The sequence below is a fragment of the Pseudomonas sp. E102 genome (assembly GCF_052660185.1).
This window is the reverse complement of the sequence record NZ_CP084025.1, coordinates 5,430,415-5,545,757: the sequence shown is the minus strand read 5'-3', so window position 1 is coordinate 5,545,757 and position 115,343 is coordinate 5,430,415. Positions and strand designations below refer to the sequence as shown.

General features: G+C 60.8%; 93 protein-coding genes and 1 tRNA gene (1 of these 94 running past the window's edge). 49 read left to right on the top strand and 45 right to left on the bottom strand.

Annotated features, from left to right (window positions below):
• The 9 genes from DOCECA_RS25010 to DOCECA_RS24970 all read right to left on the bottom strand — a co-directional run.
• Positions 1-170, bottom strand: partial view of a phosphoglycolate phosphatase gene (locus DOCECA_RS25010; RefSeq protein ID WP_434609226.1) — the 5' portion only. The gene continues 649 nt to the left of window position 1, outside the view; 170 of the gene's 819 nt are visible here — the first part of the coding sequence; its start codon is at positions 168-170; its stop codon lies off the left edge, out of view.
• Complete coding sequence (gene rpe / locus DOCECA_RS25005; protein WP_420764860.1) at positions 167-841, bottom strand: ribulose-phosphate 3-epimerase; 675 nt, start codon at positions 839-841, stop codon at positions 167-169. Before rpe ends, DOCECA_RS25010 begins: the two co-directional genes overlap by 4 nt.
• 78 nt (positions 842-919) lie before the next feature.
• Positions 920-2,068 (bottom strand): iron-containing alcohol dehydrogenase, encoded by a 1,149-nt coding sequence (locus tag DOCECA_RS25000; protein ID WP_434562012.1) that lies wholly within the window; start codon positions 2,066-2,068, stop codon positions 920-922.
• Between the two features lie 204 nt (positions 2,069-2,272).
• Positions 2,273-3,097, bottom strand: coding sequence for an ABC transporter permease (locus tag DOCECA_RS24995; protein WP_420764862.1), 825 nt, complete (start codon positions 3,095-3,097; stop codon positions 2,273-2,275).
• A gap of 12 nt (positions 3,098-3,109) precedes the next feature.
• Entirely contained in the window at positions 3,110-4,357 is a 1,248-nt protein-coding gene (locus tag DOCECA_RS24990; protein WP_420764863.1) for an ABC transporter permease, read from the bottom strand.
• Positions 4,358-4,582: 225 nt separating this feature from the next.
• A complete protein-coding gene (locus DOCECA_RS24985; protein WP_042730717.1) occupies positions 4,583-5,626 on the bottom strand; it encodes an ABC transporter substrate-binding protein in 1,044 nt (347 codons plus the stop codon).
• A gap of 50 nt (positions 5,627-5,676) precedes the next feature.
• Positions 5,677-6,801, bottom strand: a complete 1,125-nt coding sequence (locus DOCECA_RS24980) for an ABC transporter ATP-binding protein (protein ID WP_420764864.1) — start codon at positions 6,799-6,801, stop codon at positions 5,677-5,679.
• A 345-nt stretch (positions 6,802-7,146) separates the two neighbouring features.
• Positions 7,147-7,824 (bottom strand): response regulator, encoded by a 678-nt coding sequence (locus tag DOCECA_RS24975; RefSeq protein ID WP_420764865.1) that lies wholly within the window; start codon positions 7,822-7,824, stop codon positions 7,147-7,149.
• A gap of 57 nt (positions 7,825-7,881) precedes the next feature.
• On the bottom strand, positions 7,882-10,278 hold the full coding sequence (locus DOCECA_RS24970) for a PAS domain-containing sensor histidine kinase (protein WP_434609218.1): 2,397 nt from the start codon (positions 10,276-10,278) through the stop codon (positions 7,882-7,884).
• A gap of 74 nt (positions 10,279-10,352) precedes the next feature.
• Here DOCECA_RS24970 and DOCECA_RS24965 point away from each other — a divergent pair, with 74 nt between their 5' ends.
• On the top strand, positions 10,353-11,348 hold the full coding sequence (locus DOCECA_RS24965; RefSeq protein ID WP_445571243.1) for an alpha/beta hydrolase family protein: 996 nt from the start codon (positions 10,353-10,355) through the stop codon (positions 11,346-11,348).
• A gap of 164 nt (positions 11,349-11,512) precedes the next feature.
• Here DOCECA_RS24965 and DOCECA_RS24960 read toward each other — a convergent pair whose 3' ends face one another.
• The 3 genes from DOCECA_RS24960 to DOCECA_RS24950 are packed head-to-tail and all read right to left on the bottom strand — an operon-like array spanning position 11,513 to position 13,975.
• Entirely contained in the window at positions 11,513-12,280 is a 768-nt protein-coding gene (locus tag DOCECA_RS24960) for a TerB family tellurite resistance protein (protein ID WP_420764868.1), read from the bottom strand.
• 1 nt (position 12,281) lies between these two features.
• On the bottom strand, positions 12,282-12,953 hold the full coding sequence (murU, locus tag DOCECA_RS24955; RefSeq protein ID WP_434609212.1) for an N-acetylmuramate alpha-1-phosphate uridylyltransferase MurU: 672 nt from the start codon (positions 12,951-12,953) through the stop codon (positions 12,282-12,284).
• Positions 12,950-13,975 carry an aminoglycoside phosphotransferase family protein gene (locus DOCECA_RS24950; protein WP_445571242.1) on the bottom strand — a complete coding sequence of 342 codons (1,026 nt, stop codon included), beginning with the start codon at positions 13,973-13,975 and terminating at the stop codon, positions 12,950-12,952. Before DOCECA_RS24950 ends, murU begins: the two co-directional genes overlap by 4 nt.
• 130 nt (positions 13,976-14,105) lie before the next feature.
• On the opposite strand from DOCECA_RS24950, the gene DOCECA_RS24945 reads away from it, so the two are divergent.
• From DOCECA_RS24945 to DOCECA_RS24895, 11 genes are all read left to right on the top strand, one after another.
• The gene (locus DOCECA_RS24945; RefSeq protein WP_445571241.1) at positions 14,106-16,907 is read left to right on the top strand and encodes an LPS-assembly protein LptD; all 2,802 of its coding nucleotides are present in this window, start codon (positions 14,106-14,108) and stop codon (positions 16,905-16,907) included.
• Positions 16,888-18,204 (top strand): peptidylprolyl isomerase SurA, encoded by a 1,317-nt coding sequence (gene surA / locus DOCECA_RS24940; protein WP_420764872.1) that lies wholly within the window; start codon positions 16,888-16,890, stop codon positions 18,202-18,204. The genes DOCECA_RS24945 and surA overlap by 20 nt, the downstream gene beginning before the upstream one ends.
• Positions 18,201-19,190: a 4-hydroxythreonine-4-phosphate dehydrogenase PdxA gene (pdxA, locus tag DOCECA_RS24935; protein WP_445571240.1), complete on the top strand. Its 990-nt coding sequence runs from the start codon at positions 18,201-18,203 to the stop codon at positions 19,188-19,190. Before surA ends, pdxA begins: the two co-directional genes overlap by 4 nt.
• The gene (gene rsmA / locus DOCECA_RS24930) at positions 19,187-20,005 is read left to right on the top strand and encodes a 16S rRNA (adenine(1518)-N(6)/adenine(1519)-N(6))-dimethyltransferase RsmA (RefSeq protein WP_445571239.1); all 819 of its coding nucleotides are present in this window, start codon (positions 19,187-19,189) and stop codon (positions 20,003-20,005) included. The genes pdxA and rsmA overlap by 4 nt, the downstream gene beginning before the upstream one ends.
• A 108-nt stretch (positions 20,006-20,113) precedes the next feature.
• Positions 20,114-20,494: a Co2+/Mg2+ efflux protein ApaG gene (apaG, locus tag DOCECA_RS24925; RefSeq protein ID WP_420764875.1), complete on the top strand. Its 381-nt coding sequence runs from the start codon at positions 20,114-20,116 to the stop codon at positions 20,492-20,494.
• Positions 20,494-21,369, top strand: coding sequence for a symmetrical bis(5'-nucleosyl)-tetraphosphatase (locus DOCECA_RS24920; protein ID WP_445571238.1), 876 nt, complete (start codon positions 20,494-20,496; stop codon positions 21,367-21,369). The genes apaG and DOCECA_RS24920 overlap by 1 nt, the downstream gene beginning before the upstream one ends.
• A 33-nt stretch (positions 21,370-21,402) precedes the next feature.
• The gene (gene glpE / locus DOCECA_RS24915; protein ID WP_420764877.1) at positions 21,403-21,732 is read left to right on the top strand and encodes a thiosulfate sulfurtransferase GlpE; all 330 of its coding nucleotides are present in this window, start codon (positions 21,403-21,405) and stop codon (positions 21,730-21,732) included.
• Positions 21,733-22,031: 299 nt separating this feature from the next.
• The gene (locus DOCECA_RS24910) at positions 22,032-23,954 is read left to right on the top strand and encodes a PrkA family serine protein kinase (RefSeq protein ID WP_420764878.1); all 1,923 of its coding nucleotides are present in this window, start codon (positions 22,032-22,034) and stop codon (positions 23,952-23,954) included.
• Between the two features lie 117 nt (positions 23,955-24,071).
• On the top strand, positions 24,072-25,343 hold the full coding sequence (locus DOCECA_RS24905) for a YeaH/YhbH family protein (RefSeq protein WP_420764879.1): 1,272 nt from the start codon (positions 24,072-24,074) through the stop codon (positions 25,341-25,343).
• The gene (locus DOCECA_RS24900; protein ID WP_434561990.1) at positions 25,340-26,905 is read left to right on the top strand and encodes a SpoVR family protein; all 1,566 of its coding nucleotides are present in this window, start codon (positions 25,340-25,342) and stop codon (positions 26,903-26,905) included. The genes DOCECA_RS24905 and DOCECA_RS24900 overlap by 4 nt, the downstream gene beginning before the upstream one ends.
• Before the next feature lie 64 nt (positions 26,906-26,969).
• Entirely contained in the window at positions 26,970-28,199 is a 1,230-nt protein-coding gene (locus DOCECA_RS24895; RefSeq protein ID WP_434561988.1) for a multifunctional CCA addition/repair protein, read from the top strand.
• A gap of 46 nt (positions 28,200-28,245) precedes the next feature.
• Here the strand turns inward: DOCECA_RS24895 and folK are convergent, their stop codons facing one another.
• Positions 28,246-28,764, bottom strand: a complete 519-nt coding sequence (gene folK / locus DOCECA_RS24890; protein WP_420764882.1) for a 2-amino-4-hydroxy-6-hydroxymethyldihydropteridine diphosphokinase — start codon at positions 28,762-28,764, stop codon at positions 28,246-28,248.
• Positions 28,755-29,108: a dihydroneopterin aldolase gene (gene folB / locus DOCECA_RS24885; protein ID WP_420764883.1), complete on the bottom strand. Its 354-nt coding sequence runs from the start codon at positions 29,106-29,108 to the stop codon at positions 28,755-28,757. Before folB ends, folK begins: the two co-directional genes overlap by 10 nt.
• 74 nt (positions 29,109-29,182) lie before the next feature.
• Between folB and plsY the strand changes: the two genes are divergently transcribed.
• On the top strand, positions 29,183-29,752 hold the full coding sequence (plsY, locus tag DOCECA_RS24880; protein ID WP_420764884.1) for a glycerol-3-phosphate 1-O-acyltransferase PlsY: 570 nt from the start codon (positions 29,183-29,185) through the stop codon (positions 29,750-29,752).
• Between the two features lie 8 nt (positions 29,753-29,760).
• Here the strand turns inward: plsY and tsaD are convergent, their stop codons facing one another.
• Positions 29,761-30,786, bottom strand: a complete 1,026-nt coding sequence (gene tsaD / locus DOCECA_RS24875) for a tRNA (adenosine(37)-N6)-threonylcarbamoyltransferase complex transferase subunit TsaD (protein WP_434609198.1) — start codon at positions 30,784-30,786, stop codon at positions 29,761-29,763.
• A gap of 199 nt (positions 30,787-30,985) precedes the next feature.
• On the opposite strand from tsaD, the gene rpsU reads away from it, so the two are divergent.
• The 5 genes from rpsU (at position 30,986) to DOCECA_RS24850 (ending at position 39,514) form a co-directional block, all read left to right on the top strand.
• Positions 30,986-31,201 (top strand): 30S ribosomal protein S21, encoded by a 216-nt coding sequence (rpsU, locus tag DOCECA_RS24870; RefSeq protein ID WP_002551877.1) that lies wholly within the window; start codon positions 30,986-30,988, stop codon positions 31,199-31,201.
• Positions 31,202-31,681: 480 nt separating this feature from the next.
• Positions 31,682-33,640 (top strand): DNA primase, encoded by a 1,959-nt coding sequence (gene dnaG / locus DOCECA_RS24865; RefSeq protein ID WP_420764886.1) that lies wholly within the window; start codon positions 31,682-31,684, stop codon positions 33,638-33,640.
• A 67-nt stretch (positions 33,641-33,707) separates the two neighbouring features.
• Positions 33,708-35,555, top strand: coding sequence for an RNA polymerase sigma factor RpoD (gene rpoD / locus DOCECA_RS24860; protein ID WP_420764887.1), 1,848 nt, complete (start codon positions 33,708-33,710; stop codon positions 35,553-35,555).
• Positions 35,556-35,678: 123 nt separating this feature from the next.
• Positions 35,679-39,422, top strand: coding sequence for a bifunctional diguanylate cyclase/phosphodiesterase (locus DOCECA_RS24855; protein WP_445571237.1), 3,744 nt, complete (start codon positions 35,679-35,681; stop codon positions 39,420-39,422).
• Positions 39,423-39,437: 15 nt separating this feature from the next.
• Positions 39,438-39,514 (top strand) — tRNA-Ile (locus DOCECA_RS24850).
• 99 nt (positions 39,515-39,613) lie between these two features.
• On the opposite strand, the gene DOCECA_RS24845 is transcribed toward DOCECA_RS24850, so the two are convergent.
• Positions 39,614-40,321, bottom strand: coding sequence for a CatB-related O-acetyltransferase (locus tag DOCECA_RS24845; protein ID WP_434609195.1), 708 nt, complete (start codon positions 40,319-40,321; stop codon positions 39,614-39,616).
• Between the two features lie 240 nt (positions 40,322-40,561).
• Between DOCECA_RS24845 and DOCECA_RS24840 the strand changes: the two genes are divergently transcribed.
• The 11 genes from DOCECA_RS24840 to DOCECA_RS24790 all read left to right on the top strand — a co-directional run bounded on the left by DOCECA_RS24840 (position 40,562) and on the right by DOCECA_RS24790 (position 53,855).
• A complete protein-coding gene (locus tag DOCECA_RS24840; protein ID WP_445571236.1) occupies positions 40,562-42,925 on the top strand; it encodes a hypothetical protein in 2,364 nt (787 codons plus the stop codon).
• A 35-nt stretch (positions 42,926-42,960) separates the two neighbouring features.
• A complete protein-coding gene (locus DOCECA_RS24835) occupies positions 42,961-43,422 on the top strand; it encodes an Lrp/AsnC family transcriptional regulator (protein ID WP_420764891.1) in 462 nt (153 codons plus the stop codon).
• Between the two features lie 274 nt (positions 43,423-43,696).
• Positions 43,697-45,379 (top strand): flavin monoamine oxidase family protein, encoded by a 1,683-nt coding sequence (locus DOCECA_RS24830; RefSeq protein WP_445571235.1) that lies wholly within the window; start codon positions 43,697-43,699, stop codon positions 45,377-45,379.
• A 10-nt stretch (positions 45,380-45,389) separates the two neighbouring features.
• On the top strand, positions 45,390-46,184 hold the full coding sequence (locus DOCECA_RS24825) for a carbon-nitrogen hydrolase family protein (RefSeq protein ID WP_445571234.1): 795 nt from the start codon (positions 45,390-45,392) through the stop codon (positions 46,182-46,184).
• Between the two features lie 48 nt (positions 46,185-46,232).
• Positions 46,233-48,668 (top strand): pyrroloquinoline quinone biosynthesis protein PqqF, encoded by a 2,436-nt coding sequence (gene pqqF / locus DOCECA_RS24820; protein ID WP_445571233.1) that lies wholly within the window; start codon positions 46,233-46,235, stop codon positions 48,666-48,668.
• A 170-nt stretch (positions 48,669-48,838) separates the two neighbouring features.
• Positions 48,839-48,913 (top strand): pyrroloquinoline quinone precursor peptide PqqA, encoded by a 75-nt coding sequence (gene pqqA, locus DOCECA_RS24815; RefSeq protein WP_003177660.1) that lies wholly within the window; start codon positions 48,839-48,841, stop codon positions 48,911-48,913.
• A 79-nt stretch (positions 48,914-48,992) separates the two neighbouring features.
• Complete coding sequence (gene pqqB, locus DOCECA_RS24810; RefSeq protein ID WP_434609186.1) at positions 48,993-49,904, top strand: pyrroloquinoline quinone biosynthesis protein PqqB; 912 nt, start codon at positions 48,993-48,995, stop codon at positions 49,902-49,904.
• 11 nt (positions 49,905-49,915) lie between these two features.
• Positions 49,916-50,668: a pyrroloquinoline-quinone synthase PqqC gene (gene pqqC, locus DOCECA_RS24805; RefSeq protein WP_434609184.1), complete on the top strand. Its 753-nt coding sequence runs from the start codon at positions 49,916-49,918 to the stop codon at positions 50,666-50,668.
• Positions 50,665-50,940: a pyrroloquinoline quinone biosynthesis peptide chaperone PqqD gene (gene pqqD / locus DOCECA_RS24800; RefSeq protein ID WP_420764897.1), complete on the top strand. Its 276-nt coding sequence runs from the start codon at positions 50,665-50,667 to the stop codon at positions 50,938-50,940. Before pqqC ends, pqqD begins: the two co-directional genes overlap by 4 nt.
• Positions 50,933-52,063 carry a pyrroloquinoline quinone biosynthesis protein PqqE gene (gene pqqE / locus DOCECA_RS24795; RefSeq protein ID WP_434561969.1) on the top strand — a complete coding sequence of 377 codons (1,131 nt, stop codon included), beginning with the start codon at positions 50,933-50,935 and terminating at the stop codon, positions 52,061-52,063. Before pqqD ends, pqqE begins: the two co-directional genes overlap by 8 nt.
• On the top strand, positions 52,029-53,855 hold the full coding sequence (locus DOCECA_RS24790) for a prolyl oligopeptidase family serine peptidase (protein ID WP_445571232.1): 1,827 nt from the start codon (positions 52,029-52,031) through the stop codon (positions 53,853-53,855). Before pqqE ends, DOCECA_RS24790 begins: the two co-directional genes overlap by 35 nt.
• Positions 53,856-53,904: 49 nt before the next feature.
• Here DOCECA_RS24790 and DOCECA_RS24785 read toward each other — a convergent pair whose 3' ends face one another.
• The 11 genes from DOCECA_RS24785 to bioB form a co-directional block, all read right to left on the bottom strand.
• Entirely contained in the window at positions 53,905-54,063 is a 159-nt protein-coding gene (locus DOCECA_RS24785) for a YqaE/Pmp3 family membrane protein (protein ID WP_038436734.1), read from the bottom strand.
• A gap of 342 nt (positions 54,064-54,405) precedes the next feature.
• Positions 54,406-56,184: an acyl-CoA dehydrogenase C-terminal domain-containing protein gene (locus DOCECA_RS24780; protein ID WP_445571231.1), complete on the bottom strand. Its 1,779-nt coding sequence runs from the start codon at positions 56,182-56,184 to the stop codon at positions 54,406-54,408.
• Positions 56,185-56,433: 249 nt separating this feature from the next.
• Complete coding sequence (locus DOCECA_RS24775) at positions 56,434-58,230, bottom strand: acyl-CoA dehydrogenase C-terminal domain-containing protein (protein ID WP_445571230.1); 1,797 nt, start codon at positions 58,228-58,230, stop codon at positions 56,434-56,436.
• Positions 58,231-58,321: 91 nt separating this feature from the next.
• The gene (locus DOCECA_RS24770) at positions 58,322-59,611 is read right to left on the bottom strand and encodes a GGDEF domain-containing protein (protein WP_420764902.1); all 1,290 of its coding nucleotides are present in this window, start codon (positions 59,609-59,611) and stop codon (positions 58,322-58,324) included.
• Positions 59,612-59,979: 368 nt separating this feature from the next.
• The gene (locus tag DOCECA_RS24765) at positions 59,980-61,785 is read right to left on the bottom strand and encodes a phenylacyl-CoA dehydrogenase (RefSeq protein WP_420764903.1); all 1,806 of its coding nucleotides are present in this window, start codon (positions 61,783-61,785) and stop codon (positions 59,980-59,982) included.
• 275 nt (positions 61,786-62,060) lie between these two features.
• Entirely contained in the window at positions 62,061-62,357 is a 297-nt protein-coding gene (locus DOCECA_RS24760; RefSeq protein ID WP_434649853.1) for a pyrroloquinoline quinone biosynthesis protein PqqE, read from the bottom strand.
• Between the two features lie 119 nt (positions 62,358-62,476).
• Complete coding sequence (gene bioD, locus DOCECA_RS24755) at positions 62,477-63,157, bottom strand: dethiobiotin synthase (protein ID WP_420764905.1); 681 nt, start codon at positions 63,155-63,157, stop codon at positions 62,477-62,479.
• Positions 63,154-63,966, bottom strand: coding sequence for a malonyl-ACP O-methyltransferase BioC (gene bioC / locus DOCECA_RS24750; RefSeq protein WP_434609174.1), 813 nt, complete (start codon positions 63,964-63,966; stop codon positions 63,154-63,156). The genes bioD and bioC overlap by 4 nt, the downstream gene beginning before the upstream one ends.
• Complete coding sequence (locus DOCECA_RS24745; protein WP_445571229.1) at positions 63,959-64,690, bottom strand: alpha/beta fold hydrolase; 732 nt, start codon at positions 64,688-64,690, stop codon at positions 63,959-63,961. Before DOCECA_RS24745 ends, bioC begins: the two co-directional genes overlap by 8 nt.
• Positions 64,683-65,861, bottom strand: a complete 1,179-nt coding sequence (bioF, locus tag DOCECA_RS24740) for an 8-amino-7-oxononanoate synthase (RefSeq protein WP_445571228.1) — start codon at positions 65,859-65,861, stop codon at positions 64,683-64,685. Before bioF ends, DOCECA_RS24745 begins: the two co-directional genes overlap by 8 nt.
• Positions 65,862-66,023: 162 nt before the next feature.
• Positions 66,024-67,079: a biotin synthase BioB gene (bioB, locus tag DOCECA_RS24735; protein WP_434561957.1), complete on the bottom strand. Its 1,056-nt coding sequence runs from the start codon at positions 67,077-67,079 to the stop codon at positions 66,024-66,026.
• A gap of 91 nt (positions 67,080-67,170) precedes the next feature.
• On the opposite strand from bioB, the gene DOCECA_RS24730 reads away from it, so the two are divergent.
• From DOCECA_RS24730 to rarD, 5 genes are all read left to right on the top strand, one after another.
• Positions 67,171-67,911 carry a double zinc ribbon domain-containing protein gene (locus tag DOCECA_RS24730; RefSeq protein WP_445571227.1) on the top strand — a complete coding sequence of 247 codons (741 nt, stop codon included), beginning with the start codon at positions 67,171-67,173 and terminating at the stop codon, positions 67,909-67,911.
• A gap of 55 nt (positions 67,912-67,966) precedes the next feature.
• Complete coding sequence (locus DOCECA_RS24725; protein WP_445571226.1) at positions 67,967-68,731, top strand: TOBE domain-containing protein; 765 nt, start codon at positions 67,967-67,969, stop codon at positions 68,729-68,731.
• Between the two features lie 67 nt (positions 68,732-68,798).
• Positions 68,799-70,700 carry a PhoX family protein gene (locus tag DOCECA_RS24720; RefSeq protein WP_445571225.1) on the top strand — a complete coding sequence of 634 codons (1,902 nt, stop codon included), beginning with the start codon at positions 68,799-68,801 and terminating at the stop codon, positions 70,698-70,700.
• Positions 70,701-70,829: 129 nt separating this feature from the next.
• Positions 70,830-71,804 carry a serine/threonine protein kinase gene (locus tag DOCECA_RS24715; protein WP_420764913.1) on the top strand — a complete coding sequence of 325 codons (975 nt, stop codon included), beginning with the start codon at positions 70,830-70,832 and terminating at the stop codon, positions 71,802-71,804.
• 122 nt (positions 71,805-71,926) lie between these two features.
• Positions 71,927-72,814, top strand: a complete 888-nt coding sequence (gene rarD, locus DOCECA_RS24710; protein ID WP_445571224.1) for an EamA family transporter RarD — start codon at positions 71,927-71,929, stop codon at positions 72,812-72,814.
• Between the two features lie 217 nt (positions 72,815-73,031).
• On the opposite strand, the gene DOCECA_RS24705 is transcribed toward rarD, so the two are convergent.
• Entirely contained in the window at positions 73,032-73,550 is a 519-nt protein-coding gene (locus DOCECA_RS24705) for a glycine cleavage system protein R (RefSeq protein ID WP_445571223.1), read from the bottom strand.
• Between the two features lie 438 nt (positions 73,551-73,988).
• On the opposite strand from DOCECA_RS24705, the gene DOCECA_RS24700 reads away from it, so the two are divergent.
• Entirely contained in the window at positions 73,989-76,166 is a 2,178-nt protein-coding gene (locus tag DOCECA_RS24700) for a malate synthase G (RefSeq protein WP_445571222.1), read from the top strand.
• Positions 76,167-76,385: 219 nt separating this feature from the next.
• Here DOCECA_RS24700 and DOCECA_RS24695 read toward each other — a convergent pair whose 3' ends face one another.
• Positions 76,386-76,832, bottom strand: a complete 447-nt coding sequence (locus DOCECA_RS24695) for a response regulator (protein ID WP_060740319.1) — start codon at positions 76,830-76,832, stop codon at positions 76,386-76,388.
• A gap of 259 nt (positions 76,833-77,091) precedes the next feature.
• On the opposite strand from DOCECA_RS24695, the gene DOCECA_RS24690 reads away from it, so the two are divergent.
• The 8 genes from DOCECA_RS24690 (at position 77,092) to DOCECA_RS24655 (ending at position 86,383) form a co-directional block, all read left to right on the top strand.
• The gene (locus DOCECA_RS24690; RefSeq protein WP_434611501.1) at positions 77,092-79,026 is read left to right on the top strand and encodes a putative nucleotidyltransferase substrate binding domain-containing protein; all 1,935 of its coding nucleotides are present in this window, start codon (positions 77,092-77,094) and stop codon (positions 79,024-79,026) included.
• Positions 79,023-79,730: a 3'-5' exonuclease gene (locus DOCECA_RS24685; RefSeq protein ID WP_434609160.1), complete on the top strand. Its 708-nt coding sequence runs from the start codon at positions 79,023-79,025 to the stop codon at positions 79,728-79,730. The genes DOCECA_RS24690 and DOCECA_RS24685 overlap by 4 nt, the downstream gene beginning before the upstream one ends.
• Positions 79,731-79,950: 220 nt before the next feature.
• The gene (locus DOCECA_RS24680; RefSeq protein WP_420764918.1) at positions 79,951-80,469 is read left to right on the top strand and encodes an RNA polymerase sigma factor; all 519 of its coding nucleotides are present in this window, start codon (positions 79,951-79,953) and stop codon (positions 80,467-80,469) included.
• Positions 80,466-81,446: a FecR domain-containing protein gene (locus tag DOCECA_RS24675; protein WP_434609156.1), complete on the top strand. Its 981-nt coding sequence runs from the start codon at positions 80,466-80,468 to the stop codon at positions 81,444-81,446. Before DOCECA_RS24680 ends, DOCECA_RS24675 begins: the two co-directional genes overlap by 4 nt.
• Positions 81,447-81,673: 227 nt before the next feature.
• Positions 81,674-84,100, top strand: coding sequence for a TonB-dependent siderophore receptor (locus tag DOCECA_RS24670; RefSeq protein WP_445571221.1), 2,427 nt, complete (start codon positions 81,674-81,676; stop codon positions 84,098-84,100).
• Between the two features lie 248 nt (positions 84,101-84,348).
• A complete protein-coding gene (locus DOCECA_RS24665) occupies positions 84,349-85,479 on the top strand; it encodes a PepSY-associated TM helix domain-containing protein (protein WP_445571220.1) in 1,131 nt (376 codons plus the stop codon).
• Entirely contained in the window at positions 85,476-85,655 is a 180-nt protein-coding gene (locus tag DOCECA_RS24660) for a hypothetical protein (protein ID WP_420764922.1), read from the top strand. The genes DOCECA_RS24665 and DOCECA_RS24660 overlap by 4 nt, the downstream gene beginning before the upstream one ends.
• Positions 85,656-85,753: 98 nt before the next feature.
• Positions 85,754-86,383 (top strand): glutathione S-transferase, encoded by a 630-nt coding sequence (locus DOCECA_RS24655; protein ID WP_434561937.1) that lies wholly within the window; start codon positions 85,754-85,756, stop codon positions 86,381-86,383.
• 179 nt (positions 86,384-86,562) lie between these two features.
• On the opposite strand, the gene creD is transcribed toward DOCECA_RS24655, so the two are convergent.
• The 4 genes from creD to rloA2 all read right to left on the bottom strand — a co-directional run bounded on the left by creD (position 86,563) and on the right by rloA2 (position 90,735).
• Complete coding sequence (gene creD / locus DOCECA_RS24650) at positions 86,563-87,936, bottom strand: cell envelope integrity protein CreD (protein WP_420764924.1); 1,374 nt, start codon at positions 87,934-87,936, stop codon at positions 86,563-86,565.
• A 124-nt stretch (positions 87,937-88,060) separates the two neighbouring features.
• Complete coding sequence (gene creC / locus DOCECA_RS24645; protein WP_434649835.1) at positions 88,061-89,479, bottom strand: two-component system sensor histidine kinase CreC; 1,419 nt, start codon at positions 89,477-89,479, stop codon at positions 88,061-88,063.
• Positions 89,479-90,159: a two-component system response regulator CreB gene (gene creB, locus DOCECA_RS24640; protein ID WP_420764926.1), complete on the bottom strand. Its 681-nt coding sequence runs from the start codon at positions 90,157-90,159 to the stop codon at positions 89,479-89,481. The genes creC and creB overlap by 1 nt, the downstream gene beginning before the upstream one ends.
• Positions 90,160-90,228: 69 nt before the next feature.
• Entirely contained in the window at positions 90,229-90,735 is a 507-nt protein-coding gene (rloA2, locus tag DOCECA_RS24635) for a retropepsin-like aspartic peptidase RloA2 (RefSeq protein ID WP_420764927.1), read from the bottom strand.
• 189 nt (positions 90,736-90,924) lie between these two features.
• Here rloA2 and DOCECA_RS24630 point away from each other — a divergent pair, with 189 nt between their 5' ends.
• The 4 genes from DOCECA_RS24630 to DOCECA_RS24615 all read left to right on the top strand — a co-directional run bounded on the left by DOCECA_RS24630 (position 90,925) and on the right by DOCECA_RS24615 (position 93,761).
• Positions 90,925-91,818 carry an acyltransferase gene (locus tag DOCECA_RS24630; RefSeq protein ID WP_434609142.1) on the top strand — a complete coding sequence of 298 codons (894 nt, stop codon included), beginning with the start codon at positions 90,925-90,927 and terminating at the stop codon, positions 91,816-91,818.
• 154 nt (positions 91,819-91,972) lie between these two features.
• Positions 91,973-92,347: a hypothetical protein gene (locus tag DOCECA_RS24625; RefSeq protein WP_434609140.1), complete on the top strand. Its 375-nt coding sequence runs from the start codon at positions 91,973-91,975 to the stop codon at positions 92,345-92,347.
• A 311-nt stretch (positions 92,348-92,658) separates the two neighbouring features.
• Positions 92,659-93,087 carry a DUF3757 domain-containing protein gene (locus DOCECA_RS24620; RefSeq protein WP_445571219.1) on the top strand — a complete coding sequence of 143 codons (429 nt, stop codon included), beginning with the start codon at positions 92,659-92,661 and terminating at the stop codon, positions 93,085-93,087.
• A gap of 98 nt (positions 93,088-93,185) precedes the next feature.
• Entirely contained in the window at positions 93,186-93,761 is a 576-nt protein-coding gene (locus tag DOCECA_RS24615) for a hypothetical protein (RefSeq protein WP_445571218.1), read from the top strand.
• A gap of 45 nt (positions 93,762-93,806) precedes the next feature.
• On the opposite strand, the gene fdhA is transcribed toward DOCECA_RS24615, so the two are convergent.
• From fdhA to DOCECA_RS24575, 8 genes are all read right to left on the bottom strand, one after another.
• Positions 93,807-95,006, bottom strand: a complete 1,200-nt coding sequence (gene fdhA, locus DOCECA_RS24610) for a formaldehyde dehydrogenase, glutathione-independent (protein ID WP_434649827.1) — start codon at positions 95,004-95,006, stop codon at positions 93,807-93,809.
• A gap of 226 nt (positions 95,007-95,232) precedes the next feature.
• Positions 95,233-96,090: a formyltetrahydrofolate deformylase gene (gene purU / locus DOCECA_RS24605; protein WP_420764933.1), complete on the bottom strand. Its 858-nt coding sequence runs from the start codon at positions 96,088-96,090 to the stop codon at positions 95,233-95,235.
• A 211-nt stretch (positions 96,091-96,301) separates the two neighbouring features.
• Positions 96,302-96,934, bottom strand: a complete 633-nt coding sequence (locus tag DOCECA_RS24600; protein ID WP_445571217.1) for a sarcosine oxidase subunit gamma — start codon at positions 96,932-96,934, stop codon at positions 96,302-96,304.
• Positions 96,935-97,080: 146 nt separating this feature from the next.
• The gene (locus DOCECA_RS24595; RefSeq protein ID WP_420764935.1) at positions 97,081-100,098 is read right to left on the bottom strand and encodes a sarcosine oxidase subunit alpha; all 3,018 of its coding nucleotides are present in this window, start codon (positions 100,096-100,098) and stop codon (positions 97,081-97,083) included.
• The gene (locus DOCECA_RS24590) at positions 100,095-100,424 is read right to left on the bottom strand and encodes a sarcosine oxidase subunit delta (RefSeq protein WP_434561923.1); all 330 of its coding nucleotides are present in this window, start codon (positions 100,422-100,424) and stop codon (positions 100,095-100,097) included. Before DOCECA_RS24590 ends, DOCECA_RS24595 begins: the two co-directional genes overlap by 4 nt.
• Positions 100,425-100,438: 14 nt before the next feature.
• Positions 100,439-101,689, bottom strand: a complete 1,251-nt coding sequence (locus tag DOCECA_RS24585; protein ID WP_030139293.1) for a sarcosine oxidase subunit beta — start codon at positions 101,687-101,689, stop codon at positions 100,439-100,441.
• 22 nt (positions 101,690-101,711) lie between these two features.
• Positions 101,712-102,965: a serine hydroxymethyltransferase gene (gene glyA / locus DOCECA_RS24580; RefSeq protein ID WP_420764937.1), complete on the bottom strand. Its 1,254-nt coding sequence runs from the start codon at positions 102,963-102,965 to the stop codon at positions 101,712-101,714.
• 191 nt (positions 102,966-103,156) lie between these two features.
• Complete coding sequence (locus tag DOCECA_RS24575) at positions 103,157-103,867, bottom strand: TraX family protein (protein WP_445571216.1); 711 nt, start codon at positions 103,865-103,867, stop codon at positions 103,157-103,159.
• Between the two features lie 193 nt (positions 103,868-104,060).
• Here DOCECA_RS24575 and DOCECA_RS24570 point away from each other — a divergent pair, with 193 nt between their 5' ends.
• The gene (locus tag DOCECA_RS24570; protein WP_420764939.1) at positions 104,061-105,101 is read left to right on the top strand and encodes a threonine aldolase family protein; all 1,041 of its coding nucleotides are present in this window, start codon (positions 104,061-104,063) and stop codon (positions 105,099-105,101) included.
• A 180-nt stretch (positions 105,102-105,281) separates the two neighbouring features.
• On the opposite strand, the gene gbcB is transcribed toward DOCECA_RS24570, so the two are convergent.
• Complete coding sequence (gene gbcB, locus DOCECA_RS24565) at positions 105,282-106,382, bottom strand: glycine-betaine demethylase subunit GbcB (RefSeq protein WP_434561917.1); 1,101 nt, start codon at positions 106,380-106,382, stop codon at positions 105,282-105,284.
• A gap of 284 nt (positions 106,383-106,666) precedes the next feature.
• On the opposite strand from gbcB, the gene gbcA reads away from it, so the two are divergent.
• Positions 106,667-107,962 (top strand): glycine-betaine demethylase subunit GbcA, encoded by a 1,296-nt coding sequence (gene gbcA, locus DOCECA_RS24560; protein WP_434561915.1) that lies wholly within the window; start codon positions 106,667-106,669, stop codon positions 107,960-107,962.
• A 116-nt stretch (positions 107,963-108,078) separates the two neighbouring features.
• Here gbcA and DOCECA_RS24555 read toward each other — a convergent pair whose 3' ends face one another.
• The 3 genes from DOCECA_RS24555 to DOCECA_RS24545 all read right to left on the bottom strand — a co-directional run bounded on the left by DOCECA_RS24555 (position 108,079) and on the right by DOCECA_RS24545 (position 114,825).
• Positions 108,079-109,323 carry a metallophosphoesterase gene (locus DOCECA_RS24555; RefSeq protein ID WP_420764942.1) on the bottom strand — a complete coding sequence of 415 codons (1,245 nt, stop codon included), beginning with the start codon at positions 109,321-109,323 and terminating at the stop codon, positions 108,079-108,081.
• A 27-nt stretch (positions 109,324-109,350) separates the two neighbouring features.
• Positions 109,351-111,219, bottom strand: coding sequence for a c-type cytochrome (locus DOCECA_RS24550; protein ID WP_445571215.1), 1,869 nt, complete (start codon positions 111,217-111,219; stop codon positions 109,351-109,353).
• A 153-nt stretch (positions 111,220-111,372) separates the two neighbouring features.
• Positions 111,373-114,825: a GMC oxidoreductase gene (locus DOCECA_RS24545; protein WP_445571214.1), complete on the bottom strand. Its 3,453-nt coding sequence runs from the start codon at positions 114,823-114,825 to the stop codon at positions 111,373-111,375.
• Between the last annotated feature and the right edge of the window lie 518 nt (positions 114,826-115,343).

The following is a 115,343-nucleotide window of genomic DNA, read 5'->3' as shown; positions in this document are numbered from 1 at the left end:
CCAACCCATTGGCGAACCGCGTCGATACCAGCGGGGGGACGTCCAAGTTTGAGCAGCATGCTGTCCACGGCTGCCGCGAGGTCCGGGACCGAATCAACCAGCGTGCCATCGAGGTCGAACATCACCAGGCGCGGCAGGCTGCCGGGAAACAGCTGCTCGAAACCGCTCATGGGCGCGCCAGGGCCAATTCGGCGCGCATTTTCTCAATGACCTCTTTGTAGTCGGGCGCATTGAAGATCGCCGAACCGGCGACAAAGGTGTCGGCGCCGGCCGCGGCGATTTCGCGGATGTTGTTCACGTTCACGCCACCGTCGATCTCCAGCCGGATGTCGCGCCCCGAGGCATCGATCAGCGCCCGGGCTTCGCGCAGCTTGTCGAGGGTGCCCGGGATGAACTTCTGCCCGCCGAAGCCGGGGTTGACGCTCATCAGCAAGACCATGTCGACCTTGTCCATCACGTATTTGAGTACATCCAAGGGCGTTGCCGGGTTGAACACCAGGCCAGCCTTGCAGCCACCTTCGCGGATCAACTGCAAGGAGCGGTCGACATGCAACGAGGCTTCCGGGTGGAAGGTGATATAGGTCGCGCCTGCCTCGATGAAATCACCGACGATGCGATCCACCGGGCTGACCATCAGGTGCGCGTCGATCGGAGCGGTGATGCCGTACTTGCGCAGCGCCGCGCAGACCATCGGGCCGATGGTCAGGTTGGGTACGTAATGGTTGTCCATGACATCGAAGTGCACGATGTCGGCCCCGGCGGCCAGAACGTTGTCCACTTCTTCGCCCAAGCGGGCGAAGTCGGCGGAGAGAATCGACGGAGCAATAGCGAAGGGCTGCATGACGCACCTGTTTTGAGCGAAATCACGATGGCGCGCATTGTATACCTCAAGATTTGGCGCGCCCACCGTGGCAGACGATCAATACGCCGCGCGGTAGATCTTCTCGATATCGGCGGCGCTCAGTTGCCGCGGGTTGTTGCGCATCAGCCGCTCTATCCCCGCAGCCTCCGCTGCCATGGACGGGATCACATCCTCGGTCACGCCCAAGCCGCTGAGCCCTGAGGGGATTTCAACGGCGGCACACAACGCAACCATGGCTTGCACCGCCTCGTCCGCGGCTTCGAGGTCGCTCAGATGGGCGGTCTTGATGCCCATGGCGTCGGCGATGTCTCGCATGCGTTCGACACAGGCCATTTTGTTCCACGCCATGACATAAGGCAGCAGCAACGCGTTGGCCACACCATGGGATACATGGAACCGCCCGCCCAGCGGATAAGCCAGCGCGTGCACGGCCCCCACCCCGGCATTGCCGAACGCCATGCCCGCCATCAGGCTTGCGGTGGCCATGTCTTCGCGGGCTTGCAGGTGCGAAGGGTTGGCGTAGGCCTTGGGCAGTGCGCGGGTGATCAGTTTGATTGCGCCGATGGCCAGGGCATCGGTGATCGGTGAAGCATTGAGCGACAGGTAGGACTCGATCGCGTGCACCAGCGCATCGACACCGCTGGCGGCGGTCACCCCCCGCGGGCAGGTGAGGGTCATTTGCGGGCTGACCAGCGCCACGTCCGGCAACAGGTAATCGCTGACGATGCCTTTCTTCAGCTGTGCAGCCTTGTCGGAGAGGATCGCCACGTTCGTGACTTCCGACCCGGTACCGGCCGTGGTAGGGATGGCGATCATCGGCGGGCCTTTGCGCGGCACCTGATCGACGCCGAACATGTCTTGCAGTTCGCCGTGATAACCGGCATAGACGCCCACGCACTTTGCGATATCGATGGCACTGCCGCCACCCAGGCCGATCAGGCCGTCATGGCCACCGTCGCGGTAGGCTTGCATGCAGTCTTCGACGATGGCGATTTCCGGGTCCGGCATGACCCGGTCGAAAATCTCGTAGTCGCGACCGCCAAGATGCTGCAGCGCCAACTCCACGGTGCCGGACTTCACCAGCGCCGCATCGGTCACGATCAGCGGGTTGTCGACATCCAACCGCGTCAGTTCCGCCGCCAGTTGCTCGATGGCAGCGGCACCGGTGATCAGTTTGTGGGCGATCTTGAACGAGGAAAGACTCATGTGCGCGGCCTCTTGCTCGAGAGTGGGCTGGCACAAGGATAGCTCGGTATGGCGGGTTGTCTGCTATTCAGCGTGTGAATGCCCCAACGAATCCCAATGTGGGAGCGAGCCTGCTCGCGAAGCGGAGTGTCAGCCGACATAAAACGTTGAATATGCCACCGCATTCGCGAGCAGGCTCGCTCCCACACTGCTTTACCGCAAGTCTCAGACCTGGGTAGTACGCAGCTTCTCGCTGCGCCCACGCAACCACTCCAGGGTCAGCAACAGGATCACCGAGAAGGCGATCAGCAGCGTTGCTGCCGCCGCGATGGTGGGGCTGAGGTTTTCACGGATGCCGCTGAACATCTGCCGAGGCAACGTCGCCTGCTCCGGCCCCGCCAGGAACAAGGTCACCACCACTTCATCGAACGACGTCGCGAAGGCGAACAGCGCGCCGGAAATGACGCCCGGGGCGATCAACGGCAAGGTCACCCGGCGAAACGCCGTCAATGGCGACGCTCCGAGGCTGGCGGCAGCCCGGACCAGGTTGTGGTTGAAGCCCTGCAAGGTCGCCGAAACGGTGATGATGACAAACGGTACGCCCAGCACAGCGTGGACGACGATCAGTGAAAAGAAGCTGTTACCCATTCCCAACGGCGCGAAGAACAGGTAGCTGGCCACGCCGATGATCACCACCGGCACCACCATGGGCGAAATCACCAGGGCCATCACCAGCGCCTTGCCCGGGAAGTCGCCACGGGTCAGTCCGATAGCGGCCAATGTGCCAAACACCATCGCCAACAGCGTCGCCGCCGGAGCGACGATGATGCTGTTCTTCAAGGCCCGCATCCATTCCGCCGAAGCGAAGAAGTCGTGGTACCACTGCAGCGAAAAGCCCTGCAACGGGTAAACCAGGAAGCTGCCGGAGTTGAACGACAATGGAATGATCACCAGCACCGGCAGGATCAGGAACAACAGGATCAGCCCGCAGAGTATGCGCAAGCTGTAGAACCACACCCGTTCGACGGGGGACATGTAAGGACTCAGCATTTCGATCTCCCCTTAGCTCAGGCGCAGGCGACTGGCGCCCACCAGCCAGCTGTAAATCAGATAAAGCACGATGGTCGCCAGCAACAGCAGGCCGCCGAGCGCCGTGGCCATGCCCCAGTTGATGCTGGTGTTGGTGTAGAACGCGACGAAGTAGCTGACCATCTGGTCGTTCGGGCTGCCCAGCAGCGCTGGGGTGATGTAGTAGCCGATGGCGAGAATGAACACCAACAGGCAACCGGCACCGACACCTGCGTAGGTCTGCGGGAAGTACACCCGCCAGAAACTGGCGAACGGGTGGCAACCCAGGGAAATCGCCGCGCGCATGTAGGTGGGCGAGATACCCTTCATCACGCTGTAGATCGGCAGGATCATGAACGGCAGCAGGATGTGGACCATGGAGATGTACACACCGACGCGGTTGAACACCAGTTCCAAAGGTTTATCGATGATGCCCATGGCCATCAAGGCGCTGTTGATCAAGCCTCCCGATTGCAGCAGCACGATCCACGCCGCCACACGCACCAGGATCGAGGTCCAGAACGGCAGCAGCACCAGAATCATCAACAGATTGCTCTGGCGCGACGGTAGGTTCGCCAGTAGATAAGCCAACGGATAGGCGAGCACCAGGCAAATGGCGGTAATGACCAGGCCCATCCAGAAGGTGCGGGTAAAAATGTCCAGGTAGATCGCCTGGTCGGGAGTGGCCGGCGCGAGTTCACCGAGATCGTCGATGCGATGGTCGACCGCCGCGAGCAGGTAGTACGGCGTGACGTCGCTGGTGTTACGGCGGATCACCTGCCAATAGGCCGGGTCGCCCCAACGTTCGTCGAGTCCTTCGAGCGCTTCTTTATAGGAAGCCGGTTCGGCAGCGAACGGCAGCGCCCTGGCAGTCTTGGTCAGGAGGCTGCGATAGCCGGCCAGTTCCATGTTCAATCGTTTGGACAGGTCGCCCAAAGTCTGATTTTTCCGGGCTTCAGCCAGGTCCTCGCTGGCTGCCTTGTAAACAGGCTCGCCTGGCAATCCACGTCCATCCCAGGCGGCGACCGCAGCCACGGTGCGCGGCATTGCGTTGACCACTTCCGGGTTGCTGACGCTTTTGAACAACAGCGCGACGATGGGCACCAGGAACACCAGCAACAGAAACAGCACCAACGGCGCGATCAAGGCCTGGGCCTTCCAGCGGTTGACCCGCTCGGCGCGCTTGAGCCGCTGCTTTAGGGTGGGGCTGGTGCCCGCGTTCAGTGGAACGGCGATGGCCATGGCGAACTCCGCAAATCTTTTTATCGTTACAGGGGCGGCGGGCCGCCTCTGTTCTTTTGAAACCACAACCTGGACGTACGCGTGATCGTGGCGAGGGAGCTTGCTCCCGCTGGGCCGCGAAGCGGCCCCAAAAATGTCGGCAATGCCTATCTCGTGAGTGCTGCGCACTCAAGCGGGAGCAAGCTCCCTCGCCACAAAAAGCCTCGCCTCCCAGGAAGACGTGGGTTACTTCGCCGCCCAGGAGTTGAAGCGCTGTTCCAGTTGCTCGCCGTTGTCAGCCCAGAAGCTCACGTCGATCTGCACTTGGTTGGCAATGTTCTCCGGAGTGGTCGGCATGTCTTTCAGGACATCCTTGGCCAGCAACGGAACAGCCTGGGTGTTGGCCGGGCCGTAGGCGATGTTTTCCGAATAGGTCTTCTGCTGCTGTGGCGCCACAGAGAAGGCGATGAATTTCTTCGCCGCTTCTGCGCGCGTCTTGTCCAGGCCACGAGGAATAGCCCAGGCGTCGAAGTCGTAGATGCCGCCGTTCCACACCACTTTCAGGTTGCTTTCTTTCTGCACCGCGGCGATCCGGCCGTTGTAGGCCGAGCTCATGACAACGTCACCGGAAGCGAGGTATTGCGGCGGTTGGGCGCCAGCTTCCCACCATTGGATGTTCGGCTTGAGTTCGTCCAGCTTCTTGAAGGCGCGGTCCTGGCCATCTTTACCAGCCAGCACTTTGTAGACGTCTTTGGGCGCCACGCCGTCGGCCATCAAGGCAAATTCCAAGGTGTACTTCGCGCCCTTGCGCAGGCCACGCTTGCCCGGGAACTGCTTGGTGTCCCAGAAATCAGCCCAGCTGGTCGGTGCGGTTTTCAGCTTATCGGCGTTGTAGGCCAGCACGGTCGACCAGACGAAAAAGCCCACGCCGCAAGGCTGGATGGCGCCCTTGACGTAGTCTTCGGTCTTGCCGAACAAGGCCGGATCGAGCTGCTCGAACATGTCCTCGTCGCAGCCACGGGACAATTCCGGCGACTCGACTTCCACCAGGTCCCACGAGACGCTCTTGGTATCGACCATGGCCTTGACCTTGGCCATTTCGCCGTTGTACTCGCCCGCCACGATCTTGCCATTGCCGGCCGCTTCCCACGGTGCGTAAAAGGCTTTGACCTGAGCCGCCTTGTTCGCCCCGCCGAAAGACACCACGGTCAGGTCCGGGCCCGCCGCCATCGCGCTTGCCGCACCCATCATGCCCAATGTCAGGGCTGTGAACTTCAAGGATCTCAACATTTATTGTTCTCTCCACGTGCAGGGTTGGTGTTGGTACAGCAGGGGGGCGATCAGTTCGCCTCTAAAAGGGGATCGAGCGCACGCACATGCTCGACTTGCCAGCCAAGCGGAACCACGTCCCCGACGGCGAGCGCGGGATCGAGCTCGGCAATGGGCTGTTTCACGAAGAAGTCGTTCTTGCCGCAGACCTCCAGGCGAACCCGGACGTGGTCGCCCAGATAGATGAATTCCGCCACCCTCCCTGAAAAGCGGTTGACGCATTGTTCGCTGGAGCCGTTGAGGCTCACCCGCTCCGGCCGGATCGAGAGCGTGACCGGCTCGCCAGGCTGGCCGACATTGACGGCCAGGGCCTCGACTTTCTCACCGCGCCCCAACTCCACCAGGCAGCGATCGCCGGTCTGGCTGTGCAGGCGGCCGTTGAGGCGGTTGTTTTCGCCGATGAAGTTGGCGACGAAGGTGTTTTTCGGTTCTTCGTACAGTGTGCGCGGCGGGGCGATCTGCTGGATCTCACCCTGGTGGAACACGGCCACACGGTCAGACATGGTGAGGGCTTCGCCCTGGTCGTGCGTCACGTAGACGACGGTGACGCCGAGGCGCTGGTGCAGGTGCTTGATTTCCATCTGCATGTGTTCGCGCAGCTGTTTGTCCAATGCACCAAGGGGTTCGTCCATCAAGACAAGTTGCGGCTCGAACACCAGCGCCCGGGCCAGGGCCACGCGCTGCTGCTGGCCACCGGACAATTGCGCCGGATAACGCTGGGCGAAGGTTTCCAGCTGGACCATGCTCAAGACTCGCTTGACCCGATCACCGACATCGCTCTTGTTCAAGCCGCGAACGGTCAACGGGAAGGCCAGGTTCTCGGCGACGGTCATGTGGGGAAACAAGGCGTAGTTCTGGAACACCATGCCGATGTCGCGCTTATGAGGCGGCACGTTGTTGATGGAACGGCCAGCCAGCAGGATTTCACCGGCGGTCGGAGTCTCGAAACCGGCTAGCATCATCAGGCTGGTGGTCTTGCCGGAGCCGGAAGGTCCGAGGAGGGTCAGGAATTCGCCTTTGCGAATGTCCAGGTTGAGGTCTTTGACGATCAGGTTCTCGCCGTCGTAGCTCTTTTGCACACCACGAAAGCTGACCAGCACATCACTGGCCCCCGCGCTTGAATCGACCTGGCTCATACCCGCACCTTTTGTATTGATGACTGCTTGTGAGTCCAAGCCTAGTGGAGCCCGGGACCCGCGCAAATCGGGCCGCAGGAGAGAATCGCCTCAGCCGGATGGAAGAGTCGGGGTAGGGATCTCCCTACACGGGTGGCGGGATTGGATAAGTGCAGTGGCAAGTTTCAAGCAGCGAGCTGCAAACCGGGGCAAGCGCTGTGCTGGGGCGTGTCGCAAATGGATATGCCGACACAAACCCTGTGGGAGCGAGCTTGCTCGCGATGGCGGTCTGTCAGCTACCTATGCGCTGAATGGTCCGACGCTATCGCGAGCAAGCTCGCTCCCACAAGGGGACGATGGTGGGATTCAGAGCAACTTGTGCTCCATCGCGTATTTCACCAGTTCCGCCAGCGAGGTGATGTTGAGTTTCTGCATCAGCCGCGCCTTGTGGGTACTGATGGTCTTGCTGCTCAGGGCCAGTTGCTGGGCGATGTCGTTGACATTGGCGCCTTGGGCGAGGCGTTCGAAGACTGAGAACTCGCGCTCCGACAATAGGGAATGCAGCGGTCGGGTGTCGGTCAGGCCCACTTCGAAGACCATGCGGTCGGCCAGGTCCGGGTCGATGTAGCGTCCGCCGGCAGCGACCTTTCGAATCGCCATGAGCAGCAATGCCGGGTCGCTGTCCTTGGTGGCGTAGCCGGCGGCGCCGACCTTAAGGGCGCGAGCCGCCATTTGCGCTTCGTCATGCATGGACAACACCAGGATGGCCGGCGGGTTGTTCAACGCCCGGATCCGTGGGATCGCCTCCAGGCCGTTGACGCCCGGCATGGAAATATCCAGCAGCACGACTTCGCAGGGCACGTGTCGCAGGGTCTCGAGCAGTTGTTCGCCATTGCTCGCCTCCCCCGCCACCACCAGATCCTTGGCCAGGCCGATCAACTGCTTGATCCCTTCGCGGACGATGGTGTGGTCTTCGGCTACCAGTACACGGATCACATTGTTCTCCAGATTCAGAATCTCATCGCGAGCAAGCTCGCGTAACATTAATCCATGTGGGAGCGAGCTTGCTCGCGATGCGGTCACCCCGGATAACCACTCCCGTCATGCCTCACCCAACGGCACGCGCACCGACAAGGTCGTCCCCTCCCCCGGCTCGCTGTCCAGAGTCAACTGTCCGCCCATGATCAACACACGCTCACGCATGCCAACCAAACCAAAGGACGTTGGCCTACTGGCGTCGGCAATGAATCCTACACCGTCATCGCTGACCGTCAGGCATAGATGGCCGCCTTCCTGGGTCAGCGTCAGTTCCACAGTATGCGCCTGGGCGTGGCGCATCACATTGGTCAGCGCTTCCTGGAGAATCCGGAACAGACCGATGGCCTTCGCGTCGCTCAACGGTGGCAAGTTGTCAGGCACCTGCACCAGGCACGGGATGTGGGTACGCGCCTCGAAGCGCCGTGCCTGCCATTCAATGGCCGAAGCGATACCAGCATCCAGGATAGGTGGGCGCAACGCTGTGGCCACGTCTCGCACCAGTTGAAACAGCTGGGCGATCAAGCGCTTCATGCTGTTGAGCCGCTCCTGCAGGCCAGGATCCAGCTGCGCGTAGGCCAATTCGCACATGGAAGTCTCCAGCTTCAGCACCGTCAGCATCTGGCCCAGCTCGTCGTGGACCTCCCGGGCAATACGTGCTTTTTCTTCCTCTCTTACGCTTTCCAGGTGCGCCGACAACTCACGCAACTGTTCACGCGAGCTGGCCAGCTCCAGTTCGATGCGCTTGCTTTCAGTGATGTCCCAGACGATACCGTCCCAGACGTAGGCGCCATCCTCGAGACGACGTGTGATTGCCTTGATCTCGGCCCAGCGTTGCTGCCCTTCGCGCGTCAGGATGCGGCCTTGCCATGACCAGTCGCTGTCGCTGTCCAGCGCCTGGTCCTGGGTGCGGTGGTAATCGGCCTTGTCGTCCGGATGGACCAGGCTGCGCAGACCGGTATCACTGCGGGCCAAAGTCGCCGGGGAGTAGCCCACCAGGCTTTCGCTGCCTTCGCTGATGTAGGCAAAGTCGATTTGTCCAGTCACCGGAGCCCGCTCCAGTCGAAAGACCAACCCCGGCACGTTCGCCGCGATGCCTTGCAGGCGCGCCTCGCTTTCACGCAAAGCCGCCAATGCGCGTCGACGCTCCGTCACGTCGTTAAGGTAGACGACCAGGTATTCGGCATCGCGAAAACGCAGGAAACTCAGGGAAACGTCGGCCGGCAGGATGCTGCCATCGGCGCGCACACATTCGGTCTCGAAACTCTGCGGCCCGTCTTCACTGGCTCGGGCGCGCTTCCACAAATTCAACCAACGGTCCATGTGCAAGCCCGGCTCGAAATCGATCAGCGGGCGGTCGATGATCCCGCCCGGGCCGTAGCCCAGCATGGTTTCGGCGGCGCGGTTGGCGTAGCGCACATGGCTGTCCCAGTTGACCCAGAGGATGCCGACCGTACTTTGATCGATGGAAAACTGCGTCAGCCGCAAGGCTGCTTCGCTGGCGGTGCGTTGGGCGATGTCCTCTCGCGCGGCACGCAACCGGCGCTCCAGTCCACGTTGCTGGCGGCGTTGCCAAGACACAGTGGCCACGCTGGCGAGCAGCAATGCCAGCAACAGCAAGGTCAGGTTCTGCCAGAAACCCGGAGTTTCGGTCAGGCGCGGGTATTTCGGCTTGAGCCAACGACTGTGCAGTTGCTCAAGTTCCTTGGCCGGGATGGCTTGCAGCCCCTTGTCGATAATTTCGGCCAACTGGGGCCAGTCCCGGCGCGTGGCGACCCGTAGCAACTGTGGCGACCCAATATCGCCCACCACCGCCAGTTCCGAGAACTCGGGCTCGACCATCAACCGTCCCAGCTGCGCCTCATCGACCACCGCGAACCGGGCCTGCTGGGTCAGCAACAATTGCAGCGCCTCGCGCTCCATCGGCACCCCTTGCAGGTTCAACGCTGGGTAATTGCTGCGCAGATAATCCGCCGTGGCGCTGGGCATGCGCACCGCAACGCGGACCTGGCCGTCGAGCTTCTCCAGCTCCACGCCCTCGGCGCTTTTCTGCGCGCCGACGATCAATTGCGGCACTCGCATGTAAGGGTCGGAAAACTGCCAGAGCCTGAGCCCGACCGGGGTTTGGGTCAGGCCGGGCGCGACATCGATTTCGCCGTCACGTACCGCTGCTTCCAGCTGCGCGACGTCTTGGAAATTGCGCCAGGTCAACTCGACGTTCAACGTCTTGCCCAGCCATTGCATCAACTCGACATGGGTACCGGACAACCGCTGTAAACGCCGATCGTATTGTGCATAGGGGGCCTGCAATACCACGCCGACCCGCAGCTGTTGATGTTGCGTCAGCCATTGACGCTGTTCCGCACTCAGTTGCACGCCATGAACCTGCGGCGCAGGCGCAGCCCAAGCCATCAAGGGAAGCCATAAACAGCCGATAACCCACAGGCAGCAATAACGCATCATCGAAGTCTCATGCACTGACAAATACTGACCAACCCATTAGGCTGCCGGAAATACTTCTGGTCATGGAATATCCGATGCCCTCTGTTTATCGCCTGGCGTTGCCAGCATTGTGCCTGTCGCTGATCCTGCCGAGTGCATTTTCTGTGCAGGCTGGCGAAACGGCACCCGCCGCAGTGGAACCATCCGCTGGAGAAAAGCCGGTCGAACGCCAACCCTTGCTCGAGCGTAGCCAGGAAGAGGCGGCGGCGCTCGTAAGAAAGGTCCCCGCTCAAGAACAGCAACAGCTACAAACCGGTAGCGACGCCTTCCTCGCGCTGTGGAAGCCAGCCAATACCAGCGAGCCCAAGGGCGCCATCATCATCATCCCTGGCGCCGGTGAAACCGCTGACTGGCCTCAAGCAGTCGGCCCCCTGCGCAAGAAACTGCCTGATGCCCAATGGAGCAGCCTGAGTATCACCCTGCCGGACCTGCAAGGCGACGTCATCGCTCCGCGCACAGTGGAAACGCCACCCGAGACCAAACCCGCCGACGTCGCGGCCGCGGCACCGGACGCCTCCACCGCCGCACCGATCGAGCAAGTGACGGGGGGCGAAGCCGAGGCAGCGGATGCCGCCATCGCCGAAACCGGTGAAGAACACGCCAACGCCGATGCCGAGCGCATTTTCGCCCGCATCGATGCGGCGCTGGCCTACGCCGAACAGCAGAGCGCCCGCAGCATTGTGCTGCTAGGCCATGGCACGGGCGCCTATTGGGCAGCGCGCTACCTTAGCGAAAAGCAACCCTCGCAGATCGAACGCTTCGTGATGGTCGCGGCCCAGACTCCGGTAACCGCCAAGCCTGGCCTGGCAGAGCTGACACCCACCCTGAAGCTGGCGACCGCCGATATCTTCTATATGGACAAGCCACTGGACCGCAACGCGGCACTGGAGCGCTTGCAAGCGAGCAAACGCCTGAAAGGATCGACCTTCAGCCAGGTTGCCCTCAAAGCCGTGCCGAACCGTTCGGCGGAGCAAGAGCAATTGTTCCGTCGGGTCCGGGGTTGGTTGAATCCGCAAAACCCTGGGGAGTGAGACCTTCCCAGCGGTAAGCGACACGCTAGCTATCTGTGGCGAGGGAGCTTGCTCCCGCTCGGCTGCACAGCAGTCGTCAGCCAACTGTAAGAAATTCGGCGCCAGGTTGAGGCGCCGCTTCGCGAACCAGCGGGAGCGAGCTCCCTCGCCACAGGCACCCAGTATTAGCGGAAATCCCTCCGCTCGCGAATCAAACGATAGGCATTGTGCAACTCTCGGGTCCTGTCGGTCGCTTCACGCACCTGTAAAGGCGTGGCGCCACTGCCGGCGATCTTGTCCGGGTGATGCCGGCTGAGCAAGCGGCGATAAGCCCGCTTTATTTGCGACGGCTCGCTGGTGGCCGAAACACCCAGCAATCGCAATGCCTCCTGATAAGTCACGCCGCTTGAGGGTTGCGACAGTTTCTGCGGTTCGTAATCCATCGCCAACGCCTGGACCTGCTGCGGCGTCCAGCCCAGCCATTTGCCCCACTGGACAAGCAACTCGCGCTCGCTGGCGCCAGCGCGACCGTCGGCCCAGACCATCCTCCAGCAGGCGCGAAGCACGCCTTCGGCCGCGTGTGGCTGAGTGGCGAGGCGACGCAGATAACCGCGCAAGCGATCATGCTCGGACTTGCCTCGGTTGAATGCCGCAATGGCACGACGCTGCGCCGGTTCGCTCAAGTCGAGGGCGCGCATTTCCAGGCGAGCCTGCTGAATGTGACCGTCCACAACCCGCCCATCGCTTTTCGCCAGCCGTCCGAGCAACACGAACAATAATTCATCGTTGCGCAACGCCGGGCGCCCGCCCAGCCGTTCACGCACTTGCGCCCAGCTGTGGACGTTCAGGCGCCTGTCCAGCGCCTGTCCCAGCAATGCGCCAAGCATGGCCCCCGGGATGCTGGCTATGGCAAAGCCTGCTCCCGCTCCGATCAGAGTCCCTGGCCACCACATATCAACGGCTCGCTTCTATCAATTTTTCAATCTGCGCCAAACGTTCAAGGGTTCCGACATCTACCCAATGACCTTGCAGCCGCTCGCCGCTGACCTGCCCATGGTCCATGGCCTTGCGCAGCAACGGTGCGAGCTTGAACGCGCCAGCCGCGCAACCGTCGAATAATCGCGGATGCAGGACGGCGATACCGCTGTAGGTCAGTTTGTCGGCCGTGGACGCGCCTTCATGAACCTTTCCGTCGGTGAGGACGAAATCGCCATCTGGGTGATGTTCAGGATTGTCCACCAGCACCAGATGAGCCGACGCGTCGAGCGAACGAGGCAAGGTGCTGAAATCGAAATCAGTCCATATGTCGCCATTGACCACGAGAAACGCTTCATCGCCCAGCAACGGCAGCGCCCGGAAAATCCCCCCGCCGGTTTCCAGCGGCTCGCCTTCCGGGGAATAGACGATGCGCACGCCGAACCGTGAGCCGTCCCCCAGGTGGTCTTCGATCTGCTGCCCGAGCCAGGCGTGATTGATGACGATCTCGCCAAACCCGGCGGCGACCAGCGCCCGCAGGTGATATTCGATCAAGGGAATTTCGGCGACACGGATCAAAGGCTTAGGCGTGGTAAGCGTCAGCGGGCGCATGCGCTCCCCCTTGCCCGCCGCGAGGATCATCGCCTTCATGCATTTGCCCCGGCCGATTGGCGCAGGCTGCGGAGCAACTCATCCAGCGGCGCCAGCTCAGGACGGCGGTCGATGACCGCTTCTATATAGTCGAAGAAGCGCGGTACGTCCTTCAGGTAGCGCGGCTTGCCGTCGCGGTGGCAAATGCGCGCGAAGATGCCGATCACCTTGAGATGGCGCTGCACGCCCATCAAGTCGCTGGCCCGCAGGAAATCTTCGAAGTCCGGCTGCACAGCAATGCCAAGGGCACCGGCCTGCTGCCAATAATCCTCCAGCCAACCGCGCACTCGCGCCTCGGGCCAACTGAGGAAAGCATCCTTGAAAAGGCAGGTCACATCGTAGGTCACCGGCCCGTAGACCGCGTCCTGGAAATCGAGCACACCTGGATTGGGATCGCTGAGCATGAGATTGCGCGGCATGTAGTCGCGGTGCACCAGCACTTTCGGCTGGGCCAGGGCGCTGTTGATCAACAGTTCGCAAGCCTGCTGCCAAAGTTGCTGCTGTGTCGCATCGAGTTCGATGCCCAACTCGCGCTTGACGTACCACTCCGGGAACAGCTCCAACTCGCGACGCAGCAAAGCAACGTCATAACTGGGCAGCGGAGCCACCATAGGCAATTGCTGAAAAGCCAACAATGCCTGCAAGGCATCGCGGAATAAATCGTCGGCATTTTCGCCGTTGATTACATCCAGGTAGGTCTGGTTACCCAGATCATTGAGCAAAAGAAAACCGCGATCGAGGTCTTCGGCATAAATTTTTGGCACGTTGATGCCGGATTTCGCCAGCAAAAACGCGATATCCACGAAGGGTTTGCAGTTTTCCTGGGGCGGCGGTGCATCCATCACGATCAGGCTGCGGCCCGCGCCTTCCCAGCGGAAATATCGCCGGAAACTCGCGTCGCTGCTGGCCGCGGTCAACGTGGCCGGGGGTACGCCCCCCCACCCCTGTTGATTGAAAAGGATCGGTAACTGCTCATCGAGCCAAACTTTCAGGTATTGCAAGCGTACATCTTGGTCAGGCATTGCAAGGGTCTCCGACGGCGCTAGCCGTCAAGCGGGTCATGCTTTATTATCCAGCATCTTTTTCAGACCATCGAGAGGCGTGCGGCCCACACCGCGGGCAGATGGCACGCAGGAAGCCCGGACTAATAAGATGGCATTGAAATCCCCCGCGTTTCGTAAAAAATTTCCGTTGCTGGTTACCGGCAGTCTGCTGGCCCTGCAACCCCTGGCCTCTTCATTCGTCGTTGCGGCGCAACAGTATGACTGTTCCGTCTCCGCTTCGGGTGCCTGGGACTGTTCACCCAAGACGCCGGCCGCTGCATTGCCGCCACGTCCCGTGCATGAAGGCAGCGCGGTTGCCGACAGCGGCAGCGCACCGGCCGACAGCGATTCGGGCGAGGTGGCCGGCGACAAGCCGATGCTCGTCACCGAAGCCAAGGGCCGCGGCTTGAAGACGCGCAGTGAAGACTACAGTCACTTGGACTGGGTTCCGCGCGAGAACCTCACGCCCGCTCAACTGGCTGAAACCGGTCCTTACTGCGCTGGCGCGTACATCGAGCCGACGCGCCCGGGCATGAACGACAAGACCGCCAAGAGCGACGCGCCGACCTTCCTGGGCGCCAAGGCTTCGCGCTACGAGCAGGAGCAGCAGGTGGCGACCCTGGCCGGCGACGTGGTCATGCGCCAGGGCAGCATGCAGGTCGAAGCCGACGAGGCCAGCCTGTACCAGGCCGAGAACCGTGGCGAGCTGAACGGCAACGTGCGGGTCCGCGACAACGGCGCGCTGATTGTCGGCGACCACGCCGATGTGCAGCTGGACACCGGTGAAGCCAAGGTCGACAACGCCGAATACGTGATGCACAAGTCGCGCATCCGCGGTAACGCGCTGTACGCCCGCCGCGCCGAAAACGCGATCATCCGCCTCAAGGACGGTACGTACACCACGTGCGAACCGGGCAGCAACGCGTGGACACTCAAGGGCAACAACATCACCTTGAACCCGGCCACGGGCTTCGGCACCGCGACCAACGTCACGCTGCGGGTCAAGGACTTCCCGGTCTTGTACACGCCTTATATCTATTTCCCGATCGACGACCGTCGTCAGTCCGGCTTCCTGCCGCCGACCATCGGCAGCGGCAGCGATACCGGCTTCCTGCTGGTCACCCCGTACTACTTCAACCTGGCGCCGAACTACGACGCCACGTTGTACCCACGCTACATGAGCAAGCGCGGCTTGTTGATGGAAGGCGAGTTCCGTTACCTGACCAAGTCCAGCGAAGGTCAGCTCGGTGCGGCGTACCTCAACGATGAAAATGATGACCGTAGCGGGCAGACCGACTACAGCAAGACCCGCTACATGTACAACTGGCAGCACAAGGGTGGCCTGGATTCACGCGTACTGACAGAAGTCGACTACACCAAGATCAGCGACCCGTACTATTTCCAGGACTTGCAGACCGATCAGATCGGTGTCGAATCAAGGGAGTTCGTCAACCAGCAAGGGGCGGTCAGCTATCGCGGCGACACGTTCACTGCTCGTTTGAACGCGCAGGCCTATCAGATGGCCACGATTTCGAACATCACCCCCTATGATCGCTTGCCACAGATCACTTTCAACGGTGCGCTGCCGCAACACCCGGGAGGCCTGGATTTTGCCTATAACACCGAGTTCGTGCGCTTTGATCGTGATTTGAGGACGGGGAACTACACCAATGAAAACGGTGACTCCTCACAACCTTTCCTCGACACCAACGTCTTCGGCCTGGCCCGTGCCACCGGCGACCGGATGAATCTGGCACCTGTGGTCAGCCTCCCAATGAACGCAAGTTATGGCTTCATCAAGCCATCGCTCAAGTACCAGTACACTCAATACGATCTGGACCTTGATAGCCAGGGCAAAGCTGATATTGCCGCACAAGGCGCTGAGGGCGATCGCCTGAACGGCACCTATAGCAGCAGCCAGAACCGTGGCGTTCCAATCGCCAGCATCGACAGCGGTCTATATTTCGATCGTGATACCCAGTGGTTCGGCAAGAACTACCGTCAGACACTGGAACCCCGCCTGTTCTATCTGTATGTACCCGAGAAGGACCAGAGCGATATTCCAGTATTTGACACTAGTGAATCGACTTTCAACTACTCTTCGCTGTTCCGGGATAACCGCTTCACCGGTTCCGACCGTGTCGGCGACGAGAACAAGCTGTCCTTGGGCGTCACCAACCGCTGGATCGAAGAAAACGGCTTCGAGCGTCAACGCATCAGTGTTGGCCAGGCCCTGTACTTCAAGAATCGTGAGGTCCAGTTGCCAGGTATCGATGCCCGAACTCGGGACGATGCACATTCCGACGTTTCGCCCTATGCGCTGGAATACGAATATCGTTGGAACCGCGACTGGCGCACCACGGCCGAGTACAACTGGGACCCGGACACCCACAGCCCTCGCTCGGGCAGCGCGATGTTCCACTACCAGCCGGAAGACAACCCGAACAAGGTTATCAACGCCGGTTATCGCTATCGCAACGACCAGATTCGTTACGACCAAACCACCGGCCAATGGCAAGTGGGCGGTGGCGACTATGGCCGTCCGGGCGATCCGAACTACGTGAAGGACTACTACAAGATCAAGCAGCACGATTTCTCGATCATCTGGCCGATCGTGCCGCAGTGGAACGCCATCAGCCGCTGGCAGTATGACTACAACCGCAACCGTACCCTGGAAGCCTTCGGTGGTTTCGAATATGACAGCTGCTGCTGGAAACTGCGCCTGATCAACCGTTACTGGGTCGACTATGAAGAATTCAGTCAAGCCGCCCCGCAAAACGAAAAAGGCGACCACGGCGTCTTCCTCCAAATTGTTCTGAAGGGACTCGGCGGCCTTACCGGCGCCAAAGTAGAGAGTTTCCTCGACAAAGGCATTCAAGGTTATCGTGAACGTGAAGACCAAGCTTTCTGATTGTCTGCGCCCGCTGATGCTGGGCGCGCTGTTCCTGGGTACCGCAGCGAACGCTGCGGTACAGTCCATCGACAAGGTCGTGGCCATCGTCGACAACGACGTGGTCATGCAGAGCCAACTGGACCAGCGTGTCCATGAAGTGCAGCAAACCATCGCCAAGCGTGGCGGCGGCTTGCCACCACCGGGCGTGCTGGACCAGCAGGTGCTCGAGCGCCTGATCGTCGAAAACCTGCAGCTGCAGATTGGCGAACGTTCCGGTATCCGCATCACCGATGAGGAACTGAACCAGGCCGTCGGCACCATTGCCCAGCGCAACAACATGTCCATCGATCAGTTCCGCGCCGCCCTGGCTCGCGACGGCCTGTCCTTTGATGACGCCCGCGACCAGATCCGCCGTGAGATGGTCATCAGCCGCGTACGTCAGCGACGCGTGGCCGAGCGCATCCAGGTGTCCGAGCAGGAAGTGAAGAACTTCCTCGCTTCCGACCTGGGCAAGATGCAGCTGTCTGAAGAACTGCACTTGGCGAACATCCTGATCCCAACCCCCGAGAGCGCCAACTCCGAAGCGATTCAGAGTGCCTATCGCCAGGCGATGGATGTTTACCAGCAGCTCAAGCAAGGTGCTGACTTCGGCCAGATGGCCGTGGCGCGTTCGGGCAGTGAGAACGCCCTGGAAGGTGGTGACATGGGCTGGCGTAAAGCCGCTCAATTGCCGCCTCCGTTTGATCGCGAGCTCAGCGCCATGGCCGTGGGCGACATCACCCAGCCGGCCCGCACTCCAGGTGGTTTCATCATCCTCAAACTGCTGGAAAAACGCGGCGGCGGCACACAGGTGCGCGACGAAGTACATGTCCGCCATATCCTGATCAAGCCGAGCGAGATCCGTAGCGAAGCCGAGACCAAGCGCCTGGCCGAGAAGCTCTACGAGCGGATCACCGCCGGCGAAGACTTCGCCGAGCTGGCCAAAAGCTTCTCGGAAGACCCGGGTTCCGCCCTTAACGGTGGCGACCTGAACTGGGTCGACCCGAATGCGCTGGTCCCCGAGTTCCGCCAGGTCATGGCCGAAACACCCCAGGGCCAACTGTCCAAGCCGTTCAAGAGCCCTTACGGCTGGCACGTCCTGGAAGTCCTTGGCCGTCGCGCCACGGACAGTACCACCCAGGCGCGCGAGCAACAGGCGATGACGGTATTGCGTAACCGCAAATACGACGAAGAGTTGCAAACCTGGCTTCGCCAGATTCGCGACGAAGCCTACGTCGAGATCAAACTCCCTGGTGCAGACCAGGCCGCGCAGTGAAACCCAAGCGTTTCGCGCTGACCCCCGGCGAGCCTGCCGGCATTGGCCCCGACCTGTGCCTGCTGCTCGCCTCGCAAGCCCAGCCTCACCCCCTGATTGCCATCACCAGCCGCGACCTGCTCCTCGAGCGGGCCGCGCAACTGGGGCTGGCCGTCGATCTGCGGTTGGTTACGCCAGACGCCTGGCCCGATGCCCCGGCACCTGCGGGCAGCCTGTATGTCTGGGATACGCCCCTAGGCGCACCGGTCGTCACCGGTCAATTGGATACGGCAAACGCGGCGTTTGTTCTGGAAACCCTGACCCGCGCCGGCCAAGGCTGCCTGGATGGGGCTTTCGCCGGGATGATCACCGCCCCGGTACACAAGGGTGTCATCAATGAATCCGGTATTCAGTTTTCCGGACACACGGAATTCCTGGCAGACCTGACCCGAACCTCGCAAGTCGTGATGATGCTCGCCACGCGCGGCCTTCGCGTAGCCTTGGTCACCACTCATCTGCCCTTGCGAGATATCGCCGACGCGATCACACCGCAACGCCTGGAACGGGTCACGCGCATACTGCACGCCGACCTTCAGGAAAAATTCGGCATCGTCCGGCCACGAATCCTGGTGTGTGGGCTCAATCCCCATGCCGGCGAAGGCGGACACCTGGGCCGTGAAGAAATCGACATCATCGAACCTACATTGGAACGCCTGCGTAGCGAGGGCATGGACCTGCGTGGCCCGCTGCCTGCCGACACTCTGTTTACCCCCAAATATCTGGAGCACTGCGATGCGGTGCTGGCGATGTACCACGACCAGGGCTTGCCCGTGCTGAAGTACAAAGGCTTCGGCGCGGCGGTCAATGTGACGCTGGGCTTGCCGATCATCCGCACCTCCGTGGACCACGGCACCGCCCTGGACCTGGCCGGCAGCGGCAGGATCGACACCGGCAGCCTGCGAGTCGCCTTGGAAACCGCTTACCAGATGGCCGAGACCCACTTATGACCGAGCAATACCAACACCGCGCGCGCAAGCGCTTCGGCCAGAATTTTTTGCATGACGCTGGCGTGATCGACCGCATCCTGCGTTCCATCAATGCCAAGCCCGATGATCGCCTGCTGGAGATCGGTCCAGGCCAGGGTGCACTGACCCAAGGCCTGCTCGGTAGCGGCGCGCAACTGGACGTGGTGGAACTGGACAAGGATCTGGTGCCGATTCTCAACCAGCAATTTGCCGGCAAGAGCAATTTCAACCTGCACCAGGGCGACGCACTGAAGTTTGACTTCAACAGCCTGGACGCCGCGCCGGGCAGCCTTCGGGTGGTTGGCAACCTGCCCTATAACATTTCCACGCCGCTGATTTTCCATCTGCTGAGCAATGCCGCACTGATCCGCGACATGCATTTCATGCTGCAGAAAGAAGTGGTCGAGCGCCTCGCCGCCGGTCCTGGCGGTGGTGATTGGGGCCGACTATCGATCATGGTCCAGTACCATTGCCGGGTCGACCATTTGTTCAACGTGGGCCCGGAAGCATTCAACCCGCCCCCTAAAGTCGATTCCGCGATCGTCCGCCTCGTACCTCATGCGGTCCTTCCGCACCCGGCCAAGGATCACCGCCTGCTGGAACGCGTAGTGCGCGAAGCTTTCAACCAGCGTCGCAAAACCCTGCGCAACACGTTGAAACTGCTGCTCAGCAGCGCTGAAATCGAAGCCGCGGGTGTTGACGGCAGCTTGCGCCCCGAGCAACTGGACCTGGCGGCCTTCGTGCGCCTGGCCGACAAGCTCAGTGAACAGGTCGCGCCAAAAGACAACGCCATTTGACATGCGAGGCCGTTATCGGGAAGTACGCCGGTCTGGTTTACTACCCGACACTTGGCCTAGACTGACTCCCTCAGTTCTTCCCGCGTCCCGCTTTCAAGGCCTTTTTGCATGTCCGATCCTCGTTACCAGGTCGACGTCAGCGTCGCCACCCGCTTCCTCGCTGAACAGTCACAACCCGAGCACGACCGCTTCGCCTTCGCCTACACCATCACAGTGCGCAACAATGGCTCGCTGCCCGCCAGGCTGCTGTCACGGCATTGGATCATCACCAACGGCGACGGCCATGTAGAAGAAGTGCGCGGTGAAGGCGTGGTTGGCCAGCAACCGTTGATCGATGCCGGCAAGAGCCACAGCTATAGCAGCGGAACAGTGATGACCACCAAGGTCGGCACCATGGAGGGCACCTATCAAATGCTCGCCGAAGACGGTAAGCGCTTCGATGCGATCATCAAGCCCTTTCGACTGGCGGTGCCCGGAGCGCTGCACTGATGGCCACGTATGCGGTTGGTGACCTGCAGGGCTGCCTGGACCCGCTCAAATGCCTGCTGGAGCAGGTAGCGTTCGACCCACGCAAAGACACGCTGTGGCTAGTCGGCGACCTGGTCAACCGTGGCCCGCAGTCGCTGGAAACCCTTCGTTTCCTCTATGGTATCCGCGACTCTTTGGTATGCGTGCTCGGCAATCACGATCTGCACCTGTTAGCCGCCTGGCAAAACATCGAGCGCCTGAAAAAATCCGACACCTTGAGCGAGATTCTCGACGCCCCCGATTGCGTCGAGCTGCTTGAATGGTTGCGCCAGCAAAAACTCATGCATTACGACGAGGCGCGCAACCTCGCGCTGGTCCATGCCGGCATCCCACCCCAATGGTCGCTGCGCAGAGCGCTCAAGTGCGCTGGCGAAGTGGAACAGGCGTTGCGCGACGACAACCTGTTCGGCCCCTACCTGGACGGCATGTACGGCAACGAACCCGTCAAATGGGACAACGACCTCACCGGCACGGCCCGTCTTCGCGTCATCACCAATTATTTCACGCGCATGCGCTTCTGCACCCGCGACGGCAAGCTCGATCTCAAGGGCAAGGAAGGCATCGAGACCGCCCCGCCCGGCTACGCGCCGTGGTTCAAGCACAAGGAGCGCAAAACCCGCGACCTGAAGATCATTTTCGGGCACTGGGCGGCACTCGAAGGCCAAACTGACGAAGCCGGGGTTATTGCCCTCGATACCGGCTGCGTCTGGGGCAGCGCGATGACACTGATGAACGTCGACACCGGCGAGTTGCTGCGCTGCGATTGCGACGAGAAGGGCCACGCCAGACCCAATACATCGACCATTGCATCATTGCCGGCCGGCACCGACGCTTGACCGGCGTTGCGCCCAAGGCCACAGGAGTACCTCATGACCGAATTCAAACGCATCTCCCCCGAGCAGGCCCAGGCCCTGCGTGAACAAGGCGCGGTGCTCGTCGATGTGCGCGACCCGGCCACTTACGCAACTTCACATATCAGTGGCTCCAAGCATTTGGATAACCATTCCCTTCACGCTTTCATCCAGGGCGCTGATCTCGATGCGCCTACCATCGTAGTCTGCTATCACGGCAACTCCAGCCAAAGCGCAGCGGCTTACCTGGTCAGCCAGGGTTTCAGTGACGTGTACAGCATGGACGGTGGCTTTGAGCTGTGGCGCACGGTTTATCCTGATGAAACAGAGCAAGGCACCCACGAATAATTTTTTATGACACCCAAGCCCACGAGAACCGCGGGCTTGGGCCATGGCGGACGAACGGTCTGCCACAACTAATTACGTATTCAACCTTTACCTCTCGGATTCCGAACTATCCTTAGCCTCAGGCCATCCAAAACAGGGGAGAGCCGGTACACCGGCGCGCGGATCATCGGGAGTCAGCTTTCAGGAGCCGCATTCTTGAAAGCATTCTGGGGGGTAAAACGGCAACTGGGGTCCCAGCGGCTGTCCAGCATCGACTGATTGATCCGACACCGGCTCCACGTATCGAGCGAGGTGACGTCATGAGTATTTTTAGCCACTTCCAGCAACGTTTCGAGTCCACGCGGCAGGAGGAGTACTCGCTGCAGGAATACCTCGAACTCTGCAAGCAAGACCGCAGTGCCTACGCATCGGCTGCGGAGCGTCTGTTGCTGGCAATCGGAGAACCGGAACTGCTGGACACCTCGACCAACTCGAGGCTCTCGCGGATTTTTTCCAACAAAGTGATCCGGCGCTACCCGGCCTTTGCAGACTTCCACGGGATGGAAGAATGCATCGAACAGATCGTGTCCTATTTCCGCCATGCCGCCCAAGGCCTGGAGGAGAAGAAGCAGATTCTCTATCTGCTCGGCCCCGTCGGTGGCGGTAAATCGTCCCTGGCCGAAAAACTCAAGCAACTGATCGAAAAAGTGCCCTTCTACGCCATCAAGGGCTCTCCTGTCTTCGAATCGCCCCTGGGGCTTTTCAACGCCACCGAGGACGGCGCGATCCTCGAAGAGGACTTCGGCATTCCCCGTCGCTACCTCAACACCATCATGTCGCCATGGGCCACCAAGCGCCTGGCGGAGTTCGGCGGCGACATCAGCCAGTTCCGCGTGGTCAAGCTCTATCCTTCGATCCTCAACCAGATCGCGGTGGCCAAGACCGAACCAGGTGACGAAAACAACCAGGACATCTCGGCCCTCGTGGGCAAGGTCGATATCCGCAAGCTAGAGGAATTCCCACAGAACGACGCCGATGCCTATAGCTATTCGGGCGCGCTGTGCCGGGCCAACCAGGGCCTGATGGAGTTCGTCGAGATGTTCAAGGCGCCGATCAAGGTGCTTCACCCATTGCTGACCGCCACCCAGGAGGGTAACTACAACAGCACCGAGGGGCTGGGGGCGATACCATTCAGCGGCATTCTGCTCGCTCACTCCAACGAATCGGAATGGCATACCTTCCGCAACAACAAAAACAACGAAGCCTTCATCGACCGGATCTACATCGTCAAGGTGCCTTACTGCCTGCGCGTCTCCGATGAGGTGAAGATCTACGACAAGCTGCTGTTCAACAGCTCGCTGTCCAAGGCCCATTGCGCGCCCGACACGCTGAAGATGCTCGCCCAGTTCACTGTGTTGTCGCGCCTGAAGGAGCCGGAGAACTCCAACATCTATTCGAAGATGCGGGTGTACGACGGCGAAAACCTCAAGGACACCGATCCGAAGGCCAAGTCGATCCAGGAATACCGGGACAACGCGGGCGTGGACGAAGGGATGAACGGACTGTCCACCCGTTTTGCGTTCAAGATCCTGTCCAAGGTGTTCAACTTCGACCCCCACGAAATCGCCGCCAACCCTGTCCATCTGCTGTACGTTCTCGAGCAACAGATCGAGCAGGAGCAGTTCCAGGCGGAGACCCGGGAGCGCTACTTGCGTTTCCTCAAGGAGTACCTGGCGCCACGGTACATTGAGTTCATCGGCAAGGAGATCCAGACGGCCTACCTGGAGTCTTACAGCGAGTACGGCCAGAACATTTTCGACCGTTACGTGCTGTATGCGGATTTCTGGATCCAGGACCAGGAATATCGCGATCCGGAAACGGGCGAGATTCTCAATCGCGTAGCGCTCAACGAAGAGTTGGAAAAGATCGAGAAACCCGCGGGCATCAGCAATCCGAAGGACTTCCGCAACGAAATCGTCAATTTTGTCCTACGCGCCCGGGCCAACAACAACGGCAAGAACCCTACCTGGCTCAGCTACGAGAAGCTTCGGGTGGTCATCGAGAAGAAAATGTTCTCCAACACCGAAGACCTGTTGCCCGTCATCAGCTTCAATGCCAAGGCCAGCAAAGAGGACCAGCAAAAACACAACGACTTCGTTACACGCATGGTCGAACGTGGCTATACCGACAAACAGGTACGGCTGCTGTCCGAGTGGTACCTGCGGGTCCGTAAATCACAATAGCCAGCAACAAGCCGCAAGCGACAAGCTGCAAGAGGAAAGCGCGTGAACCCTGGAGCCGGGTTACTGCTTCCACTTGCAGCTTGCAGCTCACCACTTGAAGCTGCCCGGAGGGCACCCATGAGCTATGTGATCGACCGACGCCTGAATGGCAAGAACAAGAGCACGGTAAATCGCCAGCGTTTCTTGCGGCGCTACCGCGACCACATCAAGAAGGCCGTCGAGGAGGCGGTCAGTCGTCGTTCCATTACGGATATGGAACATGGCGAGCAGATCAGCATCCCTGGCCGGGATATTGACGAGCCGGTGCTTCACCATGGCCGGGGCGGCAAGCAGACCGTCGTACACCCCGGAAACAAGGAATTCACCAGCGGCGAGCATATCCCTCGTCCACCCGGTGGAGGCGGCGGCAAGGGCCCGGGCAAGGCTGGCAATTCCGGCGAGGGCATGGATGAATTCGTCTTCCAGATCACCCAAGAAGAGTTCCTTGAATTCATGTTCGAGGACCTGGAACTGCCAAACCTGGTCAAACGCAACCTGACCGGCACCGATACTTTCAAGACCGTGCGCGCCGGTATCAGCAATGAGGGTAATCCGGCGCGGATCAATATCATCCGCACCCTGCGCTCAGCCCACGCACGTCGCATCGCGCTTTCGGGCAGCAGCCGGGCAAAACTGCGCGAGGCCAAGGAGGAGCTTGCCCGCCTCAAGCAGGAGGAGCCGGACAATTTCGGCGACATCCAGGCCTTGGAAGCGGAAATCGAGCGTCTTAGCGCGCGCATCCATCGCGTGCCGTTCCTCGATACCTTCGACCTCAAGTACAACCTGTTGGTGAAGCAACCGAATCCTAGCTCCAAGGCGGTCATGTTCTGCCTGATGGACGTGTCCGGCTCGATGACGCAGGCCACCAAAGACATCGCCAAGCGGTTCTTCATCCTCTTGTACCTGTTCCTCAAGAGGAATTATGACAAGATCGATGTGGTATTCATCCGGCACCACACCAGCGCCAGGGAAGTCGACGAAGAAGAGTTTTTCTATTCAAGGGAAACCGGCGGCACCATTGTTTCCAGCGCCCTGAAGCTGATGCAGGAAATCATGGCCGAACGCTACCCCGCCAACGAATGGAACATCTATGCGGCCCAAGCGTCCGACGGTGACAACTGGAACGACGACTCGCCGATTTGTCGCGACATCCTGATCAACCAGATCATGCCGTTCGTCCAGTACTACACGTACGTCGAGATTACGCCGCGCGAACATCAAGCGCTGTGGTATGAATACGAACGCATTGCCGAAGCGTTTTCCGATACTTTTGCCCAGCAGCAACTGGTCTCGGCCGGGGATATCTACCCGGTCTTCCGTGAACTCTTCCAGCGCAGGTTAGTGACATGACCGCCAAAAAAGAGCAGAAACGCCAGCCTATTTCCACCGGCTCCGAATGGACGTTCGAGCTGATACAAGCGTACGACCGTGAGATCAGCCGTATCGCGGATCGCTATGCCCTGGACACCTATCCCAACCAGATCGAAGTGATCACCGCCGAGCAAATGATGGATGCCTACGCATCCGTCGGTATGCCGTTGGGTTATCACCATTGGTCGTATGGCAAGCATTTTCTCAGTACCGAGAAATCCTACAGCCGGGGCCAGATGGGCCTGGCCTATGAGATCGTGATCAACTCCGACCCATGCATCGCCTATCTGATGGAGGAGAACACCATCTGCATGCAGGCGCTGGTGGTGGCTCATGCCTGTTATGGCCATAACAGCTTTTTCAAGGGCAACTATCTGTTCCGCACATGGACCGATGCCAGCTCGATCATCGACTACCTGGTCTTCGCCAAGCAGTACATCATGCAGTGCGAAGAGCGCCATGGCATCGACGCGGTGGAGGACTTGCTGGACTCTTGCCATGCCCTGATGAACTACGGCGTGGACCGCTACAAGCGACCCTATCCGATCTCCGCCGAAGAGGAACGGCGACGCCAGAAGGATCGAGAGGAACATCTGCAGAAACAGATCAATGACCTATGGCGGACCATTCCCAAAGGCGCCGACAAGTACAACGAGAAGGACAACGCACGCTTTCCGGCCGAGCCCCAGGAAAACATTCTCTACTTCATCGAAAAACATGCGCCCCTGCTGGAGCCCTGGCAACGGGAAATCGTGCGTATCGTGCGCAAGATCGCCCAGTATTTCTATCCGCAGCGCCAGACCCAGGTCATGAACGAAGGGTGGGCGACGTTCTGGCACTACACCTTGATGAACGACCTGTACGACGAGGGCCTGGTCACGGACGGCTTCATGATGGAGTTCCTGACCTCCCATACCAGCGTGGTGTTTCAGCCCGGCTTCGACAGTCCGTATTACAGCGGCATCAATCCCTATGCTCTGGGTTTCGCCATGTATCGGGACATCCGGCGCATGTGCGAAAACCCTACGGAGGAAGATCGCCGCTGGTTCCCGGAAATCGCCGGCTCGGACTGGCTGTCGACGATCAAATTCGCGATGAGCAGCTTCAAGGATGAAAGTTTTATCCTGCAATACCTGTCGCCCAAGGTAATACGCGACCTCAAGCTGTTCAGCATCCTTGACGACGATCAAAAAGATGACCTGCTGGTGCCCGCCATCCATGACGAAGGTGGTTACCGCGTCATCCGGGAAACCCTGGCGGCGCAATACAATCTGGGCAACCGCGAGCCCAACGTGCAGATCTACAGCATCGACCGCCGCGGTGATCGCTCATTGACTCTGCGTCATCAGCAGCACAACCGCAAACCGCTGGGCGAATCAACGGATGAGGTACTCAAGCACCTGCATCGTCTATGGGGGTTCGACATCCATCTGGAAACCCTGCAGGGCGATCAAGTGATGAAAACCCATCATGTGCCGCCACGCACCGAACAAGCCGAAGGAGATTATGGGCGCCTGGATCTGGCCGTCATTCATCTTTGATCACGCTTTCGCCTCCGAACGTCCGACATAAAGGTTTATCCTGTCGGCCCAACGGAGGTTTTTTATGCAGATCTACAAAGTCGGCGGCGCTGTACGCGATCGCCTGCTAGGCATCCCCGTCACCGACGTTGACCGGGTCGTGGTGGGCGCCACTGCCGAGGAGATGCTCGCCAAGGGTTTTCGCCCCGTAGGGGCTGATTTTCCGGTATTTCTTGATCCAAAAACTGGCGAGGAATACGCCCTGGCCCGCACCGAGCGCAAGAACGGCCGAGGTTATGGTGGTTTCGTGTTCCATGCCAGCCCCGAGGTCACGCTCGAAGAAGACCTGGTCCGCAGAGACTTGACGATCAACGCGATGGCCGAGGACGACCACGGCAATCTCACCGATCCCTACCACGGGCAGCGCGATCTGGAAGCACGCTTGCTCCGTCACGTTTCCCCCGCATTCGCCGAAGATCCCCTTAGAGTCTTGCGCGTTGCACGTTTTGCGGCACGCTATGCCCCCCTGGGTTTCAAGGTGGCCGACGAGACGCTCGAGCTGATGCGCCAGCTCAGCGAATCCGGCGAACTGGAGGCATTGACGGCTGAACGCAGCTGGAAGGAAATTTCCAGAGCGCTGATGGAGAGCCAGCCCCAGGTATTTATCCAGGTACTGCGCGACTGCGACGCCCTAAAAATCCTCATGCCCGAAGTGGATGCGCTGTTTGGCGTTCCACAACCCGAAGTCCATCATCCGGAAATCGACACCGGCGCTCACACGCTGAGCGTGCTGGAACAGTCGGCACGGCACAAGCAACCGCTGACCGTGCGCTGGGCTTGCCTGCTGCATGACCTGGGCAAAGGCCTGACACCCGAGCATGAATGGCCGAGACACATCGCCCATGAGCACAAGGGGCTGAAGCTGATCAAAGCGGTCAACGAACGCTTCAAGGCGCCACGCGACTGTCAGGAATTGGCACTGCTGGTTGGCCAATATCACACGCATGGACACCGCGCGCTTGAATTAAAGGCGTCTACGCTGCTGGAACTGTTGCAAAGCTTTGATGTGTACCGCCGTCCCCAGCGCTTCGAGGAGTTCATCATGGCCTGCGAAATGGATGCACGGGGGCGCAAGGGGCTTGAGGAACGGAATTATCCACAGGCTGATTATCTGCGGGGAGCCGCGGCAGCGGCTCGCGCAGTGGCGGTGCAGCCGCTGTTGGAAAAGGGCTTCAAGGGACAGGAACTGGGTGAGGCAATCAAGCGTGAGCGCCTCAGGGCATTGAAGGCCTACAAGGAAGCAGCAGCGAATTAAAGGCGGTCGTGCCAGTTTCCGCGTGTTCGCCGGGGGTTCCGCCGCCTCAGAGCAGATCCGGTGGCGTAAGCTGCTGCCCTCGCCATTGGAAAGCCACCGGGGCCAATACCTGGTCGATCTGCGCCTCTTCCCACAACGTGGCAAAGCTTTTGCCCACGCCAGGGTGGATTCGATCCGGCGCGATCAAAGACAAAGGCCACAGGACAAAGGCATTCTTGAGAATTTCGGCACGCGGTAGGATCAAGCCGTCGAAGTTGCCTACCTGCTCGCCATACAACAACACGTCGATGTCCAGCGGCAGGCCCTTGCGGTCCGGTGCATAACGACCGTTGTCGGCCTCGATGAACTTGAGGCGACGGTCCAACTCAATCAGCGACAGGTCAGTGAAGGCCGACAAGACGAAATTGAAAAAAGGCCCACTCTTGATACCCACCGGCTGGCTCTCGAACACGGCCGAACAGCGCATGTCCACCAGGAAACCGGCCAGTGCTTCAAGCCCCGCGCATAGATGGGTTTCGCGCTCGATATTGCTACCAAGCCCGAGGAAAACCTGTGTCAGCGACATCCGCGCTCGATCTCCACGCCCACACCGCTGGCAGCCGGTACGGCGCCAGGCTTGGTCACTTTCAGGCGCAGCCAGGTGATTTCGAACTCATCCATGAGCACCTGGGCCAGTCGTTCGGCAAAGGTCTCGACCAACTGGAACTGCGCCTGCTCGGCGAACGCCTGGATGCGTGACGATACGCTGGCGTAATCGAGCGCCAGGGTCAGGTCGTCGCCCGCAGCGGCCGGACGGTTGTCCCAGGCAAAACTCAGGTCAAGGCGCAGGCACTGTCGGATGCCTCGTTCCCAGTCGTAGGCACCGATTACCGTGTCGACTTCAAGGCCTTCGATAAAAACTCTGTCCAAGCACTCTTCTCCGCAGCACGACAAGGGCGCATTGCGCCGTTAGAATCAGGGCGTCCCCGCCCGGAATGGTTAGCATGTTTTGGTTACTGGCGATCCTCGCCTACCTGCTCGGCTCACTGTCCTTCGCCATTTTGCTCAGCCGCCTGACCGGTCGTCCGGATCCGCGAATGAGTGGCTCGGGTAATGCCGGCGCCACCAACATGCTACGCCTGGCCGGACGAAAACTCGCCATCCTGACCCTGCTCGGTGACCTCTGCAAAGGCCTCTTCCCGGTACTGATCGCCAGCCTTGCAGGACTGTCGTTACAGCAACAGGCCTGGATCGGCGTCTGTGCCGTCATCGGCCATCTGTTCCCATTGTACTTTCGCTTTCGTGGCGGCAAGGGCGTCGCCACTGCCGCTGGAATGCTGCTGGGCCTGTATCCGCCGGCCGCCCTGCTTGCCGTCTGCACCTGGCTACTGACTTTCTACCTGACCCGCACCAGCTCGCTAGCCGCGCTGATCGCCACACCGCTCACCCTGCCATTACTGGCTTGGCAGGAGCCGGCGGCCCTGCTGCCGATGACAGCGCTCGTCGCGCTGATCGTCTGGCGTCACCGGGGCAATCTACGCGACCTGTTCGCCGGGCGCGAACGGCATTTCTAAACATCGCTTCACAGCGGCGACAACTGCTCCATTGGCCAACGGGCCTGCACGCTGATCGCCAGGCTCTCCTGCTGGCCCGCTTGCAGGCGCTGGCAGCCGGCAAAGGCAATCATCGCGCCGTTATCCGTGCAGAACTGTGGTCGAGCGTAGTAAACGTCGCCCTTCATGTCGCCGAGCATTTTTTCCAGGGATATCCGCAAGGCCTTGTTCGCGCTCACGCCGCCGGCGATAACCAGACGCTTGAGCCCGGCCTGCTTCAACGCGCGCTTGCACTTGATGGTCAAAGTCTCTACCACGGCCTGCTGGAACGCCAGGGAGATGTCGCAACGGGCTTGCTCACTGTCGTCCCCGGCGCTGACACATTGCTGCCAGGTGTTCAGCGCGAAGGTTTTCAAGCCGCTGAAGCTGAAATCCAGACCCGGTCGATCGCACATCGGACGCGGAAAGACGAAACGTCCTTCAACACCCTGGGTTGCCAGCCGTGCGATTTCCGGCCCGCCCGGATAGTTGAGCCCCATCATCTTCGCGGTTTTGTCGAAAGCTTCCCCGGCGGCATCATCGAGCGATTCACCCATGAGCTCGTATTGACCGATCCCATCCACGCGGACCAGCTGGGTATGCCCACCCGACACCAACAAAGCGACGAACGGGAATTGCGGCGGCTGCGGCTCCAGCATCGGCGCCAGCAGATGGCCTTCCATGTGATGCACGCCCAGCGCCGGGATGCCCCAGGCAAAGGCCAGCGCCTGGGCGCAGGAAGCGCCGACCAGCAGCGCGCCCACCAGGCCCGGCCCGGCCGTATAGGCAATGGCATCGATCTCGGTCGGCACACAGTCGGCTTCGGCCAGGACCTGGCGGATCAAGGGCAGCATGCGCTTGACGTGGTCGCGGGACGCAAGCTCGGGCACCACGCCGCCGTAGGCGCGATGCAGGTCGATTTGACTGAACAAAGCGTCAGCCAGCAGGCCGCGCTCACTGTCGTAGAGGGCAACGCCGGTTTCGTCGCAGGATGTTTCTAATCCCAGTACTAGCATGGGTTTGCGCCTTGTAGAGGCTGAATTCGAAGGCGCGCATAATAGTCGCCGCGTTGTGCCCCGACCAGCGGTTTTCGATCAGAGGCTTTGCATTCCGAGCGATGAGGGGTTAACATCCGCAACCCTTAAAAACCGACGTCTTCAAGTGCTCTTTTGCCGCGAGGATGTTGACCCCGGTAATGAATGAAGGTAGCTCTGGATGCCAGCCGTCAAAGTAAAAGAGAACGAACCCTTCGACGTAGCTCTGCGTCGTTTCAAGCGCTCCTGCGAAAAAGCCGGTGTTCTGGCTGAAGTTCGTAGCCGCGAATTCTACGAGAAGCCGACTTCCGAGCGTAAGCGCAAAGCAGCAGCCGCTGTTAAGCGTCACGCCAAGAAAGTTCAGCGCGAACAGCGCCGCGCCGTACGTCTGTACTAATACACAGACGCCCGTCGCAAGCTTCTTGCCAAGCCCGGCCTTCAAGCCGGGCTTATGGCATTTGCGGAACAACGCTTGATGCTTCACCGTCAAAGTCGCAGACGCGACCTAGACAACCCGCTTCACCGCGTCAGACCTGGCTCTTTTGCCAGCGGTGCACGTCTCTTCTGACGAGCCTTCCAAGGCTACTGACGAGCACACCCTGATTCCTCTAACGACGATCAGCCCAAGGCACCTGCCTGCGTGCCCGCTTCATGAGCTATCCGTGGCCAGATCGGCCGTTACCGGATTCAGCGCAACACATTCATACAGTCGAGTACTGATAGTAATTAACGTCAGTGGACAATCGGCAGATACACTTCCGACAGCAATGAAGCAAACGATCCGGTCGAGCCACCTTTTTGCCGTGCCTCGAAACCTGGAATCGATCATGCCTGCTGGTTTCGGATCCCTATTTCGCGCAGTGATGATGAGAACGCCATGGCCGGGCTAATTCCCCAGAGCTTTATTGACGACCTCCTGAACCGCACCGACATCGTCGACGTGGTCAGCTCTCGCCTGCAAATGAAGAAAGCAGGCAAGAACTACACCGCCTGCTGCCCGTTTCACAAAGAGAAAACCCCGTCCTTCAGCGTCAGCCCCGACAAGCAGTTCTATTACTGCTTTGGCTGCGGCGCGGGCGGCAATGCCCTCGGCTTCATCATGGACCACGACAACCTGGACTTCCCCCAGGCAGTCGAAGAACTGGCCAAAGCCGCAGGCATGGAAATTCCACGGGAAGAGAGCGGCCGGCAGCACAAGCCACGCCAACCCACCGATTCGCCGCTTTATCCGCTGCTGACGGCGGCAGCGGATTTTTATCGCCAGGCGCTTAAAAGCCACCCCGCGCGCAAGGCGGCGGTGGACTACCTCAAGGGTCGCGGATTGACTGGCGAGATTGCCCGGGATTTCGGCCTCGGCTTCGCCCCGCCCGGCTGGGACAATCTGTACAAACACCTGAGCAGCGACACGCTCCAGCAGCGCGCCATGATCGACGCAGGCCTGCTCATCGAGAACGCCGAGACAGGCAAGCGCTACGATCGCTTCCGTGACCGAGTGATGTTTCCGATCCGCGATACACGGGGGCGCATCATCGCCTTCGGCGGCCGGGTTCTGGGCGATGACAAGCCCAAGTACCTGAACTCTCCGGAGACCCCGGTTTTCCATAAAGGCCAAGAACTCTACGGCCTTTACGAGGCACGCAAGAACAACCGCAACCTCGACGAGATCATTGTCGTGGAAGGCTACATGGACGTTATCGCCCTGGCCCAGCAAGGCTTGCGCAACGCCGTTGCGACCCTGGGAACGGCCACCAGCGAAGAACACATGAAACGCCTGTTTCGCGTGGTGCCCAGCGTGCTGTTCTGCTTCGATGGCGACCAGGCGGGACGCAACGCCGCCTGGCGCGCATTGGAAGCGACATTGCCATGCCTGCAGGACGGGCGACGTGCACGTTTCCTGTTCCTGCCCGAAGGCGAGGACCCGGATACCCTGGTGCGCTCCGAAGGCACCGACGCATTTCGTGCGCGGATCAACCAGCACGCCCAACCGCTGGCCGATTATTTTTTCCAGCAACTGACCGAAGAAGCCGATCCACGCTCCCTTGAAGGCAAGGCCCACATGGCCACTCTCGCGGCACCGCTGATCGACAAGGTGCCCGGTGCCAACCTGCGCACACTCATGCGCCAACGGCTCAGCGAAATCACCGGCCTGAACAACGAAGCGATGAATCAATTGGTGCACAGCGCTCCGCAGGAAGCACCGCCAGCGTATGACCCAGGCATCGATTACGACGCGATGCCGGATTTCGCCGACTATCATCAACCTCAGCAGGATTACGCGCCTCAGCAGGAATGGACGTCGAAAAAAACCGCCGGTGGCGGCAAGAAATGGGACAAGAAACCCTGGGACAAGAACGGCAAGCGGGGCGATCGCGACCAGCCACGTGTCCCGCGCGTGCCGGCCGCCGTCGAACCACCAACACTGGCCGCCCTGCGCACCTTGCTGCATCACCCGCAACTGGCTGAGAAGGTCGAGGACGCAGGACATTTTGCCGCCGAGGACCACAGCAATACACAATTGCTGGTCGCACTCCTTGAAGCCGTGCAGAAGAACCCCAAGCTAAACTCATTCCAGTTGATCGCTCGGTGGCATGGCACCGAGCAGGGGCGCCTCTTGAAGGCGCTGGCCGAGAAGGAATGGCTGATAGAGGGAGACAACCTTGAACAACAGTTTTTCGACACCATTACTAGCTTGTCCGCCCGCCAACGCGAGCGAAACCTGGAACAACTTCTGCGCAAAGCTCGCCAGAGCGAGTTGACCAGCGAAGAGAAAAACCAATTGCGGGATTTACTCAGCCGCAATGTTTGCGCATCAAACCCGACCTCAACTGGCGCGTGAGGTCACAGCTCAGGTATAATCCTCGGCTTGTTTTTTGCCCGCCAAGACCTTCAGTGGATAGGGTGTTATGTCCGGAAAAGCGCAACAGCAGTCTCGTATCAAAGAGTTGATCCTATTGGGTCGTGAGCAGGGCTACCTGACTTACGCGGAGGTCAACGACCACCTGCCGGAGGATATTTCAGATCCGGAACAGGTGGAAGACATCATCCGCATGATCAATGACATGGGGATCAACGTATTCGAGGTTGCTCCAGATAAGGATGCCCTTATGCTGGCCGACGCCGATACCGACGAGGCGGCCGCTGAAGAAGCGGCCGCAGCGTTGGCGGCGGTCGAGACCGACATTGGTCGCACCACCGACCCCGTGCGCATGTATATGCGTGAAATGGGTACGGTAGAGCTCCTCACGCGTGAAGGCGAAATCGAAATCGCCAAGCGTATTGAAGAAGGCATCCGTGAAGTGATGGGCGCGATCGCGCACTTCCCTGGCACGGTCGACCATATTCTCTCCGAGTACACCCGCGTTACCACCGAAGGTGGCCGCCTGTCCGACGTCCTGAGCGGCTACATCGACCCGGACGACGGCATCGCGCCGCCTGCCGCTGAAGTGCCGCCGCCGATCGACGCGAAAGCCGCCAAGGCTGACGACGATACCGATGACGAAGACGCCGAAGCGAGCGACGACGAAGAAGAGGCCGAAAGCGGTCCCGATCCGGTCATCGCTGCCCAGCGCTTCGGTGCCGTGGCCGACCAGATGGAGATCACCCGCAAGGCCCTGAAAAAGCATGGTCGCAACAACAAGCAGGCAATCGCCGAGCTGTTGGCGCTGGCCGAGCTGTTCATGCCGATCAAGCTTGTACCCAAGCAGTTCGAAGGCTTGGTAGAGCGTGTTCGCAGTGCCTTGGATCGCCTGCGTCAGCAAGAGCGCGCGATCATGCAATTGTGCGTTCGTGATGCGCGCATGCCCCGTGCAGACTTCCTGCGCCAGTTCCCTGGTCACGAAGTCGACGAAAGCTGGACCGATGCACTGGCCAAGGGCAAGAGCAAATACGCCGAAGCCATTGCCCGCCTGCAACCGGACATCATTCGTTGCCAGCAGAAGCTAAGCGCGCTGGAGACCGAGACCGGCCTGAGCATCGCTGAAATCAAGGACATCAACCGTCGCATGTCGATCGGCGAAGCCAAGGCCCGCCGCGCGAAGAAAGAGATGGTCGAAGCGAACTTGCGTCTGGTGATCTCCATCGCCAAGAAGTACACCAACCGTGGCCTGCAATTCCTCGACCTGATCCAGGAAGGCAACATCGGCCTGATGAAAGCGGTGGACAAGTTCGAATACCGTCGCGGCTACAAGTTCTCGACTTATGCTACCTGGTGGATCCGTCAGGCGATCACTCGCTCGATCGCCGACCAGGCCCGCACCATCCGTATTCCGGTGCACATGATCGAGACGATCAACAAGCTCAACCGTATTTCCCGGCAGATGTTGCAGGAGATGGGTCGCGAACCGACCCCGGAAGAGCTGGGCGAACGCATGGAAATGCCTGAGGACAAGATCCGCAAGGTACTGAAGATCGCCAAAGAGCCGATCTCCATGGAAACCCCGATCGGCGATGATGAAGACTCCCATCTGGGTGACTTCATCGAAGACTCCACCATGCAGTCGCCGATCGATGTCGCCACCGTTGAGAGCCTCAAGGAAGCGACTCGCGAAGTACTTTCCGGCCTCACGGCCCGTGAAGCCAAGGTTCTGCGCATGCGTTTCGGCATCGACATGAATACCGACCACACCCTCGAGGAAGTCGGTAAGCAGTTCGATGTGACCCGTGAGCGGATTCGTCAGATCGAAGCCAAGGCGTTGCGCAAACTGCGCCACCCGACGCGAAGCGAGCATCTACGCTCTTTCCTCGACGAGTGACCTTCAAAACCCCCGGCCCTGCCGGGGGTTTTGCTATGCGCAGATAAAACGCTTTCGTTGCCACCCCCGCCCTTTTGCCCGTCTACACTCGAAACATCCTCCCCAAGCCAAGACGAGACCGTGATGCCCAGACTGACGGCCGTGCTTTTGCTGTCACTGATGACCTGGACCGCGACGGCCGGCGCGTTGACGCTCACCGACGAAGAGCGCCGCTGGCTCAAGGACCACCCCGACCTGCGCCTGGGTGTCGATGCCTCATGGCCGCCGTTCGAATTCCGCGACGATCAGGGGCGCTACCAAGGCCTGGCTGCCGATTACGTCGATATCATTCGCCAGCGATTGGCGATTACATTGACGCCCATCGAGCCAGTGAGCTGGACCGTGGTGCTGGGGCAGGTCGCACAGGGCAAAATCGATCTTTTGCCGGGCATCATGTCCACCCCCGAACGCCAGAATTATCTGGCTTTTACCCGTCCCTACCTGGATTTCCCGATTGTCATCCTCGCCCATCACGGGGGCGCCCAACCGCGCAGGCTGGAGGACTTGTACGGCTTGAAGATCGCCGTGGTGGAAAACTATGCCCCCCACGAGTTGTTGCGCAATCACCATCCCGACCTGAATCTGGTTGCCCTGCCCAACGTCAGCTCGGCCTTGCAGGCGCTGGCGACGGATCAGGTGGATGCCGTGGTGGGTGACCTTGCTTCCAGCGTCTGGAGCCTGCGCCAGCTCAAGCTCGATGGGCTTTATGTAAGCGGGGAAACGCCTTACCGGTATCAATTGGCGATGGCCGTCCCCCAGGAAAACAAGATTCTCGTGGGCATTCTGGACAAAGTGATGGCAGATATGACGTCGGCCGAAATCAGCGAGATCCAGGAAAAGTGGATCGGCAATGTGCGCGATTATCGTCAACTCTGGTCAGATCTGCTGCTTTACGGCCTTCCAGGAATGCTTCTGCTGGGCGGCATCCTGGCCGTGGTGATTCGCATCAATCGTCGCCTCAGCTCGGAAATAGCCCGGCGAGTCGATCTTGAACAGGAACTGCGCAGCAGCGAATACCATTATCGGGGATTGGTCGAGAGCCTTTCGGCCATCGCATGGGAAGCGAGGGTCAGCGATTTCACCTACAGCTACGTGTCGCCCCACGCCGAAGAGCTGCTCGGCTACCCTCTCGCCCATTGGCTCATTCCTGGCTTCTGGCGCAACATCATCCACCCGGCAGACCTCATACGCGCCCAGACTTATTGCGACCACGAAGTCCTCGCCGGCCGCGATCACTGCGTGGATTACCGGGTTATCACTGCTGATGGTCGCTGCCTCTGGGTCAGGGATATCGTCAGCCTCATCCAGCACGGCCACGAGCCGCTGATGCGTGGCTTGATGATCGACATCAGTGAAGCCAAGCACACCGAGGAAGCGTTACGTCTTTCCGAACAAAAATTCGCCTCGGTGTTTCGCCAGTGCCCCGACATCCTGGTGATTGCGCGCCTGCAGGACGGCTGCCTGCTGGAAGTGAACAAAGCTTTCGAGGAACAGATCGGCATCAGTGCCGACCAGGTGATTGGCAAAAACACTACGGACCTGGACATCTGGGGCATCCAAGGCGTCGGGCCAAGCCTGTTGCAGCGTTTGCAGGCCGGCAGCATCCGCAACCTCGAAATGCCCTTTCGACGCAGCAACGGCCAGGTGTTTACCGGCCTGATCTCGGCCGAACCCTTCGATCTCGACACCACCCCCGCCCTGGTGGTGGTCGTGCGCGACATCAGCCAACTCAAGGAAACCCAACAACAACTGCAGACCTCCGAAGAAAAGTTCGCCAAGGCTTTTCATGCCTCGCCCGACGGCCTGTTGCTGTCCCGGCAAAGCGACGGCCTGCTGATAGAAGTCAACGAGGGCTTCAGTCGCATCACCGGTTTCAACAGCGCCCTGTCGGTGGATCGCTCCACGCTGGACCTCGGCATCTGGGTCAACCTCAACGAACGCAAACAGATGCTCGACCTGCTGCAACGGGACGGTTTCGTCAAGGATTTCAGCTGCCATATCCGCCGCAACGATGGGCAGATCCGGCTCTGCGAGGTGTCCAGCCGTCCCCTGCCCATCGGCAATGAAGACTGCATGCTGACCATCGCCCGGGACATCACTGAGCGCCACTTCATGCAGGAAAAACTGCAACAGGCAGCCACCGTGTTCGAAAGCACCGCCGAGGGCGTCTTGATCACCGACACGCAACAGCACATCAACGCCGTCAACCGCGCCTTCACCGAAATCACCGGCTATAGCGAAAGCGAAGCATTGGGCCACACCCCCCGCTTACTGGCCTCCGGCCTACATGACAGTGCCTTCTATGCGGCAATGTGGCATCAGCTGACGGCGGAGGGTCATTGGCAAGGAGAGATTTCCAACCGACGTAAAAACGGGGAACTGTACCCCAGCTGGCTAACCATCAGCGCCGTTCGCAACCGGGGCCATCAAATCACTCACTTCGTTGCGGTTTTTGCCGATATTTCAAGCCTCAAGCACGCCCAGGCCCGACTCGATTACCAGGCACACCACGACCCGCTCACCGGCCTTCCGAATCGCACCTTGTTCGAAAGCCGCTTGCTGACCGCCCTGAACAGCCAGCAGGAAAACGGGGGACAAGGCGCAGTGTTGTTCCTTGATCTGGACCGTTTCAAACACATCAACGACAGCCTCGGGCACCCGGTCGGTGACCTGCTGCTAAAGGGCATCGCCGTACGGCTGCGCGAGCAGCTACGGGACATCGACACAGTGGCGCGCCTGGGAGGCGACGAGTTCATCATCCTGCTGCCTGGCCTGCAACAGCCCAGCGACGCCGAGCACATCGCCCAAAAACTCCTGAACTGTTTTGGCGCGCCTTTCCAGGCAGGTGAACACGAGTTTTTCATCAGCGCCAGCATTGGTACCAGCCTGTATCCTCAGGATGGCTGCGACGTGGCCACGCTGGTCAAGAATGCCGACGCGGCGATGTACCGATCCAAAGCCAAGGGGCGCAACCGGGTAGAAAGCTACACCCGCGACCTCACGGCCCAAGCCAGCGAGCGCGTGGCGCTGGAACACGAACTGCGACGGGCGATCGAGCGCAACGAGTTGTCGTTGTCTTTCCAGCCAAAAATCAGCCTGGTCGACAACAGCCTGGTGGGCGCCGAGGCACTGATTCGCTGGACCCATCCGACGTTCGGCGACGTGCCCCCGGAACACTTCATCCCACTGGCCGAAGAAAACGGGATGATCCTGCAGATCGGCGACTGGGTGCTTGAGACCGCCTGCCGACAGCTTTGCGAATGGAATTGCACTCACGAAAGCCTCGGCCCGCTGTCAGTGAACCTGGCTGGCGTCCAACTGCGCCAACCCAACCTGCTGGGTCGTATCGAACAACTCTTGCGGGAAAACCATCTCGAACCGGGCTTATTGCAACTGGAGATTACCGAAAACTTCATCATGAGCCAGGCCGAAGAAGCCCTGGCAGTGTTGCACCAGTTGAAAAAACTCGGTGTGCAACTGGCCATCGACGACTTCGGCACCGGCTATTCCTCACTCAGCTACCTCAAGCGCCTGCCGCTGGATATCCTCAAGATCGACCAATCCTTCGTCCGCGGCCTGCCCGATGACCCCCACGACGCGGCCATCGTACGGGCAATTATCGCCCTGGGTCGCAGCATGCAATTCACCATCATCGCCGAAGGCGTCGAAACCCTGGCCCAACAACAATTCCTCGCCGAGGAGGGCTGCGAACAGATCCAGGGCTACATTGTCAGCCTGCCCCTGTGCGCCGAAGAGTTTGCCGCAACGTTTCTGCGTGTAACCGTATCGGATTTTTCGGATAGCACAGCCGAGAAACCGTCGCTATAATCCGCGGCCTACTGAGGGCCCATAGCTCAGTTGGTTAGAGCAGAGGACTCATAATCCTTTGGTCCACGGTTCGAGTCCGTGTGGGCCCACCAATTCGAAAGCCGCGCATTGCGCGGCTTTTGCTTTTCCTGACGGTCATCATCTTGACTTGTCGGGGCCAGAAAAAAGCGTACAACCATCAATCGCAAGCACTACGTCACGGTCATCATTTCCCCCGCGCGACAACCCTTACGTGTCACGCTGATTTTTCGGTACTGAGCAGCCACCGGAGCTTTGCGCTCCAGCAGCTCCAGGCAGGTTTCAGGTTCGTCGAGGGGCAGCGTCTTCAATTCCTCCACCTCGATTTCCCACCACCGACTCGCCAACAGGCGCTCGATAACATCAGGAGCGTGCCTGAACCGCACTACCTTGGCCGGGACGCCCGCTACGATTGCGTAGGCCGGCACATCCCCAGCCACGACTGCCCGGGTTGCAATCACCGCGCCCGTGCCGACGTTGACGCCCTCCATGACCATGGCATGGCTGCCCACCCAGACGTCGTGGCCAATCGTGGCCATTTGGGTCCTGGCACGGTAACTCAGCGGGGAAGCCGTGTATTGGAAAGGATGAGAGCTGAGCCAATCGGTGGGATGCGTGTGCTTTTCCTGGCCTATCACCACGCCAGTGCCCATTGAGCAAAAGCGACCGATCGATGCCACCAGGGATAGATGGCTGCCACTGCGGATATAAGTGTGGGCGCCGATCGCGAGACGCGGCGAGTCAATGTCGACGTGCCCAAGGGCAACGCCCTCTTCCAGGGTCAGCTCTGTCCTCCTGCTCAGCGATTGGAGACCGCCAGCAAGCTTGCACCGGTGTCTCTTGACCCAACGCTTCCAGTAAAAATCTTTTAACGATCCCATCTTGTTTCCCAAGACTGCAAAGCAGTTCATAGCGGAACGCAATTGCAGCAGAGATACCGGGCCGTGTATGTCAGGCCATTCCGAAAATCCTCATGAAGCCGGTTAGCCTCGACCCGTCGTTTTTTTCAGTGCGGCTCACTTACAATTGCAAACCCCGGCCTTCGAGAGACCTCCATCATCGCCACTCCCAGCCTGTCCCGCCTGTTCCTCGAACTCTTCTGGCAACTCGGCATCCTCGTGGTGCCAGCCTTTTTCGTTACCGTTCTGCCCCCGCCGCTGGCCTTGCTGGCAGTGATTTTCCTTGGGTCGCTGATGGGTCTCGCCGCGCGCCTGGGCGCTCTGACGATGGGCCGGGGCATCGCGCGGCTGACGGTGGGTGCCGTATTTGGCCTGGGCTTCAGCCTGGGCCGGGCGCTGCCGGAGTGGTGGGGCATTCTCGTGGCGATCATCGCCATCATTGTCGGGCTCGCCTGTGTCAGCAAATGGGAGCGGCGCCTTGGGTTGGCACCGGTTTCCATCAAGGGGCCAAGCGCCTGGGGCGGTAACGAGCCGCTTCTGACTCCGGAAGGCGAGCCAATCCGGGTGTTCAACCACAGTGAAATCGCCATGGGCGGTCCTGTGTATTGCGATTACTTGTTTCCAGACGGCGTACTTTTGCAAGGGATCGGCTCTTCGGCGGTGTTTTCCAGCGAAGGGCGCTATTTTGCCGCGCCGGTGCCGTCACGGCAGGATTGGGGACTGGTCATTCTCGACCGCCAGCAGCGCACCTTATACCGCTGCGCCGAAAGCGAATTCTGGGAGCTGGACGCTTTTGATTCTGATCAACTGAGCGGCCGCTACAGCCCATTGGTCGATAACGGCGTCCGTCAGGTTCGCCTGGAAAAGCTGCTACAAACCGCAGAGGCAGTCGACCTGATTCCCGTCGCGGATCTTTGGCTGGAGCCTGGCTGGCACCCGGACAATCTCCAGCCTACCTTCGAACGTCCGTCCGCTGATGGTCGACAATGCCTGGCTGGCAACATCATCTTGCCGGCTACGCTGCGCGATTTGGACCGACCCCTGGAGCCACTGTATTCGCCGCGCTATGCCGTCAGCATCAATGGGCAGCCGTCCGGGCTCTTGATGACCGCCGATGCGCCATTGGTGTGGAGCACCGATCACCGCGCCCTGGTGTGCCTGGCCGGGGAACAGGCCAACGAGGCGCAAGGCGAACGGTATTGGTCGTGGCAAGTGGACAAAGGCTGGCGCGACCTGCCCTTGCCTTGGATCAAGAGCACCACCGAACCGTCTTTTTATTGGCATGACTTGCTGAAGCTCGATGCAGGCCAAGTGCATATCGACGCTTACCTCGACTATCCACGACCGGGTTCCGGCCAGTATGGCTACCGCTTGGACAGCATCCACAGCGATACCGAGACCCAGACGGGCCACGACATTCAGGGTCGGGTGCAGGTGGGCGAGTTCAAGCTGACGCGCATGGCCATCGTCATGCCATTGGACAGCCCGGGCCGCCGGGGCGATTCGCACATCGAGACACAAGCGCTGCTGGGCGGCACAAGCGCACGCCTGAGCTGGCAGGGTGACAATCGCGAAGGGCTTGGTGGCTATCGCTGCCAGATCGGTGACTGGCTCCTGCCGGAACGCTGGCTGCTGGATCATCGCGCCTCGGATTGTGGTCGCTACCTGGCGCTGCTGCCTTTTGGAGGGGCAACGACCGTTGCCACCCATGCAGTGGTGGCCGACGTGCAAGAGCGGCGCCTGCTGAAAGGGCCCGCCATGCGGGTAGAACGGATCCTCGACTTTCGCGATGGTCGGTTGAGTCTGGCGGTGGTCGTAGGTCGTCTCGACAATGATCTGCAGAGCAGCCCCCTCCGGCGCTTCAATGTCGCGGCGCCAGAGGTCGGCAGCGACGCGTCTTTCTGTCGCCCCAACGAGCAATCCCGGCTGTTCTATAACACGGTGCAGTTGCAGCCCACAGACTCGCAACTGAACGTCATCCCCCCGTGGCGTTTGGTGGATCGGCCGCAGGCGGCGACTGCCGATGGCGATTTCATCCAGCCCGCGCCGACTCATCGGGACGCCGCCTGGCTGTTCGGCAGCGAGACCGAATATGCCGACAGCTGGGTGCGCGCCGGTACGCCGCGGCTTGGCGGTTATCTGCTGACGGCTTCAGGCTGCGCCTTGGTCGATCTGGCCCCTTCGATGATCTGGTCCTCGGATGGCCGCTACCTGGCCCTGACCCGCATGGCAACTGACGTGGCGCAGCTGTGCGGAAGTTATCGGGGCTGGCAACTGATGCTTCTCGATGTCCAGGCGCACACGCTGCGGATTCATCCGCGATGGCTGGGCAATCGGCCCGAGTTCGAAGGTTTCGATGAAGAAAAGCTGCGGGTCCGGTGTTTCGAACGCGACTGGGAAACCGAAGACGATGAGGATCGAGGCGCGGCGCAGTCGTTTACGCTCGACGATTTGCTGCTGCTGCCCGCGGAACAACTGATCGGCGAGGACGGCCTCTGGCTCAGGCCTTCACAAGCGCACCTCGCCCCAGCCTGGCAAGCGCTGGCCTTGCCTGCCATCAGCTACTTCGAACGCCGGAGCCTGTAACATGCCCGCCAATGATGCCTGCGCCGGAGCTGACCTTGACTGATACCCGCCCTCCCGTCCTCGACGAAATTGATCGCCAGCTGATCGCGGCGCTGCAAATCAACGCCCGGGAAAGCGTCGCCGTGCTTGCCCGGCAGTTGGGCATCGCCCGCACGACCGTGACCTCGCGCCTGGCTCGACTGGAAAAATCCAAGATCATCACCGGATACGGCGTGCGTCTGGGGCAGCGAGTGATCGATGGCGGTTTGCAGGCTTACGTCGGCATAAAGGTCCAGCCACGCTCGGGGAAAGACGTATTGCGGCGCTTGAGTGCGATGGCCCAGGTCCAGCAGTTGTGCGCGGTGAGCGGCGAGTTCGATTACGTGGCCTGGCTGCGCACCGACTCGCCGGAACAGCTGGATCAACTGCTGGACCAGATCGGCAGCGTGGACGGGGTGGAGAAAACTACCACTTCGATCATTCTCAGCAGCAAGATCGACCGGGGGCAGCCCGTCTAGAACCTGCCCAAAATCCTGTGGGAGCGAGCCTGCTCGCGATGGCGGCGGATCAGTCAACATTTGCACGGGCTGACGGCCCGCTATCGCGAGCAGGCTCGCTCCTACAAGAGCTGGTTTCGTCATTAAGCCTATCTAGCCAGTGAAAATGACGGCGATACGTACAAAACGACGACACATTGCGTCTTATTAACGTGTTTCATGCTCTCTAGAATGGCTGGCATCTTTCCTATACTCAGACGCGAACACCGCGCCGAGTCGCCTCCCAAGGTCAGCCATGAACAAGAACAATCGCCACCCTGCCAACGGCAAGAAATCCATCACCATTTTCGGCCCGGACTTTCCCTTCGCCTTTGACGACTGGATCGAACACCCAGCCGGCCTGGGCATGATCCCGAAGCACAATCACGGCGCCGAGGTAGCTATTGTCGGCGCCGGGATCGCCGGTCTGGTGGCGGCTTACGAGCTGATGAAGATGGGCCTCAAACCGGTGGTGTACGAGGCGTCGAAGCTGGGCGGACGCCTGCGCTCCCAAGCGTTCAACGGCGCCGAAGGTATCGTCGCCGAACTCGGCGGCATGCGTTTCCCAGTGTCGTCCACGGCGTTCTACCACTACGTCGACAAGCTGGGCCTGGAGACAAAACCCTTTCCCAACCCGTTGACGTCGGCCTCGGGCAGCACGGTCATCGACCTTGAAGGGCAGACCTATTACGCAGAAAGCATGGCTGACCTTCCGGCGTTATTCCAAGAAGTGGCCGACGCCTGGGCCGACGCATTGGAGGCTGGCTCGCGCTTCGGCGATATCCAGCAAGCGATCCGCGACCGCGACGTCCCGCGTCTCAAGGAGCTGTGGAACACCCTGGTGCCGCTGTGGGATGACCGCACCTTCTATGACTTTGTCGCTACGTCAAAGGCCTTCGCCAAGCTCTCGTTCCAGCATCGCGAAGTGTTCGGCCAGGTTGGTTTCGGCACTGGCGGCTGGGACTCGGACTTTCCCAACTCGATGCTCGAAATCTTTCGCGTGGTGATGACCAACTGCGACGATCATCAGCACCTGGTGGTCGGCGGCGTCGAGCAGGTCCCCCACGGAATCTGGAAACACGTGCCAGAGCGCTGCGTGCATTGGCCGGAAGGCACCAGCCTGAATTCGTTGCACCTGGGCGCGCCTCGCAGCGGCGTGAAGCGCATTGCCCGTGCCGATAACGACCGCTTCACCGTGACCGACGTCTGGGGTGACACCCGGGAATACGCCGCCGTGCTGGTGACGTGCCAGACTTGGCTGCTGACCACCCAGATCGAATGTGAAGAAGCGCTGTTCTCGCAAAAAATGTGGATGGCCCTGGACCGCACCCGCTACATGCAAGCATCGAAGACATTCGTGATGGTCGACCGGCCCTTCTGGAAGGACAAGGACCCGCAGACCGGCCGCGACTTGATGAGCATGACCCTCACCGACCGGCTGACTCGCGGCACTTACCTGTTCGACAACGGCGACGACAAGCCAGGCGTCATCTGCCTGTCCTACTCATGGATGAGCGATGCGTTGAAAATGCTGCCGTATCCCGTGGAAAAACGCGTGAGGCTGGCGCTTGATGCGCTGAAAAAAATCTATCCGAACGTCGACATCGCCGCGCGGATCATTGGCGATCCGATCACAGTTTCCTGGGAAGCCGACCCCTATTTCCTCGGTGCATTCAAAGGCGCCCTGCCGGGCCACTACCGATACAACCAACGCATGTATGCACACTTCATGCAAGACGACATGCCGGCTGAACAAAAAGGGATCTTTATCGCCGGTGATGACGTCTCATGGACACCCGCCTGGGTAGAAGGCGCGGTCCAGACCTCGCTCAATGCCGTGTGGGGGATCATGAAACATTTCGGCGGTGAAACTCACCCCGAGAACCCGGGGCCAGGCGATGTGTTCGACGAAATCGGTCCGATCGCCTTGCCCGAATAAGGAGTTGTCGATGCGCGTAGCCCTTTACCAATGCCCACCGCTGCCCATGGAACCGGCCGGCAACCTGCAGCGACTGCACCAGGTCGCGCTGGAAGCCAGGGGTGCCGATGTGCTGGTGTTGCCGGAGATGTTCTTGACTGGCTACAACATTGGGGTCGATGCGGTGAATGTACTGGCCGAGGTCTACAACGGCGAATGGGCGCAGCAAATCGGCCGCATCGCCAAGGCGGCCGGCCTGGCCATTCTCTATGGTTACCCGGAGCGCAGCGAAGATGGGCAGAACTACAATTCGGTCCAATTGATCGACGCCCACGGCGAGCGCCTGGCCAATTATCGCAAGAGTCATTTGTTCGGCGACCTCGACCGCACGATGTTCAGCGCGGGCGATTCAGCGTTGCCGATCGTGGAGCTCAACGGTTGGAAGCTCGGCTTCCTGATCTGCTATGACCTGGAGTTTCCAGAAAATGCCCGGCGCCTGGCGCTGGCCGGCGCCGAGCTTATCCTGGTACCCACCGCCAACATGCATCCGTACGAGTTCATCGCCGACGTCACCGTGCGCGCCCGGGCCATCGAGAACCAGTGTTTCGTGGCCTATGCCAACTATTGCGGCCACGAAGGTGAGTTGCAGTATTGCGGTCAGAGCAGCATTGCCGCCCCGAACGGCAGCCGCCCGGCGTTGGCGGGGCTGGACGAAGCGTTGATCGTGGGTGAGCTGGATCGGCAATTGATGGAGCAATCGCGGGCAGCCTACAACTACCTGCACGATCGGCGTGCGGCGCTGTACGGCGACTTGCATAAACACTGATCCGGGCTAATCCGCTAGCATGAGCACATCCCAGTCCTGGAAGCGCTCATGCCGGCCCCCGATTCCCTCCGCCCCCATACCGAAACCCTGTCCAACGGCCTGAAATTGACGTTGCGTCATGCTCCTGGCCTCAAGCGCAGCGCTGCGGTGTTGCGCGTGGCCGCCGGTAGCCATGATGCGTCCAAGGCCTGGCCGGGGCTGGCGCACTTTCTTGAACATCTTTTCTTTCTGGGGACGGAGCGTTTTCCCGCTGGGCAGAACCTGATGGCCTACGTGCGGGACCACGGCGGGCAGGTCAACGCGCGTACCAGTGAACGCACCACGGATTTTATCCTGGAGCTGCCACCTGCCGCCCTGCCCGGTGGGCTTGAGCGGTTGGCGGACATGCTGGCCCATCCGCGTCTGGATGAGACCGACCAGTTGCGAGAGCGGGAAGTGCTGCACGCAGAGTTTATTGCCTGGTCCCAGGATGCGGCGGCCCAGCGGCAGGTTGCCTTGTATGAAGGACTGTCGAAGGGTCACCCACTGCGCGGCTTTCATGCGGGCAATCGCGACAGCCTCGCCGTACCACAGCCAGAATTCCAGAGCGCGCTGCGCGATTTCTATCAGCGTTTCTATCAGAGCGGCCAGATGACCTTGAGCTTGGCCGGCCCGCAACGCATCGGGACCCTGGAGGCGCTGGCCACTCAGTTCGGTGAAAGCCTGCCAACCGGCAGGACGCAGGTCAGGCAGCCACCGCCGAGGCTCATGGCAGCAACCGAGACCGGGTACCAGCAGGTCCGGCAAGATTCGCTCGACGTACTGTTCGCCTTCGAAAACTTGCCTGCCGCCTCGCCCCAAGCCTTGGATTTCCTCTGCCACTGGCTCAACGCCCCTAAACCGGGCGGGTTGCTTGCAACGTTGCGCCAACGCGGTCTGGCTGACAGCCTCAAAGCCGTGCCCCTGTATGAATTTTCTGGTCAGGCACTGCTTCACATCGAGTTCAAGCACGACCGCGACCAGGTGCCGACTGATATCCAACCGCTGCTGCGCGATTGGCTGGGTTTTTTTGCCGCTCAGGATGACTGGGCATCACTTCGCCAGGCGTTCACTGCGCTACGCCAACGCCAACTGGAGACGGCAGCAGCCCTGCAACTGGCTCGTTGGGACAGCGAAGGACGCCAAGGCCCCTTGTCGGAAAACGACCTGATGCGCCTCAGGGAAATCCTCAAGCAATTACACGCCGTCGATCAGCCCGTCGAACCGTGGCAATTGCCCTCGCCCAACCCGTTTCTGCAAAGCATCAACGAACCACCCCGCGCCGGATTGATTCGCGGCCAAACCAGTGCCCACCGCGGCTTACGAACATTCGCACAAGACCGCAGCCGGGGCCGGCGCGAACGCTCGCCCATGCAGTTCAGCCAGGCATTGCCGGATACCTCGCCGGAAGGCGCGGTGTACCTGCGCTGGCTATTGGCGGCCCCCGTATCGCCCGGCCACCAACGCAGGCTCGATCGGCAATTGGCGGATCTGAGCGAAGACGCCCGCCAGGCCGGCGTGGACATTACCTTCGAGACTCATGACGAACAATGCCTGCTGAAACTGACCGGCTTGCAGGCACCGATGCCGCGAGTACTTGAACACCTGCTGGTGGAACTGGGCCAGCCGCTGCCGCCAGTCCCGGCCAATAGCGAGCCTCCCTTGATACCGATCCGACAGCTGTTGCGTGAATTGCCGGAGCTCTTGCGGCAAACCCCACGATCGCCATCATCGTCCGACAGCAATCAGAGCGTCTGGACGAACGCCCGATGGGACGGCTTGGCCGTCGGTCTGGCGGCGGCCACTCAAGTGGCGCTGGGCCCCGTTCTGGCGCGAATTCCTGGGATCGCCCGAGAAGAAGCGGTGTCGACGCTCGTGGCTGCTCCGGGACGCGCCTGGCACACGCTCGAAACTCCAGGAGACGACCACGCCGTACTGATGTTCTGCCCCACGGCAACCCAGGACATTTGCGACGAGGCTGCGTGGCGTTTGCTCGCCCATCTGAGCCAAACCCCGTACTACCAACGCCTGCGAGTGGACCTGCAACTGGGCTATGCGGTGTTCAGTGGTTTGAAGCAGATCGACGGACGCACCGGCCTGCTACTGGGCGCCCAATCACCCGGTGCCTCGGCAGCGCAGTTGGCTGAACATATGGAGCAGTTCCTGGAAACCTTGCCTGAGTTGATCCAGCAGCTAGACGACTCGACCCTGACCAGCCAGCAACAGGCCTTGGCCAGCCAGATTCAAAGCGCGGCGATGCCCATCGCCCAGGCAGCCGAACTGCTCTGGCAGGGCAAACTGGCCGGTCGTCCAACGGACTACCTGCAACGGTTACCCGACGTCATAACATCGATGACACGCGGACAACTGGTCGACGCCGCGCACCGTTTGAAAGAAGCCCTCGGCGGGCGTTCCTGCCTGAGCAACGCGCCGTGCCCGGGAACGCCCTGGCGCGCGGTGCGATGATCGTTACCGGCCATGCAACGAGCTTTCTCAAAGAATCGCGGCGAAGGAATTTGTCAGATTTAGTAACATAGCCGCCTAAGCATCTGAACATCTCCGAGCGGAGGTGGACTATATGTATAGGTTCCACCCGTACCATCTAACCGAAGTATCCCAACCAAAGGAGTATTCCCATGTCCTGGTCCAAACCCGCATATATCGATCTGCGTATCGGCTTCGAAGTCACCATGTACTTCGCCAGCCGTTGATTGCTGCAGGCGGTAGTACGCAACACCACGCCTCGGTCATCCGGGGCGTTTTTATTTTCGGTTTGTAGATGGAGCGACCATGTTCGTCCAGATTCTAGGCTCCGCCGCGGGCGGCGGTTTTCCCCAGTGGAACTGCAACTGCGCCAATTGCGCAGGTTTTCGCAACGGCAGCCTGCGGGCCCAGGCGCGTACCCAGTCGTCCATCGCGATTTCCGACGACGGCGTGAGCTGGGTGCTGTGCAACGCCTCGCCGGACATTCGCGCCCAGCTCCAGGGATTTGCCCCGATGCAGCCTGGCCGGGCCCTGCGGGACACCGGTATCGGCGCGATCATTCTGATGGACAGCCAGATCGACCACACCACCGGCCTGCTCAGCCTGCGCGAAGGTTGCCCGCACCAGGTCTGGTGCACCGACATGGTCCATGAAGACCTGAGCACGGGTTTCCCACTGTTCAACATGCTCACCCACTGGAACGGCGGCCTGAGCTGGAACCGCATCCAACTCGATCAGAGTTTCACTATTGCCGCTTGCCCAAGCCTGCGCTTTACCCCACTGCCACTTCGCAGCGCCGCCCCGCCCTATTCCCCGCACCGCTTCGACCCGCACCCGGGCGATAATATCGGGCTGATCGTCGAAGACCTGCGCACCGGCGGCAAGCTGTTCTATGCACCAGGCCTGGGCAAGGTCGACGGTCCGCTGCTGGACATCATGGCCGGCAGCGACTGCCTGTTGGTGGACGGCACGATGTGGGACGACGATGAAATGCAGCGCCGTGGCGTCGGCACCCGCACCGGTCGGGAAATGGGCCACCTGGCGCAGCACGGCCCTGGCGGCATGCTTGAAGTGCTGGAGCAACTGCCCGAGCAGCGCAAGGTCCTTATTCATATCAACAACACCAACCCGATACTCGACGAGGATTCACCCGAGCGGGCCGAGCTGGTGCGACGCAATGTCGAAGTCGCCTACGACGGCATGAGCATCGAACTGTAGGAGGCCCCGAAATGACTGACACGCCATTGACCACCGCAGAATTTGAAGCAGCCTTGCGCGCCAAGGGCGCCTTCTACCATATCCATCACCCGTACCACGTGGCGATGTACGAAGGCCGTGCCACACGCGAGCAGATCCAGGGTTGGGTCGCGAACCGCTTCTATTACCAAGTGAACATTCCGCTCAAGGACGCCGCGATCCTGGCCAACTGCCCGGATCGGGAGGTCCGCCGCGAGTGGATCCAGCGTTTGCTTGACCATGACGGCGCCCCTGGCGAAGACGGCGGCATCGAAGCCTGGCTACGGCTGGGCCAAGCGGTGGGCCTCGATCCCGATCAATTGCGTTCCCAGGAACTGGTGCTGCCAGGTGTGCGCTTCGCCGTGGACGCCTATGTCAACTTCGCCCGCCGCGCCTCTTGGCAGGAAGCCGCCAGCAGCTCGCTGACCGAACTGTTCGCCCCGCAGATCCACCAGTCGCGCCTCGACAGTTGGCCGCAGCACTACCCATGGATCGACCCGGCCGGCTACGAATACTTCCGCACCCGCCTGGGCCAGGCCCGGCGCGACGTGGAGCACGGGTTGGCGATCACCTTGCAGCACTACACCACGCGTGAAGGCCAGGAACGCATGCTGGAGATTCTCCAGTTCAAACTCGACATTCTCTGGAGCATGCTCGACGCCATGAGCATGGCCTACGAACTGAACCGCCCGCCCTATCACACCGTGACCGACCAACGGGTCTGGCACAAAGGAATCGCCTTATGAGTTTCGATCGCAGCCAAATCCCCGATTGGCGCCCCGGCTATCGCTTTCAGTACGAACCGGCCCAGAAAGGTCACGTGCTGCTCTATCCTGAAGGCATGATCAAGCTGAACGACAGCGCTGCGCTGATCGGTGGCCTGATCGATGGCGAGCGCGATGTGGCGGCGATCATCGCTGAGCTGGACAAACAATTTCCCGGTGTGCCTGAGCTCGGTGACGACATCGAGCAATTCATGGAGGTCGCCCGTGCTGAGCACTGGATCACCCTTGCCTGAGAAGCCCGCCGTCGGCCTGCCGTTGTGGCTGCTGGCCGAGCTGACCTATCGCTGCCCGCTGCAATGCCCGTACTGCTCCAACCCGCTGGACTTTGCCGAGCAAGGCAAGGAACTGAGCACCGAGCAGTGGTTCAAGGTGTTCCGCGAGGCCCGGGAGATGGGCGCTGCGCAGTTGGGCTTTTCCGGTGGCGAACCGCTGGTGCGCCAGGACCTGGCCGAGCTGATCGGGGAGGCGCGCAAGTTGGGTTTCTACACCAACCTGATCACCTCCGGTATCGGTTTGACCGAACAGAAAATCAGCGATTTCAAGAAGGCCGGCCTGGACCATATCCAGATCAGTTTCCAGGCCAGCGATGAGCAGGTGAACAACTTGCTGGCCGGCTCGAAGAAAGCCTTCGCGCAAAAACTGGAAATGGCCCGGGCGGTGAAGGCCCACGGCTATCCGATGGTGCTGAACTTCGTGACCCATCGGCACAACATCGACAAGATCGATCGCATCATCGAGCTGTGCATCGCCCTGCAAGCCGACTTCGTCGAGCTCGCCACGTGCCAGTTCTATGGCTGGGCGCACCTCAACCGCGTCGGCCTGCTGCCCACCCGGGAACAGCTGGTGCGGGCCGAACGCATTACCAATGAATACCGGGCCAAGCTGGAAGCCGAAGGCAATCCGTGCAAGTTGATCTTCGTGACCCCGGACTACTATGAGGAACGCCCCAAAGCCTGCATGAACGGCTGGGGCAGCATCTTCCTGACCGTCACGCCGGACGGCACCGCATTGCCGTGCCATGGCGCCCGGCAAATGCCGGTGCAGTTTCCGAATGTGCGCGATTACAGCATGCAGCACATCTGGTACGACTCGTTCGGCTTCAACCGTTTCCGCGGATATGACTGGATGCCCGAGCCCTGCCGCTCGTGCGATGAAAAAGAAAAGGATTTCGGCGGCTGCCGCTGCCAGGCGTTCATGCTCACAGGCGACGCCAGCAACGCCGACCCGGTGTGCAGCAAATCCGAACACCACGGCATGATTCTCCAGGCGCGCGAAGACGCCGAGCATGCCACGCAAACCATTGAACAATTGGCCTTTCGCAATGAACGAAACTCGCGCCTCATCGTTAAAGGCTGATCCGCTCAGCGCCGCCCAGGCTGTCGCGGCAGGCATCGACTTTGCCGAGCTGCAACTCGGGCCTTTGGGCCTGTTCTGGAATGAATACCGCCCAGCGGATGGCGCCTGCCGGATCTGGCATTGGCAAGATGCCAAGGCCCGCTGTCTGACCCCGGACGGGTTCAGCGCGCGCAGTCGGGTCTACGAATACGGTGGCGGGTCGTTTTGCCTGAGCGATGACGGCGTGCTGTTTGTCAACGAGGCCGACCAACAGCTGTATCACCAGTCATTGGACGGCGATCGTCCCGTGGCGCTGACTTCGGGCGAGAGGCGATATGGCGACCTGCACTTCGCCGCGGGGCGAGTGCTGGCGGTTGAGGAACAGGCCAATCAGCATCGTCTGGTGTCGATTGGGCTGGCCGATTTTAAGCGACGGGTGCTGGCCGAAGGTGCGGATTTCTACGCCGCGCCGATCCTGAGCCCGGATCAAAAGCGCCTCGCCTGGATCGAATGGAGCCGTCCTCATCAACCCTGGACGGCCACGCGACTGATGTTGGCAGAGCGTAACGATGCAGGTTGGAGTGAGCCGCGCTGCGTGGCCGGCCAAGGTGAGGATGAGTCCATCCAGCAACCACGATTCGACGCGGCGAATCGTCTTTATTGCCTGACGGATCGGGGTGGTTATTGGCAGCCTTGGGTCGAAGACGCCGGCTTCTTGAAACCATTGGCTGCCGCCGAAGCCGATCACGCCCCGGCGCCTTGGCAATTGGGCGGCTGTACGTGGCTGCCCCTGGGCGAGGACATTTACCTGGCGAGCTGGACCGAAGCGGGTTTTGGCCGGCTGGGCCTGCGCCATAGCGGCGCGATTGAGGAGTTCACCGGACCCTACAGCCGCTTTCGCAGCCTGGCCTTGGATGAGCAATTCGTTTATGCAATTGCCGCTTCGCCGACCAGCCCGTCGGCGGTCATTGCTATTGAACGACAAAACCACGAAGCCATAATCGTGGCCGGCGGCGTTTCGCCGTTACCCGCCGAGCACATCAGCTGTCCGCAAACCTTGCGCTATCCCGTCGCTTCAAGCGAGGCCCACGGGTTCTTTTATCCTGCGATGGACGCCGAGGCTAAACCGCCGCTGGTGGTGTTTATCCATGGCGGGCCGACGTCGGCCTGCTATCCCATTTTCGACCCGCGCATCCAATACTGGACCCAGCGCGGCTTTGCCGTGGCCGATCTCAACTACCGCGGCAGCAGTGGCTACGGCCGGGCTTACCGGCAGGCATTGCATTTGAACTGGGGCGTGGTGGATGTCGAGGATGCCTGCGCGGTTGTCGCGTATCTGGATGAGCAGGGCTTGATCGATAGCCGCTGCGCCTTCATTCGTGGCGGCAGCGCCGGTGGGTACACGACACTTTGCGCCTTGGCGTTCCGGAACGTATTCCGTGCCGGCGCCAGCCTCTACGGCGTCAGCGACCCCGCTGCCCTGGGCCGCGCGACACACAAATTCGAAGGGGACTACCTGGACTGGCTGATCGGCGATCCACAGCTGGACGCCGAACGCTACAGGGCCCGCACGCCGTTGCTTCACGCCGACCGGATCCGCGCGCCGATGATTTTTTTCCAAGGTGAACTCGATGCCGTGGTCGTGCCGCAGCAAACCCGCGATATGGTCAAGGCCTTGGAAGACAACGGTGTTCCGGTGGAGGCGCACTACTACCCGGACGAGCGCCACGGCTTTCGCAAGGCGTTGAACCAGGCGCATGCGCTGGAGCATGAGTGGTTGTTTTATCGAAAAGTGATAGAAGCGAGCTTATAAAAAGTGGCGAGCTCCCTCGCCACAAGAGCAATCCTCTAGCTGCAAACTTTCAGCGCTTGGCGATGATGTACACCGCATGCACGATGCCCGGGATGTAGCCCAACAGCGTCAGCAGAATATTCAGCCAGAAAGCCCCGCCGAAACCGACTTGCAGAAAAACACCCAGCGGCGGCAGAAGAATGGCGATGATGATGCGAATGATATCCATGGATGACTCCCTGATTGGCGATGGCCATATTGCCATATGCTCATGGACACCTGACCGCTCGTCAGGGTTCAGTGCGGACCATCAAGGGGCGCCCAAAGGGAAGGTTATGCGCGGACAAAAAACGCAGGCAAAAGAAAACCCCGCCGAAGCGGGGCTTTGCAGACTGTTTCCCTGACATCCATTTCACTCCGCCTTCCTGGCAGAATCCTACGTGTCCGTGTTGTTACTTTTGCGCGTCCTGCGCTACGTCCATGGAAGCTAGATTATCCGTGGATCCAATCTGCCGATAGAGGGAAATCGCCAGCACGTGATGTAAGCATTTGCTTACATCACGACACATCTTCAGAACTGACCCGGCTCCAAGAGGAACAGCGACTCACTGCCCGCCTTCACCGAAGCGCTCAGCGAATGAATTCGCGGTAACAGGCGGGCGAAGTAGAATCGCGCCGTGCCCAGCTTGCCTGCGTAGAAATCATCCTGGCTTTCCTTGCCCAGGGCCGCCCTGGCCATCAACGCCCACATGTAGGCATAAGCGGTGTAGCCGAACGCTTGCAGGTATTCCACCGAAGCCGCGCCAATTTCGTTCGGGTTGTTTTTTGCCCGATCGAGCAGCCATTCGGTCAGCTCGTCCAGCGTGCCAACGGCATCGTTCAACGGTTGGGTGAACTCCGACAAATCGCTGCTTGCGGTGGCGGTGAAATGACGGATTTCATCGGCGAACGATTTATAGAACGCCCCACCACTTCCGACGATCTTGCGCCCTACCAGATCCAGCGCCTGGATACCGTTGGTGCCTTCATAGATCTGTGTGATGCGCACGTCACGCACCAGTTGCTCCTGGCCCCATTCGCGGATGTAACCGTGACCGCCGAAGATCTGCTGGCCATGGACCGTGGTTTCCAGGCCCAGATCGGTCAGGAAAGCCTTGGCCACCGGCGTCAGCAGCGCGACCAGGTCTTCCGCGCGCTTGCGCGTGGCTGGGTCTTCGCTGAATTTCGCGGTATCCAGTTGCATCGCCACGTAGGTGGAAAATGCGCGGCCACCTTCGTTCGAGGCTTTCATGGTCAGTAGCATGCGGCGCACGTCCGGGTGGACGATGATCGGGTCAGCGATCTTGTCTTTGTTTTGCGCGCCGGTTGGCGAACGGCTTTGCAGGCGATCGCGGGCGTATTCGATAGCGTTCTGATAGGAACGCTCGCCAGTGGCCAGGCCCTGGATACCGACGCCCAGGCGCTCGTAGTTCATCATGGTGAACATCGCCGCCAGGCCTTTGTTGGGCTCGCCGACCAGATAACCTACCGCTTCGTCGAAGTTCATCACGCAGGTGGCGGACGCCTGGATGCCCATCTTGTGCTCGATCGAACCGCAGTTGGCTGCGTTGCGTGCGCCCAGGCTGCCGTTGGCATTGACCATGAATTTCGGCACGAGGAACAGCGAGATGCCTTTCGGCCCGGCCGGTGCGTCCGGGAGCTTCGCCAACACCAGGTGAATGATGTTTTCGGTGAGGTCGTGTTCGCCGCCTGTGATGAAAATCTTGGTGCCGCTGACTTTGTAGGAACCGTCGGCCTGGGGTTCAGCCTTGGTCCGGATGATCCCCAGGTCGGTACCGGCGTGAGGCTCGGTCAGGCACATCGAGCCGGCCCAGATGCCCGCGTACATATTCGGCAAGTACGCGGCCTTCAACGCTTCGCTGGCGTGGGCATTGATCGACAGGCAAGCCCCGGCGGTCAGCATCGGGTACAGCCCAAATGAGAGGCTGGCGGAGTTGACCATTTCCTCGACCTGGGCCGAAACAGCCTTGGGCATGCCCATGCCACCATACGCCGGATCACCACCGACACCCACCCAGCCGCCTTCGGCATAAGTCTTATAAGCCTGTGGGAAACCTGCCGGGGTCGTGACGGCGCCGTCAGCCCAGTGGCAACCTTCCTCGTCAGCCGCGCGGCTGAGGGGCGCTACGCTTTTGCTGGTGACCTTGCCGGCCTCTTCAAGAATCGCCTCGACAGTTTCAGCGTCCACAGTGTCGGCCAGCGCCGGCAATTGAGCCCAAAGTTTCGCGACCTCGAATACTTCATTGAGGACGAAGCGCATATCGCGCAGGGGCGCTTTGTAGTCAGCCATGGCAAACCTCGCAGGATCTAAACAATTGGTTCGTGGGAAAGCGTTTCACAATGGGTCAGAGTGTACCCCAACAACTTTTGCGACACATAGGGTCAACCCGTGACCGTTTTGTAATTTTTAGTCACGGTCGAAATTTGATGTTTTATCGTGGCGAGGGAGCTTGCTCCCGCTGGGGTGCGCAGCAGCCCTTTTTTGAGAGCTACGCACTCAAGCCGGAAAGCTCCCTCGCCAAGGAGATATTTCAGCCCTTCAAAGCGCAAACAACTGCGCCGGCAACTTCATCAGGCATTCGCTTCCCGCCTCGACAGCTGAGCGATGAGCGGCCGTGCGCGGCAACAGGCGCTTGAAATAAAATTCACAAGTCGCCAGCTTGGCCCGGCAAAAATCCGCGTCGCCATCGCCACTGTCGAGTTGCGCCTGAGCCACCAACGCCATGCGCAACCACAGGTAAGCCAGGATGATGTAACCGCTGTACATCAGGTAATCCACGGAGGCGGCCCCCACCTCATCGGGATTTTTCATGGCAGCCATGCCGACCTGGGTCGTCAAATCACCCCATTGCCGATTAAGCCCGTCCAGTTGCGCAATGTATCCCTGGAGTTGCGCATGCCCGGTATTGGCGGCGCAGAACTGATGAACAATTTTGGTAAACCCGCGCAGCAGCTTGCCTTGGCTGCCCAGCACCTTGCGTCCCAGCAAGTCCAAGGCCTGGATGCCGTTGGTGCCTTCGTAGATCGGCGCGATCCGACAATCGCGTACCAATTGTTCCATGCCCCACTCGCGGATAAAGCCGTGGCCGCCGAAAACCTGCATGCCGTGGTTGGTTACCTCCAGCCCCGTGTCGGTCATGAACGCTTTGCAGATAGGCGTGAGGAAGGCCAACAGGTCTTCGGCCTCTTGGCGGGCGGTTTCGTCATGGCTCAAGTGCGCGGTGTCGAGCAATTGCGCAGTGAAGTACGTCAGCGCCCGGTTGCCTTCGTTGAAGGCCTTCATCGTCAAGAGCATCCTGCGCACGTCAGGGTGGACGATGATTGGGTCGGCCGCTTTTTCCGGCGCCTTGGGGCCGGTCAGCGAGCGCATCTGCAGACGATCATTGGCGTATCTGACCGCGCCCTGGAAACTCGCCTCGCCCAGACAAAGACCCTGCATGCCGGTGCCGAGGCGGGCATGGTTCATCATGGTGAACATACAGTTGAGGCCCTTGTTCGCCTCGCCGATCAGGAACCCCTTGGCGCCGTCGAAGTTCAGCACACAGGTCGCCGAGGCCTTGATGCCCATCTTGTGTTCGATCGACCCGCAGGAAACGCCATTGCGCTCCCCGGCCTCGCCTGCGGTGTCGGGCAGGAACTTCGGCACGATAAACAACGAGATGCCCTTGGTTCCGGCCGGAGCATCCGGCAGCTTGGCGAGCACCAGATGGATGATGTTGTCGCTCATGTCGTGCTCGCCGGCGCTGATGAAGATCTTGCTGCCGGTCACCGCATAGCTGCCGTCAGCCTGGGGCACCGCGCGGGTCTTGATAATGCCCAGGTCGGTGCCGCAGTGGGCTTCGGTCAGGCACATGGTACCGGTCCACTGGCCGGCGGTGAGTTTGCTGAGATAGGTCTGCTTCTGTTCCTCGGTGCCATGGGCGTGGATCGCCGACATGGCGCCGTGGGTCAGGCCAGGGTACATGCCCCAGGAAGTGTTGCTCGACCCGATCATTTCGCTGATGACCAGGCCCAGGGAACTGGGCAGGCCTTGGCCGCCATACGCTGGGTCCGCCGCCAGGCCGTGCCAGCCGCCTTCCACATACTGTGCGAACGCCTGCCGGAAACCTGTAGGCGTAGTCACCACGCCATTGTCGAAATGGCAGCCCTCCTCGTCACCTAGACGATTGAGCGGCGCCAGCACATTCTCACAGAACCGAGCACCTTCCTCGAGGATGGCGCTGACCATGTCCGGGCTGGCATCGCTGGCACCCAGTTCGGCATAGCGGCCATGGAAATCGAAGACGTGGTCGATCAGAAAGCGCATGTCGCGCAGGGGAGCTTTGTACTCGGGCATGGTGGTTTTCTCCGGTAGCAGATCGTTTAAACCTACTGCCGGCCACCGGGGCCCACAATCACAGTCCAGACGCTGAATGCGCCATCATCACTCAACCCGCGGCGGCCTCCATGCGCACCGCACCACGACGACTCTGCCCGAAGGCGACCACACAGTTTCGCCCCGCGCCCTTGGCGTTATACAGCGCCTGGTCCGCCGATTTGAGCACCTCTTCGGGCGTACGCTGCTCGATGCGCTCGGCCACGCCGATGCTGACGGTTACCGATACGCTGGAGGCGCCAGCGCCCGAGCGACGCTGGCGCCCTTGTTGATCGTCCTGGGGGCGACTGTCGGAATTACGCAATTGAATAGCGTAGGTCTCGATGGACTGACGGATGACTTCCAGATGGGGCATGCACTCATCAATGGTTTTACCGGCGAACACCAGCGCAAATTCCTCACCACCATAGCGATAAGCCCTACCGCCCCCGCCGATTTTCGACAGCTTGCTGGCCACCAGGCGCAGCACTTGATCGCCGACGTCGTGGCCGTGGGTGTCGTTGAACTTCTTGAAATGGTCCACGTCGCTCATCGCCAATACGTAATTGCGCCCCAGGCGCTGCATGCGCTCATTCAAGGCACGACGTCCCGGCAGGCCGGTGAGCTCGTCGCGGAACGCCATTTGATACGCCTCGTGGGCGACCGCGGCGGCAATCATCAGCATCACCTGGCTGCACATGATGTTCAGGGTGAACGGCAAGATGAAGGTTTTCGGCAGCATCCAGAACAATCCCAGCAGCCCCACCAGTTGCGCCGCGTGCAGAGGCCGGGGGTTACGCCAGTATTGCCAGGCCAGCAGCAGGAACGCGGCGGCGAACATAGGGTAGGACAATTGGATCAGGCTCATCCAGGCGCCGTGCAACGCGGGCCAGCGGATCTCCGAAAGCCACAACAACAAGGCCTGGGGGAAACTTTGCTCCAGGGCCAGCGCCACGCTGCCGAAAACCAGCAACACCGCGAACCGCGCCACCATGTCCTGGAACAGATGGGTGCGCTCCTGCCACGCCGCGAACAGCCCGAACAACAGCGGCAGCAACAAGCAGACGAGATGGAACACCACCGCCGCGTCTTCACGCACCTTACCGTTATCGCGGTAGAAATCGGTTTGGGTGTCCAGCAGGAAGTAGGCGATGTACACCGTGACCATCAGAAACAGCTCACGCTGGCGCCGGTAAACGGAGCAATACGCGCCCCCCAGTAGCAATACCAATGTAGGAAGCACATTGAACAGGGAGGTAAAGAATACGTTGAGATCCTTGACGTAGGCAGCCGCGAGCCCTGCCAACAACAGCAACAGTGACGGTAGGAAATGGCTGAGACGTACAGCGGAAGAACGCGGCAAGGGTAAGCTCCGACCCGGCTGATCAAGGATGGCATTGTGCCTGCGCTGTGTGACCGATGTCACACTGCCATCGCTGTAACGGCAGAGGCCGGAGTTTTCTTAAGGCTTTGTTGGATGAATATTGTTTCAGGATCGCTATAAATCCCCGTGGCGAGAGAGCTTGCTCCCGCTCGGCTGCGAAGCAGTCGTAAACCGGCGGGTGCGGTGTGTCTGATGCTCGCATTCGGCAGGTTTGGGGCCGCTTCGCAGCCCAGCGGGAGCAAGCTCCCTCGCCACGGGTTCGTCGAAGGCCTTGATTGGGGTTATGGCAGGCATGAAAAAGCCGCTACTCCCGAAGAAGCAGCGGCTTGTGGAGAATCGCCTAAGGCTTAGTAGCCCAGCGCGAAATCTTCTTCTTTCATGTCCATCAGGTTGTTGGCGCCCGACAACATGGCCGCAACATGGGTGCGGGTACGCGGCAGGATGCGCTGGAAGTAGAAGCGCGCGGTCTGCAGCTTGGCGGTGTAGAACGCTTCTTCGGTGGTGCCGGCTGCGAGTTTTTCCGCTGCCAGACGCGCCATGTCGGCCCAGAAATAGGCCAGGCAGGCGTAACCGGAGTACATCAGGTAATCCACCGAGGCCGCGCCGACTTCTTCGCGATCCTTCATGGCTGCCATGCCAACCTTCATGGTCAGCTCGCCCCATTCTTTGTTCAGCGCAGCCAGGGGTTCGACGAACTCCTTGACCGCTTCGTTGCCTTCGTTGCCCTGGCAGAACTTGTGGACGATCTTGGTGAAGCCCTTGAGCGCTTCGCCCTGGGTCATCAGGACTTTACGGCCCAGCAGGTCGAGCGCCTGAATGCCGGTGGTGCCTTCGTACAGCATCGAGATGCGGCTGTCGCGAACGTTCTGCTCCATGCCCCACTCGGCGATGAAGCCGTGGCCGCCGTAGATCTGCACGCCATGGTTGGCCGATTCGAAGCCGACTTCGGTCATGAAGGCCTTGGCGATCGGCGTCATGAACGCCAGCAGCGCATCGGCTTTCTTCTTCTCTTCTTCATCCACGCCGTACTTGACGATATCCACCTGCTTGGCGGTGAAGTACACCATCGCCCGGTTGCCCTCGGCGAAGGCCTTCATGGTCAACAGCATGCGGCGCACGTCAGGGTGCACGATGATCGGGTCGGCGGCCTTGTCTGGCGCTTTCGGGCCGGTCAAAGAACGCATTTGCAGGCGATCACGGGCATATTTCAGGCCGCCCTGGAAGCCGATCTCGGCGTGGGCCAGGCCTTGCAGCGCAGTGCCCAGGCGTGCGGTGTTCATGAAGGTGAACATGCAGTTCAAGCCCTTGTTCGCCGGGCCGATCAGGAAACCGGTGGCCGCGTCGAAGTTCATCACGCAGGTGGCGTTGCCGTGGATGCCCATCTTGTGTTCCAGGGAACCACAGCTCACGGCGTTGCGCTGGCCGACGGTGCCGTCGGCGTTCGGCAGGAATTTTGGAACGATGAACAGCGAGATGCCCTTGGTGCCGGCGGGTGCATCCGGCAGGCGTGCCAGCACGATGTGGACAATGTTGTCGGCCATGTCGTGTTCGCCAGCCGAGATGAAAATCTTGGTGCCGGTCACTTTGTAGGAACCGTCGGCCTGAGGTTCGGCCTTGGTGCGCAGCATACCCAGGTCGGTGCCGCAGTGAGGTTCGGTCAGGCACATGGTGCCGGTCCATTCGCCGGACACCAGCTTGGTCAGGTACGCCTCTTGCTGCTCGGGCGTGCCGTGTTCGGAAATGGTGTTCATCGCGCCATGGGACAAGCCTGGGTACATGCCCCACGACCAGTTGGCTTCACCGACCATCTCGCTGACCGCCAGGCCCAGGGACTCCGGCAGGCCTTGGCCGCCGTGCTCGACGTCATGGGCCAGGCTTGGCCAGCCGCCTTCGACGAACTGCTTGTAGGCTTCCTTGAAGCCGGTCGGAGTTTTCACGCCGGACTCGCTCCAGGTGCAACCCTCAAGGTCACCCACGCGGTTCAGCGGTGCCAGCACCTGCTCACAAAACTTGGCGCCTTCTTCGAGAATGGCGTCAACCATGTCTGGAGTTGCGTCCTGGCAAGCCGGAAGGCTCTGATAATGCGCTTCGTAGCCGAGCAGTTCGTCACGAACGAAGCGAATATCACGCAAGGGGGCCTTGTAGTCAGGCATAGCGATAAACCTCTGCTGATGTAACCGGGGATGAACGACCGCGCGGATTTGTTGTAGCGGTCAAACAGTTGTTTGAAACATACGTTTACGCCCAAAACTTGTCAAGCATCGATCTTTTGCCATTCGTCATCGATTAGCAGGCGTTCGGGACGAGAGAAATCCATCGCTATGAATTGTGCGCAGGACGCGCAGGGAAAGATTAGTTGAGGGAGAAGGAGTTAGAGACAAAAACGCCGCGATTATCGCGGCGTTTTCAAAGTCCGTGTCGGGTCGGATCAGGCAAATGTGTTGATCAAAGTGCCGAGCATTTCGTCGGAAGCCTTGGCGACGTTCACGCCCAATTGGACCTGGAACTTGCCTTGGGCCATGTCCACCATGTTGCTGGCCAGGTCCGATTGCCGGCTGCGATCCACCGAGCGCAGGCGATCGACCTGGACTTCGGAGGATTGGCTGGTGACCGAACGCTCGATCGTATTGTTGGCGATCTGGCTGGAGGCCTGGTCGACACGGTTCTGCCCCGTCTGAATCGTGCTCAGACCAGCGTAGAACGCGGTATTTCCTGAGATTTCCATGGCGAGGCTCGTTTTCTTGAAAGGGTCGGCACTGGCATTGAACCAGAAGGCTTGGCAAAAGGCCCGACAAAAACACTAATGGCACAGTGCCTTGTCATAGGCAAAACCTTGGCAAGTCGTCAGTCCAACAGGTCCATTTGCAGGTGCCCGGCCACAGCCTCGGCGGTCACGCTCTGGATCCGCGCCACCCTGCCCAGGCAAGGCGCCGGGAGGCGCTCGGCCAGGGTTGCCAGGTTTTCTTCCAGGCGTGAGGTGGCCGGATCGATGATGTTCGCCACCCATCCGGCCAGTTGCAAGCCGTCGCGGGCGATTGCTTCGGCGGTCAGCAAGGCGTGGCTGATGCAGCCCAGGCGCACGCCCACCACCAGGATGACGGGCAAGCCCAGCGCAATCGCCAGGTCGGACAGATTGTCCTGGCCGGCCAGCGGCACGCGCCAACCGCCCGCGCCTTCGATCAGAGTGAAATCGGCGCCCAGCGCCAGCACTTCACGCATCGGCCCCAGCAGCGACTGCACCGTGAGCGCGACGCCCGCCTCCCGGGCGGCGAGGTGCGGCGCAATGGCTGGTTCGAACGCCACCGGATTGACCTGTGCATAACTCAACGGCACCGAGCATTCGGCCAACAAGGCCAAGGCATCGGCGTTGCGCAGCCCTTTGGGCGTCACGTCGCAACCGGAAGCCACCGGTTTTCCGGCGGCCGTGCTCATGCCGGCCTGGCGCGCCGCGTGCAGCAGGCCCGCCGCCACGGTGGTCTTGCCCACATCGGTATCGGTGCCGGTGATGAAATAAGCCTGGCTCATAGCGGTTTCTCCAACACGGCGTAGACCGCCTGGTAAGTCGCGGGCAGGCCCTGGACCTGGCGAAACTGTTCATAGGCTTCAACCAGCGCCAGGATCCGTGCCCTGCCCGTCAACCCACCGGGACGGCCGGGATTCAGATTATGGGCGCCCAATGCTTTCAATTCGTGGGTCAGGCTACGTACATCCGGGTAATGCAAGACGTGGGGCTGATTTTCCAGACTTAGGACGTTCAAACCACTGCTTGCGCATAACTGTCGATAAGTCTCGAAATCACGGAAACGGTTGACGTGTACCAAGCCATCCACCTGACGCCAACTGTCGCGCAGTTCGTACAACGTGCCGACACACAGACTAGTAAAGGCAAACAGTCCACCCGGCCTCAAAACACGATGGGCCTCGCGCAACACCGAGGCGAAATCATCGCACCACTGCACCGCGAGGCTGGAAAAAACCAAGTCGCAGCTCGCCGAGTGCAAAGGCAAACGCTCCGCATCCCCAGCGATAAAATGCGCAGCACCGCCCTGCGGGCGGGCATGGATGAGCATCCCCTCGGCGATATCCAGCGCCAGGCCCGCATCCTCGCCGAACCGCGCGCCCAGCGCTCGGGTGAAATAGCCCGTGCCGCAGCCCAGGTCCAACCAGCGCTGTGGATCGAGCGACGAAGGCAAGCGCCCGAGCAATTGCCCGCCTACATCGCGCTGTAGCTCGGCAACACTGTCATAACTGGCCGCCGCCCGGGAAAACGAGGCCGCTACCTGACGTTTATCAGGCAAAGCACCCGGTAGCTTCACAACGGATAAGTCAGTCATCACCGGACTCATGCAAGAAAGCCTGGATCGCCCCCGCCACGCCGTGGGGATCCTCCAGCAGAAATCCGTGGCCGGCCTGTTCAATCAGGCCGATTTCGACATCCGGCAGCAACGCCAGCAACTCGCCCGCCGCTTCGGCCGGCACCAAGGCATCGAGCCCGGCAAACAAATGCAGCTGAGGGCCGCGAAAGCCCTGCAACGCAGCCCGGGTATCGAGTTGCGCCAATAATTCTAGCCCGGCCATCAACACGTCAGGCGCGGTGTTCGGTGCACCGCCGAGCAGCAATCGCGACAACCCGCGTGGGTCGTCGCAGCCTTGGGCACACAGCAAACTGAAGCGCTTGAGCGTCTGGCGCGGATCGGCAACACACCCGGCAAGAAACCCATCGAATATTTCTGGGGCCATCGCCACCGGCCATTGTTCATAGGCCACGAAAGACACATTACTGGCCAAGGTCAGCAAGCCGCAGCAGCGCTCGCCCCGGCGCGCGGCCAGTTCCGTGGCCAACATGCCGCCCAGGGACCAGCCTCCCAGCCAGGCATCCTGGGGCAACGTAGCATCCAGCTCATCGAGCCATTCATCGAGCGCACTCGACGCCAAAGCGGGCAAGGGTTCGATTTCCACCTGCAAGTGCTCATCGAGCCCTCGCAGCGCAGCGGCCAGCGGTTCGAGGGGCGAAGTACCCAGGCCCCATCCTGGCAACAAGATCAATCGATCACGCATGGTTTGGCTCCGGTCCCAGCCTTGCATAACAATCGGCCAATGCATCCAACAATAGCTGGACCTGGGCCTCGCTGTGGGCGGCGGTCAAAGTGACCCGCAGGCGGGCGCTACCGGCCGGCACGGTGGGCGGCCGGATCGCCGTGACCATCAGCCCGCGCTCGCGCAGCATCCGGGACAGCTCCATCGCCCGCCCCGCATCACCGATCAGGATGGGTTGGATCGGGGTGAAACTGTCCATCAAGCGCAAGCCGATCTGCTCGGCGCCCTGGCGGAACTGGCTGATCAACTGCCTCAGATGTTCTCGCCGCCAATGCTCACTGCGCAGCAGTTCAAGGCTCCGGAGCGTGGCGCAGGCCAAAGCGGGTGGCTGGCTGGTGGTGTAGATGTAGGGCCGGGCGAACTGGACCAGGCTTTCGATCAGTTCCTCACTGCCCGCCACAAAGGCGCCGGCGGTGCCAAACGCCTTGCCCAGTGTGCCGACCAGCACGGGCACGTCTTCCTGGCACATGCCGAAATGTTCGACGACACCGCCGCCGGTAACGCCCAGCGTGCCGAAGCCGTGGGCGTCATCGACCATCAGCCAGGCGCCCTTGGCCTTGGCTTCGCGGGCGAGCGCCGGCAAATCCGCGACATCCCCGTCCATGCTGAAAACACCATCGGTCACCACCAGCGTGTTGCCAATGGCTTTCTCCAAACGCTGGGCCAGGCTTCGGGCATCGTTGTGCAGATAACGATTGAAGCGCGCGCCGGATAACAGCCCGGCATCGAGCAACGAGGCGTGGTTGAGGCGATCCTCCAGCACGGTATCGCCCTGCCCCACCAAGGCAGTGACCGCGCCAAGGTTGGCCATGTAGCCGGTGGTGAACAGCAACGCCCGCGGCCGGCCGGTCAGCTCGGCCAGGGCTTCTTCCAAGGCGTGGTGAGGCGCGCTGTGGCCGACCACCAGGTGGGACGCTCCACCGCCGACGCCCCAGCGCGCCGCGCCGTCGCGCCAGGCCTCGATCACTTGCGGGTGATTGGCCAGGCCCAGGTAGTCGTTGTTGCAGAACGCCAACAACGGCTGGCCGTCCACTACGACTTCCGGGCCCTGGGGGCTCTCGAGCAGCGGTCGCTGGCGATATAGATTTTCGGCACGACGGGCAGCCAGGCGTGCGGCGAGATCGAAGGGCATGCAGGCCTCAACTGTCTATGGATTGGCCCAGGACCTTTTTGGTAGCGAGCCTGCTCGCGATTGCGGTGTACCAGTCGACATGAATGTTGAATGTTGCATCGCTATCGCGAGCAGGCTCGTTCCCACAGTGTCCTGCTTCCAATCAGGGGAATTGCCGAGCGATCAAACAGCGGCGTTATAAAACTGCTCGCTGCTCTTCTGCTCCACCAATGCCTGTTCAATGGCCGCCTGGTGCACTTCGTCAGCGTGTTCTTCGCGGGCTTCGGGTTGGATGCCCAGGCGTGCGAACAACTGCATATCCTTATCGGCTTGCGGGTTGGCGGTCGTCAACAGCTTGTCGCCATAGAAAATCGAGTTGGCGCCGGCAAAAAATGCCAGGGCCTGCATTTGCTCGTTCATCGCTTCACGGCCGGCGGAAAGACGTACATGGGATTGGGGCATCATGATCCGCGCCACGGCGAGCATGCGGATGAAATCGAACGGATCGACGTCCTCGGCATTTTCCAGCGGCGTGCCGGCGACCTTGACCAGCATGTTGATCGGCACCGATTCCGGGTGCTCCGGCAGGTTTGCCAGTTGGATCAGCAGGTTGGCACGGTCGTCCAGGGATTCGCCCATGCCCAGGATGCCGCCGGAGCAGATTTTCATCCCCGAATCCCGTACATAGGCCAGGGTCTGCAGGCGCTCGCTGTAGGTGCGGGTGGTGATGATGCTGCCGTAGAACTCAGGCGAGGTGTCCAGGTTGTGGTTGTAGTAATCCAGGCCAGCCTGGGCCAGCGCTTCGGTCTGCTCCTGGTCGAGGCGTCCGAGGGTCATGCAGGTTTCCAGCCCCATGGCCTTCACGCCCTTGACCATCTCCAGCACGTAAGGCATGTCCTTGGCCGACGGATGCTTCCACGCCGCGCCCATGCAGAATCGGGTCGAACCGATGGCCTTGGCGCGCGCCGCCTCTTCGAGGACCTTCTGCACTTCGAGCAATTTCTCTTTTTCCAGCCCGGTGTTGTAGTGGCCGGACTGCGGACAATATTTGCAATCTTCCGGGCAAGCGCCGGTTTTGATCGACAGCAGCGTGGAAACCTGGACGCGGTTGGCGTCGAAGTGCGCGCGGTGCACGGTCTGCGCCTGGAACAACAGATCATTGAATGGCTGGACAAAGAGTGCTTTGACTTCGGCCAAAGACCAGTCATGACGCAGGTTGGCAGTGGTGCTGGCGCTCATGGGCATTTCCTTGATTATGCTTGGCTGGCGCCCGGGGGAATCGAATACCCACAGGCGCGACACGGATGTTCGGCATATTTAAGGAAGAGTCATGCGCTGTCAACCACGATACACAACACCGGTTTACATCTGGTTAAAAAACAAACAGACCTGTCTGCTGTGCGGCGAATCCACCGACACACCGCAACCCATCTGCACGCCGTGCGAAAGCGAGTTGCCCTGGCTCGGCGATCAATGCAGCGTCTGTGCGCTTCCGCTGCCGATGGCCGGGCTCCGCTGTGGACAATGCGCCACGCGACCGCCGGCCTTCGAACGGGTCGTGGCGCCATGGGTCTATGACTTTCCCGTGGACACGCTGGTCACCCGCTTCAAGCATCAGGCCAAGTGGCCGCTTGGCCGTTTGCTGGGCGAACTGTTGGCGCAGTCGGTCCAACATCATTTCGATGAAGGGCTGGAGCGACCCGATGCGCTGGTGCCGGTACCGCTGGCGGCTCGTCGACTGCGCCAACGCGGGTTCAACCAGGCGACATTGCTGGCCCGCTGGCTCAGCGGGCCGCTGCACATCCCTTGCGAAGAAAACCTGTTGCAGCGCATCCAGGACACGCCTGCACAGCAAGCCCTCGACGCCCCGGCAAGACGTCGAAACCTGCGCCATGCCTTCGCCCTGACGCCCGACGCAACCTTGGCAAACCGTCACCTGGCGCTGGTGGACGATGTGCTCACCACAGGCGCGACGGCCCAGACGCTTGCGCATCTGCTACTCGAAGCCGGCGCCGCTCGGGTCGATGTGTATTGCCTGGCTCGCACGCCGAAACCCGGCGACCCGGCTTGACGCGCGGGCGCCGAGGCGCCAACGTCCTTGCTTCGATTCCCGCGCAGTTTCCGTCATGTCATTGCCTACGCTCCTGACCCAACACATCGTCCGCCGACCACAACGCATCGCGCTGTTGCAGCACATCGCCGAGCAGGGCTCGATCACTCGGGCGGCCAAGAGCGCCGGGCTGAGCTACAAAGCGGCATGGGACGCGATCGATGAGTTGAATAACCTGACCGACCGGCCACTGGTCGAGCGCAGCGTTGGTGGCAAGGGCGGAGGCGGTGCAAAGCTGTCGGAGGAAGGCCAGCGCGTGCTGCGTCTTTACCAGCGCCTGCAAACCTTGCAGGCCCAGCTTCTGGAAGCGAGCGAGGACGCAGGCGACCTGGGCTTGCTCGGTCGCCTGATGCTGCGCACCAGCGCCCGAAACCAATTACATGGCAAGGTCCTCGATATCACCGCCCAAGGCCACAACGATCGTGTTCGCCTTGAACTGGCCCGCGGGCTGGTCATTGAAGCGCAGATCACTCATGACAGTACGCAGCGGTTGGAGCTGGAGACCGGCACCGAAGTCGTCGCGCTGATCAAGGCCGGCTGGCTGGAACTGTACCCCTCCGATCAGCCGGAGGATCCGTCGACCAATACGCTCCACGGCATCATCGAACACATCGCCATCGCCGAAGACGGCCCCAGCGAAGTGCGTATCGGTCTGCCCAACGGCCAGACCCTTTGCGCCCTCGCCGCCCCGTCTCAATTGGGCGAACGCAACCTGGCCTGCGATTCGCCGGTGCAGGTGCGGTTTTCTTCGACAAATGTACTGCTGGGCACGCCCCTATAAAGCGCTGCAACAAAATCGTCATCGACCCGCTTTAAGGTGGCTGCCAAAACCAGCAGGGAGCCCGATGATGAGCCTATTAGAAGAAAACCAATCCACCGATCTGGAAAAGATCGTCGGCCTGAGCCGTCGACGTTTCATCGGCGCGGGTGCCCTGTGTGGCGCGGCGATGTTCCTGGGCGGCAACCTGCTGAGCCGCAGCGTCATGGCCGCCGCCGTGAGCGAAGGCAACAAAAGCATGCTGGGCTTCGACAGCATTGCCGCCGCGACGACCGACACCATTACCCTCCCACCAGGCTACAAGGCCTCGGTGTTGATCAGTTGGGGCCAGCCGCTACAGAAAAACGCCCCGGCTTTCGACCCCAGCGGCAACGGCACCGCCCGCGCCCAGGAAGTGCAGTTTGGCGACAACAACGACGGCATGAGCCTGTTCCCGTTCCCTGGCGACGAAAACCGGGCGCTGATGGCGATCAACAATGAGTACACCAACTACCGCTACCTCTTCCCCCACGGCGGCCAACCGCAGTCGGCCGAAGAAGTGCACAAGGCCCAGGCCAGCGAAGGCGTGTCGGTGATCGAGATCGAGCGTCGTCAAGGCCAATGGCAGTTCGTCCAGGACTCGCGCTACAACCGCAGGATTCATGGCAACACGCCGATTCGCCTGAGCGGCCCGGCTGCCGGTCACGACTGGGTGAAAACCCTCGCCGACAAGAGCGGCAAGAATGTGCTGGGGACCTTCCAGAACTGCGCCAACGGCATGACGCCATGGGGCACTTACCTGACCTGCGAAGAAAACTTCACCGACTGCTTCGGCAGCAGCCAGCCCGACCTGAAATTCGATGACGGTCAAAAGCGCTACGGCGCCACCGTCACCAGCCGCGAAATCAACTGGCACTTGCACGACCCTCGCTTCGATCTGGCAAAGAACCCCAACGAACTCAATCGCCATGGCTGGGTGGTGGAAATCGATCCGTTCGATCCGACATCCACGCCGGTGAAACGCACCGCCCTGGGCCGTTTCAAACACGAAAACGCCGCCCTGGCGCAGACCGATGATGGGCGAGCGGTTGTGTACATGGGCGATGACGAACGTGGCGAATTCATCTTCAAGTTCGTCAGCCGTGATCGCATCGATCACCGCAATGCCAAGGCCAACCGCGACCTGCTCGACCACGGCACCTTGTACGTGGCGCGCTTCGACGCCGGGGACGGCAATCCGGACCATCCCAAAGGCAAAGGCCAGTGGATCGAGCTGACCCATGGCAAAAATGGCCTCGACGCGGCAAAAGGCTTCAATGACCAGGCCGAAGTCCTGATCCATGCGCGACTGGCCGCCAGCGTCGTTGGCGCCACTCGCATGGACCGCCCAGAGTGGATCGTGGTAAGCCCCAAGGACGGCCAGGTCTATTGCACCTTGACCAACAACGCCAAGCGCGGCGAAGACGGCCAGCCGGTGGACGGGCCCAACCCCCGGGCGAAAAACGTCTACGGGCAGATCCTGCGCTGGCGCACCGACCGCGACGATCACGCCGCCAACACCTTCGACTGGGACCTGTTCGTGGTCGCCGGCAACCCGACGGTACACGCCGGCACGCCCAAGGCCGGATCGTCCAACGTCAACGCGCAAAACATGTTCAACAGCCCTGACGGCCTGGGTTTCGACAAGAGCGGGCGGCTGTGGATCCAGACCGACGGCGACTCCAGCAACACGGGGGACTTTGCGGGAATGGGCAACAACCAGATGCTGTGCGCCGACCCCAACAGCGGTGAGATTCGCCGCTTCATGGTCGGACCGGTGGGCTGTGAAGTCACCGGGATCAGTTTCGCCCCGGACTACAAGGCCATATTCGTCGGCATCCAGCATCCAGGCGAAAACGGCGGCTCGACGTTCCCCGAGCATCTGCCCAACGGCAAGCCACGCTCTTCGGTGATGGTGATTACCCGCGAAGACGGCGGCGTCATCGGCGCCTGACACTTTCCTGGCGGGGGAGCTTGCTTCCTCGCCACGAAGAGCGACCCAATGCCTACCGACCCATCATGACCGCTTTGCGCTACCATGCTGGGCCGGACGCGGCAGCCCTGCCGCTGCGCAGGAGTCAGCATGTCCCATCCGTTTGAAACCCTCACGCCCGACCTGGTCCTGGATGCCGTCGAAAGCATCGGCTTTCTCAGTGATGCCCGGGTGCTGGCCCTCAACAGCTACGAAAACCGCGTTTATCAAGTGGGCATCGAAGATGCAGAACCGCTGATCGCCAAGTTTTATCGTCCGCAGCGCTGGACCAACGAAGCCATCCTGGAAGAGCACCGCTTCACCTTCGAACTGGCTGATCACGAAGTGCCGGTGGTGGCACCGCTGATTCACAACGGCGCCAGCCTGCATGAGCACGCAGGGTTTCGTTTCACCCTGTTTCCCCGTCGAGGTGGACGAGCGCCGGAGCCGGGCAATCTCGATCAGCTCTATCGCCTGGGCCAACTGCTCGGGCGCTTGCATGCGATCGGAGCCACCCGCCCGTTCGAGCACCGTGAAGCGCTGGGCGTGAAGAACTTCGGCCATGACTCGCTGGAGACGGTACTGCAAAGTGGTTTCGTCCCCACGAGCCTGCTACCCGCCTACGAGTCGGTGGCCAGGGATCTGCTCAAGCGTGTCGAAGAGGTCTACGCCGCCACGCCCCATCAGAACATCCGCATGCATGGCGATTGCCATCCCGGCAACATGATGTGCCGCGACGAGGTGTTCCACATCGTCGACCTGGATGACTGTCGCATGGGCCCGGCCGTGCAGGATCTATGGATGATGCTCGCCGGGGATCGCCAGGAGTGCCTGGGCCAGCTATCGGAATTAATGGACGGCTATCAGGAATTCCATGACTTCGACCCGCGCGAACTGGCACTGATCGAACCCCTGCGTGCCCTGCGCCTGATGCACTACAGCGCCTGGCTGGCCCGCCGCTGGGATGATCCGGCGTTTCCGCGAAGCTTCCCGTGGTTTGGCAGTGAGCGTTATTGGGGCGACCAGGTGTTGGCACTGCGCGAGCAATTGGCGGCGCTCAATGAAGAGCCGTTGAAGTTGTTCTGATTGGGCTGGGTTCCAAAAGCCACTGAAAAACCCTGTGGGATCGGCAATAAAAGGTTCGCTGCACAATCAGACAAATCTCCTTACAATCATTTTTTTGTTAGCTGCCTAAGCAAGGATTCTGCATGCAAGCCGCCAACCCGCGTCGCGGGTACATCCTGGGCCTGAGCGCCTACATCATCTGGGGTCTGTTCCCGATTTATTTCAAAGCCATCGCCAGCGTCCCATCGGTGGAAATCATCATCCACCGAGTACTCTGGTCGGCCTTGTTCGGCGGGGCGTTGCTGATGGTCTGGAAACACCCTGGCTGGTGGCGCGAGTTGCGGGACAATCCGCGTCGCCTGGCTATTCTGGCCCTGAGCGGCACGCTCATCGCGGCCAATTGGCTGACCTATGTCTGGGCTGTGAATAATGGTCGGATGCTTGAAGCCAGCCTGGGCTACTACATCAATCCGCTGGTCAACGTGTTGCTGGGCATGTTGATCCTGGGTGAGCGGCTGCGGCGCATGCAGTGGGTGGCCGTAGGGCTGGCGGCGGTTGGCGTGGCCCAGCAGGTCTGGCAGGTGGGCAGCCTGCCGTGGGTATCGCTGGTGCTGGCGCTGACTTTTGGCTTCTACGGCTTGATCCGTAAGCAAGCACCAGTGAAGGCTTTGCCCGGGCTGGTGGTGGAAACATGGATGCTGGTGCCGATCGCCATCGCGTGGCTGCTGTTCAACCCGACTGCCACCAGTGCCCAGGCCGCGTTATGGACCACGTCCGAAGCGTGGTGGCTGGTGGCGGCCGGCCCCGTGACGCTCGTGCCATTGGTGTGCTTCAACGCGGCGGCGCGACACCTGCCCTATACCACGCTGGGTTTCCTGCAATACATCGCCCCAACCCTCGTGCTGCTGCTTGCAGTGCTGCTGTTCGACGAGCACCTGTCCTCCAGCACGCTGATGGCATTCCTGTTCATCTGGGCCGGTTTGGCTGTGTACAGCATCGATGCCGTGATCGGCATGCGCCGTCGCAGCTGATCAAAAAACGCACACACCTCTACAGGCCACGTTTTGCGTGGCCTGCGCTTATCCTTCCAAAGGTTATCCACAACGTGATCCCCGCCGTTTGTGCACAACCCCTTGAAAACTGGTGATTTTTTGATCATCGCTGGCTGAGGCCCGACGGGCCTGGGCTGGCGCCAGGTCTCTACAGGTTATCCACAGGCAGGCGCAGTTTTTCCTTGGATAACACCTGTCAGGTTTCGTCGCTGAATTTCAACTCAACCATCAATTCATCGGCCAGGGTTTCCAGGCATGCCTGCAGCGTGTCCAGCGACAAGGTCAACGGCACCCCAAGGATCGCCTCGGCATGGAACAGCAACTCGCTGCTCATCGGTGCCGGTCGCACCTGGGTGATCAAGCGCTCGACGTTCACGCCCTGCTCGCTCAGCAGACGAGTGATGTCGCGCACGATACCCGGACGGTCATTGCCCACCAATTCCATCGCGATAGGTTTCCAGGTGCAGGATTCTTCGATCGCGTTCTCGGCGATCAGCACGCGAATGCCATGGGCCGACAGGCCTTGCAAGGCTTCGATCAACTCTTCATGGGAGTCGGCCGGGGCGCTGAGACGCAGGATTCCGGCAAACTGCCCGGCGAGGTGGGACATGCGGCTGTCCAGCCAGTTTCCGCCATGTTCGGCGATGCATTGGGCGATTCGCTCGACCTGCCCTGGTTTGTCCGGGGCGAAAACAGTAATGACGAGATGGTCCATGGCGCAGCCCTGTAATGGATGGAGAGGACAGTATAGGCAAGGCCCGCCCACGGCGCGGCCGGGGCATTTTTCGTTAATGTGTACAGTTATTGAGATTTATCTGGAACAATCTATCTGTTTTTTGAGAACATCCCATGCCGCGCAATGACTGTACTGCTTTAGTCGGTCGCAGAACGACGCAATTAGTCTAATTTTCACAAGCGCAAATGATCATGTAGTATTCCCCAGCGAGCACTACATAATCGCGGCAATCCTGTTGTACCGATGTCTGCTTAAGGCCAGTCGCACCCCTGAAAGCCCCGTCCAGCAAGGCTTAACAACCCAGCCGCCAGCGATGGCATGTACTGGTTCAGGGGTTTGTGGTTTAAATGTCCCGAGGCTTCATTGTCAAAATCGAAGAGCTGAAAAGCGAAATAGCTGAGCAGAGTGAGGCAAGCAATGACTGAACACGTTCAAGTCGGTGGCCTGCAGGTCGCCAAAGTCCTGTTCGACTTCGTTAATAACGAAGCCATTCCCGGAACCGGCCTCACCGCCGACGCATTCTGGGCCGGCGCCGACAAGGTCATCCATGACCTGGCTCCGAAGAACAAAGCCCTACTCGCCAAACGCGACGACTTCCAGGCACGGATCGACGCCTGGCACCAGGCCCGTGCCGGCCAGGCCCACGACGCCGTGGCTTACAAAGCCTTCCTGCAAGACATTGGATACCTGCTGCCAGAAGCGGCGGATTTCCAGGCCACGACTCAAAACGTCGATGACGAAATCGCCCGCATGGCCGGCCCACAACTGGTAGTGCCGGTGATGAACGCCCGCTTCGCCCTCAACGCCTCGAACGCCCGCTGGGGTTCGTTGTACGACGCGTTGTACGGCACCGACGCCATCAGCGAAGCCGATGGCGCGGAAAAAGGCAAAGGCTACAACAAGGTGCGCGGCGACAAGGTCATCGCCTTCGCCCGCGCATTTCTCGACGAAGCGGCCCCCCTGGCGGCCGGCTCCCATGTTGATTCCACTGCCTACAAAATCGTCGACGGCAAGCTGGTGGTGGCCCTCAAGGGCGGCGCCAACAGCGGCCTGCGCGACGACGCCCAACTGATCGGTTTCCAAGGCGATATGTCGGCGCCGAGCGCGGTGCTGCTGAAACACAACGGCCTGCACTTCGAGATCCAGATCGACGCCAGCACCCCCGTCGGCCAAACCGACGCCGCCGGTGTCAAAGACATCCTGATGGAAGCCGCGCTGACCACCATCATGGACTGCGAAGACTCGGTTGCCGCGGTCGATGCCGATGACAAAGTGGTGATCTACCGCAACTGGCTCGGCTTGATGAAAGGCGACCTGTCCGAGCAAGTCACCAAGGGCGGCCAGACCTTCACCCGCACCATGAACCCCGACCGCGCCTACACCGCCGTCGACGGTTCGGGCTTGACGCTGCACGGTCGCTCGCTGCTGTTCGTGCGCAACGTCGGTCACCTGATGACCATCGACGCGATCCTGGACAAGGACGGCAACGAAGTGCCGGAAGGCATCATCGACGGGCTGGTCACCAGCCTCGCGGCGATCCACAGCCTCAACGGCAACACCTCGCGCCGCAACAGCCGCACCGGTTCGGTGTACATCGTCAAGCCGAAGATGCACGGCCCGGAAGAAGTGGCGTTCACCAACGAACTGTTCGGCCGCGTCGAAGACGTGTTGAACCTGCCGCGCAACACGCTCAAGGTCGGCATCATGGACGAGGAGCGCCGTACCACGGTCAACCTCAAGGCCTGCATCAAGGCTGCCAGCGAGCGCGTGGTGTTCATCAACACCGGCTTCCTGGACCGCACCGGCGACGAAATCCACACCTGCATGGAAGCCGGCCCGATGGTGCGCAAGGCCGACATGAAGGCCGAGAAGTGGATCGGCGCCTATGAAAACTGGAACGTCGACATCGGCTTGAGCACCGGCTTGCAAGGCCGCGCGCAAATCGGCAAGGGCATGTGGGCGATGCCGGACCTGATGGCAGCGATGCTCGAACAAAAGATCGCTCACCCGATGGCCGGCGCCAACACCGCCTGGGTTCCGTCGCCGACCGCCGCCGCGCTGCATGCGCTGCACTACCACAAGGTCGACGTGTTCGCCCGCCAGGCCGAACTGGCCAAGCGTGCGCGCGCCTCGGTGGACGACATCCTGACCATCCCGCTGGCCGTCAACCCGAACTGGACGGCAGAGCAGATCAAACACGAACTGGACAACAACGCCCAGGGCATCCTTGGCTACGTGGTGCGCTGGATCGACCAGGGTGTCGGCTGCTCCAAGGTGCCGGACATCAATGACATCGGCCTGATGGAAGACCGCGCGACGCTGCGCATTTCCAGCCAGCACATCGCCAACTGGTTGCGCCACGGCATCGTCACGCAAGAGCAGGTGATGGAAAGCCTCAAGCGCATGGCACCGGTCGTGGACCGCCAGAACGCCAGCGACCCGCTGTACCGCCCACTGGCGCCGGACTTCGACAGCAACATCGCCTTCCAGGCGGCGGTCGAGCTGGTGATCGAAGGCACCCGGCAACCAAACGGCTACACCGAGCCGGTGCTGCACCGTCGCCGACGCGAGTTCAAGGCCGCCAATGGGCTGTGATTGAGCGGTAGATAGCAATGAAAAAGCCCTGGCCGAAAGACCAGGGCTTTTTCATTTGCGATCCCTAACTGCTTTTGTGGCGAGGGCGCTTGCTCCCGCTGGGGTGCGCAGCAGCCCTTCTTTTCAGCTATTTTGAAACCTTATCTGCGGACTTGCGACTGCTGCGCAGTCGAGCGGGAGCAAGCTCCCTCGCCACAAAAAACCAGCCAGTACAGCGGTCTAGAGATCCATCCCCAACTCATGCTTGACCAGCCCCAGCAGCTTGTCGGTATCGATCGGCTTGAGCAGGAAATCCACCACGCTCAAGTGCATCGCCTCGATGGCATCCTTCACGTCGGCGTCGCCGGACACAATGATGATCGGCAGCGCCGCACGCTCCGACTCGCGCACCAGGCGCACCAGTTCAAGGCCATCGACATTGCCCATGCGAAGGTCCGTGATCAGAAGGCCGATGGACGGCTTGGTCTCCAACATCTTGAGCGCGGTTTCGCCACTCGCGGCGGTCATGCAGTGGATGCCGTCCAATGCCAGGATTTCCGACAACAGCTCGCGGGCGTCCTTGTCGTCATCGACGATCAACACACGCTGCGGCGGCAGGTCGGGTTCCAGCATGACGGCACTCAGCGCCTCGCGCTCGGCGTCACTCAAAATATCGTGGTCGGACATGGTGCTCTCTACGTTCCTTGAATCGATCCCTTGGCACAGTGGTCAGACATCGTTCTGCGGCGCTTCAATGTGCACTTCGTCGGATTTTTTTCCAAGAGTCTTCCCTGAAGAATTTTCCGAGGCGAGGCGTGGGATATTTCCGTAGTTCCGGCTCTATCGTGGCGACCTAGACTTACGTCCAATGGGCACTCCACGTTCAGAGGCCGACCATGGCGAACAGATCCGACCACAACAATTCGAAAAAGATTGCGCAATGGTTATGAAAAAAGCGGACGCCTTCATCCAGGCAGGGAAAACCGCCGTGTTGCAGAACATTCAGGGGACGTTGCAATTCCTCCAGCGCTTCCCCCCGTTCAACCAGATGGAAAACGCCCACCTGGCCTATCTGGTGGAGCAATGCCTGCTGCGCTTCTACGCGCCGGGCGAAACGATCATCAAGCCGGCCGACGGCCCGGTGGAACACTTCTATATCGTCAAGCAGGGCCGGGTGGTGGGCGAGCGTCCCCATTCAGCGAAGGGCGGCACCGAGACCACTTTTGAAATCACCACGGGCGAATGCTTCCCCCTCGCCGCCCTGTTGGGTGAGCGCGCTACCCGCACCGAGCATCGGGCCGGTGAAGATACGTTCTGTCTGCAACTGAACAAGTTGGCGTTCATCAAGCTGTTTGCCTTGTCCGGCCCGTTTCGCGACTTTGCCTTGCGCGGCGTCAGCAGCCTGCTCGACCTGGTCAACCAGCAAGTGCAGCAAAAATCTGCCCAGACGCTGGGCACGCAATATTCGCTGAACACCCGCCTGGGCGAGCTGGCGATGCGTCATCCGGTCAGTTGTTCACCTGAAACACCGTTGCGCGAAGCCGTCAAACTCATGCATGAGCAACAAGTCGGCAGCATCGTCGTGGTGAACGAACAGAAAGCGCCGGTAGGCATTTTCACCCTGCGCGACCTGCGTCAGGTCGTGGCCGACGGTACCGGGGATTTTTCCGAGTCGATTGCGATGCACATGACTCAGGCGCCGTTTTTCCTGTCACCGGAGCACAGCGCCTTCGATGCCGCCATTGCCATGACCGAGCGTCATATTGCCCATGTCTGCCTGGTCAAGGAGCATCGCCTGTGTGGCGTGGTGTCGGAACGGGATCTGTTTTCCTTGCAACGCGTCGACCTGGTGCATCTGGCGCGCACGATTCGTAATGCCCCTCGTGTGGAAAACCTGGTCACCCTGCGCGGAGAGATTGGCCAACTGGTGGAGCGCATGCTGGCCCACGGCGCGTCATCGACCCAGATTACCCATATCATCACCTTGCTCAACGACCACACCGTGTGCCGGGTCATCGAACTGACCCTGGCCGATAAAGGCGACCCAGGCGTGCCCTTCAGTTGGCTGTGTTTCGGCAGCGAAGGCCGCCGCGAGCAGACCCTTCATACCGACCAGGACAACGGCATCCTGTTCGAAGCCCGGGACGCCGCCCACGCCGCGCAGATCCGTGGCCTGCTGTTGCCCATCGCCCAACAGGTCAACCAGAGCCTGGCGCTGTGCGGTTTTACCCTGTGCAAAGGCAACATCATGGCGGGCAACCCCGAGCTGTGCCTGTCCCGCGCGGAATGGGCGCGTCGCTTCGCGGCCTTCATCCGCGAAGCGACGCCGGAGAACCTGCTGGGCTCAAGCATCTATTTCGACCTGCGAGTGGTCTGGGGAGATGAACAAAGCTGCGAGCAACTGCGCCAGCAGATTCTCGATCAAGTGGCCGACAACCGATTGTTCCAGCGCATGATGGCCGAAAACGCTCTTCGCCATCGGCCGCCTGTTGGACGCTTCAGGGACTTTGTGCTGACCCGCAAGAACGGCGAAAAAGCCACCCTCGACTTAAAGGTACAAGGGCTGACGCCTTTCGTTGACGGCGCGCGACTGCTGGCCCTGGCCAATGGCATCGAAGCCAACAATACCCTGGAGCGCTTGCGGCAACTGGTGGTCAAGGAAGTCATCGAGCCGCTTGATGGCGCCGCTTATGAAGAGGCCTATCACTTCATCCAGCAGACCCGGATGCAACAACACCAATTGCAGACCCGGGAGAACCTTCCCTACTCCAACCGCGTCGATCCAGACAGCCTCAACCACCTGGACCGGCGGATCCTGCGCGAATCCCTGCGCCAGGCCCAACGTCTGCAAAGCAGCCTGACGTTGAGGTATCAGCTGTGAGCCTGTTTTCCTGGCTGCGTCCGGTCCAGCCGACGTTGTCGCAGGATTTGCAACAGCGCCTGGAAGCCCTGCCCGCGGCAGCACAACTGAATGAATGCAGCCTGCGGGAACAGCGTTGGGTCGTGGTCGATCTGGAAACCACCGGCCTGAACCTGAACAAAGACCAAGTGTTGTCCATCGGTGCGGTGGTGATAGAAGACGGCGCCATCGACTTCAGCCAGCAGTTCGAGCGGACCTTGCAATGCGACAAGCAAAAACTCGGGCCAAGCGTGTTGATACACGGGTTGGCGCCAAGCGCCATCGCCGCCGGCAGCGACCCGGCCGACGCGCTGCTGGCGTTCATGGAGTTCGTCGGCGACAGCCCACTGCTGGCGTTTCATGCGCCTTTCGACAGCCACATGCTCGGACGAGCGTTGAAGGAATACCTGGGCTATCGCTTGCAGCATCCCTTCATCGACGTGGCGGACCTGGCCCCGATGCTTTGCCCACAGGCTCATATCCGCCAAGGAGGCCTGGACGACTGGATCGACTGGTTCAAGTTGCAAGTCTTCGATCGCCACAACGCCAGCGCCGACGCCCTGGCCACCGCGGAGCTGGCGCTGATCCTGTTCAGCCGCGCCCGCCAGAAGGATATCCACAGCCCGCTCGACCTGCAGCAACGCCTGGGACAATGGAAACGGCGGCAGCAGGCGCCTTCGCTTTAATCCAAGACCCTAGCGCTCGGGAGCTTTTGTGGGAGCAAGCTTGCTCGCGATGGCGCAGTGTCAGTGAACCTCAATGCCACTGCCCCACCGCTATCGCGAGCAGGCTCGCTCCCACAGAAGTATTGAGTTATGGGCTCCGACCAGCGCCAATTGCTTTCCCACCCCCGCCTCTGCCACAATCGCGAACAATTCTCGTTACCTAAAACATCGGTGATGCTCTGTGTCGTCAGTCCCCAGTCCTCATAGTGATCTGGTTGGTGCGTTATACCGCGACCATCGCGCTTGGCTATTGGCGTGGCTGCGACGCAACGTGGCCTGTGCGCAACGGGCCGAGGACCTGAGCCAGGACACCTTTGTGCGCTTGCTGGGGCGCGAGGAGTTGAAGGCGCCCCGCGAGCCGCGCGCGTTCCTGCTGGCGATCGCCAAGGGACTGTTGTTCGACTACTTCCGTAGGGCCGCGCTCGAACAGGCCTATCTGACCGAACTGATGCTGGTCCCGAAAGGCGAGCAGCCGTCGGTGGAAGAGCAACAATTGATTCTCGAAGACCTGAAGAATATCGATCGCCTGCTTGGAAAATTATCCAGCAAGGCCCGGGCGGCATTCCTCTACAACCGCCTCGACGGCCTCGGCCACGCAGAGATCGCCGAGCGCCTTGGCGTTTCGGTCCCGCGGGTACGGCAATACCTGGCCCAAGGCATGCGGCAATGCTACATCGCGCTTTATGGTGAGCCGACATGACCGCAGCCCTTGGCAAACCGGTCTCGGCGCGCGTTCTCGATGCGGCCATTGCCTGGCAGCTGTCCCTGGACTCTGGCTGCGGCAGTCCCCAGGAGCGGGAAGCATTCGCTCAATGGCACGCCGCCGATGAAGAGCACGCCCGCGCCTGGCAACAGCTCGGCATGCTTGACCAACGCTTCAGCATCGCCAGCGGACCTGCCCGGGCCGCGTTGCTGCAATCGAAGGCCAGCATCCGGCGACGGGTGCGCAAGGTTGGCAGTGGCCTGGCCAGTGTCGTCGCGGTCATCGGCCTGGCGCTGTTCGCCGGCGACCGTTACCTGCCGCTGGATTATTGGCTGGCCGACCAGCGCACCGCCACGGGCGAACAGCGCACGTTGCGCCTGGCGGACGGCACGGTGGTCAACCTCAATACCCACAGTGCGCTGGATGTACGTTTCGACGACAAGCAGCGGCTTATCGTTTTGCAGGAAGGCGAGATTCTCGTGGAGACCGGCCACAACGATCCGCGGCCGTTCATCGTCGAGACTCGCGAAGGCAGCATGCGCGCCTTGGGCACGCGTTTTCTGGTCAAGCTCGAAGACCAGGGCACACGCTTGAGTGTGTTGAAATCGGCGGTGGCGGCGCACCCGCAGCGCAGCGAAGGAGAACAGATCCTGCGCGAAGGCCAGCAAGTGCTGATGCACCGGGATGGCCTCGGGCCGGCCGTGGCCTTGAACGCGGGGGCCGATGCCTGGACCCGCGGGATGCTGGTGGTGGACAACGCGCGCCTTGAAGATTTGATCCGGGAGCTGGGGCGTTACCGGCGTGGATATCTCGGCGTCGAGCCCCAGGTGGCGGACTTGCGCATCACCGGCAGCTTTCCGCTGCACGACACCGACCTGGCCCTGACCGCCCTGCTGCCGACCCTGCCGGTGCAGGTCGAGCATCACACGCGTTGGTGGGTGGTGGTGGGGCCTAGGGCTGAAGCCAAGCGCTGAAGCGTATTGTTGCCAGTGATGGCCTCATCGCGAGCAAGCTCGCTCCCACAGGGGTTTGCACTTCAGTCCCATGTGGGAGCGAGCTTGCTCGCGATGAGGCCATTGGCCCCACCACAAAGCCACCGGCCGCAATCTGAATCTAAATTATTTTCCTCCAGCCCTATCACTTTTCGACTTTCATCCGGCACACAGGCAATTGAGAAATATTTCCATTCAGGAGCCGCCGTATGTCCCGTCCGTTTGAGACCCTGTTGCGCCCCAGTCTATTGGCCGTTGCCATTGCCTTGAGCACCCCGTTGGCCTGCGGCCCGTTGCTCGCCGCCGAACAGGCATCTGGCGTTCGTGCCTACAATCTGCCCGCGGCGCCATTGGCCAGCACCCTGAATCAGATCGCCAGCCAGGCCGGTCTCGCCTTGAGCCTGAACCCGTCATTGGCGTCGGGCAAGACCTCGGCCCCGGTTCAAGGCCAATTCGACGCCACCGGCGCCTTGCGCGAGGCCTTGCGCGGTACCGGCCTGCAACTGGAACAAAGCAGCGCCGGCACTTACAGCCTGGTGGCCGTGCCCGAAGGCGTCATGGTGCTGCCGGAAACCAGCGTGATCGGCGCGGGAATCAGCGAAACGGCGTGGGGGCCTAGCGAGGGCTACGCTGTGACCCGCACCGCCGCCGGCACCAAGACCGATACCCCGATAGTCGAGCTGCCACGCTCGGTCTCGGTGGTCACGCGCCAGCAGATGGAAGACCGCTCCGTCCTCAATCTCAATGACGCGCTGCGCTACACCGCCGGCGTGCAGAGCAGCGGCTACGGTTCGGACTCGCGTAACGATTGGCTATTGGTGCGCGGTTTCGTGCCAACGCAATTCCTCGATGGCCTGCCGCTGCCCAAGGGCAACTACATCACGACGAAAATCGAACCCTGGAACCTTGAGCGCATCGCAGTGCTTCGCGGCCCTGCTTCCTCGGTCTACGGCCAGACGCCCCCCGGCGGCATGCTCGACATGGTCAGCCGCCGCCCACAGGCTGAAAGCAGCAATGAAGTCCAATTGCAGGCCGGCAGCTACGAGCACAAGCAGATCAACTTCGACAGCACTGGCAAAGTCGATGACGAAGGCCAGTTCCTGTACCGACTCAGCGGCACGGTGCGCGACAGCAACTCCCAGGTCGACCACATCCCGGACAAACGCTACAACATTGCTCCAAGCCTGACGTGGAATATCAACGACGACACTCGCCTGACCTTCCTGTCGCAATACACCCGCGATGACACCGGTATCACTGGGCAATTCCTGCCGCTGCAAGGCACAAAACTGGCCTCGCCGGCGGGCAAGATTTCCCATCACAAGAACCTGGGTGATCCGGACTGGGAGTTCTACGATCGCACCTACTATGCGCTGGGCTACAACTTCGAGCATCGCCTGAACGACACCTGGCAGTTCCGCCAGAATCTGCGCTATACCAAGAGCGATCTGGAATTTCAGGGAATTTCGGCGGGGACGTTCCCACCTGATCAGGCAGTGAGCCCCGACGGGACAGTCAAGCGCAGCGCCGGTATCGTCAACGAAGACATCAGTCAGTTCGCCGTTGATAATAATTTCCAGGCCGACTTCCAGACTGGGGCGCTGAGCCACACCTTACTGCTGGGCCTGGATCACCAGCGCTCCAACGCAAACTCAAAATGGCTATGGGGTACCAATGGCGTCCCCGACAGTAATATTCACAACCCGATCTACGGACAGGATTTTTCCGCCGTCCAGTACTTGACCATGTATGACTACAACCAAAAAACCCACCAGACTGGCCTGTACATCCAAGACCAGATCGCTCTGGACAACTGGCGCCTGACCCTCGGCGGCCGTGAGGACTGGATTCACACCGGCACCGTTTTCCACAACCAGAACGACGCGACCAACACCCAGCGCGACAAGAAATTCAGCGGCAACGCCGCATTGAGCTATGTGTTCGATAACGGCGTGACACCGTACGTTTCCTTCGCCCAGTCGTTCCAGGCCGTGGCGGGCTCAGCCGTCAACAGCACCGACTCGTTCAAACCAACTGAAGGCGAGCAGTACGAAGTCGGCATCAAATATCAGCCACCGGGTACCAAAACCCTGTTGACCGCCGCGGTGTTCGACCTGACTCAGCAAAACAACTCCGTCTCGGAGAACAACATCACCCGGCAAGTGGGCGAGGTCCGCGTGCGTGGCCTGGAACTGGAAGCGTCCGGCGACGTCACCGACAATCTGAAACTGGTCGGTTCCTACACCTACAACGACAGCGAAATCACTAAGGGCGCCGCGGCCGAAGAAGGCAAGCGCATGGCCCAGGTACCGCGTAACCAGGCCACCGCATGGGCCGACTACACCTGGCATAACGGCCCTCTGGACGGGTTCGGCGTGGGGGCTGGCGTGCGTTATGTCGGCGACACCTATGGCAACACCACCAACACCGATTGGGGTCACGTCGGCTCCTACACGGTGTACGACGCCTCGGCCCACTACGACCTGGGCCGTTTGAACAAGACGCTCAAGGGCGTCACGGTGGCAGTGGACGCGAAAAACATCTTCAACAAGGACTACCTGTCCACCTGCGATGGTTTCTATTGCTACTACGGCGACCAACGCAACGTCGTCGCCAGCGTGAATTACAAATGGTAAACGGTTAGCATTTGCGCAAACCTCTTTGAGGGCACCTGCAACTGAGCTCAATCAGTCAGATGAAATGCCTGTGGGACGAGTCTTTGTGGGAGCGAGCTTGCTCGCGATGGCGGTGAGTCAGCTGCGTTGATCTTGACTGACACTTCGCTTTCGCGAGCAAGCTCGCTCCCACACAAGCTGGCTCCCGTAGGTTTCACGGTTGGCTGAACGACCTCAAGCATCGTCGCCCTTCAGCATTCGGATCGATCATGAAAAGCAAAACCATCCGCCGCTGGTCCTTCGTCCACACCTGGACCAGCCTGATCTGCACGGTGTTCCTGCTGATGTTGGCAATCACCGGGTTGCCGTTGATTTTCCATCATGAGATCGAGCACCTGTTGGGCGATGCGCCAGAGCTGCGGGAGATGCCGGCCGGCACGCCGCCGCTGGACCTGCAACAACTGGTGGAAAAAGCCAAGGCCCATCGTCCGGGCGAGGTGGTCCAGTATTTTGGCTGGGACGAGGACGACCCCAACGGCATCATCACCATCATGGCGCCGACGCCGGGCACCGAACCCAACTCCTCCCACACGTTCATGCTCGATGCACGCACGGGCGAAGCCCTGGAAATGCCCTCGGCCAACGGCGGTTTCATGATGGTCATGCTGCGCCTGCACGTGGACATGTTCGCCGGTTTGCCGGGCAAGTTGCTGCTGGCGCTCATGGGTTTGCTGTTCGTGATCGCCATCGTCTCCGGCGTGGTGCTGTATTTGCCATTCATGCGCCGCTTGAAGTTCGCCACGGTGCGCCAGGACAAATCCACGCGCCTGCGCTGGCTCGACCTGCACAACCTGATCGGTGTGGTCACCCTGGTCTGGGCGCTGACCGTCGGCGTGACTGGCGTGATCGCCGCCTGCGCCGACCTGATCATTGCCGCATGGCGCAACGATAGCCTCAGCGCCATGGTCGAGCCCTATCGCAACGCGCCACCATTGACCGAGCTGGCCCCGGCAACCCGCTTGCTGGACATTGCCAAGGATGTCGCTCCCGGCATGGAGCCGAGCTTCATCGCCTTCCCCGGCACGCTGTTTTCCAGCGAGCACCATTACAGCGTGTTCATGAAAGGCAGCGCTCACCTGACCTCTCATCTGCTGACGCCTGTACTGATCGACGCCAGCACCCTGGACGTCACCGCCGTGGCCGAACGGCCCTGGTACATGGACATGATGAGCCTGTCCCTGCCCTTGCATTTCGGCGACTACGGTGGCCGGCCAATGCAGATCTTCTGGGCGACCCTGGACATCCTGACCATCATCGTCCTGGGCAGTGGTGTTTATCTGTGGGTGGTTCGGCGCAAGACCGCCAAGCGCGCAATCGTCGGCGCGGAGGTCGAAGCGTGAGGCCTCGGCAGTCTAATTTCTGGAAGGTGTTTGGTATCCCCGTGGTCATCGGCGCTTTGAGCGCGGCGGGGCTGTTTTCAGCATTGTTGGGCGATGGCGCGTGGGATGCGGTGAGTTGGGTGGGCTTGGGCGTACCGACGGTGCTGGGGACCTGGGGTTTGTTCAAGCGCCGATAATTCCAGCGCGCAATAAACTTGTGGGAGCAATCGATACTCGCCAGCCGCCGTGCAACTGTCTAGGCTAAGCCCCAGCCCGCCCCATCGAGGATCTCTGCATGTCCAGCCCCAGCATGACCTTGTTCCACAACCCCGCGTCCCCCTTCGTCCGCAAGGTGCTGGTGCTGCTGCACGAAACCGGCCAGCAGGACCGTGTGGCGTTGCAGTTGAGTCAACTCACGCCGGTCAAGCCCGACCGGGCGCTGATCGAAGAAAACCCGTTGAGCAAGATCCCGGCCCTGCGCCTGGCCAACGGGACGGTGATCCACGACAGCCGCGTCATCCTTGATTACCTCGATCACCAGCATGTCGGCAACCCGCTGATCCCCCGCGAGGGCGCGGCCCGCTGGCGGCGCTTGACCTTGGCCTCCCTGGCCGACGGGATCATGGACGCGGCGGTGATGATCCGCTACGAGACCGCGCTGCGCCCCACGGAAAAACACTGGGCCGAATGGCTCGATGCGCAACGGGACAAGATTCGCCGTGCCGTGGCCCTGCTCGAAGCCGAGGCGATTGCCGAACTGGCCTGTCATTTCGACATCGCCTCCATCAGCGTCGCCTGCGCCCTGGGTTACCTGGACCTGCGCCATCCGGACCTGGAATGGCGCAAGTCCAATCCCCAGCTGGCGGCGTGGTTTGCCGAGGTGAGCTTGCGGCCTTCGATGCTCGAGACGGTGCCCAGGGTTTAATTTTTACTGAATATCACGACTTTTTCGCCAGCAGGCTCGCCCCCCATTGATCGTGTGGTCCCTTTGGGAGCGAGCCTGCTCGCGAAGGCCGCGCTCCGGATCCATCGGAAACAACCCAGCAATTCGCTTCACCAGCAGCTCTCCCAACCACTGATCCTCCCGCAACCCCAGCGACCGACTCATTTCACCTCTCCCAGATCGAAGCTCATCGCCGCAACAGGCTTCGCGCCCACGCCGTACCAGTCCAACTTGCGGGTCAACACCATGAACACACCGAGCAGGCCGAACAGCAGCAGCGAGCCCATCAACAGCGCGTAGTCTTCAGCGCTTAGCAACCCATAGAGCAAACCGTACAACCCCGCCAACCCGGCTGAAAAACCCAGGCCGTGGCTGACGCTGCGCAGCACATGGCAGACATAAAAGCCGATCAACACCACGCAGGCACTGGCCGAGACCAGGTACGCCAGGGTGAAGCCTATGTGTTCCGAAAGCGACAACAGCAATAGATAGAAGAAGGCCAGGGCCACGCCCACCAGTGCGTATTGGACCGGGTGCACCGCCAGGCTCTTGAGCACTTCGAAGAGGAAGAACCCGGCGAACGTCAGCGCAATGAACAGCAGCGCGTATTTGATCGCCCGATCGCTCTTGAGGTATTGGTCCACCGGATCGACGAAACTCACGCCGAATGCACGGCTGCGGAATGCTTCGCAGCCATCGCTGGGCTCGCATGCCTGCAATGTTTCCAAGAGGTTGGTGGAGAAAAACGAGGTCTGCCAATCGGCACTGAAGCCCTGCTCGTTGACCTCGCGATCGACCGGCAGGTAGTTGCCGATAAAGCTGGGGTGCGGCCAGTCGGCGGAGAGGTGCACCTTGGTGGACTTGCCCACCGGCAGGATCTGCAATTCACCGGTACCTTGCAGGCGCAGGTCGAAACCGAAGGTCAGCTCGGGGCTGCCTTGGGCGGTGATCATGGGCAGCGGTACATGCACGCCTTGCCCAAGCCAGCCAAGCCGCGAGCCGGGAAGGAAGTCGACGGTCTGCTGGTTCAACGTCAGGGTCAAGGCATTCTCGATGCCGCGAATGTCGCTGATACCGACGCTCAGGTACGGCTCGTCAAAGCGATAGTCGGCGAAATCCTTCGCGGCGACGCCATAACGCTCCGGCACTTTGAAGCGCCCATCGATCCGATTGTCAGCGTGAAACAAGCGCGCCTCGTAGATACCCCGGGCGCGGGTTTCGGTGCGCACCTGGCCGTCGAGTTCGAATTGCTCCGGCAAAAAGTACAACTCACCACTTCGTTCGACGGTCTCCAGGAAACGCACGCCCGTCTTTTCGTTGGTATTCCAGACTTTCACGTCCTTGCGAAACGGCACGACGATCATCGGCCCGATCAGTTGCTGGCTGTGGCTGGAACTGCGGGCGATGTCCTGCAGCACCCCGTCGCGCAGCTCTTGGCGCTCATCGATAAGGCCGCTGATCATCAACAACGGAATCATCAGCAAGAGGATCAAGAGGGCAATCATGCCCAGTTTTATAGCGAGACTGCGGTTCATGTGAGGCTCTCCCTGTTCGAATGAGGGAGAGTCTGGCGTGGCCGTGTGGGGGGTTTATGGGGCGAATGTGGAGATTGTGTGGAGAATCGCGACCGGGAACCTGTGGGAAATCAGCAACAGTGGTTCAGGGCAACCGCAGCAGCACTTCCACCCCTCCCTCGACATTGCCTATGCTGAACGCCCCGCCATGCAACTGCACCACCTCCTCAACGAAGTTCAGCCCCAGGCCAGTGCTCTTGCGGCCGCTGTCCGGGCGAGGCAAGGAGTAGAAACGTTCGCTCAAACGGGGCAGCGCATAGTCGGGAATTGGCTCGGCCTGGTTGAACAGGCGGATCTCGACCGCGCTGCCGATACGCTCGGCGCTGAGCCGTAGCAGGCCCGCGACAGGCGTGAAGTCCAGGGCATTTTCCAGCAGATTGCCCAACGCCTGGCGCAACAGAAAAGGCTCCCCGGTCAGCGCCAGGTCGGCAGCGATGTGCTGCTCGATCTTTAACTGGCGACTTTCGATCCAGCCGCCACGCGCTTGCAACAACTCATCCATCAACGCCGTCACCGGCACCGCTACCACTTCCTCCAGGCCTTGCCGCTGCTCGACCTGGGCCAGGTTGAGCAAACGCTCGATCAACTGCTGCATCCGCACGCTTTCGCTGTCGATGTTGCTGACGAAACGCTGGTGCTGGGCGGCCGGCATGTCGCTCTGCAGCAGCTCGGCGGCGCCGCGAATCGCCGCCAGCGGACTCTTGAGTTCATGGGTCAGGGTATGTACGTATCGCTCGACATACGCCTTGCCTTCAAGCTGGGTGCGCATATGCTCCACCGCCCCCGCCAATTGTTCGAACTCGCCGCCGCGATAGTGCGGCACCTCCACCCGACGGCCCTGGCTGACCGCCTGGGCATAAGCCGTCAAGCGCCGCAATGCCGCGCTGAGCCACCACGACAGCAAGGCGCCGAGCAACAGGCCAAGGCCGATCAGACCGGCGCCGTAGGCGAGCAAACGCCGTTCCGTGCGGTCGACGTAAGGCTGCAAGGAGCTATTGGGCTTGGCCACCGTCACCACGCCTATGATCCGGCCGTTGTCACGGATCGGCGCCCCGACGTGCATCACCGAAGACGCCGGGTCATCCGGATCGCTGCGGGTCGAACGGGCGCCATAGTGACCGCGCAACGTCAGGTAGACGTCGTTCCAGCGCGAATAGTCCTGCCCCACTGCCGCGCCGCTGGAATCGAGCACCACGATGCCGTTGGCGTCGGTGACGTAGATGCGGTGGCTGACCTGGTTTTTCGGCAGCCCCCAGATTGTCGCGGCCGGCTGGCGCTCACCATAGGATTTGAGCAGTTGCGGCCAGCGGTTCTGGCTAAGCGTTCCGGCCTTGAAATCGTCCCGCAGGATCTCAGCCATCAGGTTGGCCGTGTCCACCAGGGTTTCCTCGGTGGACTGGCGCACACCGGGGCGGATTTCCTCCATGACCGTGTTGAGCACGAAATACCCGGCCAAGCCAATAAACAACACATAGGCAAGGAAGATACGAATGCCCAGTGACATCAGCTGTGCCCCGGGCTGTAGCTGTAGCCGAGCCCCCGATGAGTCTGGATCGGCTCGGCCTCGGCCCGGACCAGGCGCAGTTTGGCACGTAGGCTCTTGATATGACTGTCGATCGTGCGCTCGTAACCGGCGTCGCTGGCCACGCCCAGGGCATCGAGCAACTGTTCGCGGCTGAAGACCCGTTCGGGCTGGTCCAGCAAACAGTGCAACAAGCGAAACTCGTGGCGCGTGAGGTTCAGCGGTTTGCCGCGATAGTTGATCTGCACGCGATCAGGGTCGACCTGGAACAACGCTGTCCCCGTTTCGGCGATCGGTCGCGGCGCCACTCGCTTGAGGATGGCGCGGACCCTGGCGGCCACTTCCCGAGGGCTGAAGGGTTTGACCACGTAGTCGTCAGCACCAATCTCCAAGCCCACCACCCGATCAATCTCGCCGTCCCGAGCTGTAAGAAAGATGACCGGGACGTCGCTGAAACGTCTGAGATTCTTACACGTCTCAAAACCACTGATATCCGGCAGGCCTACATCGAGAATGATCAGGTCCGCCGGCGTGTTTTTCTGGTGCTCGAGGGCAGCTGCGCCAAGGCTCAGCCAAGTGGTGTCAAAGCCTTCGCCCTGCAGGGCAAACACCAGCGTATCGGCAATGGCGGCTTCGTCTTCGACAATCAGAATATGAGGCATGGCGTCCGAGCCCGACAGGAAAGTTGCCGGAACGGTGCCCCAAGCCTCGGGGCACGTCAATCGCGCAAATCAACAGTCCGGTTTATCCGCTGTAAACCGCCGTGCCGGGTTGACCGCCGCTTTGAATTCGCGCAAGGCCTTGGCGCCGATCAGTAGCGGGTAGTTGAAGCTGCTGCGGTCGGTCAGGTTGACCTCGACGGTGCGCTTGACGTTACCCAGGCACATTTCCAGTTCCACCACCGGACGTTTACTCGGGGCGATCTTTTCATCGTCGTCCTCGTCCTCTTCTGAACGGGTCTTGATCTTGCTGATGCGGGCAATCTTATGCTCATAGATCTTGTTGCTCGCATCTTTGGTTGCCAGGCGAAACCGTACCCAATCATCGCCGTCACGGGTAAACGTCTCGATGTCCTTGGCCGACAGCGAAGCGGTCAGCGCACCGGTGTCCATTTTCGCCTTGAGCACTTCGCCGCCCATTTCCGGCAGCGCTATGTATTCATAGCGCCCGTACAAGGTGGGTTCGGCGGCCAGTACTGGAAGGGCCACCAGGGAAAGCAGGGCTAGAACGGATTTCATGTAGGAGGCTTCCATTGTGGGAGTGGGATTTTAGACCGTGGTCCGTGAATTCGTTCGGTTAACTTCGACAGGGATGGCTACGGGAAATCCAGCCTATCGATCAAAAGGTGAAACATTCGTACATCGCGATTTGGCCTGTCGCTCGAAGCTGCTTATCATGGCCCGCCCACCCGTTTGCAAGAGTCATCTATGCGCCGCCTGCTCACCGGCTGTCTCGTCACCCTGTTGCTGCTGCTCAACACCTTGGTGCTGTTCGGACCGCTCATGGTGTTTGCGCTCTTGAAACTGGTCCTGCCCGGGCGTTTTCGCGACTACGCCTCGTTGGCGGTCATGTGGATCGCCGAGACCTGGGCCGAAATCGACAAACTGATCTTTGCCCTGTGCATCCCCACTCGCTGGGACATTCGCGGTGGCGAAGGCCTGCGCGGCGACACCTCCTACTTGGTGATCAGCAACCACCAATCCTGGGTGGACATCCCCGCTCTGGTCCAGGCCCTCAACCGGCGCACGCCTTTTTTCAAGTTTTTCCTCAAGAAGGAACTGATCTGGGTGCCCTTCCTTGGCTTGGCCTGGTGGGCGCTGGATTACCCCTTCATGAAACGCTACACCAAGGCCTTCCTGGCGAAGAACCCGGAACTGGCTGGTCGCGATCTGGAAATCACCAAGGCCGCCTGTGAGCTGTTCAAGCGCCAACCGGTCACTGTGGTGAACTACCTTGAAGGCACGCGTTACACAACGGCCAAAAGCCAGGCGCAGCAATCGCCCTTCGCTCACCTGCTCAAGCCCAAGGCCGGCGGGGTGGCATTCGTGCTGGCGGCGATGGGCGAGCAACTGGACGCGGTGCTGGACGTTACAGTGGTCTACCCGCAAGAGCGGATTCCAGGTTTTTGGGACTTGATCAGCGGGGCGGTGCCCAAGGTCATCATCGACATCCAGACCCGCGAACTGGACCCGACGCTATGGCAGGGCGATTACGAGAACGACCCCGTGTTTCGCCAGCACGTCCAGGACTGGGTCAACTTGCTGTGGGCCGAAAAAGATCGGCGTATTGCTGCGCTGCGCAGCGAAGGCCGGCTTGGGTAACACCTTCTAAGCTGAGAATTGAGGTTTATCGCGAAAAAATCAGATCACGCCATGGGTAGTTCCAAATCGAGATAAAAAACTGTCAGGGTTGACAGTAGCCCTCACCGGACACAGCCGTAACGATGTCGCCGAGAATTAAATTGGAGACATGCACATGCGATATTTCATTGGAGGCGGCGCGGGAATGATGCTGCTGATAATCGGCCATGTTCAGGCTGGAGAAGCTTCTTGTCCGGCCTTGACACAACTCCAGGACGACACTGCAACTGTCAATATCCAGGATGCTCCTGACTGGCAGAGCCAAACCATCGTGCAAGAGCTCAACCCTGCGTCACTACAATTTGACGAAGCGGAATTCGCGATCCAGGAACCAGACGAATATCAACAGGTCAGCGTGATTTACCAGCACTGCGAGACGAAACTTACCCTTGACTACCTTACACCGGGATTGAACGGTCATTGCACAAGCCTCGGCACCCGTGCTTGCCAATTTCGGAACAGCAGCGATTATTTCAGTCTCAGATTTTGATGAGTTCGTGGCGGATTTTCGAGGTCGCCACCTTCATCAGACACCTGCGCCAGCCGCACTGCGGGAAAGCCAGGCTGGCCGCCGCTGAAGAATAGCTTTTCTATCGCTCACAAGTTTCTACATAACAGAGAAACTTCCTACAGCAAACTCCGAAACTTCCAATTTCTTTTGTATTTATCTCACGCTAGAGCAGTGAGCCGATATATATCTATACATAATTACGGATTGACATAAAGGACTGTCAACTCTGACAGTAGCCCGACCTGGAAACAGCCGTAAGAATAGCCATGGGCCGAGCCAGGAGGCGCGACATGTTTAAGATACGAGCCGGCGGCGTGGGGGTATTGCTGTGGGTTATTGGCCAGGTTAACGCTGGCGAAATAACCTGCCCCGCGGCCACGGACATACACAGAAACATCGAGGCGGTAGAAGATGTTTATTTTGTCGAAGGGCACGATGAGTTCGAATGGCGGAGCGAAAACCTCGTGGATTTGGTCAACCCGAGAAAACTGTTATTCGAAGGCGCGGAATATGTACAGCACGAAGAGAGCGAGGACGAAGAAGAACTTGCCATTCGTACCACCATCACATGCCGATATGGCGATATGAATCTGGTCATGCAATACCCGCACGTTCAAGAACCCACCTTTTCGCCGTGGATAAACAATAACTGTAAAAGCCAGGATGTTAACGAGTGCCAACTCATCAATGCCGATTATTTTCAAGTCAGCTTTGATTAAGGTCAGGTACGTAGTCCGAGTTTCGCTACTCCAAACCTGCTCTGCCATTCCCGCTGGGGTTACCGTAAAGTGCGGCATCTTCTTACCAGAGCTTGCTCATGAATGTACAAATCGGTGGCGCCACCCTCGCCGTCATCCTGACCGGCATGCTGATTGTCCTGGGCGTCAATGAATGCCAGCGTGGCCCTTTGAATCCGGATCTTGCCGACAACCTCAGTGACGAGCAGAAGGCATGGCTGACGGTTGAACATCGCATCAAACGCTCGGACCCGGCCCTTACCGAAGTCATACGCAACCAGCAATCCTTGACCATCCTCTACCGTCCAGACGCTGCCACGCAGGCATCAGAACCGTGGGTGGAGCAAATGTTGCGCGTGGTTGGGCATGGCCTGGCCGCACTCAATAACGCGCCCGGCGCCAAGCAATACACACACGTCACGATCAAGGCGCGGATGCTTGTCGATGATGATGTGGAACTGGTCTACGACATGCCGGGTTTTGACGCCATCAAGACGCAACAGGGCGGCTACGTGACCTTTGCCAGCATGCCGCAAAGCATGGTGTACAGTCGCGAGGCCTTGACCCGGGCCCAGGAATATTGCCGTGGCCCCAGTGCCCGGGGATTTTATCCCGAATTCTGCGAACGGGTCCTGACACCGCAGGGTCCTGAATAAAAAGGGCGACACCACTGCCGCCCTTTTTCCGTCTTGCCTACAACCTTACGCCGCGCTGAACAACTTGTGCGGATCGATCACAAACTTCTTCGGCACGCCCGCATCGAACTCGCCATACCCCTTCGGCGCGTCGTCCAGGCTGATGACCTGCACACCCACGATTTCGGCAATGTTGATACGGTCCCACATGATCGCCTGCATCAGTTGGCGATTGTATTTCATCACCGGGGTCTGGCCGGTGTGGAAGCTGTGGGATTTAGCCCAGCCCAAGCCGAAGCGGATGCTCAGGCTGCCCATTTTCGCTGCGGCATCGACCGCGCCCGGGTCTTCGGTGACGTACAGGCCGGGGATGCCGATCTTGCCAGCGACGCGGACCACGCCCATCAATGAGTTGAGCACGGTGGCCGGGGCTTCGTGCTTGACGCCGTCATGGCCATGGCCGCGAGCTTCGAAGCCTACAGCGTCGACCGCGCAGTCGACTTCAGGCTCGCCCAGCAGCGCGGCGATCTGCTCATGCAGCGGAGTGTCCTGGGACAGGTCGGCAATTTCGAAGCCCTGGGCCTTGGCGTGGGCCAGGCGGACCGGATTCACGTCGCCGATGATGACCACGGCCGCGCCCAACAGGCGAGCGGACGCAGCGGCCGCCAGGCCAACCGGACCGGCACCGGCAATGTAGACGGTGCTGCCTGGGCCAACGCCGGCGGTGACGGCGCCGTGGTAGCCGGTGGGCAGGATGTCGGACAGGCAGGTCAGGTCACGGATTTTCCCCATGGCCTTGTCACGATCCGGCAGCTTCAGCAGGTTGAAATCGGCGTACGGCACCAGCACGTATTCGGCTTGGCCGCCGGTCCAGTCGCCCATGTCGACGTAACCGTAGGCACCGCCGGCACGGGCCGGGTTGACGGTCAGGCAGACGCCGGTGTGCATTTCCTTGCAGGAACGGCAGCGCCCGCAAGCCACGTTGAACGGTACCGACACCAGGTCGCCGATTTTCAGGTTCTCGACGTCGCTGCCCTTCTCGATCACTTCACCGGTGATCTCATGGCCCAGGACCAGCCCGGTCTGGGCGGTGGTACGACCGCGCACCATATGTTGGTCGGAGCCGCAGATGTTGGTGGAGACTACGCGCAGGATGACGCCGTGCTCGATCTTCCTGCCGCGCGGGTCCTGCATTTTGGGATAGTCGATTTTCTGTACTTCGACCTTGCCGTTGCCGAGATACACGACACCACGATTACCGGACATGCTTTCACCTCGCTGTTGTTTTTATGAAACTGCGCTGCCCAGGCAGGCAGCGCGTTGATTGCTCGGGTTGGTGCTTGTGGCTTGTTTCTGTGTTCGGTGCTTGTTTTGGTGTTGTCAGTAAAGGCCCTATCGCGAGCAAGCTCGCTCCCACAATGGACTGTTGGTGCGTCCAGAATCTGCAGGCCTACACAGATCCTGTGGGAGCGAGCTTGCTCGCGATGACGGTCTAAAGAACAACCGTGCGATTGGCGTTCAAGAACACCCTTCGCTCAATGTGATACCCCACCGCCCGGGCCAAGGTGAGCCCTTCGATATCCCTGCCCTTGGCAATCAAATCTTCGGGGTAGTGGCTGTGGTCCACCACTTCCACGCCTTGGGCAATGATCGGCCCTTCGTCCAGATCGTTGTTGATGTAATGCGCCGTGGCGCCCACCAGCTTCACGCCTTTGTTGTAGGCCTGGTGATACGGCTTGGCACCCTTGAACCCCGGCAGCAACGAGTGATGGATGTTGATCGCCTTGCCATCAAGCTTGCGGCACAACTCTGGCGACAGCACTTGCATGTAGCGGGCGAGGATCACCAGTTCGGCGCCGGTGTCTTCGATCACCTGCCACACCTGCCGCTCCTGGGCCGGTTTGTCGTTCGGGTCAAGGGGGAAATGGTAGTAGGGAATCTGGTGCCAGTCGGCCAACGGCTTGAGGTCTGGGTGGTTGGACACCACGGCCACTACGTCCATCGACAACTGGCCGATGCGCTGGCGGTAGAGCAAGTCGTTGAGGCAGTGATCGGCCTTGGAGACCATGATCACCACTTTGGGTCGATAGTTGGGCGGGGTCAGTTCGAAGACCATGCCAAAGGCTTCGGCACGCTCGGCCAGGCCGGCGCGGAAACTCTGCTCATCGAAACCGTCAGGCTGGCGAAACTCCACGCGAATGAAGAAGCGCGCCGAGAGTCGGTCGTCGAACGAGTGGTGTTCGGTGACGTAGCAGCCCTGCTCGAACAGAAAGCGGGTCACCGCGTCCACCGTGCCGAGCACGCTGGGGCAATCGGCAGTCAGGATCCATGTGTCTGGGGCGCGGCTCATTGCGGTGACTCCTGTTTGTTATGGACAAATCCCCCCGCTAAGCACAGAACCCCTGTGGCGAGGGGATTTATCCCCGCTGGGCTGCGGAGCAGCCCCTAGACCTGCTACTTCAGAGTGTCAGGTTGATCACATCAAGCTTTTGGGGCTGCTTCGCAGCCCAGCGGGGATAAATCCCCTCGCCACAACAGTGTTCAGCTTTAGCCTCTGTGTATCAGGCCTGCACGCTCAACCCATACTCCGCCGCGGCATCCTGCAACCACAGCCACCAGTAGTCGGAGAAGCTGCGGCGGATCAACAGTTCCCAGGTGTCTTCAGCCGTATGGCGGATCACCAGTTGCGACTTGGCGAACACCGTGCCCACGGCTTTGCCCACCGGGAAATTGCTTGGGTGTACATCGTAGCTGGTGGATTTCATCAGCACGTCGCGCACGTTCGGGCCGGACAGTTCGAGGATCTGCTGGCCGCCGCTGACATTGACGATCTGGATGTGCAGGTCGCCGAGGGCTTCACGCAGCTTTTGCTCGGCGGCGAATTCCTCGCCGGTGGGCACCACCAGCAGCCACTCATCCGGGCCGAGCCATTGCAGGCTGGTTTCGCCCTTGATGACGACGGTCAGCGCGGCCGGCAATTCCAGGCCCAGGGCCTTATGCACGCCAGCGGCGAACGCTGGGTCATGGCCGTCGCCACGAATGGTCAGGTGGCCCAGGAGTTTTTTCTCGCGCACGGTCACGCCGGCGTTCTTGCGACCCTTGCCCACCTGGCTTGCGAGGTCGGCATGGTGCAGCGACGACTCGGCCTTGGCCCCGGTGGTTGGGCGTTGTTGATACACGTTGACTGCGGTCATATGGAGCACCTGTCTGAATACTATTGAGCCAACCTTGTGGCGACCTTCAGGCCGTCATCGCGAGCAAGCTCGCTCCCACAAGGGTTACGCGATCAACTGTGGGAGCGAGCTTGCTCGCGATTGCGCCCCACAGGATCTCAAGCCAATCAGATGTTCTGCCGATCCCCCTTCGGATCGAAGAACACCGAAGAAACGATCTCTGCCTCGATCACCCGGCCGTCGGCCAATGGCGCGAACACCCGCTCGCCCAGGCGCTTCAAGCCACCCTTGACCACACCCATCGCAAACGAATAACCCAGAGAGTTATGCGCATAGCTGGAGGTGACGTGGCCGACCATCGACATCGGGATCGCCTGCTTGGGGTTGAACACCAGCTGGGCGCCTTCCGGCAGCCAGACATTCGGGTCGATCGGCTTGAGCCCCACCAGTTGCTTGCGATTTTCGCGCACGCAATCTTCGCGATTCATCCCGCGCCAGCCGATCCAAGAGAACGGCTTGGTGCGGCCGACGCACCAGCCCATGTTCAGGTCGTCCGGGGTCATCGAACCGTCGGTGTCCTGACCGACGATGATGAAGCCTTTCTCAGCCCGCAAGACGTGCATGGTCTCGGTGCCGTACGGGGTCAGGTTGTATTTCTTGCCGGCCTCGACGATCTGCTCGAGCACACCCATGGCGTAGTCGGCCTGCACGTTGATCTCGTATGACAGCTCACCGGTGAACGAGATACGGAACACCCGCGCCGGCACGCCGCCCACCAGGCCTTCCTTCCAGGTCATGAACGGGAAGCCGTCCTTGTCCAGGTCGATGTCGGTGACTTCGCTCAGCAGCTTGCGGCTGTTGGGCCCCGACAGGGTCATGGTTGCCCAGTGGTCGGTGACCGAGGTGAAGTACACCTTCAAGTCCGGCCATTCGGTCTGCTGGTAGATCTCCAGCCATTGCAGCACACGAGCCGCGCCGCCAGTGGTGGTGGTCATCAGGAAATGGTTGTCCGCCAGACAGGCTGTCACGCCGTCGTCGAAGACCATGCCGTCTTCCTTGCACATCAGGCCGTAGCGGGCCTTGCCCACGTCGAGCTTGGTCCAGGCATTGGTGTAGATGCGGTTGAGGAACTCACGGGCATCCGGGCCCTGGATATCGATCTTGCCCAGGGTCGAGGCGTCCAGCAGGCCGACGCTGTCGCGCACGGCCTTGCATTCGCGCTTGACTGCGGCGTGCATGTCTTCGCCGTTCTTAGGGAAGTACCAAGGGCGCTTCCATTGGCCGACGTCTTCGAACTCGGCACCGTTTTTTACATGCCAGGCATGCAGCGCGGTGAAGCGCACCGGCTCGAAAATGTGCCCGCAGTGACGGCCGGCCACCGCGCCGAAAGTCACCGGCGTGTAGTTCGGACGGAACATGGTGGTGCCCATCTGCGGGATGCTCACGTTCAGCGAACGGGCCGCGATGGCCAGGCCGTTGACGTTGCCCAGCTTGCCTTGGTCAGTGCCGAAGCCCAGGGCGGTGTAACGCTTGACGTGTTCCACCGACTCGAAGCCTTCGCGGGTGGCGAGTTCGATGGCGGCGGCGGTGACGTCGTTTTGCAGGTCGACGAATTGCTTCGGCGCCCGAGCGGTGGTTTTTTCGTGGGGCACCTGGAACAGCGCCAGGGTCGGTTCTTCGTGACGGCTCAGGGCTTTGGGCAACACGCCCTCCACTGCCTTGAAACCCGCTTCGCTGGCCGCGCGCACGCCGCCTTCGAAACCGTCGGCCAAGCTATCGCCGAGGCTGTACACGCCATTTACACCGCCGACGCACACCCGTTTCTGCGGAGCTTCGCCCGGTACGAAACCGAGGATGTCTTCACGCCAGATCGGCTTGCCGCCCAGGTGCGAAGCCAGGTGGACCACCGGGCTGTAGCCGCCGGAGCTCGCCACCAGGTCGCAGTCCAGCCATTCGCCGGGGCTGGTGACTGTATGGGCGCGCACATCGATCGCGGCAACCCGTGCCCCGGTGACGCGCTTGCTGCCACGGGCTTCGATCACGGCGCTGCCGGTAAGGATGCGGATGCCCTTGGCGCGGGCTTCTTCCACCAGTGCGCCACGTGGGTTGCTGCGGGCATCGGCCACGGCTACCACTTGCAGGCCGGCGTCGAACCAGTCCAGGGCCACGCGATAGGCGTGGTCATTGTTGGTGCTCAGGACCAGTTTCTTGCCCGGCGCCACGCCGTAGCGGCGGATGTAAGTAGAAACCGCGCCAGCCAGCATGTTGCCCGGCACGTCGTTGTTGCCGTAGACCAATGGCCGCTCGCAGGCGCCGGTCGCCAGCACCACGCGCTTGGCGCGGACCCGGTTGATGCGCTGGCGAACCTGGCCGATCGGAGCGCGATCACCCAGGTGATCGGTGAGGCGCTCATGGATGGTCAGGAAGTTATGGTCGTGGTAGCCGTTCACCGTGGCGCGAGGCAGCAACACCACTTCCGGCATCGAGCGCAGTTCAGCCACCGCGGCAGCGACCCACTCGGTCGCCGGCTTGCCGTCCAGACTCTCGCGGGAATCGAGCAGGCTGCCACCGAACTCTTCCTGCTCGTCAGCCAGGATCACGCGCGCACCGCTGCGGGCCGCGGCCAGTGCGGCGGCCAGACCAGCAGGGCCGGCGCCGACGATCAACACGTCGCAGTGACGGTTCATGTAGTCGTAGGTGTCCGGATCGTTCTCGGTCGGCGAGCGACCCAACCCTGCGGCCTTGCGGATGTACTTTTCGTAGGTCATCCAGAACGATTGCGGGTACATGAAGGTTTTGTAGTAGAAGCCCGGCGGCATCAGCTTGCCGCCGACCTTGCCGAGGATCCCCATCATGTCGTTGTTCACGTTCGGCCAGCCGTTGGTGCTGGTGGCGACCAGGCCTTGGTACAGCGCTTGTTGCGTTGCCCTTACGTTCGGAATCTGGGTGGCTTCGGTGGCACCGATCTGCAGCACCGCGTTCGGCTCTTCGGCGCCGGCGGCGAAAATGCCGCGCGGACGGGAATACTTGAAGCTGCGACCGATGATGTCGACCCCGTTGGCCAGCAGCGCGGCGGCCAGGGAGTCGCCCTCGAAGCCTTTGTAGGTCTGGCCGTTGAAGGTGAAGCTCAGCACTTTGTTACGGTCGATCCGTCCGCCGTTGGACAGGCGATTGATCTGGCTCATACCTTCTCTCCCAGAGCCTGCGCGGCCGCTTTCGGACTGTCAGCCTTGTCGGTGAATTGCGGCTTTTGACCGATCTTGTAGGTTTCGAGAATTTCGTAGGTCACGGTGTCACGGGTCGCGTTGAAGTACTGGCGGCAACCGGCGGCATGGATCCACAACTCGTGATGCAGGCCGCGAGGGTTGTCGCGGAAGAACATGTAGTCGCCCCACTCCTCGTCGGTGCAGGCGTTCGGGTCCAGTGGACGCGGGATATGCGCCTGGCCGGATGCATGGAATTCCTCTTCGGAGCGCAGTTCGCCGCAGTGAGGACAGAAGATGTGCAACATGGGGATTTCTCCTGTTAGTGGGCGACGGCAGCAGCGCCGTGTTCGTCAATGAGTGCGCCGTTGTGGAAACGGTCGATGGAAAACGGCGCGGCCAGTGGGTGCATTTCACCCTTGGCCAGGCTTGCGGCAAACACGTTGCCCGAGCCAGGTGTGGCCTTGAAACCACCGGTGCCCCAACCGCAGTTGAAGAACATGTTCGGCACCGGGGTCTTGGAGATGATCGGGCAGGCGTCCGGGGTGGTGTCGACGATGCCGCCCCACTGGCGGTTCATGCGCACCCGCGAGAGCACCGGGAACATTTCGACGATGGCCTGGATGGTGTGCTCGATCACCGGGTACGAACCACGCTGGCCGTAGCCGTTGTAGCCGTCGATACCGGCGCCAATCACCAGGTCGCCCTTGTCGGACTGGCTGATGTAGCCGTGTACGGCGTTGGACATGATCACACTGTCGATGATCGGCTTGATCGGCTCCGATACCAACGCTTGCAATGGATGGGACTCAACCGGCAGGCGGAAGCCCGCGAGCTTGGCCATGTGCCCGGAGTTACCGGCGGTCACCACGCCGACACGCTTGGCGCCGATGAAGCCCTTGTTGGTTTCAACGCCGATGCACACGCCGTTTTCCTTGCGGAAACCGATCACTTCGGTCTGCTGGATCAGGTCCACGCCCAACGCGTCCGCCGCCCGGGCAAAGCCCCAGGCCACGGCATCGTGACGGGCCACGCCGCCGCGACGCTGGACGGTGGCGCCCATCACCGGGTAGCGGGTGTTTTTCGAGCAATCCAGGTATGGGATTTCGTCGGCCACTTGCTTGGCATTGAGCAGCTCGCCGTCCACGCCGTTGAGGCGGTTGGCGCTGACGCGACGCTCGGAATCACGGATGTCCTGCAGGGTATGGCACAGGTTGTAGACGCCACGCTGGGAAAACATCACGTTGTAGTTCAGGTCCTGGGACAGGCCTTCCCAGAGTTTCATCGCATGTTCGTACAGGTGGGCCGACTCGTCCCACAGGTAGTTGGAGCGCACGATGGTGGTGTTGCGCGCGGTGTTACCGCCGCCCAGCCAGCCCTTCTCGACCACGGCCACGTTGGTGATGCCGTGTTCCTTGGCCAGGTAATAGGCGGTCGCCAGGCCATGCCCGCCACCGCCGACGATGACCACGTCATAAACCTTTTTCGGCGTCGGCGTGCGCCACATCCGCTGCCAGTTTTCATGGTGGCTGAGTGAGTGTTTGAAGAGGCCGAAGCCCGAATAGCGTTGCATAGTCATTTACTCCAAAACCGACTCAGCGATAAACCGGGAAGTCCGCGCACAGGGCCGCCACTTGCTGCGCGACATTGGCCTCGACATCGGCATCGCCGAGGTTGTCGAGGATGTCGCAGATCCAACCGGCCAGCGTGACGCACTGGCTGACCTTGAAACCGCGCGTGGTCACCGCCGGGGTACCGATACGCAGGCCCGAGGTCACGAACGGCGATTGCGGGTCGTTCGGCACGGCGTTCTTGTTGACGGTGATGTGGGCGCGGCCCAGGGCGGCGTCGGCGTCCTTGCCCGTCAGGCCCTGGCGAATCAGGCTGACCAGGAACAGGTGATTATCGGTGCCGCCGGATACCACATCGTAGCCACGCTTGATGAACACGCCAGCCATGGCCTGGGCGTTTTCGATCACTTGCTGTTGATAGGCCTTGAAACCTGGTTCCAGGGCCTCCTTGAAGCACACGGCCTTGCCGGCGATCACGTGCATCAGCGGGCCGCCCTGGGCGCCGGGGAATACCGCGGCGTTGAGCTTCTTCTCGATTTCTTCGTTGGACTTGGCCAGGATCAGACCGCCACGGGGACCGCGCAGGGTCTTGTGGGTGGTGGTGGTGACCACGTCGGCGTACGGCAGTGGGTTTGGGTACAGGCCGGCGGCAACCAGGCCAGCGACGTGGGCCATGTCGACGAACAGCAGCGCACCGACCTTGTCGGCGATCTGGCGGAAGCGTGGAAAATCCAGGGTCTTGGAGTAGGCAGAGAAACCGGCAACGATCATCTTCGGCTTGCACTCGACCGCCAGGCGCTCGACTTCGTCGTAGTCGATCAGGCCGGTGGTGGTGTCGATGCCGTATTGCACCGCGTTGTAGAGTTTGCCTGAGGACGACACTTTCGCACCGTGAGTCAGGTGACCGCCGTGGGCCAGGCTCATGCCCAGGATGGTGTCACCGGCTTGCAGCAGGGCCAGGTAGACGGCGCTGTTGGCCGACGAACCGGAGTGGGGCTGGACGTTGGCGTAATCGGCGCCGAACAACTGCTTGGCGCGCTCGATGGCCAGGGCCTCGACCTTGTCGACGTGCTCGCAGCCACCGTAGTAGCGCTTGCCCGGATAGCCTTCGGCGTATTTGTTGGTCAAGCCGCTGCCCTGGGCCTGCATCACACGCTTGCTGGTGTAGTTCTCGGACGCGATCAGTTCGATGTGGTCTTCCTGGCGTTGCTCCTCGGCATTCATCGCCGCCAGCAGTGCATCATCGTAGCCTTGGATTTGGTCTTGCTTGCTGAACATCGCGTCTCTCCCAGCGGCGGCGGTGCGCCTTTCGTCTCGGTGAGGCACGGACCGTTTCGGTCGTGCCCTTTGGATGCGATGGTATGGCCGGCGCAGGCAGGTCAAATGCCTATGGACGCCACGCAAAGGTGCGTTTACGACATGGGATCAAATGGAATCGAACACCTTCCCTTGTGGTGAGAGAACAAGGGTTATGCAAAGGCTTGGCGAACCGCGAGCAACAGCAGAAAGTGCGCGGGATAGAGCAGATAGGCCCAACGTCGCATCGGCACCGGATGAAAACGACCCGCGTGTCGCAAAAGCACCAGGCCCAGCCCTGGCGCGATCAGGCAAGCCACCAACCCCCACAACGCCACCGCATCCCCCAGCCACGCGGCGCCATACAGCACCCGCCATTGATTGGCCGCCACGCACACCAGTCCCGGCAGCAAGGCCAGAAACAGCGAGCGCTTGAACGCCAGCCATGTCGCCAGTGGCAGCAGCACCCCATAGAAGCCAAACATCAACCGCGACGAAAACAGCGCCGCCAGCAGCAACGCCATCGCGGCCAGGCATCGCGCTTCCAAGGTGGGCGTCTGCCAACAACGCGCTACCAATAACCCAAGCACCAACGTAGGCATGACATTCAAGGTGGCGGGGGCGGGAATGAACAAGCGGTAGGGAATTTCGCTGACGGCGCTGAACAGCAACAGCCAGCCCAGGTAGCGCCACGCATCGGTGCCGGCGGCGCCGCCGCTGCGCGCCAGGTTTGCCGCCATCGCCAGGCAGAACCACGGAAACGCCAACCTCCCCGGCACATACAGCCAATCGACGGAAAAACCGACATATCGCAGATGATCGAGGACCATCGACAACAGAGCCAGCCACTTGAGCAGGTCCAGGGCGCCGTCGCGTCGACTCATGTGCGTCGCGGCCCTGGGGCTTTGTGATTTTCTGACAGAAACATCCCGTATGTTCCCCCGCTAATCTTGGGTAAAGTGCGCACCAACATAGACCACGGCGTTGCGCACTCAAGCACGCCGGACCAAGGAACCCCCATCCGGGAATTCCGCCAGGGATCTCTTACCCAGGACTCTCTAATCAAGGAGCACGGCCATGACCGACAAGAGTCAACAATTTGCCAGCGACAACTATTCCGGCATCTGCCCTGAAGCCTGGGCGGCCATGGAAGAAGCCAACCAGGGCCACCAGCGCGCCTACGGCGACGACGAGTGGACCCATCGCGCGGCGGATGATTTCCGTGCCTTGTTCGAAACCGACTGCGAAGTGTTCTTCGCGTTCAACGGCACGGCGGCCAACTCCTTGGCGCTGTCCTCACTGTGCCAGAGTTATCACAGCGTGATCTGCTCGGAAACCGCCCACGTCGAGACCGACGAATGTGGCGCGCCGGAATTCTTCTCCAACGGCTCCAAGCTGCTGGTGGCACGCACCGAGAACGGCAAGCTGACGCCCGACTCGATCCGCGAGGTCGCCCTCAAGCGCCAGGATATCCACTACCCCAAGCCGCGCGTCGTGACCCTGACCCAGGCCACGGAAGTGGGCAGTGTCTACACGCCGGAGGAAATCCGCGCCATCAGCGTCACCTGCAAGGAGCTGGGCCTGAACCTGCACATGGACGGCGCGCGATTCTCCAACGCCTGCGCCTTCCTCGGCTGCACCCCGGCAGACCTGACCTGGAAGGCCGGCGTGGACGTGTTGTGCTTCGGCGGGACGAAAAACGGCATGGCGGTGGGCGAAGCAATTCTGTTCTTCAACCACGACCTGGCCGAAGACTTCGACTACCGCTGCAAACAGGCCGGGCAACTGGCGTCGAAAATGCGCTTCCTGTCCGCGCCCTGGGTCGGCCTGCTGCAAAACGACGCCTGGCTCAAGCACGCCCGCCACGCCAACCGCTGCGCGCAATTGCTGGCGGAGCTGGTCAGCGACATCGAGGGCGTGGAACTGATGTTCCCGGTCCAGGCCAACGGGGTGTTCCTGCAACTCTCGGAGCCGGCTATCGCCGCGCTGACGGCCAAGGGCTGGCGCTTCTACACCTTCATCGGCAAGGGCGGCGCACGCTTCATGTGCTCCTGGGATACAGAAGAGGCGCGGGTGCGGGAATTGGCGGCGGATATTCGGGAAGTGATGGCGGGCTAGGAAATATTGCAGGTTCACTTGTGGCGAGGGGATTTATCCCCGCTGGGCCGCGAAGCGGCCCTGAAATCTGCGGACGCGATGTATCAGATTGATCGAGTTGATTGCTTTAGGGCTGCTTCGCAGCCCAACGGGGATAAATCCCCTCGCCACAAGAGCTCATCGCGCGCCTGAGAGAACGGATCAAAACTCGATCCGCACATCCCCCTTCGGCACGCTGCAGCACGACAGGATATAACCCTCGGCCTCGTCGTCCTCGGTGATCCCGCCGTTGTGCTCCATCTCCACTTCCCCGCCTAGCTTCAACACCTTGCAAGTGCCGCAGATGCCCATGCCACAAGCCTTGGGGATCATCAGGCCGAGCTTGGCGGCGGCCGCGTGGACGGTTTCGCCCGGTGCTACGCCGATGCTCTTGCCGGAGGCGACGAATTCCACTTGGTGCAGGTCCGCCTGGTCAACTTCCGGTGCGTCAGCGGCCTGTTCGGCCTGTTCCACCGCATCGGCGCGGGCTTCCGGTGGCGTGGCGCCAAAGGATTCCTCGTGATAACGCTTCATGTCGTAGCCGGCGGCTTCCAGCAGGCGCTTGACCGCACTCATGTACGGCGTCGGGCCGCAGCAGAACACTTCGCGCTCGAGGAAATCGGGCACCATCAATTCCAGCATCTTGTGATTCAAGTATCCGCGGTACCCGGCCCACGGCTCGCCCAGGCCATGTTTTTCGCAGATCAGGTGCAAGCTGAAGTTGTCGATCCGCGACGCCATGTGCTCCAGCTCGCGGTGGTAGATGATGTCCTTGGGCGAGCGAGCGCTGTGGACGAAGGTCATGTCGACGTTGGCGTTGGTATCGTAGAACCAACGCGCCATGGACATGCACGGCGTAATTCCCACGCCACCGCTGAGGTAAAGCACTTTCGGACTCGGGAAATCGATGGCGTTGAACAGCCCCACCGGCCCGTGCACCGCCAGTTCCTGGCCCTCGTGCAGCGTATCGTGCAGCCAGTTGGAAACCTTGCCCCCCGGCACGCGCTTGATGGTCACCGAGAAGCTGTAGGGCACCGACGGCGAACTGGAAATGGTGTAGGAACGCATGATCGGCTGGCCTTCGATTTCCAGCTCCAGGGTGACAAATTGCCCGGGCTTGAAAAAGAACATGATCGGCTGGTCGGCCATGAAACAGAATGTGCGCACATCCCAGGTTTCCTGGATGACTTTGACGCAACGAACGATATGTCGGCCATTGGCCCAGGTCTGGGTGGTGACCGGGTTCAGGAAATTATTGGACATGCTGATCTCCACGGCCGACTGTCGGCCTTAATGATGGCGATTGTGCTTAGGCGCCTGTACCGCCATTTACCTATCTGCGACATTCACATACTTATCGCGACCAGCCCCCAACTACCGGGGCTTGCGCGTCGGGAACAGATTGGGCCATGTCGCCCATGGATAAGGTTGCGCCCCTGCGCGGCCCCACACTCGCCCCAACAGACAATCACAAATTTCTGCCTTGCGTAGCACAACCGATCAGCCACTTTTTTGATGGTCTCGTAGAGGACCATGAGGACAAAACGATGGACGTCACCACCACCCTGAGCCTGGGCGATCCGCTGGAACCCGCACGCAAGGCCACCGCGCAGATGCTGCAAGAGCGCGAGCGCACCTTTTCGCTGCCGCAGCCGTTCTACTCCGATGAGCGCTTGTTCGATATCGACATGCAGGAAATTTTCCAGAAGGAATGGTTGATCGCCGGCATGACCTGCGAAATCCCGGCCAAGGGCAACTACCTGACGCTGCAGATCGGCAAGAACCCGATCATTGTGATTCGCGGCGCCGAGGGCGTGGTGCATGCCTTCCATAACGTCTGCCGCCACCGTGGTTCGCGGCTGTGCACCAGCGACAAGGGCAAGGTCGCCAAACTGGTCTGCCATTACCACCAGTGGACCTACGAACTGGACGGTCGCCTGCTGTTCGCCGGCACCGAGATGGGTGCCGACTTCGACATGAAGCAGTACGGCCTCAAGCCGGTGAACGTGAAGACCGCCGGCGGCTACATCTTCATCAGCCTGGCCGAGAACCCACCGGCCATCGATGATTTCCTGTCGACCCTGAACCACTACATGGAACCCTACGACATGGAGAACACCAAGGTGGCGGTGCAAACCACCTTGATGGAAAAGGCCAACTGGAAACTGGTGCTGGAGAACAACCGCGAGTGCTACCACTGCAACGCCTCGCACCCTGAACTGCTAAAAACCTTGCTGGAATGGGACGACGTCACCGACCCACGCGCCGACCAGGCGTTCAAGGACCACGTGGCCGCTTCCGCCGCCGCTTGGGAAGCCGAGAAGATCCCTTACGCCCACGCCAGCTTCGGCCTGCGCAACCGAATCGTGCGCATGCCGCTGCTCAAGGGCACCGTGTCGATGACCATGGACGGCAAGCAGGGCTGCGCCAAGCTGATGGGCCGCATCAAGAACCCGGACCTGGGCTCGATGCGCATCCTGCACCTGCCGCACTCGTGGAACCACTGCATGGGCGACCACATCATCGTGTTCACCGTGTGGCCGATCAGCGCCCAGGAAACCATGGTCACCACCAAGTGGCTGGTGCACAAGGACGCGGTCGAAGGCGTCGACTACGACGTAGAGCGCATGCGCCAGGTCTGGGACGCCACCAACGACCAGGACCGTCGCCTGGCCGAGGAAAACCAGCGCGGCATCAACTCCACCGCCTACCAGCCGGGCCCGTACTCCAAGACCTATGAGTTCGGCGTGGTGAATTTCGTGGATTGGTACAGCGAGCGCTTGCTCAACAACCTGGGGGCCGAACCTGCGCCGTACCTCAAGGGCGTTCCGGTCCAGGGCTAAGTCAGAAGCATCGTTGGATCGCCGCCCGGAGCAAGCTCGCTCCCACAGGTTCTGTGACCGACACAGAACCCTTGTGGGAGCGAGCCTGCTCGCGATAGCGGCCTGACATTCACCGACTACCTGGACGACCACCGCACACTGCCATCCTCCCCATAAAACGTCTCGACAATCTCCTCCCCCCTCAGCTGAACCTTCACATACCCATTCAACACCCGCTCCGGATACGTCTCGTCCCCCGCCAGTTCAGTTTCCGACCATAGCACCCGGGCATGCCCGTTCAACTCGCTGGTGGTGCCATAGGGAATCGCCCCGTGCCCGGCGCAGCGCGCATGCAGCCCACCTTGGGGTGCGTAACAGATGCCATTGTGCAAATGGCCCCAATACCAATAATCCGGCTCGCGCCCCAGGGCGTCGCAGACTGGTTGATAAAGCGCAGTCTTGTTGTGCCCTGAAATATCGAAGCCTTGGTGATGACTGAGCACCATGAGCTTCTTGCGCTTGGGCAGGGTTTTCATCCACTCGATCTGCTGGGTGTTGAGGGTGCCGTCCATGTACAGGTTCATTGCGTCCGAAGCGTAGGCACTGTCGAGCCCGACCACCAGCCAGTCGTCGTTGTACAAGGCGAAATAACTGGTGCCCTGTTGCACCGGAAAACGCGACGCCAGCTCCTTGAAGTAGCCATGGGCGCCGCTGTACATCTCATGGTTGGAGTTGAGGGTGAACGACCCATGCTTGCCCTGCGGCCACCCGGCCATGTCGACATCTTCCTGGGAATGCGTGCCGGCGTAGTAGACATCGCCCAGGTGGATGGTGAAGTCAGCCTGGGCCAGTTGCATCTGGTTGGCGACGGCCACCGCGGGTGCGTGACTGTCGAACGGCCCGGTGCCCCAGTCGCCTGCGATGGCGAGCACCACGTCGTTGTCCATTTTCACCAGCGCCGGGGTGGTGGCGAATGTCGCGTGGTGGCGCAGGTTTTCAATCCATTTGAGCAGCGCCTCGCTCCACAGCAGGTCCAGCAATTCCCATTTGCGGCACCCCAGCAAGGTGCCGTCCTTGAGTACTCGGGTGCGTAGTTCGTCTTCGCTTTGCGGCAAGGCGCTGGCGTTGCCGATCTTCAGGATCGACAAGCCATGAGCGAGCTCCCAGGGCACGGCCGGCTCATCGTCCGGCAGATCGCCGTGATCGATGACGTGCCTGGCCTGGTCATGGCCTCGCTGCAGCAGCTTGACGATGGCCTGGAATTCCTCCGGTTCAAGATCGTTGACGAGTTTTTTCCAGGACATTTCCAGCCGCGTGACCAACCCATGCAGGCGGACCTTGACCTTGTCGAACTCATGTTCCCAATGATGCAGTAATGACATGTGGACGCTCCTTCGTTGTGCCCTGGACTACAGGGTCTTCATGAATTCGATCAGGGCCCGCTTGTCGACGTCCGACAGTTGCGTGCCATATAGGTGACCGCCGTTGTGATTGCCTTCCAGGCGGGTGTCGTATTTGAAATCGGCCGACGCCTTCATCTGCGCGCCGCTGGTGATGAAGCCGACCTTCTGCGGATCGTAGATATCGGAGCCGGTGTAAAAGACTTGCGGACGCTGCTCCGGCGCTTGCAGCAAATCCCACAAGGTCGGGACCGAGCCGTTGTGCAGGTACGGCGCACGCAACCAGATGCCGTCGGTGGGCGTGTTGCTGTAGCTCTGGGTCTTGCGGTAGGCGCCGAAGTCGAACGGCGGTTTCTTGAAGCCGTGGAACGCGCTCACCAGGCCGGTGGTAAAGGAGTTCAGGCGATGGGGATCGGTGCCCAACTGGTCGATATTGGTGGTGACTTGCCCGGTATCGCTGCGCCCGAAATCGTGGCAACCGGCGCAGTTTTGATCCCAGATCGGCTTGCCCTGGGCAACTTTTCCTTGGTCCAGGGCGAACGGCCACGCCGGCGCCTTGTGGCCAAGCAGCCAGTTGGTCACGCGGTTGAAACTAGGCGGCAGTACCGATCCCGGCGTCGCTCCCACGGCCATGGCGGCGGCGTAGTTGCGTTCGTGGATCTTGTTGTTATTGCCGTCCCAGTGCAGGAACATGGACTCGCGAGGTTTCTGGTTCCACACCTGGGGCAAGTCCACGGTGCCGATGGTGGAGTCATCCGGGAAGCCAAAGACCACCATCTTGGTCGGGTTGAAGGTGTCGGTCCGCCCTGGCCCCTGGGCCGGACGCAGCTTCTGCCAGGCATAGGCCTGCTTCTGCTTGAGCAACGCGCTTTTTGCCATTGGGATGATCAGGTAGCGGTTGTAGAGCTTTTCGAAAAAGCCCAGCTGGAACTTGCCGTTGATCGCCGCCATGACGGCGTCGGGGGTGAATTTCGGGTCGCTGGCACACTCGTAGGCGAACCATTGAAAGGCTTGCAGTTGCAGGGTATTGGCCGGCGCGGCGGCGACGGGCACCGCGACGTCGGAGGCATTGGCCCGATACGAACCGGTATGGCACAGGGCGCAGTTCGGCTCCACGGTGGGGTAGCCGAGCTGCCGCTTGGCCATGCCGATGGGCAGGTCGTTGCCATTTTCATAGAGAAAACCGAACACCTCGTAGCCGCCTGGCTTGGGCATTTTTTCCGGACACATCTGCGGCAGCACGGCGAACAGGTAATAGGGAATCCGCGCCTCGATGCCCAGGCCGATGGCGGCGTATTTGTAGTGATCTTCATCGGATGCAAAGTCCGGTTGCGGCACTTCCCGGATCATCTGGTACCAGGTCTGGTAGCCGATGAAACCCAACAACAAGACCACCACCAACGTGCCGACCCTGAACGCGTGGCTCTGCCAGCGCAGCGCCCAGCCGGCGCGCCACTCGCGCCAACCGGCCTGGAGCAAGGCCAGCGGACGGTTGGCCACCGGGCTGCCCAGGTAAAGCAGCACGCCCAGGATCAGGAACATGCTCAGGTCGCCCATCAACATCGGCACGAACAACGAGCCCTGGTTGTTGGTGTTGATCAGGTAGATCCAGAACACCACCGCCACCAGCCGCGACAGCACGCACAACCACGAATGCACCACGAAACGCGGCGCGTTGAAGCCCGAAGGCATGTAGAACAGGCTGATCCCCACCAGCAACATGCCGGTGTTCTCCAACCAGGGATCGGACAGCACGGGCGGCAGGCCAAGCATGGACGTCAGCAACGCCGGCGCGAACAGCGCCGGGATCGCGAAGACCATGTTCATGACGATGCCGATCCAGATGATGCGTTGGAACCAGCGGATGTGAGCGTTCATGGCATCCTTTTCCTTATTCTTGACTCACCACAAAACCCATGTGGCGTGGGAGCTTGCTCCCGCTGGGCCGCGTAGCGGCCCCCAAGACTTCAAAAGCGACGACTGCTTCGCAGCCGAGCGGGAGCAAGCTCCCTCGCCACCGAGGGCAGCCAGCTAGCCCAGCGCCGTTTTCTCCAGGTGCTCAAGAATGATCGGATACACATCCACCACCGCATCCTTGCCGAACATGCAGTCGATGTGACCGTAGCCGGGTATCTCGTGGCGGCTGAACAGTTGCGGGCCATGCATGTCGCACAGCCGCTCGTAGGTCTTGAGGGTGCTTTGCGGCAGGTAGCACTGGTTGTCGGCACCGCTGATGAAGCAGATCGGCAAACTCAACCGATCGAAATGCGGCATGTAGACGTCGTTGCCCTTGAAGTCCACCAGATGCCCCTTGCGCACGATCAACGCCAGATGCTCGAAGGTCTGGATGTTCGACTCGCCGAACAATTCGTGCAGGTTGTCGTGCAGGGTTTCGTTGAGGGTGTCGTGGCGGTACAGCGAGGCGTACATGAACGTGATGCGATGACAGACCGGGTTGGTGCAATAACCCTGAGCCTCGATCCGGGCATAGCCATTGAGGGCCTTGTCGTAGAGTTTGTTGAACCAGCTTTCCTTGGTGTCGGCGTAGGCCGTCATGGATTTGATGCCGATGGCATCGAGCACTCCCGGCAGGTGCAGACCGGCCTTGAGCCCCGTGGCGGTGGCGACCACCGTGTCGGCCGCGATCTGCGAGCAAACCACCGAACGCACGCCCTGCAACCCGGCGAGCATCGACATGAAGAAGGTCGTCGCGCCATAGCAATGCACCACGCATTGCACGTCGCGGGCCAGGGTCGCCTGCTGGATCTGCTCGATGGCCGCCTTGAAGTCGTACTGGGCCACCTGGTCGCCATTCCATTCATGCTTGCTGGCCGGCAGCAGGATGCTGACGCGCAGGTCCAGTAGCCAGACGTCATATTCGTGCTTGCACAGGTACTCCAGCAGGTTGGTGTGGATGGTGTCGGTGGAGAAGATATTCGAGCCCACGCCCAGGCCATGCACCAACATCACGGGGCCCTTGCTGCCAGCTTGGTAGCGGGTCAGGCGAAGCTCGACGTTATCTTCGGTCTGGAAGAAATGCACCACCGGGGCCGGCGCATCCAAGGGGCGTTTCAAGCGTGGCGGCGCGTCCGGGTTGAAGTAGACGTCGCCGGAGAAGACGCCGCCGTAGCTTTCCCACAAGATACCCGCGAAGAACTTGCCGAACCGCGCCAACGCCTCCACGCGCTCACGCTCATTGCGGGCGTTGAGCACTTTCATGGTGGTCATCTGCCTGGCGAAGTCGGCCGGCAGAATGTGCATGACGCCGGAGCCGAGCACCGCGCCGGTCTTGTCCGGCCCGCGATAAAGCGTGACGTACAGCGTGCTGGTGTCGTGCCAGATGTTCAGCACGCCGTTGTCCTCGGGCACGGTCTTGAAGGCGCTGAAGTAATAATCGCTGCCGTCTTCAGCGGTCAGCTTCATGTCGTAGTTCATGTGCCGCACGCCGACCTGTTCCTGGTATTGCTCGAACAGGTTGAATACGCCATTGCTGGCAACCAGGGGCTTGGGCGACAGCAGCGGCGCATCGAGGGTGCCCACCAGCGTCGCGGCGTGCTCCGGCTCCTTGATCAGGCGATTGAGGTCGGCGGCGGTGATGGTCAGGGTGAACTCAATGGGTGAGTTATCGGCCTGGCCGCGCTTGGCCGCCGCTTCGTAAAGGCTGAGGTCGGTGCCTTGGGGCTGGGTGAACGCCGTGGAGAAGAAGCCCTTCATGGTTTCGGTGAACTGCACGCCGAGGGTTGGCGCCGCCACCGGTTTGCGCGGCGCCGACGGTAGCGTGTAATCGATCAGCCAGCCGCGATCAGCCGCCAGCAGCCCCATGTTGCGCTCACTCACTGCTGAAATCGTCAGCAAGGGATTGACCGCCAGAGAGGTCGGAATCACCGAGCCGTCCGTCACATACAGGCCCGGGTAGACGTCGGTGCCGCTGGCGCCGCTGAACACCTGGCCCTTGTGGTTGACCACGCCCTGGACCGCGTCCTCGCCCATCACGCAACCGCCTAGTGGATGAACCGAAACGATGCTGTGCTTGAGCAACTTGGTCCAGATCGGATTCTCGACCCAGATCCCGCCCAGGGCCTTGGTGCTCTGGTGCAGACGCTCGTTGCCAAGGGTGACGTTTTCCTGCTCGCCGACACCGGGCCAGTCGATGCGCAGTTGGTCCTTGTTATCGAGCACCATGCGGCCCTTGCCGTTGTCATGGCTCATGATCAAATAGGTCTGCATGTTGTGCAGCGCGCCGTAATACGGCCCACGCAGGAAACTCTCGGCCTCGCGGCCCTTGTACTTGAGGCTGGCACCGAAGCCGGTGTCGGTGGGCACGCCGATCGTTTCGGCGAACGCCGCCATGCTTGGCACCATGGCTCGGCCGAGGGCGCCGGGGATCGAGCCTTCCTCGATCACCATGCGGCTGCGCCAGTCGCCCTCGGTGCGCATGTCGATGATCGACGTAATGCATGGCCCCACCGGCTCGAGTTCCTTGGCCGAATGGGCACCAAAGCCGATGCCGTTGATCACTTGATCGCAGTTGTGGCCGAAACCGAGGATGTCACCGTTGCCGCTCATGTTTTCGCCCAACTGGGCGGACATCGACAGGCCCTTGTCCCGCGAGCGCAGCATGATTTCGGTGGAACCCAGGGTGCCGGCGGACACCACCACGATGTCCGCGCGCACAAAGAGCGTCGGCGCCGAAAACATTTCGCGACCGCTGTCCAGGTATTGGAAATGCACGATCCAGCCGTCACCCTCGCGCTCCAGGTGACGCACCTCGGCCTGGCAGAAAATCTCCGCGCCATGGTTCCAGGCATCCGGCAGGTAGTTCATCAGCGTGGTGTTCTTGGCCTTGTTGTTACAGCCCGAGACGCAGTCGCCACAGCCATTGCACGGCAGTTGCTCAACGCCGACGTGATTGAGATTGTTGGGCAGCTTGTCGAAGGTGACGTTGATCGGCGGTTTGTAGAAGTGGGCGCCTTGCTTGAGGTAGTCCGCCGACTTCTTGTGGGCGTCGAGCTTGGGCAGGTTCGGCGAGGACGCCGGATAAGGGTTGGACTTGAGCATTTCACGGGCCCGGGCGTAGCCGTCCTTGAGCAACGTATCGCTGTGCTCGCGCATCGCCAGGGGCCAGCGCGGGTCCTCGAAGACACCGGGCTCGGCTTCCAGCGCAACGTTGGCGTTGATCAGCGAGGTACCACCCAGGCCACACCCGACCACCACGTTCTGCTGGGCGTTGACGTGCAGGTCGAACAACCCGGTGCGCGAACCGATGTGGCCGTCCGGGTCATGCACCTGCAATTCTTCGGTGGCGGCGAGCAAGGTATTGGGATACTCGCCGGGCTGGATCTCCCGGCCGCGCTCCAGCAGACAGACCTTGCGCCCGGCCCGGGACAAGCGTGACGCGGCGATACCGCCGCCGTAGCCGGAACCAATGACGATAACGTCGTAGTGCTCCTTGATTTCACTGATGGGGGTCGAGATCCGTGTCATGTTCAAGTCCTCTCAGGCAGAAGGGGCAACTCTGCGGTTGCCTGTAAATTCACAGGCGCAGGAACGCCTGGCCACTATCCCGTATGGGTTGAAGCGGCAGTCAACGGTGACTGGGGAAAAGCTCAGGTGTTATAGGCGTGCACGCTGATTGGCCCCGCGACGATGGGTGCGTCGAAGCGGCGAGACGGCAGGCGTGGGGATGCATGTCGGGGCTGAAGCGGGAAACGGTTGGGGGGCCTTGCTATCCATCGTGCGTTCTCCCTGAACCAGATATGGATAATGTTCGCTGTCCTTGTGCCATGAGTGAAGACAGGCGACACCCCTACGTCAAGGCAGTTCCTTAGAACTGTATGAAATTTGATCTATCGCGATTAGCACTAAGCCGGCCGTGGCTCCCAGAGTTCCGCGAACAAGTTATCTACATGACCACCCACAGCCAATGGGGACAAATGTGCACGCGCCGGCAATTTACCGAAGGCAATGTGAATAAAATCCGTGACTTATCAAACGGCAACAAT

What these genes read in the sequence shown, in the direction of transcription:
- DOCECA_RS24720 (WP_445571225.1), top strand. Translation starts at nt 68,799, where the DNA reads ATGAGCCTATTAGAAGAAAACCAATCCACCGATCTGGAAAAGATCGTC.
- DOCECA_RS24620 (WP_445571219.1), top strand. Translation starts at nt 92,659, where the DNA reads ATGTTTAAGATACGAGCCGGCGGCGTGGGGGTATTGCTGTGGGTTATT.
- DOCECA_RS24705 (WP_445571223.1), bottom strand. Translation starts at nt 73,550, where the DNA reads ATGGACCATCTCGTCATTACTGTTTTCGCCCCGGACAAACCAGGGCAG.
- DOCECA_RS24665 (WP_445571220.1), top strand. Translation starts at nt 84,349, where the DNA reads ATGAAAAGCAAAACCATCCGCCGCTGGTCCTTCGTCCACACCTGGACC.
- DOCECA_RS24585 (WP_030139293.1), bottom strand. Translation starts at nt 101,689, where the DNA reads ATGCAACGCTATTCGGGCTTCGGCCTCTTCAAACACTCACTCAGCCAC.
- pqqC (WP_434609184.1), top strand. Translation starts at nt 49,916, where the DNA reads ATGACTGACACGCCATTGACCACCGCAGAATTTGAAGCAGCCTTGCGC.
- DOCECA_RS24905 (WP_420764879.1), top strand. Translation starts at nt 24,072, where the DNA reads ATGAGCTATGTGATCGACCGACGCCTGAATGGCAAGAACAAGAGCACG.
- DOCECA_RS24595 (WP_420764935.1), bottom strand. Translation starts at nt 100,098, where the DNA reads ATGAGCCAGATCAATCGCCTGTCCAACGGCGGACGGATCGACCGTAAC.
- DOCECA_RS24550 (WP_445571215.1), bottom strand. Translation starts at nt 111,219, where the DNA reads ATGAACGCTCACATCCGCTGGTTCCAACGCATCATCTGGATCGGCATC.
- rpsU (WP_002551877.1), top strand. Translation starts at nt 30,986, where the DNA reads ATGCCAGCCGTCAAAGTAAAAGAGAACGAACCCTTCGACGTAGCTCTG.
- DOCECA_RS24745 (WP_445571229.1), bottom strand. Translation starts at nt 64,690, where the DNA reads ATGCGTGATCGATTGATCTTGTTGCCAGGATGGGGCCTGGGTACTTCG.
- DOCECA_RS24945 (WP_445571241.1), top strand. Translation starts at nt 14,106, where the DNA reads ATGGCATTGAAATCCCCCGCGTTTCGTAAAAAATTTCCGTTGCTGGTT.
- creC (WP_434649835.1), bottom strand. Translation starts at nt 89,479, where the DNA reads ATGTCACTGGGCATTCGTATCTTCCTTGCCTATGTGTTGTTTATTGGC.
- DOCECA_RS24575 (WP_445571216.1), bottom strand. Translation starts at nt 103,867, where the DNA reads ATGAGTCGACGCGACGGCGCCCTGGACCTGCTCAAGTGGCTGGCTCTG.
- DOCECA_RS24895 (WP_434561988.1), top strand. Translation starts at nt 26,970, where the DNA reads ATGCAGATCTACAAAGTCGGCGGCGCTGTACGCGATCGCCTGCTAGGC.
- DOCECA_RS24555 (WP_420764942.1), bottom strand. Translation starts at nt 109,323, where the DNA reads ATGTCATTACTGCATCATTGGGAACATGAGTTCGACAAGGTCAAGGTC.
- rarD (WP_445571224.1), top strand. Translation starts at nt 71,927, where the DNA reads ATGCAAGCCGCCAACCCGCGTCGCGGGTACATCCTGGGCCTGAGCGCC.
- bioB (WP_434561957.1), bottom strand. Translation starts at nt 67,079, where the DNA reads ATGAGCGCCAGCACCACTGCCAACCTGCGTCATGACTGGTCTTTGGCC.
- DOCECA_RS24590 (WP_434561923.1), bottom strand. Translation starts at nt 100,424, where the DNA reads ATGTTGCACATCTTCTGTCCTCACTGCGGCGAACTGCGCTCCGAAGAG.
- DOCECA_RS24615 (WP_445571218.1), top strand. Translation starts at nt 93,186, where the DNA reads ATGAATGTACAAATCGGTGGCGCCACCCTCGCCGTCATCCTGACCGGC.
- DOCECA_RS24545 (WP_445571214.1), bottom strand. Translation starts at nt 114,825, where the DNA reads ATGACACGGATCTCGACCCCCATCAGTGAAATCAAGGAGCACTACGAC.
- DOCECA_RS24960 (WP_420764868.1), bottom strand. Translation starts at nt 12,280, where the DNA reads ATGTGGTGGCCAGGGACTCTGATCGGAGCGGGAGCAGGCTTTGCCATA.
- DOCECA_RS24825 (WP_445571234.1), top strand. Translation starts at nt 45,390, where the DNA reads ATGCGCGTAGCCCTTTACCAATGCCCACCGCTGCCCATGGAACCGGCC.
- DOCECA_RS24570 (WP_420764939.1), top strand. Translation starts at nt 104,061, where the DNA reads ATGACCGACAAGAGTCAACAATTTGCCAGCGACAACTATTCCGGCATC.
- DOCECA_RS24775 (WP_445571230.1), bottom strand. Translation starts at nt 58,230, where the DNA reads ATGCCCGAGTACAAAGCTCCCCTGCGCGACATGCGCTTTCTGATCGAC.
- DOCECA_RS24715 (WP_420764913.1), top strand. Translation starts at nt 70,830, where the DNA reads ATGTCCCATCCGTTTGAAACCCTCACGCCCGACCTGGTCCTGGATGCC.
- DOCECA_RS24785 (WP_038436734.1), bottom strand. Translation starts at nt 54,063, where the DNA reads ATGGATATCATTCGCATCATCATCGCCATTCTTCTGCCGCCGCTGGGT.
- creB (WP_420764926.1), bottom strand. Translation starts at nt 90,159, where the DNA reads ATGCCTCATATTCTGATTGTCGAAGACGAAGCCGCCATTGCCGATACG.
- bioF (WP_445571228.1), bottom strand. Translation starts at nt 65,861, where the DNA reads ATGCCCTTCGATCTCGCCGCACGCCTGGCTGCCCGTCGTGCCGAAAAT.
- glyA (WP_420764937.1), bottom strand. Translation starts at nt 102,965, where the DNA reads ATGTTCAGCAAGCAAGACCAAATCCAAGGCTACGATGATGCACTGCTG.
- DOCECA_RS24900 (WP_434561990.1), top strand. Translation starts at nt 25,340, where the DNA reads ATGACCGCCAAAAAAGAGCAGAAACGCCAGCCTATTTCCACCGGCTCC.
- pqqB (WP_434609186.1), top strand. Translation starts at nt 48,993, where the DNA reads ATGTTCGTCCAGATTCTAGGCTCCGCCGCGGGCGGCGGTTTTCCCCAG.
- DOCECA_RS24690 (WP_434611501.1), top strand. Translation starts at nt 77,092, where the DNA reads ATGAAAAAAGCGGACGCCTTCATCCAGGCAGGGAAAACCGCCGTGTTG.
- DOCECA_RS25000 (WP_434562012.1), bottom strand. Translation starts at nt 2,068, where the DNA reads ATGAGTCTTTCCTCGTTCAAGATCGCCCACAAACTGATCACCGGTGCC.
- DOCECA_RS24970 (WP_434609218.1), bottom strand. Translation starts at nt 10,278, where the DNA reads ATGATGCGTTATTGCTGCCTGTGGGTTATCGGCTGTTTATGGCTTCCC.
- bioD (WP_420764905.1), bottom strand. Translation starts at nt 63,157, where the DNA reads ATGAGCCAGGCTTATTTCATCACCGGCACCGATACCGATGTGGGCAAG.
- rsmA (WP_445571239.1), top strand. Translation starts at nt 19,187, where the DNA reads ATGACCGAGCAATACCAACACCGCGCGCGCAAGCGCTTCGGCCAGAAT.
- rpoD (WP_420764887.1), top strand. Translation starts at nt 33,708, where the DNA reads ATGTCCGGAAAAGCGCAACAGCAGTCTCGTATCAAAGAGTTGATCCTA.
- dnaG (WP_420764886.1), top strand. Translation starts at nt 31,682, where the DNA reads ATGGCCGGGCTAATTCCCCAGAGCTTTATTGACGACCTCCTGAACCGC.
- apaG (WP_420764875.1), top strand. Translation starts at nt 20,114, where the DNA reads ATGTCCGATCCTCGTTACCAGGTCGACGTCAGCGTCGCCACCCGCTTC.
- DOCECA_RS24695 (WP_060740319.1), bottom strand. Translation starts at nt 76,832, where the DNA reads ATGTCCGACCACGATATTTTGAGTGACGCCGAGCGCGAGGCGCTGAGT.
- pqqF (WP_445571233.1), top strand. Translation starts at nt 46,233, where the DNA reads ATGCCGGCCCCCGATTCCCTCCGCCCCCATACCGAAACCCTGTCCAAC.
- DOCECA_RS24675 (WP_434609156.1), top strand. Translation starts at nt 80,466, where the DNA reads ATGACCGCAGCCCTTGGCAAACCGGTCTCGGCGCGCGTTCTCGATGCG.
- DOCECA_RS24700 (WP_445571222.1), top strand. Translation starts at nt 73,989, where the DNA reads ATGACTGAACACGTTCAAGTCGGTGGCCTGCAGGTCGCCAAAGTCCTG.
- DOCECA_RS24990 (WP_420764863.1), bottom strand. Translation starts at nt 4,357, where the DNA reads ATGGCCATCGCCGTTCCACTGAACGCGGGCACCAGCCCCACCCTAAAG.
- DOCECA_RS24655 (WP_434561937.1), top strand. Translation starts at nt 85,754, where the DNA reads ATGTCCAGCCCCAGCATGACCTTGTTCCACAACCCCGCGTCCCCCTTC.
- DOCECA_RS24760 (WP_434649853.1), bottom strand. Translation starts at nt 62,357, where the DNA reads ATGGAAATCTCAGGAAATACCGCGTTCTACGCTGGTCTGAGCACGATT.
- DOCECA_RS24600 (WP_445571217.1), bottom strand. Translation starts at nt 96,934, where the DNA reads ATGACCGCAGTCAACGTGTATCAACAACGCCCAACCACCGGGGCCAAG.
- DOCECA_RS24765 (WP_420764903.1), bottom strand. Translation starts at nt 61,785, where the DNA reads ATGCCTGACTACAAGGCCCCCTTGCGTGATATTCGCTTCGTTCGTGAC.
- tsaD (WP_434609198.1), bottom strand. Translation starts at nt 30,786, where the DNA reads ATGCTAGTACTGGGATTAGAAACATCCTGCGACGAAACCGGCGTTGCC.
- DOCECA_RS24995 (WP_420764862.1), bottom strand. Translation starts at nt 3,097, where the DNA reads ATGCTGAGTCCTTACATGTCCCCCGTCGAACGGGTGTGGTTCTACAGC.
- DOCECA_RS24830 (WP_445571235.1), top strand. Translation starts at nt 43,697, where the DNA reads ATGAACAAGAACAATCGCCACCCTGCCAACGGCAAGAAATCCATCACC.
- purU (WP_420764933.1), bottom strand. Translation starts at nt 96,090, where the DNA reads ATGAGCCGCGCCCCAGACACATGGATCCTGACTGCCGATTGCCCCAGC.
- plsY (WP_420764884.1), top strand. Translation starts at nt 29,183, where the DNA reads ATGTTTTGGTTACTGGCGATCCTCGCCTACCTGCTCGGCTCACTGTCC.
- DOCECA_RS24780 (WP_445571231.1), bottom strand. Translation starts at nt 56,184, where the DNA reads ATGGCTGACTACAAAGCGCCCCTGCGCGATATGCGCTTCGTCCTCAAT.
- DOCECA_RS24950 (WP_445571242.1), bottom strand. Translation starts at nt 13,975, where the DNA reads ATGCCTGACCAAGATGTACGCTTGCAATACCTGAAAGTTTGGCTCGAT.
- DOCECA_RS24845 (WP_434609195.1), bottom strand. Translation starts at nt 40,321, where the DNA reads ATGGGATCGTTAAAAGATTTTTACTGGAAGCGTTGGGTCAAGAGACAC.
- DOCECA_RS24855 (WP_445571237.1), top strand. Translation starts at nt 35,679, where the DNA reads ATGCCCAGACTGACGGCCGTGCTTTTGCTGTCACTGATGACCTGGACC.
- rpe (WP_420764860.1), bottom strand. Translation starts at nt 841, where the DNA reads ATGCAGCCCTTCGCTATTGCTCCGTCGATTCTCTCCGCCGACTTCGCC.
- fdhA (WP_434649827.1), bottom strand. Translation starts at nt 95,006, where the DNA reads ATGTCCGGTAATCGTGGTGTCGTGTATCTCGGCAACGGCAAGGTCGAA.
- gbcB (WP_434561917.1), bottom strand. Translation starts at nt 106,382, where the DNA reads ATGTCCAATAATTTCCTGAACCCGGTCACCACCCAGACCTGGGCCAAT.
- DOCECA_RS24725 (WP_445571226.1), top strand. Translation starts at nt 67,967, where the DNA reads ATGTCATTGCCTACGCTCCTGACCCAACACATCGTCCGCCGACCACAA.
- DOCECA_RS24920 (WP_445571238.1), top strand. Translation starts at nt 20,494, where the DNA reads ATGGCCACGTATGCGGTTGGTGACCTGCAGGGCTGCCTGGACCCGCTC.
- gbcA (WP_434561915.1), top strand. Translation starts at nt 106,667, where the DNA reads ATGGACGTCACCACCACCCTGAGCCTGGGCGATCCGCTGGAACCCGCA.
- DOCECA_RS24625 (WP_434609140.1), top strand. Translation starts at nt 91,973, where the DNA reads ATGCGATATTTCATTGGAGGCGGCGCGGGAATGATGCTGCTGATAATC.
- DOCECA_RS24790 (WP_445571232.1), top strand. Translation starts at nt 52,029, where the DNA reads ATGAACGAAACTCGCGCCTCATCGTTAAAGGCTGATCCGCTCAGCGCC.
- pqqD (WP_420764897.1), top strand. Translation starts at nt 50,665, where the DNA reads ATGAGTTTCGATCGCAGCCAAATCCCCGATTGGCGCCCCGGCTATCGC.
- glpE (WP_420764877.1), top strand. Translation starts at nt 21,403, where the DNA reads ATGACCGAATTCAAACGCATCTCCCCCGAGCAGGCCCAGGCCCTGCGT.
- rloA2 (WP_420764927.1), bottom strand. Translation starts at nt 90,735, where the DNA reads ATGAAATCCGTTCTAGCCCTGCTTTCCCTGGTGGCCCTTCCAGTACTG.
- murU (WP_434609212.1), bottom strand. Translation starts at nt 12,953, where the DNA reads ATGAAGGCGATGATCCTCGCGGCGGGCAAGGGGGAGCGCATGCGCCCG.
- DOCECA_RS24985 (WP_042730717.1), bottom strand. Translation starts at nt 5,626, where the DNA reads ATGTTGAGATCCTTGAAGTTCACAGCCCTGACATTGGGCATGATGGGT.
- bioC (WP_434609174.1), bottom strand. Translation starts at nt 63,966, where the DNA reads ATGACTGACTTATCCGTTGTGAAGCTACCGGGTGCTTTGCCTGATAAA.
- DOCECA_RS24630 (WP_434609142.1), top strand. Translation starts at nt 90,925, where the DNA reads ATGCGCCGCCTGCTCACCGGCTGTCTCGTCACCCTGTTGCTGCTGCTC.
- folK (WP_420764882.1), bottom strand. Translation starts at nt 28,764, where the DNA reads ATGTCGCTGACACAGGTTTTCCTCGGGCTTGGTAGCAATATCGAGCGC.
- DOCECA_RS24975 (WP_420764865.1), bottom strand. Translation starts at nt 7,824, where the DNA reads ATGTTACGCGAGCTTGCTCGCGATGAGATTCTGAATCTGGAGAACAAT.
- DOCECA_RS24980 (WP_420764864.1), bottom strand. Translation starts at nt 6,801, where the DNA reads ATGAGCCAGGTCGATTCAAGCGCGGGGGCCAGTGATGTGCTGGTCAGC.
- DOCECA_RS24965 (WP_445571243.1), top strand. Translation starts at nt 10,353, where the DNA reads ATGCCCTCTGTTTATCGCCTGGCGTTGCCAGCATTGTGCCTGTCGCTG.
- DOCECA_RS24730 (WP_445571227.1), top strand. Translation starts at nt 67,171, where the DNA reads ATGCGCTGTCAACCACGATACACAACACCGGTTTACATCTGGTTAAAA.
- DOCECA_RS24910 (WP_420764878.1), top strand. Translation starts at nt 22,032, where the DNA reads ATGAGTATTTTTAGCCACTTCCAGCAACGTTTCGAGTCCACGCGGCAG.
- DOCECA_RS24670 (WP_445571221.1), top strand. Translation starts at nt 81,674, where the DNA reads ATGTCCCGTCCGTTTGAGACCCTGTTGCGCCCCAGTCTATTGGCCGTT.
- creD (WP_420764924.1), bottom strand. Translation starts at nt 87,936, where the DNA reads ATGAACCGCAGTCTCGCTATAAAACTGGGCATGATTGCCCTCTTGATC.